Origin of the sequence: Ignatzschineria sp. F8392, from assembly GCF_002252045.1 — a bacterium.
In the GTDB taxonomy this organism is placed as follows: Bacteria; Pseudomonadota; Gammaproteobacteria; order Cardiobacteriales; family Wohlfahrtiimonadaceae; genus Ignatzschineria.
In genome coordinates, this window is sequence record NZ_NEFF01000001.1 from 115,343 (window position 1) to 230,685 (window position 115,343).

112 protein-coding genes, 2 tRNA genes and 1 riboswitch (2 of these 115 running past the window's edge) are annotated in these 115,343 nt (G+C 41.6%); of the genes, 77 read left to right on the forward strand and 37 right to left on the reverse strand.

Annotation, left to right across the window (positions count from 1 at the left end; all coding sequences use genetic code 11):
* The 4 genes from B9T19_RS00450 to B9T19_RS00465 all read right to left on the reverse strand — a co-directional run.
* Positions 1 to 1,028, reverse strand: the 5' portion of a protein-coding gene (locus tag B9T19_RS00450) for an aldehyde dehydrogenase (RefSeq protein WP_094566654.1). It extends 454 nt beyond the left edge of the window; only the first 1,028 of its 1,482 coding nucleotides appear in the window; its start codon is at positions 1,026 to 1,028; the stop codon falls past the left edge of the window.
* A gap of 219 nt (positions 1,029 to 1,247) precedes the next feature.
* Positions 1,248 to 2,111, reverse strand: coding sequence for a 4-hydroxy-tetrahydrodipicolinate synthase (dapA, locus tag B9T19_RS00455; protein ID WP_094566655.1), 864 nt, complete (start codon positions 2,109 to 2,111; stop codon positions 1,248 to 1,250).
* A 66-nt stretch (positions 2,112 to 2,177) separates the two neighbouring features.
* Positions 2,178 to 3,470 (reverse strand): FAD-binding oxidoreductase, encoded by a 1,293-nt coding sequence (locus B9T19_RS00460; RefSeq protein ID WP_233146750.1) that lies wholly within the window; start codon positions 3,468 to 3,470, stop codon positions 2,178 to 2,180.
* A gap of 80 nt (positions 3,471 to 3,550) precedes the next feature.
* Positions 3,551 to 4,513: a 4-hydroxyproline epimerase gene (locus B9T19_RS00465; RefSeq protein WP_094566656.1), complete on the reverse strand. Its 963-nt coding sequence runs from the start codon at positions 4,511 to 4,513 to the stop codon at positions 3,551 to 3,553.
* A gap of 205 nt (positions 4,514 to 4,718) precedes the next feature.
* On the opposite strand from B9T19_RS00465, the gene B9T19_RS00470 reads away from it, so the two are divergent.
* On the forward strand, positions 4,719 to 5,495 hold the full coding sequence (locus B9T19_RS00470) for an AraC family transcriptional regulator (protein WP_094566657.1): 777 nt from the start codon (positions 4,719 to 4,721) through the stop codon (positions 5,493 to 5,495).
* A gap of 51 nt (positions 5,496 to 5,546) precedes the next feature.
* Here B9T19_RS00470 and B9T19_RS00475 read toward each other — a convergent pair whose 3' ends face one another.
* Positions 5,547 to 6,464, reverse strand: a complete 918-nt coding sequence (locus tag B9T19_RS00475) for an AEC family transporter (RefSeq protein ID WP_094566658.1) — start codon at positions 6,462 to 6,464, stop codon at positions 5,547 to 5,549.
* 11 nt (positions 6,465 to 6,475) lie between these two features.
* Positions 6,476 to 7,573 (reverse strand): extracellular solute-binding protein, encoded by a 1,098-nt coding sequence (locus B9T19_RS00480; protein ID WP_094566659.1) that lies wholly within the window; start codon positions 7,571 to 7,573, stop codon positions 6,476 to 6,478.
* A gap of 147 nt (positions 7,574 to 7,720) precedes the next feature.
* A riboswitch (TPP riboswitch) is annotated at positions 7,721 to 7,829 on the forward strand.
* A 43-nt stretch (positions 7,830 to 7,872) separates the two neighbouring features.
* Between B9T19_RS00480 and B9T19_RS00485 the strand changes: the two genes are divergently transcribed.
* The 5 genes from B9T19_RS00485 to B9T19_RS00505 all read left to right on the forward strand — a co-directional run bounded on the left by B9T19_RS00485 (position 7,873) and on the right by B9T19_RS00505 (position 11,810).
* Entirely contained in the window at positions 7,873 to 8,565 is a 693-nt protein-coding gene (locus tag B9T19_RS00485; protein ID WP_094566660.1) for a thiamine phosphate synthase, read from the forward strand.
* 25 nt (positions 8,566 to 8,590) lie between these two features.
* Positions 8,591 to 8,797 carry a sulfur carrier protein ThiS gene (gene thiS, locus B9T19_RS00490; RefSeq protein WP_094566661.1) on the forward strand — a complete coding sequence of 69 codons (207 nt, stop codon included), beginning with the start codon at positions 8,591 to 8,593 and terminating at the stop codon, positions 8,795 to 8,797.
* 1 nt (position 8,798) lies between these two features.
* The gene (locus tag B9T19_RS00495; protein WP_094566662.1) at positions 8,799 to 9,569 is read left to right on the forward strand and encodes a thiazole synthase; all 771 of its coding nucleotides are present in this window, start codon (positions 8,799 to 8,801) and stop codon (positions 9,567 to 9,569) included.
* A 122-nt stretch (positions 9,570 to 9,691) separates the two neighbouring features.
* On the forward strand, positions 9,692 to 10,780 hold the full coding sequence (locus B9T19_RS00500; protein WP_094566663.1) for a ThiF family adenylyltransferase: 1,089 nt from the start codon (positions 9,692 to 9,694) through the stop codon (positions 10,778 to 10,780).
* A 409-nt stretch (positions 10,781 to 11,189) separates the two neighbouring features.
* Positions 11,190 to 11,810 carry an ankyrin repeat domain-containing protein gene (locus tag B9T19_RS00505; protein ID WP_369828054.1) on the forward strand — a complete coding sequence of 207 codons (621 nt, stop codon included), beginning with the start codon at positions 11,190 to 11,192 and terminating at the stop codon, positions 11,808 to 11,810.
* Between the two features lie 108 nt (positions 11,811 to 11,918).
* Here B9T19_RS00505 and B9T19_RS00510 read toward each other — a convergent pair whose 3' ends face one another.
* Entirely contained in the window at positions 11,919 to 12,620 is a 702-nt protein-coding gene (locus tag B9T19_RS00510) for a methyltransferase (RefSeq protein ID WP_094566665.1), read from the reverse strand.
* A 421-nt stretch (positions 12,621 to 13,041) separates the two neighbouring features.
* Here B9T19_RS00510 and B9T19_RS00515 point away from each other — a divergent pair, with 421 nt between their 5' ends.
* The 10 genes from B9T19_RS00515 (at position 13,042) to B9T19_RS00560 (ending at position 25,682) form a co-directional block, all read left to right on the forward strand.
* Positions 13,042 to 14,343, forward strand: a complete 1,302-nt coding sequence (locus tag B9T19_RS00515; RefSeq protein WP_094566666.1) for a ferric reductase-like transmembrane domain-containing protein — start codon at positions 13,042 to 13,044, stop codon at positions 14,341 to 14,343.
* A 255-nt stretch (positions 14,344 to 14,598) separates the two neighbouring features.
* Positions 14,599 to 16,536: a U32 family peptidase gene (locus B9T19_RS00520; protein ID WP_094566667.1), complete on the forward strand. Its 1,938-nt coding sequence runs from the start codon at positions 14,599 to 14,601 to the stop codon at positions 16,534 to 16,536.
* Between the two features lie 7 nt (positions 16,537 to 16,543).
* The gene (locus B9T19_RS00525; protein WP_094566668.1) at positions 16,544 to 17,434 is read left to right on the forward strand and encodes an NAD(P)H-hydrate dehydratase; all 891 of its coding nucleotides are present in this window, start codon (positions 16,544 to 16,546) and stop codon (positions 17,432 to 17,434) included.
* A 47-nt stretch (positions 17,435 to 17,481) separates the two neighbouring features.
* On the forward strand, positions 17,482 to 18,219 hold the full coding sequence (locus tag B9T19_RS00530; RefSeq protein WP_233146751.1) for a murein L,D-transpeptidase catalytic domain-containing protein: 738 nt from the start codon (positions 17,482 to 17,484) through the stop codon (positions 18,217 to 18,219).
* A 400-nt stretch (positions 18,220 to 18,619) separates the two neighbouring features.
* Positions 18,620 to 19,135, forward strand: coding sequence for a carbamoyl-phosphate synthase domain-containing protein (locus B9T19_RS00535; RefSeq protein WP_094566669.1), 516 nt, complete (start codon positions 18,620 to 18,622; stop codon positions 19,133 to 19,135).
* Between the two features lie 11 nt (positions 19,136 to 19,146).
* Complete coding sequence (gene carB / locus B9T19_RS00540) at positions 19,147 to 22,356, forward strand: carbamoyl-phosphate synthase large subunit (protein WP_094566670.1); 3,210 nt, start codon at positions 19,147 to 19,149, stop codon at positions 22,354 to 22,356.
* A gap of 470 nt (positions 22,357 to 22,826) precedes the next feature.
* A complete protein-coding gene (locus B9T19_RS00545) occupies positions 22,827 to 23,774 on the forward strand; it encodes a cyclase family protein (protein ID WP_094566671.1) in 948 nt (315 codons plus the stop codon).
* An 89-nt stretch (positions 23,775 to 23,863) separates the two neighbouring features.
* On the forward strand, positions 23,864 to 25,234 hold the full coding sequence (locus tag B9T19_RS00550) for an amidase family protein (protein WP_094566672.1): 1,371 nt from the start codon (positions 23,864 to 23,866) through the stop codon (positions 25,232 to 25,234).
* Positions 25,235 to 25,390: 156 nt separating this feature from the next.
* A tRNA-Val gene (locus tag B9T19_RS00555) sits at positions 25,391 to 25,466 on the forward strand.
* A gap of 140 nt (positions 25,467 to 25,606) precedes the next feature.
* Positions 25,607 to 25,682: transfer RNA gene (locus B9T19_RS00560), tRNA-Val, on the forward strand.
* A 244-nt stretch (positions 25,683 to 25,926) separates the two neighbouring features.
* Here B9T19_RS00560 and clcA read toward each other — a convergent pair.
* A complete protein-coding gene (gene clcA, locus B9T19_RS00565; RefSeq protein WP_094567338.1) occupies positions 25,927 to 27,234 on the reverse strand; it encodes a H(+)/Cl(-) exchange transporter ClcA in 1,308 nt (435 codons plus the stop codon).
* A gap of 607 nt (positions 27,235 to 27,841) precedes the next feature.
* Here clcA and yegQ point away from each other — a divergent pair.
* The 5 genes from yegQ to B9T19_RS00590 all read left to right on the forward strand — a co-directional run bounded on the left by yegQ (position 27,842) and on the right by B9T19_RS00590 (position 33,400).
* On the forward strand, positions 27,842 to 29,290 hold the full coding sequence (gene yegQ / locus B9T19_RS00570) for a tRNA 5-hydroxyuridine modification protein YegQ (RefSeq protein WP_094566673.1): 1,449 nt from the start codon (positions 27,842 to 27,844) through the stop codon (positions 29,288 to 29,290).
* A gap of 621 nt (positions 29,291 to 29,911) precedes the next feature.
* Positions 29,912 to 30,304 carry a cupin domain-containing protein gene (locus B9T19_RS00575; protein ID WP_094566674.1) on the forward strand — a complete coding sequence of 131 codons (393 nt, stop codon included), beginning with the start codon at positions 29,912 to 29,914 and terminating at the stop codon, positions 30,302 to 30,304.
* 16 nt (positions 30,305 to 30,320) lie between these two features.
* Positions 30,321 to 31,817 (forward strand): malate dehydrogenase (quinone), encoded by a 1,497-nt coding sequence (mqo, locus tag B9T19_RS00580; RefSeq protein WP_094566675.1) that lies wholly within the window; start codon positions 30,321 to 30,323, stop codon positions 31,815 to 31,817.
* 54 nt (positions 31,818 to 31,871) lie between these two features.
* Complete coding sequence (locus B9T19_RS00585) at positions 31,872 to 32,795, forward strand: AEC family transporter (RefSeq protein WP_094566676.1); 924 nt, start codon at positions 31,872 to 31,874, stop codon at positions 32,793 to 32,795.
* Positions 32,796 to 33,160: 365 nt separating this feature from the next.
* Complete coding sequence (locus B9T19_RS00590; protein WP_094566677.1) at positions 33,161 to 33,400, forward strand: RNA-binding S4 domain-containing protein; 240 nt, start codon at positions 33,161 to 33,163, stop codon at positions 33,398 to 33,400.
* A 129-nt stretch (positions 33,401 to 33,529) separates the two neighbouring features.
* Here B9T19_RS00590 and B9T19_RS00595 read toward each other — a convergent pair whose 3' ends face one another.
* The 9 genes from B9T19_RS00595 to B9T19_RS00635 all read right to left on the reverse strand — a co-directional run bounded on the left by B9T19_RS00595 (position 33,530) and on the right by B9T19_RS00635 (position 44,873).
* Entirely contained in the window at positions 33,530 to 34,915 is a 1,386-nt protein-coding gene (locus B9T19_RS00595) for an esterase-like activity of phytase family protein (RefSeq protein ID WP_094566678.1), read from the reverse strand.
* Positions 34,916 to 35,169: 254 nt separating this feature from the next.
* The gene (locus B9T19_RS00600) at positions 35,170 to 35,937 is read right to left on the reverse strand and encodes a HugZ family protein (protein ID WP_094566679.1); all 768 of its coding nucleotides are present in this window, start codon (positions 35,935 to 35,937) and stop codon (positions 35,170 to 35,172) included.
* A gap of 99 nt (positions 35,938 to 36,036) precedes the next feature.
* Entirely contained in the window at positions 36,037 to 36,837 is an 801-nt protein-coding gene (locus B9T19_RS00605; protein WP_094566680.1) for an ATP-binding cassette domain-containing protein, read from the reverse strand.
* Positions 36,838 to 37,851: an iron ABC transporter permease gene (locus B9T19_RS00610; protein ID WP_094566681.1), complete on the reverse strand. Its 1,014-nt coding sequence runs from the start codon at positions 37,849 to 37,851 to the stop codon at positions 36,838 to 36,840.
* 3 nt (positions 37,852 to 37,854) lie between these two features.
* Complete coding sequence (locus B9T19_RS00615; RefSeq protein ID WP_094566682.1) at positions 37,855 to 38,748, reverse strand: hemin ABC transporter substrate-binding protein; 894 nt, start codon at positions 38,746 to 38,748, stop codon at positions 37,855 to 37,857.
* A gap of 55 nt (positions 38,749 to 38,803) precedes the next feature.
* Positions 38,804 to 41,173, reverse strand: a complete 2,370-nt coding sequence (locus B9T19_RS00620; RefSeq protein WP_094566683.1) for a TonB-dependent hemoglobin/transferrin/lactoferrin family receptor — start codon at positions 41,171 to 41,173, stop codon at positions 38,804 to 38,806.
* A 525-nt stretch (positions 41,174 to 41,698) separates the two neighbouring features.
* Positions 41,699 to 42,274: a LemA family protein gene (locus B9T19_RS00625; protein ID WP_094566684.1), complete on the reverse strand. Its 576-nt coding sequence runs from the start codon at positions 42,272 to 42,274 to the stop codon at positions 41,699 to 41,701.
* A gap of 93 nt (positions 42,275 to 42,367) precedes the next feature.
* The gene (locus B9T19_RS00630; RefSeq protein ID WP_094566685.1) at positions 42,368 to 43,390 is read right to left on the reverse strand and encodes a DUF3137 domain-containing protein; all 1,023 of its coding nucleotides are present in this window, start codon (positions 43,388 to 43,390) and stop codon (positions 42,368 to 42,370) included.
* A gap of 7 nt (positions 43,391 to 43,397) precedes the next feature.
* Positions 43,398 to 44,873 (reverse strand): DUF4139 domain-containing protein, encoded by a 1,476-nt coding sequence (locus tag B9T19_RS00635; protein WP_094566686.1) that lies wholly within the window; start codon positions 44,871 to 44,873, stop codon positions 43,398 to 43,400.
* Positions 44,874 to 45,320: 447 nt separating this feature from the next.
* Between B9T19_RS00635 and rplM the strand changes: the two genes are divergently transcribed.
* The 5 genes from rplM (at position 45,321) to B9T19_RS00660 (ending at position 51,593) form a co-directional block, all read left to right on the forward strand.
* Positions 45,321 to 45,749 (forward strand): 50S ribosomal protein L13, encoded by a 429-nt coding sequence (rplM, locus tag B9T19_RS00640; RefSeq protein WP_094566687.1) that lies wholly within the window; start codon positions 45,321 to 45,323, stop codon positions 45,747 to 45,749.
* A gap of 22 nt (positions 45,750 to 45,771) precedes the next feature.
* On the forward strand, positions 45,772 to 46,164 hold the full coding sequence (gene rpsI / locus B9T19_RS00645) for a 30S ribosomal protein S9 (RefSeq protein ID WP_094566688.1): 393 nt from the start codon (positions 45,772 to 45,774) through the stop codon (positions 46,162 to 46,164).
* A 92-nt stretch (positions 46,165 to 46,256) separates the two neighbouring features.
* On the forward strand, positions 46,257 to 47,639 hold the full coding sequence (gene pcnB, locus B9T19_RS00650; protein WP_094567339.1) for a polynucleotide adenylyltransferase PcnB: 1,383 nt from the start codon (positions 46,257 to 46,259) through the stop codon (positions 47,637 to 47,639).
* Positions 47,640 to 48,002: 363 nt separating this feature from the next.
* A complete protein-coding gene (cadB, locus tag B9T19_RS00655) occupies positions 48,003 to 49,316 on the forward strand; it encodes a cadaverine/lysine antiporter (RefSeq protein WP_094566689.1) in 1,314 nt (437 codons plus the stop codon).
* A 141-nt stretch (positions 49,317 to 49,457) separates the two neighbouring features.
* A complete protein-coding gene (locus B9T19_RS00660; protein WP_094566690.1) occupies positions 49,458 to 51,593 on the forward strand; it encodes a lysine decarboxylase LdcC in 2,136 nt (711 codons plus the stop codon).
* Between the two features lie 221 nt (positions 51,594 to 51,814).
* Here B9T19_RS00660 and B9T19_RS00665 read toward each other — a convergent pair whose 3' ends face one another.
* Together B9T19_RS00665 and B9T19_RS00670 are read right to left on the reverse strand one after the other, a co-directional pair.
* Entirely contained in the window at positions 51,815 to 52,507 is a 693-nt protein-coding gene (locus B9T19_RS00665; protein ID WP_094566691.1) for a peptidoglycan DD-metalloendopeptidase family protein, read from the reverse strand.
* Between the two features lie 141 nt (positions 52,508 to 52,648).
* Positions 52,649 to 54,976, reverse strand: coding sequence for an NADP-dependent malic enzyme (locus tag B9T19_RS00670; protein WP_094566692.1), 2,328 nt, complete (start codon positions 54,974 to 54,976; stop codon positions 52,649 to 52,651).
* 502 nt (positions 54,977 to 55,478) lie between these two features.
* On the opposite strand from B9T19_RS00670, the gene rpoH reads away from it, so the two are divergent.
* The 6 genes from rpoH to B9T19_RS00700 all read left to right on the forward strand — a co-directional run bounded on the left by rpoH (position 55,479) and on the right by B9T19_RS00700 (position 61,411).
* Entirely contained in the window at positions 55,479 to 56,357 is an 879-nt protein-coding gene (gene rpoH, locus B9T19_RS00675; protein ID WP_094566693.1) for an RNA polymerase sigma factor RpoH, read from the forward strand.
* Between the two features lie 70 nt (positions 56,358 to 56,427).
* Positions 56,428 to 56,997, forward strand: a complete 570-nt coding sequence (locus B9T19_RS00680; RefSeq protein WP_094566694.1) for an SIS domain-containing protein — start codon at positions 56,428 to 56,430, stop codon at positions 56,995 to 56,997.
* 179 nt (positions 56,998 to 57,176) lie between these two features.
* Positions 57,177 to 57,776 carry a BON domain-containing protein gene (locus tag B9T19_RS00685; protein ID WP_094566695.1) on the forward strand — a complete coding sequence of 200 codons (600 nt, stop codon included), beginning with the start codon at positions 57,177 to 57,179 and terminating at the stop codon, positions 57,774 to 57,776.
* Between the two features lie 199 nt (positions 57,777 to 57,975).
* Positions 57,976 to 59,331, forward strand: coding sequence for a glutathione-disulfide reductase (gene gorA, locus B9T19_RS00690; RefSeq protein ID WP_094566696.1), 1,356 nt, complete (start codon positions 57,976 to 57,978; stop codon positions 59,329 to 59,331).
* Positions 59,332 to 59,367: 36 nt separating this feature from the next.
* Positions 59,368 to 60,837 (forward strand): inorganic phosphate transporter, encoded by a 1,470-nt coding sequence (locus B9T19_RS00695; protein ID WP_094566697.1) that lies wholly within the window; start codon positions 59,368 to 59,370, stop codon positions 60,835 to 60,837.
* 13 nt (positions 60,838 to 60,850) lie between these two features.
* Positions 60,851 to 61,411, forward strand: a complete 561-nt coding sequence (locus B9T19_RS00700; RefSeq protein WP_158214316.1) for an L-threonylcarbamoyladenylate synthase — start codon at positions 60,851 to 60,853, stop codon at positions 61,409 to 61,411.
* 226 nt (positions 61,412 to 61,637) lie between these two features.
* Here the strand turns inward: B9T19_RS00700 and rpsT are convergent, their stop codons facing one another.
* The 5 genes from rpsT to B9T19_RS00725 form a co-directional block, all read right to left on the reverse strand.
* Positions 61,638 to 61,904, reverse strand: a complete 267-nt coding sequence (gene rpsT / locus B9T19_RS00705) for a 30S ribosomal protein S20 (RefSeq protein ID WP_094566699.1) — start codon at positions 61,902 to 61,904, stop codon at positions 61,638 to 61,640.
* Between the two features lie 192 nt (positions 61,905 to 62,096).
* Positions 62,097 to 62,876, reverse strand: coding sequence for a MetQ/NlpA family ABC transporter substrate-binding protein (locus B9T19_RS00710; protein WP_094566700.1), 780 nt, complete (start codon positions 62,874 to 62,876; stop codon positions 62,097 to 62,099).
* A gap of 330 nt (positions 62,877 to 63,206) precedes the next feature.
* On the reverse strand, positions 63,207 to 64,100 hold the full coding sequence (locus B9T19_RS00715; RefSeq protein ID WP_094566701.1) for a diaminopimelate dehydrogenase: 894 nt from the start codon (positions 64,098 to 64,100) through the stop codon (positions 63,207 to 63,209).
* A gap of 258 nt (positions 64,101 to 64,358) precedes the next feature.
* On the reverse strand, positions 64,359 to 65,036 hold the full coding sequence (locus tag B9T19_RS00720) for a methionine ABC transporter permease (RefSeq protein ID WP_094566702.1): 678 nt from the start codon (positions 65,034 to 65,036) through the stop codon (positions 64,359 to 64,361).
* Positions 65,036 to 66,097, reverse strand: a complete 1,062-nt coding sequence (locus B9T19_RS00725; RefSeq protein WP_094566703.1) for a methionine ABC transporter ATP-binding protein — start codon at positions 66,095 to 66,097, stop codon at positions 65,036 to 65,038. The genes B9T19_RS00720 and B9T19_RS00725 overlap by 1 nt, the downstream gene beginning before the upstream one ends.
* 791 nt (positions 66,098 to 66,888) lie before the next feature.
* On the opposite strand from B9T19_RS00725, the gene aceE reads away from it, so the two are divergent.
* The 3 genes from aceE to lpdA all read left to right on the forward strand — a co-directional run bounded on the left by aceE (position 66,889) and on the right by lpdA (position 73,151).
* Positions 66,889 to 69,558 carry a pyruvate dehydrogenase (acetyl-transferring), homodimeric type gene (gene aceE, locus B9T19_RS00730; RefSeq protein ID WP_094566704.1) on the forward strand — a complete coding sequence of 890 codons (2,670 nt, stop codon included), beginning with the start codon at positions 66,889 to 66,891 and terminating at the stop codon, positions 69,556 to 69,558.
* A 134-nt stretch (positions 69,559 to 69,692) separates the two neighbouring features.
* The gene (aceF, locus tag B9T19_RS00735; RefSeq protein WP_094566705.1) at positions 69,693 to 71,381 is read left to right on the forward strand and encodes a dihydrolipoyllysine-residue acetyltransferase; all 1,689 of its coding nucleotides are present in this window, start codon (positions 69,693 to 69,695) and stop codon (positions 71,379 to 71,381) included.
* 9 nt (positions 71,382 to 71,390) lie between these two features.
* Positions 71,391 to 73,151, forward strand: a complete 1,761-nt coding sequence (lpdA, locus tag B9T19_RS00740; protein WP_094566706.1) for a dihydrolipoyl dehydrogenase — start codon at positions 71,391 to 71,393, stop codon at positions 73,149 to 73,151.
* Positions 73,152 to 73,502: 351 nt separating this feature from the next.
* Here lpdA and cgtA read toward each other — a convergent pair whose 3' ends face one another.
* The 3 genes from cgtA to rplU all read right to left on the reverse strand — a co-directional run bounded on the left by cgtA (position 73,503) and on the right by rplU (position 75,326).
* Positions 73,503 to 74,630: an Obg family GTPase CgtA gene (gene cgtA, locus B9T19_RS00745; protein ID WP_094566707.1), complete on the reverse strand. Its 1,128-nt coding sequence runs from the start codon at positions 74,628 to 74,630 to the stop codon at positions 73,503 to 73,505.
* 95 nt (positions 74,631 to 74,725) lie between these two features.
* On the reverse strand, positions 74,726 to 74,986 hold the full coding sequence (rpmA, locus tag B9T19_RS00750; protein WP_094566708.1) for a 50S ribosomal protein L27: 261 nt from the start codon (positions 74,984 to 74,986) through the stop codon (positions 74,726 to 74,728).
* A 25-nt stretch (positions 74,987 to 75,011) separates the two neighbouring features.
* Positions 75,012 to 75,326, reverse strand: a complete 315-nt coding sequence (gene rplU / locus B9T19_RS00755) for a 50S ribosomal protein L21 (protein WP_094566709.1) — start codon at positions 75,324 to 75,326, stop codon at positions 75,012 to 75,014.
* A gap of 509 nt (positions 75,327 to 75,835) precedes the next feature.
* Between rplU and B9T19_RS10530 the strand changes: the two genes are divergently transcribed.
* The 41 genes from B9T19_RS10530 to ispH all read left to right on the forward strand — a co-directional run bounded on the left by B9T19_RS10530 (position 75,836) and on the right by ispH (position 103,848).
* Positions 75,836 to 75,985 (forward strand): hypothetical protein, encoded by a 150-nt coding sequence (locus tag B9T19_RS10530; protein ID WP_158214317.1) that lies wholly within the window; start codon positions 75,836 to 75,838, stop codon positions 75,983 to 75,985.
* Positions 75,975 to 76,970: a hypothetical protein gene (locus B9T19_RS00760; protein ID WP_094566710.1), complete on the forward strand. Its 996-nt coding sequence runs from the start codon at positions 75,975 to 75,977 to the stop codon at positions 76,968 to 76,970. The genes B9T19_RS10530 and B9T19_RS00760 overlap by 11 nt, the downstream gene beginning before the upstream one ends.
* A gap of 1 nt (position 76,971) precedes the next feature.
* Positions 76,972 to 78,090: a hypothetical protein gene (locus B9T19_RS00765; protein ID WP_143436837.1), complete on the forward strand. Its 1,119-nt coding sequence runs from the start codon at positions 76,972 to 76,974 to the stop codon at positions 78,088 to 78,090.
* 498 nt (positions 78,091 to 78,588) lie between these two features.
* Positions 78,589 to 79,386, forward strand: a complete 798-nt coding sequence (gene fdhD / locus B9T19_RS00770; protein ID WP_094566712.1) for a formate dehydrogenase accessory sulfurtransferase FdhD — start codon at positions 78,589 to 78,591, stop codon at positions 79,384 to 79,386.
* Between the two features lie 101 nt (positions 79,387 to 79,487).
* Positions 79,488 to 79,862, forward strand: a complete 375-nt coding sequence (gene rpsL, locus B9T19_RS00775; RefSeq protein WP_026879366.1) for a 30S ribosomal protein S12 — start codon at positions 79,488 to 79,490, stop codon at positions 79,860 to 79,862.
* A gap of 53 nt (positions 79,863 to 79,915) precedes the next feature.
* Positions 79,916 to 80,386, forward strand: a complete 471-nt coding sequence (rpsG, locus tag B9T19_RS00780; protein ID WP_094566713.1) for a 30S ribosomal protein S7 — start codon at positions 79,916 to 79,918, stop codon at positions 80,384 to 80,386.
* Between the two features lie 105 nt (positions 80,387 to 80,491).
* On the forward strand, positions 80,492 to 82,591 hold the full coding sequence (gene fusA / locus B9T19_RS00785; protein WP_094566714.1) for an elongation factor G: 2,100 nt from the start codon (positions 80,492 to 80,494) through the stop codon (positions 82,589 to 82,591).
* A gap of 97 nt (positions 82,592 to 82,688) precedes the next feature.
* Positions 82,689 to 83,879, forward strand: coding sequence for an elongation factor Tu (gene tuf / locus B9T19_RS00790; protein ID WP_094566715.1), 1,191 nt, complete (start codon positions 82,689 to 82,691; stop codon positions 83,877 to 83,879).
* A 54-nt stretch (positions 83,880 to 83,933) separates the two neighbouring features.
* On the forward strand, positions 83,934 to 84,245 hold the full coding sequence (gene rpsJ, locus B9T19_RS00795; RefSeq protein WP_094566716.1) for a 30S ribosomal protein S10: 312 nt from the start codon (positions 83,934 to 83,936) through the stop codon (positions 84,243 to 84,245).
* Between the two features lie 71 nt (positions 84,246 to 84,316).
* Entirely contained in the window at positions 84,317 to 84,964 is a 648-nt protein-coding gene (gene rplC, locus B9T19_RS00800) for a 50S ribosomal protein L3 (protein ID WP_094566717.1), read from the forward strand.
* Positions 84,964 to 85,572, forward strand: a complete 609-nt coding sequence (gene rplD, locus B9T19_RS00805) for a 50S ribosomal protein L4 (RefSeq protein ID WP_094566718.1) — start codon at positions 84,964 to 84,966, stop codon at positions 85,570 to 85,572. Before rplC ends, rplD begins: the two co-directional genes overlap by 1 nt.
* On the forward strand, positions 85,569 to 85,877 hold the full coding sequence (gene rplW, locus B9T19_RS00810) for a 50S ribosomal protein L23 (RefSeq protein ID WP_094566719.1): 309 nt from the start codon (positions 85,569 to 85,571) through the stop codon (positions 85,875 to 85,877). Before rplD ends, rplW begins: the two co-directional genes overlap by 4 nt.
* Positions 85,877 to 86,701: a 50S ribosomal protein L2 gene (gene rplB, locus B9T19_RS00815; protein WP_094566720.1), complete on the forward strand. Its 825-nt coding sequence runs from the start codon at positions 85,877 to 85,879 to the stop codon at positions 86,699 to 86,701. The genes rplW and rplB overlap by 1 nt, the downstream gene beginning before the upstream one ends.
* Before the next feature lie 23 nt (positions 86,702 to 86,724).
* Complete coding sequence (rpsS, locus tag B9T19_RS00820; protein WP_094566721.1) at positions 86,725 to 86,997, forward strand: 30S ribosomal protein S19; 273 nt, start codon at positions 86,725 to 86,727, stop codon at positions 86,995 to 86,997.
* 14 nt (positions 86,998 to 87,011) lie between these two features.
* Complete coding sequence (gene rplV, locus B9T19_RS00825; RefSeq protein ID WP_094566722.1) at positions 87,012 to 87,344, forward strand: 50S ribosomal protein L22; 333 nt, start codon at positions 87,012 to 87,014, stop codon at positions 87,342 to 87,344.
* 16 nt (positions 87,345 to 87,360) lie between these two features.
* Complete coding sequence (rpsC, locus tag B9T19_RS00830; protein ID WP_094566723.1) at positions 87,361 to 88,053, forward strand: 30S ribosomal protein S3; 693 nt, start codon at positions 87,361 to 87,363, stop codon at positions 88,051 to 88,053.
* A gap of 2 nt (positions 88,054 to 88,055) precedes the next feature.
* A complete protein-coding gene (gene rplP / locus B9T19_RS00835) occupies positions 88,056 to 88,469 on the forward strand; it encodes a 50S ribosomal protein L16 (protein ID WP_026878337.1) in 414 nt (137 codons plus the stop codon).
* A 13-nt stretch (positions 88,470 to 88,482) separates the two neighbouring features.
* Positions 88,483 to 88,692, forward strand: a complete 210-nt coding sequence (gene rpmC / locus B9T19_RS00840) for a 50S ribosomal protein L29 (RefSeq protein ID WP_094566724.1) — start codon at positions 88,483 to 88,485, stop codon at positions 88,690 to 88,692.
* Positions 88,692 to 88,961: a 30S ribosomal protein S17 gene (rpsQ, locus tag B9T19_RS00845; RefSeq protein WP_094566725.1), complete on the forward strand. Its 270-nt coding sequence runs from the start codon at positions 88,692 to 88,694 to the stop codon at positions 88,959 to 88,961. The genes rpmC and rpsQ overlap by 1 nt, the downstream gene beginning before the upstream one ends.
* Positions 88,962 to 88,963: 2 nt before the next feature.
* Entirely contained in the window at positions 88,964 to 89,332 is a 369-nt protein-coding gene (gene rplN / locus B9T19_RS00850) for a 50S ribosomal protein L14 (RefSeq protein ID WP_094566726.1), read from the forward strand.
* Positions 89,333 to 89,350: 18 nt separating this feature from the next.
* Complete coding sequence (gene rplX / locus B9T19_RS00855) at positions 89,351 to 89,686, forward strand: 50S ribosomal protein L24 (RefSeq protein WP_094566727.1); 336 nt, start codon at positions 89,351 to 89,353, stop codon at positions 89,684 to 89,686.
* A 105-nt stretch (positions 89,687 to 89,791) separates the two neighbouring features.
* Complete coding sequence (rplE, locus tag B9T19_RS00860) at positions 89,792 to 90,334, forward strand: 50S ribosomal protein L5 (protein ID WP_094566728.1); 543 nt, start codon at positions 89,792 to 89,794, stop codon at positions 90,332 to 90,334.
* Positions 90,335 to 90,351: 17 nt separating this feature from the next.
* Complete coding sequence (gene rpsN, locus B9T19_RS00865; protein WP_094566729.1) at positions 90,352 to 90,657, forward strand: 30S ribosomal protein S14; 306 nt, start codon at positions 90,352 to 90,354, stop codon at positions 90,655 to 90,657.
* A 12-nt stretch (positions 90,658 to 90,669) separates the two neighbouring features.
* Positions 90,670 to 91,068, forward strand: a complete 399-nt coding sequence (rpsH, locus tag B9T19_RS00870) for a 30S ribosomal protein S8 (RefSeq protein ID WP_094566730.1) — start codon at positions 90,670 to 90,672, stop codon at positions 91,066 to 91,068.
* Between the two features lie 13 nt (positions 91,069 to 91,081).
* Positions 91,082 to 91,618: a 50S ribosomal protein L6 gene (rplF, locus tag B9T19_RS00875; RefSeq protein WP_094566731.1), complete on the forward strand. Its 537-nt coding sequence runs from the start codon at positions 91,082 to 91,084 to the stop codon at positions 91,616 to 91,618.
* Between the two features lie 9 nt (positions 91,619 to 91,627).
* Positions 91,628 to 91,981: a 50S ribosomal protein L18 gene (gene rplR / locus B9T19_RS00880; protein ID WP_094566732.1), complete on the forward strand. Its 354-nt coding sequence runs from the start codon at positions 91,628 to 91,630 to the stop codon at positions 91,979 to 91,981.
* A gap of 16 nt (positions 91,982 to 91,997) precedes the next feature.
* Complete coding sequence (gene rpsE, locus B9T19_RS00885) at positions 91,998 to 92,516, forward strand: 30S ribosomal protein S5 (protein ID WP_094566733.1); 519 nt, start codon at positions 91,998 to 92,000, stop codon at positions 92,514 to 92,516.
* A gap of 3 nt (positions 92,517 to 92,519) precedes the next feature.
* Entirely contained in the window at positions 92,520 to 92,699 is a 180-nt protein-coding gene (gene rpmD, locus B9T19_RS00890; RefSeq protein WP_094566734.1) for a 50S ribosomal protein L30, read from the forward strand.
* Positions 92,700 to 92,717: 18 nt separating this feature from the next.
* Complete coding sequence (gene rplO, locus B9T19_RS00895) at positions 92,718 to 93,152, forward strand: 50S ribosomal protein L15 (RefSeq protein ID WP_094566735.1); 435 nt, start codon at positions 92,718 to 92,720, stop codon at positions 93,150 to 93,152.
* Positions 93,153 to 93,154: 2 nt separating this feature from the next.
* The gene (secY, locus tag B9T19_RS00900) at positions 93,155 to 94,579 is read left to right on the forward strand and encodes a preprotein translocase subunit SecY (protein ID WP_094566736.1); all 1,425 of its coding nucleotides are present in this window, start codon (positions 93,155 to 93,157) and stop codon (positions 94,577 to 94,579) included.
* 21 nt (positions 94,580 to 94,600) lie between these two features.
* The gene (gene rpmJ, locus B9T19_RS00905; RefSeq protein ID WP_094566737.1) at positions 94,601 to 94,714 is read left to right on the forward strand and encodes a 50S ribosomal protein L36; all 114 of its coding nucleotides are present in this window, start codon (positions 94,601 to 94,603) and stop codon (positions 94,712 to 94,714) included.
* Between the two features lie 68 nt (positions 94,715 to 94,782).
* A complete protein-coding gene (gene rpsM, locus B9T19_RS00910) occupies positions 94,783 to 95,136 on the forward strand; it encodes a 30S ribosomal protein S13 (protein ID WP_094566738.1) in 354 nt (117 codons plus the stop codon).
* A gap of 20 nt (positions 95,137 to 95,156) precedes the next feature.
* A complete protein-coding gene (rpsK, locus tag B9T19_RS00915) occupies positions 95,157 to 95,546 on the forward strand; it encodes a 30S ribosomal protein S11 (protein ID WP_094566739.1) in 390 nt (129 codons plus the stop codon).
* 28 nt (positions 95,547 to 95,574) lie between these two features.
* Positions 95,575 to 96,195, forward strand: coding sequence for a 30S ribosomal protein S4 (gene rpsD, locus B9T19_RS00920; protein ID WP_094566740.1), 621 nt, complete (start codon positions 95,575 to 95,577; stop codon positions 96,193 to 96,195).
* Between the two features lie 60 nt (positions 96,196 to 96,255).
* Positions 96,256 to 97,260, forward strand: coding sequence for a DNA-directed RNA polymerase subunit alpha (rpoA, locus tag B9T19_RS00925; protein ID WP_094566741.1), 1,005 nt, complete (start codon positions 96,256 to 96,258; stop codon positions 97,258 to 97,260).
* A 28-nt stretch (positions 97,261 to 97,288) separates the two neighbouring features.
* Positions 97,289 to 97,675, forward strand: a complete 387-nt coding sequence (gene rplQ / locus B9T19_RS00930) for a 50S ribosomal protein L17 (protein ID WP_094566742.1) — start codon at positions 97,289 to 97,291, stop codon at positions 97,673 to 97,675.
* A 63-nt stretch (positions 97,676 to 97,738) separates the two neighbouring features.
* A complete protein-coding gene (ribF, locus tag B9T19_RS00935) occupies positions 97,739 to 98,680 on the forward strand; it encodes a bifunctional riboflavin kinase/FAD synthetase (RefSeq protein WP_094566743.1) in 942 nt (313 codons plus the stop codon).
* Between the two features lie 90 nt (positions 98,681 to 98,770).
* Complete coding sequence (ileS, locus tag B9T19_RS00940; RefSeq protein ID WP_233146787.1) at positions 98,771 to 101,551, forward strand: isoleucine--tRNA ligase; 2,781 nt, start codon at positions 98,771 to 98,773, stop codon at positions 101,549 to 101,551.
* Positions 101,544 to 102,065 carry a signal peptidase II gene (lspA, locus tag B9T19_RS00945; RefSeq protein ID WP_094566745.1) on the forward strand — a complete coding sequence of 174 codons (522 nt, stop codon included), beginning with the start codon at positions 101,544 to 101,546 and terminating at the stop codon, positions 102,063 to 102,065. The genes ileS and lspA overlap by 8 nt, the downstream gene beginning before the upstream one ends.
* A gap of 168 nt (positions 102,066 to 102,233) precedes the next feature.
* Positions 102,234 to 102,890 (forward strand): carbonic anhydrase, encoded by a 657-nt coding sequence (locus B9T19_RS00950; RefSeq protein WP_094566746.1) that lies wholly within the window; start codon positions 102,234 to 102,236, stop codon positions 102,888 to 102,890.
* Positions 102,883 to 103,848, forward strand: coding sequence for a 4-hydroxy-3-methylbut-2-enyl diphosphate reductase (gene ispH, locus B9T19_RS00955; protein ID WP_094566747.1), 966 nt, complete (start codon positions 102,883 to 102,885; stop codon positions 103,846 to 103,848). Before B9T19_RS00950 ends, ispH begins: the two co-directional genes overlap by 8 nt.
* Positions 103,849 to 104,086: 238 nt before the next feature.
* Here ispH and ilvA read toward each other — a convergent pair whose 3' ends face one another.
* Positions 104,087 to 105,598 carry a threonine ammonia-lyase, biosynthetic gene (gene ilvA / locus B9T19_RS00960; protein ID WP_094566748.1) on the reverse strand — a complete coding sequence of 504 codons (1,512 nt, stop codon included), beginning with the start codon at positions 105,596 to 105,598 and terminating at the stop codon, positions 104,087 to 104,089.
* Between the two features lie 260 nt (positions 105,599 to 105,858).
* Positions 105,859 to 106,731 carry an adenylyltransferase/cytidyltransferase family protein gene (locus tag B9T19_RS00965; RefSeq protein ID WP_094566749.1) on the reverse strand — a complete coding sequence of 291 codons (873 nt, stop codon included), beginning with the start codon at positions 106,729 to 106,731 and terminating at the stop codon, positions 105,859 to 105,861.
* Positions 106,732 to 106,948: 217 nt separating this feature from the next.
* Between B9T19_RS00965 and cls the strand changes: the two genes are divergently transcribed.
* Positions 106,949 to 108,433, forward strand: a complete 1,485-nt coding sequence (gene cls / locus B9T19_RS00970) for a cardiolipin synthase (RefSeq protein ID WP_094566750.1) — start codon at positions 106,949 to 106,951, stop codon at positions 108,431 to 108,433.
* Between the two features lie 141 nt (positions 108,434 to 108,574).
* Here cls and B9T19_RS00975 read toward each other — a convergent pair whose 3' ends face one another.
* The 8 genes from B9T19_RS00975 to orn all read right to left on the reverse strand — a co-directional run.
* A complete protein-coding gene (locus B9T19_RS00975; RefSeq protein ID WP_143436838.1) occupies positions 108,575 to 109,516 on the reverse strand; it encodes an NUDIX hydrolase family protein in 942 nt (313 codons plus the stop codon).
* 125 nt (positions 109,517 to 109,641) lie between these two features.
* Complete coding sequence (locus tag B9T19_RS00980; protein ID WP_094566752.1) at positions 109,642 to 110,241, reverse strand: ABC-type transport auxiliary lipoprotein family protein; 600 nt, start codon at positions 110,239 to 110,241, stop codon at positions 109,642 to 109,644.
* Between the two features lie 121 nt (positions 110,242 to 110,362).
* On the reverse strand, positions 110,363 to 111,286 hold the full coding sequence (locus B9T19_RS00985; protein WP_094566753.1) for an MlaD family protein: 924 nt from the start codon (positions 111,284 to 111,286) through the stop codon (positions 110,363 to 110,365).
* Positions 111,270 to 112,088 carry an ABC transporter ATP-binding protein gene (locus tag B9T19_RS00990; RefSeq protein ID WP_233146752.1) on the reverse strand — a complete coding sequence of 273 codons (819 nt, stop codon included), beginning with the start codon at positions 112,086 to 112,088 and terminating at the stop codon, positions 111,270 to 111,272. Before B9T19_RS00990 ends, B9T19_RS00985 begins: the two co-directional genes overlap by 17 nt.
* 12 nt (positions 112,089 to 112,100) lie before the next feature.
* Positions 112,101 to 113,207: an ABC transporter permease gene (locus B9T19_RS00995; RefSeq protein ID WP_094566754.1), complete on the reverse strand. Its 1,107-nt coding sequence runs from the start codon at positions 113,205 to 113,207 to the stop codon at positions 112,101 to 112,103.
* A 418-nt stretch (positions 113,208 to 113,625) separates the two neighbouring features.
* Entirely contained in the window at positions 113,626 to 114,237 is a 612-nt protein-coding gene (locus B9T19_RS01000; RefSeq protein ID WP_158214318.1) for a thermonuclease family protein, read from the reverse strand.
* 235 nt (positions 114,238 to 114,472) lie between these two features.
* Positions 114,473 to 114,958 (reverse strand): phosphatidylglycerophosphatase A, encoded by a 486-nt coding sequence (locus B9T19_RS01005; RefSeq protein WP_094566756.1) that lies wholly within the window; start codon positions 114,956 to 114,958, stop codon positions 114,473 to 114,475.
* 76 nt (positions 114,959 to 115,034) lie between these two features.
* Positions 115,035 to 115,343 carry the 3' portion of an oligoribonuclease gene (gene orn, locus B9T19_RS01010; protein WP_094566757.1) on the reverse strand. Its footprint extends 231 nt past the window's final position, so the window shows 309 of its 540 coding nt (coding positions 232–540); its start codon lies off the right edge, out of view; its stop codon occupies positions 115,035 to 115,037.

The following is a 115,343-nucleotide window of genomic DNA, read 5'->3' on the forward strand; positions in this document are numbered from 1 at the left end:
GCTTCTTCGATCATCGGCCCGATAGAGACAGAAGGATCTAAAGGATTTCCGACCTTCCATTCAGAGAGTGCCGCAACTAACTTTTCTAAGACCTCCTCTTTAATCGATTCATGAAGAAGCAGGCGAGAGCCACAGCTACAGTTCTCACTCATATTCCAAAAGGCTGAGGCGAGAATATGGGGAATCGCGGCATCAATATCGGCATCTTCAAAGAGGATTTGAGGGCTCTTTCCGCCACATTCTAAGATAATCTCTTTAAGGTTACTCTCAGCAGAGTATTTCAGGAAGTAACGCCCTACTTCGGTCGATCCTGTAAAGGAGACCACATCAACATCCATATGGCGACCGAGCGCCTCGCCAACCTTTTCTCCTAATCCTAGAACAAGACTCAAAGCGCCTTCCGGGACGCCTGCTTCATATGCAAGTTCAACCATTCTAAAAGCACTGAGTGAGGTCAATTCTGCAGGTTTTACAATGACAGAATTTCCAGCAGTTAATGCCGGCGCCACTTTCCAAGCAAACATCTGTGCCGGGAAGTTCCATGGTAATACTGCACCGACAACGCCGATCGGTTCTCTAACAATAAGTCCTAACGTATCGCTATCTGTAGGGGCGACTTTTCCGAAGAGTTTATCGATCGCTTCTGCATACCAGCGGAAGGTCTCAATTGTTGCTGGCATATCGGTGTTGAGACACTCTGTAATGGGCTTACCGGCATCAACCGCATCGAGTGCAGCAAGTTCCTCTTGATGCTTTTCAAGTAGATCGCAAAATCGTAACATCACCTCTTTACGCTCTGCCGGAGATTTTTTACTCCAGATACCTGATTCAAAGGTATCTCTCGCAACCTTGACGGCTGCATCGATATCGTTGGCATCGCCATCAGTAATGGTGCCAATGATATTTTTATCTATCGGAGAGATATTCTCTAAAACGGCGTTATTAAGTGGATGACCGGCAATTCTATTTTGCGCAATAAGCGCGCCTTTTTGGGCTTGCTCAAAGATCTCTTCTTTTTTTCTAATCATCAATATACTCCTTAAATTTATCTGAATCTCTATTTGCGACTCACGATTTGTGATTCACTATTTTTTTCTGTCGTACGTTTCGCTCTTATCTTGTTAAAAGTGAAGCGCTTCAGAAAAAAGGGAGAATTAGTATCATGAGATCTTCGACAATAATCAATGGAAAATCGCATCGATCCTGTTTGATTACTCATCATTTTCTCCCTTTTGTATCTGCTCCTTTTAGCGGAAGAATGCTAAAAAGGCATCGCGCTCCTCATCAGAGAGATCAGATAAGGGGAGTCTTACTTTCCCAACAGAGAGTGTTGCTTTTAGACAGCCCAATTTTGCTTTCTGATTATAGTTGCCTGACTCCATTGAATGGATCGCGGGGTAGATCTCTTTCATAATATTGCGTGCAAGATCCCAATCCCCTTTTTGTGTGGCATTAAAGAGTGCAACCTGCTCTTCAGGGAAGACATTCCCCGCACCGGCGATCCAGCTTTGAGAACCCCAGAAGAAGAAGTCAACCGGCTGATCATCACAACCACAGACAATCTCAAAGTCTTCAAAAGGGGTCTGAAGTAAGCGAAGAGCACGGCTAAAATCGCCGCTACTCTCTTTAAGACCAATAATTTTGGGGTTTTTCGCAAGATGAAGAACGCTCTCATACTCAATCTCGATACCGACACGAGCTGGGAAGTTATACATAATGATCGGAATATCGGTCGCTTCTGCGACTGTTTCATAATGGGCAATTAATCCTGCTTGGTCTGGTAAGCTATAGGCTGGAGGTGCGAGCATGAATGCTTCATAGCCAAGGGCTGCCGCCTCTTTCGCGCGCTTTACCGTTCCTGCAGTTGAGAGATCATTAATGCCGGCAATGAGGGTGACACGCCCTTTAGCGATTTTAGCAACGGTTGTGAGAACTGCTTCTCGCTCCTCTTCTGTTAAGGTGTAATACTCGCCTGTTGTGCCACAGGCAACAAGGCCGGCAACCCCTTTTGCGATAAACTGTTCAGTTAATTGTTCTAAAGTTGCAATATCGAGGGAACCATCTTCTTTAAAAGGGGTGACTAAAGGAACGTAGATACCATGTAATTTCATTATTCAATCTCCTATGATTGGTTTATTAATCAGTCTGCTGATCAGTTTGCTGATCTTGAATTGTTATTAAAAACGATCGATCGCAAAAGGTTTTACATCGATCGGTGGGGGTTGATTGAGATAGAGTGCGGTGATGATCTCGGCTGTTAAAGTGGCATGTGTAATACCGAGATGCTGATGCCCAAAGGCGTAGTAGCAGTTATCAACTTGATCAATCACCGGGAGAGAGTCAGCCATCGTTGGGCGAAATCCCATCCACTCTGTCGCGTCTGTTGCATTTAAAGGATCCTTTAACATCGGTGTTGCTAAAGGGAGGAAATTTTGTGCGCGGCGCATATCGGGAGGAAGTTTCAATCCCCCATACTCCACTGTGCCAGCAAGTCTTAATCCACTATTCATCGGGGTCATAATAAATTTACGATCGATACTGGAGATTGGAATAGAGAGCCGCTCTTTTTCATGGGGAAGCATAAGGTGGTAACCTCGTTCTGTTTCCAAGGGGAGATTGAATCCGCTTAAGGCTTTTGCAAAGGGCTTTGAGAAAGCACCCGTCGCTAAAACAATGCTTTCGGCAGTGAAGAGCTCTCCATTAGCGACCACCTCCACCTTTTTTGAAGAGAGTTTTTTGATTGAATCGACTTCATAATTTTCGATCATGCTTCCACCTAGTTGCTGAAACTGAGTGAGGAGATGATCAATCAGGGCAGATAGATCTACAATATGCCCAGTATCAGGAAAGAGGAGCGCACCTAATTGAGAGTCGGCCAATGCCGGAGCCTTATCGAGTAGCGCTTGCCGTTCTAGTAGCTGATTCTTGATGCCAAGAGCATTGAGTTTTTCACCATGTTTTTGTAACTGCTCGAGGGATTGCTCCCTTTCTGCGACAAGGAGTGAACCCTCAATTTTGACCCAAGATTGAAGTGCCCAACGCTCTTTAAAGCGTTCCCAAGAGGGAAGGGCGGCTCTATTCAACACTCTTAATGACTGATGAATTCTTTCAAAAGGGGCTGATCGCATATTACTAAGAAGCTTCATTCCCCAAGGCATCAATTGAGGCAGATAGCGCCAATCAATTCGTAGAGGACCAAGAGGATCTAATAACATCTTTGGGAGCGATTTGAGCATAGAGGGATCAGCAATGGGATAGACCTGCTCTGTAGCAATATGCCCGGCATTACCCCACGATGCACCGCGACCGACTTGCTCTTTCTCAAGCAGAAGGGTATCGATGCCCGCTTTTTGGAGCTCGAGAGCAATGGTTAATCCAATTAAGCCACCGCCCACAACAATCATTTTTCTCTCTCTACTAGCTCTCTCTCTATTAGTTTTCTCTCTACTAGTTTTCTCTCTATTAGCCATAAAGATCTCCGCTTCTTCTCTTAGATTGATCTGTTCTTTGAATCTGCTCTCAAGCGATCTCCATAGGGAGATATCTCTGCTTAAGAGGGATTATCGCAATCGGTTGAGATGCCGTAACGAAATGGATCGTCGGGGTCGAGAAGGAGTGTATTCTCCCCAGAGATATAGGCGCGCCCCCGAATAATGGGGATAATCTTCTCTCCTTCGCGCTGATAACTTGCCTGAAATTGACTGCCGATAACGCTCTCTTGAATCCAGATATCACCTTCCGCTAATAGATCATCTTCTGCGAGTGTTGCCACCTTAGCGCTCGTCCCTGTACCACAAGGGGAACGATCATAAGCGCCGCCAGGACACATCACAAAGCTACGGCTATCGGCAGTCGGTGTTGATTGGAAGAGTTCAACATGATCGATTTCTTCATCATTAGCCCCGGTAATGCCGGCAGCTTTAAGGGCCACCATAATCTTTAAGGTAATGTCACTTAGTTGCACGGCATTTTTTAAATCAATATCCAAAAAGTGCTGATTGACTAAAAAGAACCAGTTGCCACCCCAAGCGATATCACCGGTAACACGCCCCCATTCTGGCACATCAACGCTCACCGCTTTTCGATAACGATAGGCCGGCACATTTTTTAAGCTTACAGAACCATCTTCATGAAGTGTGGTGCGAATATCTCCTACAGGTGTTTCGATAAGATGTTCGCCCGCTTCTACTTTTTGAAGATGGAGGAGGGAGGCCATCAAGCCGATCGTGCCATGGCCACACATACCGAGATAGCCTTTGTTGTTAAAAAAGATCACTCCGGCGGTTGCTTCTGGATTTGTTGGTGAACAGAGGAGGGCACCCACAAGTACATCATTGCCACGAGGCTCTAAGATGACCGCCTTACGGAAGTGATCAAAACGGTTTTTAAGAATTTCAAGACGCTCAGCCATTGAACCATTCCCAAGATCGGGAAAGCCTTCTAAAACTAATCGGGTCGGCTCACCGCCTGTATGTGAATCTAATACTTTTATTCTTTCGAGTGATAAATTCATTCTCGTTTCTCCTTCGCTTTGGCTGCTTAATATTTAGTCTGCTTGATTTGTCTTGAGGTTTCTTGATATGTTTTGATCAAAGTGATGCGCTAAATAGCACAATGATAAAAACCGAAAAAAGCTGAAAATAGATAAAAAATAGATAAAAACAGCTAAAAAGAAGAAAAATAGCGGAGCATCACTTGCTATCAGAAGGAGGAACTTCATGTTGATACAAAATTTTTTGGAAAAGTACCAAGGTCAGCAAGCTTTTTTAGTGAGTCATTTAGAGGAGTTTACAAAGCATATTAAGTTGATCATGCCCTTGATCAATTCGATGTCTAATATCACCTTTTTTGTAAAGGATCGTGAGGCGCGTTATCAGCTAGTTAATCACTGTTTTTTAGAGCGAGCAGGATTGAGATCATTGGAGGAGATTATCGGACGAACCTCAACAGATGTCTTTCAGAGTCAGTTTGGATCTCTCTATGAAGAACAAGACTTTAAGGTAATTGAGACCGGCTCCTCTATCTTAAATCGCTTAGAACTTCATACTTACAATAATGGCTCAATGGGGTGGTGTATGACGACAAAAATTCCCATTACTGATATCAATCTGAAAGTAGTCGGCGTTGTGGGGATATCGGTTGATATACAGGATGATAAGTTTGTGCGAACAGATCTTAATGTGAGGCTCAATCGTGTTCTCGATTATGTCAGTGAAAATTTCTTTACGCAGATCTCCACTCAAGAGTTAGCAGAGATGGCACATCTCTCTGTTTCTCAACTGAATCGACAATTTCGGGAGATCTTTCTGATGACGCCGTTACAGCTTATTCAGAAGAAACGCTTTGAACATGCGATCCATCTTCTCTCCCAAGATCTTTCGATTACAGAGGTATCGATGCAGTGTGGCTATATCGACCATAGCGCCTTTAGCCGTAAATTTAAGGAGGTCACCAATATGACGCCGACAGAATTTAAACTTGCATTAGCCTCTTGAAAGAGCAGAGCGCCACACTATAGCAGTCATGCTGATCTCTCTTTTTCTCACTTAGATAACAAGACTCATAATCAGCGGGATTGTGATGATGGAGAGTAGGGTGCTCCAGGTGATCATCGAGGCGATGGCATCGGAGTCACCTCCCATCTGCCTTGAGAGAATATAGGCATTGCCGGCAGAGGGCATCGTGGCAAAGAGCAGTGCAATGCCGGCAGTGATTCCTTCAACCCCCAATATCTTTAAGAGAAAAATAGTGATAGCCGGCATTAAAAGAAGCTTGAGGACGATCGCAAAAGTGATCGCTTTCATCTTGCCGGCATCCATCATAATAATCAGCCCTGCGCCGACGGACATCAGGCTCAAAGGAGTTGCGCTATTGCCAAGATAGAGCATCCATTGTTTAAATGGACCACTTAACTCGATCTGCAGAAAATTGGCGGCAATTCCGATCAGAACTCCGATAATGAGCGGGTTTTTAAGAAGGGCGAGTAATATTCCGCCAAGACTCTTCTTTCCACTCTGATTGCTCCCATAGAGGTTGAGAACAGAGATACAGAGGATATTGATTATAATAATCATATAGGCCATAAAAACGCCGGCAATGATAATGCCGGAACTGCCAAAAAGCGATTGTGATAGCGCTAAGAAGACATAGGAGTTATAACGTGTTCCGCCTTGAAAAATAGAGGTAAAGAGCCGATTTTCGATCTTAAAAAAGTGCTTGATTGGAAAGAGTAAGAGAGCGATAAGAAGCGTTGCAATAAAAGTTGCTAACAACGCTTCTATCAAGCCCGGTTCTGAGAAGTTTGCTTTTGAGATCTCTAAGATCAGTAAAATAGGGAAGAAGAGGTAGTAGACCAAAGCTTCAATCCCTTTCCAGAGCTCATGACTCGGCAGAAGCCGCTTTGCAATAAATCCTGTAATCACAAGCCCAAAGATAGGCAAAACTGATAAGAGTGTCGCAAACATCTGATTTTTTCCTATTGACCACTCTTCATCTTAATCCACATACGCGTGAGTGCTTTCTGTTGGCGAAGATCATAGGGGCGCTTAATATGAACATTTTTTAAAGATTCTTCCGAGGGGAAGATAATCGGATTATTGCGTAACTCCGGCTCAATATACTCAAATGCGGCCTCATTTGCTGTTGGGAACATAATCTTATTAGCAGCACGCGCACTATTTTTAGCATCTAACATAAAATTGATAAATTGATACGCTTCATCCACATTTTTGGCATCTTTGAGAATCACCATCTCATCAAACCAGACAATCGTTCCCTCTTTAGGAAGAATATATTGGATATCATTCTCTCTTCCCATCTCTTCTGCGGCATTTTTAGCAATAAAGAAGTCGCCGGACCAACCTACTGCAAGGCATGCATCGCCATTGGCAATCGCACTGATATATTCTGATGAGTGGAATTTTTTCACATAGGGACGAATGCTCTCTAATGTTGCTTGCACCTGTTCGATATCTTTTTTATCGGTCGACTCCGGGTCGATTCCAAGATACATATTGATCAGTGGCGTTGTCTCAATAGGGCTATCGAGTACATAGATACCACACTCAGCCACTTTTGAGGCATATTGTGGATCGAGCAGTAACGCATAAGAATCGAGTGGTGCATCGGGTGCAAGTTCTTTGATCTTTGCTGCATCAAAGCCGATTCCGGTAGTTCCCCAAAAATAGGGAATGGCGTAATCATTGATATTTTCAAAAGTTGAGAGACTCTCAAGTGCAAAAGGCCAAATATTTTTATAATTGGGAATCTTCTCCTTATCGAGTTTTAGTAGTTGATCTGCTTCCATCAGATAGGTGACGGCAAAATCAGAAGGGACAACAATATCATATCCAGAATTGCCGGTGAGCGTTTTAGCGAGCAGCGTCTGATTGCTATCTAGAGCATCCGCAATCACTTTAATGCCAGTTTGTGCCGTAAATTCATCGATCAGCTCTTGATCGATATAGGAGACCCAGTTATAGATCTTTAACTCTTTAGTGGGCTCTTTAGCCATTGAGAACTGTGTCAATCCGCAGAGAGCGGTGAGTGTGATTAAGCGAAAAATAGCGCGCATTGAGATCTTCTCCTCATAGAAAGATATCGAATTCTGATTTTTAGCATAAAAGGGGAGAAGATGATAGCCCTAAAAAAAAGAGATTTGCTCAAAGGGGTGAGATCTTCTATACTCAAAAACGATTGAAAAAACATTAAAAAATGATTGTTATTCCCCTAGAGGTGCTGTTGAAAACAGCTGAGATTGAAGTAAAACTTCGGGACTCTTATCACCTGATCTAGTTAATACTAGCGGAGGAAAGTGGCGAATACACTGCGCTCGTGGCTGTGTGTGCCGACTCTCTGCAATGGAGAAAATAGATGACATTACTACACGCCGTAACGCGAGATATTCCTACTATTCCAGATGAAAATCTTGTATCGATGATCGAAGCGATAACCCCTTATGTGGATTATATTCAGCTTCGAGAGAAGTCGCGCTCTTCCAAAAGTTTAGGACGCTTAATTGAGCGAATTTTAGCGCGCGGAATTCCTGTTGAAAAATTGATTGTTAACGATCGCGCTGATATTGCCCATGCCTTTGGTATTCCTCGAACCCATCTGACAGAGCAGAGTCTCTCTATTACGCGAATGCAAGATGCTTTTCCGGAGATGAAGTTTGGCCGCTCTTTTCATACAGTGAGCGCTGTAGAGCGGGAGCTCTCTCATTACGATTATGGTTATTTAGGCCATATCTTTCGCACAAGTGAAAAGCACTATCCTGCCTTAGGGATCGACCCCTTAATCTCCGCTTTTAAGGCGATTAATAGTCGAGAGGTGCAAGGTCGAGAAGTACAAGATCGAGAAGTGCAAGATCGAGGCGTACAAGTGCAAGGAAAATTGATCGCAATTGGTGGAATCGATGTCGATACCTTACCTAAGATTTGTGATGTTATCGATGGTGCGGCAGTGATGTCAGCGCTCTTTCCTGTTGCCAATCATCTTTTCGATATTGAGCGGGGGCGTCTAAAAGCAAAAGCATTAAGAGAGATTTTAGATAGAGGTAATCGCTAAAGATCAATTATATGGAGATCATTATATGGAGATTATGATTAATGGTGAAAAGGTTAAGATCACGGCAGATATTGATAATATCGCAAAGTTGATTGAGCACCTTGATCTAAAGAATCGAAGGTTCTTTATTGTTGAGAAGAATCGTGAAGTTGTAAAAAAGGAAGATTACACAACAACAGCGGTTGTTGCTGGTGATCAATTTGAAATTGTACATTTCGTAGGCGGTGGCTAGGATGACACTTAAAATAGGAAAATTTGAATTTAACTCCCGACTCTTTTTAGGAACGGGGAAATATCGTACTTTTGAGGAGCAGAAAGGGGCGGTAGAGGCGAGTGAATCGGAAGTATTAACTTTTGCTGTTCGCCGAATGAATATTTTTGATGATAATCAGCCTGATCTTCTCGAAGCGCTCGATCTGACAAAGTATAAGTTACTCCCTAATACTGCCGGTGCAAATACAGCAGAAGAGGCGGTAAGAACGGCAAAGCTTGCACATGCGTCTGGTCTTTGCGATATGGTTAAGGTAGAGATTATTGGTTGTCCTAAAACATTACTTCCCGATCCTGTTGAGACGCTTCGTGCAACAGAGATGTTGCTTGAAGAGGGGATGACGGTATTGGTCTATACCTCCGATGATGTAGTTTTAGCAAGACGCCTCCAAGAGATGGGGTGCCATGCGATTATGCCGGGAGCTTCACCGATTGGTAGTGGTTTAGGAATTATCAATCCGCTCAATCTGCAATATATTATTGAACAAGCAACTGTGCCGGTAATTGTTGATGCTGGATTAGGGAGCCCCAAAGATGTTGCATTCGCTATGGAGCTTGGGGCAGATGGTGTTTTGATGAATAGTGCCGTCGCTTATAGTGAAGATCCCATCAAGATGGCATTAGCGATGAATCTTGCAACAAAAGCGGGACGTTTAGCTTATGAGGCAAAACGAATGCCGATGAAGGGGCATGCAACAGCAAGTAGTCCATTGACAGGATTGATCAGCTCCTGATCTCTGACCTTGCAATAAGCTTTAATTTTGCAATGAACTTTAATTTTAAGGGCCTCATCAAATCGGTGGGGCCTCATCATAAAATAGAGTGATAATACCCCTAAGAGATAGAGAGAATGTAGATGAGTGAGATCGATTCCCGTTATGATCGTTTAGCCCGTTTTTATAAAATTGGCACTGCCGGGGTCAAGGCATTTAATCGTGCGAATGTGGTGATATTAGGTTGTGGAGCGTTAGGTGCTCAACATGCGGAAACTTTAACGCGTGCTGGTTTTGGGCGATTAACATTGATCGATCGAGATTTTGTCGAGCGCTCTAATCTTCAGCGGCAGACGCTCTTTACTGAGGAGGATGCCGAAAAAGCACTACCTAAAGTGATCGCTCTTAAAGCGCATCTTCGTAAGATTAATCAAGATATTGAGATTAGCACCCATATTGCTGATGTTTCGAGTGATAATATTGAATCCTTGATTGCAGGGCATGATCTACTACTCGATGGGACCGATAATCTTGCACTACGGATGTTGATCAATGATGCTTGCTATAAATTGCAGATCCCTTGGATTTTTGGTTCGGCATTAGAGAGTTATGGGATGAGTTATAACTTTAATATGTCGCCTATGATCGATCGAAGTGAGCAAGAGCGCATTAAAAATAGTGGCACAGAGCGATTAGCGGATGATAATGCCCCCTGTTTACGCTGTCTTTTACAGACGCTGCCTTTAGAGCATCATGATACCTGTAGTTCGGTAGGGGTGATTCAGCCCATATTGCAGATGATCTCTAGTATTCAAACCACTGAAGCGATGAAATATTTTGCCGATCGCGAAGCGGTTAGAGAGACACTCTTCTCTATCGATCTTTGGGATTTTCATCCTCAAAATATCAATCTTCATCGCCTTAAAAATCCACATTGCCCAACATGTGGCGAGAATCCTACCTATCCTGCGCTTCATCAGAAAAAAAGAGAAGCGGAGCGACTCTGTGGTGATGGCTCTGTTATGATTCGGGAGGTTGAACCGCTCGATCTTGAACGACTAAAAAACCGGCTCGATCATGATCACATTCCGTATCAATATAATGAATACTTTCTCAATATCCATCTTCCCTCACATCGCGTGATTCTCTTCGCTGATGGGCGAGGCATTGTCTATGGTGTTACCGATACGGAGGAAGCATTGAGACTCTATAATAGAGTGGTAGCGTCTTAATTGATGACGAACTATTGGTGTCTATATATCTTGATATCATTGATACTATTATTGTTATTAATGCCGCTGAAGCACAACTTAATTTCTTAAAGAGTTATTTTTCTTTATTTAAAAGCGTGTTATTTTGTGCAGGTTTATTAATAATTGTTATTTAGGAAATCGTTATCTAGAACGAATCATATCCCCATTTTTTGATGCTTTTTAGGAGAGTTAGTGGATGAAAACAAATGTGCAATCTAAAAAAAATTTAAAATCCTTCAGTCAGCAGATTTTAGCGGCAACCCTTGCCTCTCTGCTCTTCTTCTCTCATGCTGATGAGATTGTCGAAGTAGTGACTACTACAGATGTTGTAGATGTTGCGTCAGAAGCAACGCCCGCGGATAGTGGATTTCGATTCAATTTAGAAGAGATGCAAGATATTGCTAATGATAAGAAGCTACGTCATCGGATCTTTTATCAAGAGCCCTCTAAGGGGCCTGATGCGCTCTGGTTTGATGCAGTCAAACAGGGAGATCTTGAAAAGGTGAAAGCGATGGTGGCTAATGGTCAAGATATCGAAGTGAAAGATGTGGGCAGTTTAGATCAGACTGCGTTAGGGTGGGCCGCATTTATCGGTTATGAAGATATGGTTGACTTCTTAGTGGATCAAGGCGCGGATCTTTGGGCGACCGATAAGGGTGATGTCTATCACGCCTTAAAATCGGCCGTACTCGGTAAAAATGTCAATATTGTGAAGAAGCTCCATGAGGCATTAAAAGAGCAATATGATATTAACGATACCTCATATGAAGATGATGGAGAGTCACTGGTGATGGTCGCAGCGAGTAATAATCGCTTAGATGTTGTGGAGTATCTGATCGCGCAAGGTGCTGACCTTAATAAAGTAACTACCGAGCAGAATCCGAATCGGCCTTCTTATAATCAGAGTGCATTGAGTTATGCTTGTCAAAATGATTATAAAGAGATGCAAGCACTACTCATTGCGCATGGTGCGATTAATCATCGTACCGGTGATGCAACCTGTCAGTAAATTTAGTTAGTATCAGTTAAAGTATCTGCGCTTAAGATTGATGTCAGATATTCTATTTTTAAAGCTGTTTTTAGATCTGGTTTGGGCGCTCAATCTTGAGCGCTTTTTTTATGACGTTCGCTGATAAACCATTAAACGACCTCGATAGGGTTCATTATTGATGGGGGTTGTGATGGCTCGCATCTCTGTCAAGTGAAAACCATATTGTGCCATGGCTCGCTTAAAGTGATTATGGTATCCCCGATTAGGATCGATAATCCAAACGGTACACTCTTTCGCACCAAAGCGATCGATCAGTTGGGCGACCTCTTTTGCCGCATTGGGCTCATAGAGAACATCACTGGCGATGATGTGATCATATTGGGATTTAAGTAGTGGCGCGTTGGTATCAGTTAAAGCGGGGGTAGGGACATCACCCCATTGACTATGTTTAAAGCGAATGGGAGGAATCTCATTCTGTAAGCTATTTTTTTGTAGAAATTTTCCGGCAAGAGGATGGCGATCACTCGCGGTAATATCGTAGCCCAAAATTTTGGCCGTCATACTCGCAATTCCAAGACCACAACCGATCTCAAGCAGTGTACTATTTTTGTCGATAGGGCGTTTAATCAACTTCAGGGCCAATTGAATACTTGAGGGCCAGAGCATACCAAAGAGGGGCCAAGCAGCAGAGCAGATGCCGAGTCGTGCGGCTTGGTTGAGTGGGTCGAAGAATTGTTGTTGATCGAAGAGGGAGGTGATATTAAGCGAGAGATCAGGATGAATCTCGATCTGCTGCTCTTTAGTCTTATAGGGAGTTATATTATTCATGAATGCGTATGAAGATGCCTCGCTTAATTGCCAATAGAGTATTCACTATCGCAAATCGCCTGTCATAAAGCTAATAATGGGGAATATAAATAATATTTTTGAAAATATCATTTTAAAAATAATGTTTTGAAAATAATATTTTCTGCCACCAAAAAAAATGTAATCCATTATATTTTTTAAATAGCAAAAAGCACACAAAAAGCGCACAAAAAACATCTAAAAAACATTCAACAAAATACTCAATAAAACAAATACTCAATAAAACACTCAGTAAAAAACCACATAAAAATAACTAGTAAACAATTTTAAAATATTTTTTTATTATCCGTCGCAATGCTTAAGATGCCTTTAAGATTAAATTGTCATGATAATGACATTGGTAGTCGGTAGAAGCATAAAATAGCAAGTAAGAGGCGATAAAATGGTAAGAGAGAAGCAGATTGTTTGGGGGGTATTGATCCTCTCCTTTCTTTTATGGGGTGCAGATGTTGTTAGCAATTATAGTGCAAGCGATTGGGGCGTATGGCTTTGGCGTAAGGAGCTTATCAATCTGACCGGCATCTTAGCGCTTATTCCGATGGGCGTTATTATGTTATTAGCGCTTCGACCTCGATTCTTAGAGCCGCTCTTTAATGGGATGGATAAGATCTATTATGTCCATAAATGGTTAGGGATCTGGGCGATTACGGCAGCGCTTCTTCATTATGGTGTCAAATTGAGTAAGAGTTTCTTAAAGCCCTATTTTGAAAAGGGGCCAAAACCGAAGGCAGAAACAGTTGCTTGGCTCGATAGTTATCACTCTTTAGCGAAAGATGTGGGGGAGATCCTCTTCTATCTCTTTGCCATTATGCTCGTTATTACACTGCTGAAAAAGATTCCGTACCGTTTTTGGCGAAAAACCCATAAGGTGATGGGATTACTCTTTTTAGCGATTATTTTCCATACGATTGTTTTAGCGCCGGCGCGTTATTGGAGTGAGCCGCTCGGCATTGTTTTGATCGTTATAATGCTCATTGGTATTTATGCTGCATTGGTCTCTCTTTTCGGGTTTATTGGTCGCGGTAAGCGTTATCAGGCAACGATTAAATCGCTCGACTTCTCCGCAAATAGCGCCATTGTGGATTGTGAAATGCCGATGAATTGGATGCATACTTCAGGGCAATATGCTTTTGTGCAACATCCAGCGTATAAAGAACGACATCCCTTTACGATTGCTTCAAGTGTGCATGATGATCAAACAATCCGCTTTGTGATTAAGGAGTTAGGGCATTATACGCGTAAGATCCCTAAACGTTGGAAAGTGTGGGATAGACTCAATATAGAAGGGCCTTATGGTCGATTCTCATATGAGAGTTCACCTTTACCGAAACAGATCTGGATTGCCGGCGGCGTTGGAATTACCCCTTTTATTGCTTGGTTAGAATCCTTGCAAGGGAAAGTGTCGAAGTACGATATCACTCTCTATTATCTCGTAAGAAATCGAGATGAAGCGTTAATGGTCGATTATTTGGTAGCGCTTGCTGAGAAAGCAGGAGTTATACTATATATTCATTATAGTGATGAGAAAGGGTATCTTGATTTCAAAAAACTTCCCTTTGATATGGAGACATCGGTCTGGTTCTGTGGACCAACAGGGATCACAAAAGCGATTCGATCTACCTTAAAAAGTAAAAATCTATCGCCGAAAAAATATCTTCATTGTGAATATTTTGAGATGCGTTAATGGGAGGGTTATTAGAGGTAATTGAAGTTGATGCGTTCGCATCAATACTCCTTTGATGCACTCTTTAAAAGTCTGCAAACTTTCTCGATTCTTAGTATCCTATAGCTGATTAGAGTATCAGCCAAAGATCCCGCAATGTGTGGGATCTTTCTAATTAAACGACACTTTTTTTCATATGTGACTCTCTTATCGATTCTTATCGATTTTCTGTCCTATTTTCCTATTTTAATAATTACTTGAGCTGTAGCGAGAAAGATGAGCCTATTATCCCACGAATTAGAGTTATTAAGTCCTGCCCGAAATGTTGAGATTGCCCGTGAAGCGATTATTCATGGCGCCGATGCGGTCTATCTGGGTGGTCCTGAATTTGGTGCTCGGCATGCCGCTGAGAATGATGTTGTTGAGATTGCCAAGCTCACCTCTTTTGCCCATCGCTTTAATGCAAAAGTCTTTATTGCCCTCAATACGATTTTGCATGATAACGAGTTAGAATCGGCCCGCAAGCTGATCTATGAACTCTATGATGCCGGCGTTGATTCTTTGATTATTCAAGATATGGGATTATTAGAGCTCGATCTTCCGCCGATTGAGTTACACGCTTCGACACAGACAGATATTCGAACGCTTGAAAAAGCGAAATTTATGGCAGATGTCGGCTTTTCTCAATTAGTGCTGGCACGTGAATTGAGTCTTAAAGAGATCCGAGCGATTCATGAGGCGCGTCCTGACACCGCATTAGAATTTTTTGTCCATGGTGCGCTCTGTGTTGCATTCTCTGGGCAATGTTATATCTCTCATGCCGAGACCGGGCGTTCAGCGAATCGTGGGGATTGCTCACAAGCTTGCCGTTTACCCTATACGTTGAAAGATAGTGAAGGACGTGTGATCGCTTTTGATAAACATCTCCTATCGATGAAGGATAATAATCAATCGAATAATATCGATGCGCTGATTGAGGCGGGGATTCGTTCATTTAAAATTGAAGGGCGCTATAAAGATATGGCGTATGTTAAGAATATTACGGCCCATTATCGCCGCTTGATCGATCGTTATATTGAGCAAAATCCTGAATTTACCCGCGCCTCTTATGGCAAAGTGGTTCACCATTTTGAACCCAATCCTGATAAAACCTTTAATCGCGGCAGTACAGACTACTTTGTCAACGAGCGCAAAGGGGATATTGGTGCATTTGAATCTCCAAAGTTTGTGGGTTTACCGATAGGTCATATCCTTGATATTAAGAAAAACTTTATTGAGGTAAAAACTACGGAGCCACTTGCGAATGGCGATGGACTTAATATCTTAGTAAAACGAGAAACAGTTGGTTTTGCTGTTAATCGTGCCGATAAAATTGGGGAGAATCATTATCTTATTTATCCCAATGAGATGCCGGCAGAATTTGTTACAGAGCGCGCCAATATTCAGAAAAAACATCCTTTGAATCGCAATCATGATCAGGTTTGGAGTCAATTGTTAACGAAGGATTCAGCAGAGCGCCTCTTAGAAGTAACACTAATATTTAGCAAAGTGGTAGAAGGATATCAATTAGAGCTCTTTACAAAAGAGGGGCACTATGCAAAATCGATCTTAACGGGAGATTTTGAGCCGGCGAATGATGCAGAAAAGGGATTAGCGGCATTAGAGAAGAATCTTAAGCGTTTTGGCGGTACGGGATTTGAGCTAGTTGATATTGCTATTAATCTTTCTGAAATTCCTTTTATCCCGGCAAGTATGATCAATCAGTTGCGCCGCGATGCTATTGAGCAGCTAGAGGCTGCGATAGAACAAAATTATGTTAGAGGTACACGCAAATCCCCAGTTGAGCCACCTGCGATTTTCCCCTTTGAGGAGCTCAGCTTCTTAGCAAATGTCTATAATGAGAAGGCGCGAGAGTTCTACTTTAAGCATGGCGTGAAGATGATTGAACCCGCCTATGAGGCGCATGAAGAGCTCGGGGAAGTACCGGTGATGATCACGAAACATTGTCTTCGTTTTTCATATAATCTCTGCCCGAAACAGACTATCGGTGTGACCGGTGTTCAGGGGCAGATTAAACCCACGCCGCTCACGCTTTCCCATAAAGGGGAAGAGTACACACTGAAGTTTAATTGTCGCCCCTGTGAAATGCATGTGATGGGGAAAATGAAGCCCCATATTGCCAAACAAGCGTTATTAGGATCAGAGCTGAAATAGAGGCCCTATGAGATTAACCATTGATGAAAAAGATTGGTTTAGAGCACAGTTCCCAACATTAGTGCAACCGCGTCCTGAGGAGAGCCATAAGGGGACCTTTGGCACGCTCCATATTATTGGAGGCGGAGTCGGTATGACAGGAGCGCCAGTACTTGCTGGGATGGCAGCATTAAAGAGTGGTTGCGGGAAGGTGATTTTAGGATTGAATCAAGAACCACTTGAACTCTCTTTAGTGGCGACAGCGCCTGAATTGATGTTGCATCAGGCGAAAGATCTCATGAATGAGAAGAGTGCGAGCGCTTGGGTCTTTGGTTGTGGCTTAGGTGTTGATCATTCAGCACAAGCATTGATGGCATCTCTTTTAAGGGAGATCTCAGCTTATCAACCATTGTTGATTGATGCCGATGGACTCAATCTCTTATCAGAGCGGTGGAATATTGATGGGAAGATCAATTGTGGGACGATAGGATTAGGTGCGCAATCGGTTTTAACGCCGCATCCTAAAGAGGCGGCAAGATTATTAGGAGTCTCTGTAACGGAGGTTCAGGCAGATAGAGCCGGAGCTGCAAAGCGACTAGTGGAGAAGTTTGGTTGTTGGGTGATCTTAAAAGGGCACCATACGCTTATCGCCTCTCCTACTCAAGAGATTTGGCGCAATGAGACCGGTAATAGTGGCTTAGCTACCGCAGGAAGTGGCGATCTGCTCTCAGGGATTATTGGGAGTCTATTAGCGCAAAATATTCCGATGATGGAAGCGGCTCGCAGCGGTGTTTGGCTCCATGGTAAAGCGGCCGATCTTCTTGTTGCTAAGGGGATGGGTCCCATTGGTTTAACGGCTCATGAAATCATTGATGAGGTACGAATGTTGAGAAATCGATTAGCTCTCTCTTATGTGTGATAAAAATCAATCCACCATGATCGTATGATCGAGCAATAAGGTTTTATGTGAAACATATCGATAAAAAAGATTCCCATCGCGCCTCTTACCATTCTCTTAAAAGAGTGGGAGGAGCGCTACTTCTGCTTCTTCTCATCTCTCTTGTGGGAACAGCGCTCTATTTTCATGATCGTTTATGGTTATTGCCGAAATATTTTGAGTCAGGTGAGACATCGCCGGTGGAGATAGAGAAAGAGAGGGATCCACATTTTTCCCCAGTAGATCTGGAAGCTCGTGCATTAGAGGCATATCAATATGCGAAAGCACATGATTTTGATTTGGAACATGCGATTTTGATCGATTATGGTCGTCATTCTGGGAAGAATCGTTTCTTTGTTTGGAATTTTACAGACAATCGCGTTGAGATTGAGAGTCTTGTCGCCCATGGTTATGGTAATCAAGGATTTGAGAGTAGCAATCAAGAGATTGTCTTTAGTAATACGCCCAATAGTTACGCCTCTTCCCTTGGGAAATATCGTATTGGGGCGCGTGCGCCGAGTCGGTGGGGGATCAATATTCACTATAAGATGCATGGTTTAGAACCGACGAATGATAAGGCTTTTGAACGTTATATTGTTCTGCATTCTTTTGAGATGATTCCTGATGAGGAGCAATATCCTGCTTATCTGCCGATGGGATTTAGCCAAGGATGTCCTGTGATCGATAATGGTACGATGGTGAAAGTTGATCAGTTATTGCAGCATAAAGAGAAGCCGGTATTACTTTGGGCTTACTATTTAGAGTAAGCGTGGTGAGCGTTATTAAGTGGTAAAGCATCTGCTATTTGACCTACTATTCTGGCTTTTTTCTCATCATTTGATAGGGGATTTAGCATAAGACTTAAAAAAACTTTCTGTAAAAAAAAGAGCTTACCGCAATAGCGGTGAAAAAATATTGTATAAGAAAAGGGATCTCGTTATGATGAAATGCTTCTAAGGCATGAAGCATTGATTGTCTAAAAGCACGTAAAACTCTCATCTTTGAGAGGGACGTGTTTTTTTTTGCCCTAAAAAAGTGAAATGATAAAGCGTGAAATGAAAGTACAGCTCAATCACAGCTCAGTCAAAGTTCAATCAGAGTTCAATCAGAGTTCAATCAGAGCTTAATTAAAACACAATACAATATAGAGATGGAGAAAGAAGAGAAATGATAAATCCTGCGGCATTGGTATTAACAGATGGCTCAATTTTTAGAGGAGAGAGTGTTGGCGCTGAAGGTGAAGTGATCGGGGAATTGGTTTTTTATCGTAATGCCACAGGATATCAGGAAGCTTTAATAGATCCTGCTTGTGCCGGTAAAATCGTGACCTTTACTACTTCCCATATCGGAAATACCGGAATCAATGATCAGGATAATCGTTTTGCATCGATAGCGCCCTCTGCTGTTGTGATGCGAAGTCTCTCTCTTATTCCCTCCCATTTTCGAAGTCGGGAATCTTTTTCTGATCTTTTGCGGCGACGAAATATTATCGCACTCTCCGGGATCGATACTCGGGAATTGAGTCAACGCGCATTAAGTGCCGGCACTCTACTAAGCTGTATTATCACCGGCAACTATAGTGATCGAGAGCTACAAGAGAAGGCCGCACAATCTTTTGCCAAGAGAGAGTCCACTCTTCTGACCACTTTTTCTAATTTAAGTAATCATCCATTAGAGGCATAAGGGGGAGCATCATGCCAAAACGTCAAGATTTAAAATCGATTCTTATTATTGGTGCCGGCCCTATTGTTATCGGCCAAGCTTGTGAATTTGATTATTCAGGTGCGCAAGCATGTAAAGCAATTAAGGAGGAGGGGATTCGCGTCATCCTTGTCAACTCTAATCCGGCAACGATTATGACCGATCCGGAGCTTGCAGATGCCACCTATATTGAGCCGATTGAGTGGCAGACAATTGCTAAAATTATCGCAAAAGAGCGTCCCGATGCGATTTTGCCAACGATGGGTGGGCAGACGGCACTCAATTGTGCGTTAGATCTCAGTCGTCATGGGATATTAGCAAAATATGGAGTGGAGCTTATTGGGGCCACAGAAGATGCGATCGATAAGGCGGAGGATCGAGGACGCTTTAAAGAGGCGATGGAGAAGATCGGTTTAAAGTGCCCGCAAGCATTTGTTGTTCACTCCATGGCGGCGGCATTTGAGGCGCAGAAGAGAGTAGGTTACCCCACATTGATTCGTCCCTCTTTTACTATGGGGGGAACAGGAGGTGGTATTGCGCATAATGAAGCGGAGTTTATCACCATTTGTGAGCGAGGATTTGAAGCTTCTCCTACACACGAGTTATTAGTTGAGCAATCAGTCCTCGGTTGGAAAGAGATTGAGATGGAAGTTGTACGGGATAAAAAAGATCACGTTATGATTATCTGCTCCATTGAGAATTTTGATCCTATGGGGGTTCATACCGGCGATTCGATTACGATTGCACCGGCACAGACCTTAACAGATTCGGAATATCGAGCGATTCGTGAGGCGACTTTTGCTATTATTCGAGAGATTGGGGTTGATACGGGGGGCTCTAATGTTCAGTTTGCCGTAAATCCCGCGAATGGTGAGTTGGTGGTAATTGAGATGAATCCTCGCGTCTCCCGCTCATCTGCACTTGCTTCAAAAGCAACAGGATACCCCATTGCGAAGATGACCGCTAAGTTAGCGGTGGGTTATACGCTCGATGAACTCAATAATGAGATTGTTGGTGATGCTCTTAGTGCTACTGTGGAGCCTGTAATCGACTATGTTGTAACAAAGGTGCCCCGTTTCGCTTTTGAGAAATTTCCTAAAGCGAATGATCGGCTCACCACACAGATGAAGTCGGTTGGCGAAGTCATGGCGATGGGGCGAACCTTTCAAGAGTCGTTACAGAAGGCGCTTCGAGGTTTAGAGGTCGGTTTGTCAGGGCTTAATCCGCGAACAAGATCAGAAGCAAGCGTGATTGCCGAATTAGCGATGCCGGGACCGGAAAGATTACTCTATGTTGCCGATGCTTTTCGTTTAGGAATGAGCCGGGAGGAAGTTCATCACTATTGCCAAATCGATCCGTGGTTTTTGGCACAAATTGAGGATCTGATTGTCGAAGAGCAACAACTCGAGAGAGAAGAGTTGCGAGATCTCAATTTTGAGCGTCTACTGCAATTGAAGCGTAAAGGATTCTCTGATCATCGTATTGCGACATTATTAGATATGAAAGAGTCCCATATTCGCGCATTGAGAAATGAGTATCAACTTCATCCCGTCTATAAACGTGTTGATAGTTGTGCCGGGCGTTATCCTACGGATGTGGCTTATCTCTACTCAACTTATGAAGCATATTGCGAAGCCCGTGTGAGTGATCGCCGTAAAATTATGATCTTAGGCGGTGGTCCTAATCGAATTGGGCAGGGGATTGAGTTTGATTATTGCTGTGTACATGCTTCTCTTGCGCTTCGAGAATCAGGCTTTGAAACGATTATGGTCAATTGTAATCCAGAGACTGTGTCGACCGATTTTGATATCTCCGATCGTCTCTATTTTGAACCGCTCACATTAGAAGATCTTTTGGAGATTATTCGTATCGAAAAACCTGAAGGGGTGATTGTACAATATGGCGGGCAGACACCGCTTAAATTGGCAAAAGCCTTAACTGCTAATGGTGTTCCCATTATTGGAACATCGGCTGCAAGTATCGATTTAGCGGAAGATCGGGAACATTTTCAAAAAATTGTGGATCAACTCGGCTTAAAGCAGCCTGAAAATCGTATTGCTCACCATAATGATGAAGCACTACAGTTAGCTGAGGAGATCGGTTACCCATTAGTCGTCCGCCCATCTTATGTTTTAGGTGGCCGGGCGATGCAGATTGTTCATTCTAGTGAAGAGTTAACACAATATATGGTGGAAGCGATTGAGGTATCTGAAGAGACGCCGATCTTGTTAGATCATTTCTTAGATCACGCTATTGAAATTGATGTTGATGCTGTCTCTGATGGTGTTGAGGTTATCATCGGTGGAATGATGGAGCATATTGAAGAGGCGGGTGTTCATTCTGGTGATTCAGCCTCCATTTTGCCACCTCACTCCCTTAATCGGGATATACAAAAAGAGATAGAGCAACAGACAAAAGCGTTAGCTAAAGCGCTCAATGTTGTGGGATTGATGAATGTTCAATTTGCCGTTCAAGATGGTGTCGTCTATCTATTAGAAGTCAATCCTAGAGCCTCAAGAACAATCCCTTTTGTTAGTAAAGCGACATCGCTTCCGTTGGCAAAAATTGCCGCTAGGGTCATGGCGGGTATCTCCCTCAAAGAGCAGGGAGTGACCAGCGGGATAGAACCCCCTTATTACGCTGTTAAAGAGGCGGTATTTCCTTTTAATAAATTTGCAGAAGTGGATGTTATTTTAGGACCAGAGATGCGCTCAACTGGTGAGGTAATGGGGATAGGAGAGAGTATCTCAAGCGCCTATTTAAAAGCGCAATTAGGTGCGGGTGAACGACTTGTTAAAAAGGGGAAGATCTTCTTATCGGTACAAGATCGTGATAAAGCGTTATTGAAGAGAGTCGCCAAAAACTTTATCGATCAAGGTTACTCTCTAGTGGCAACAGAGGGAACGGCCGATTTTCTTCATCAAGCGGGATTCCCGGTAGCATCGATTGCAAAAGAGGCAGGAGATCATCTTCCGATTCTTGAGATGATTAAAGCAGGTGAAATTGCATTGGTGATCAATACCGTTGAGCGAAATCCTCAGGCAATCGAAGCAAGTTATCAGATCCGCCGGAGCGCACTAAATCATCGTGTCCCTTATTACACAACAATTGCCGGGGCCAAAGCGGTGAGCGAAGGAGTTGCAAATTTAGATCATCTTGAAGTCGCCTCTCTTCAAGAGCATCATCAGACTTTAAAGGTCTAACTACAAAAAGATCGACTGAATATTGGCTGAATATCGATTAAAGATCGATTGAAAATTGATTAAAAGATTATAAAGTAGGTTATAAAATCCTCAAAATAGTGCATTTTAATGGACTATTTTTGAGGGTTTTTTAGTATCGCTTCTTTTATAAAAAGAGAGGAAAAGCACGGTTATATCGTTATTTGTGATTTTTAGTATATTATTTTATAAATGGGGAATAAGGGAGTTATTGATTGACTTACATTATTATTTCACTTAATTTTTAAAAAAGAGAAAGTTGCATGCAACATATTTCATAATCTGTTAGCAGATGGATTAATTAAGATTATAAAAAGTGAACGACTAATCACCTATAAGTAAAAGCTTTATAGAGCTTTATAGAGCTTTATAGCGAGTTCTAGCGGGTTATATAGGGAGAGTTGTTGAGAAAAATAATAGAAGTCAGAAAGTTAAATATTGAAGGAGCGGATATGTGTCAATTTCATCTACCAAGAGAGTATAAAATTAAACCGAGTCCATGGGGACCTGATGATCAAATAGGGCGTCTTAACTGGATTACAGATGAGAGTCGGGCGCGGGTAATGGAAGCGATCAATCCGATAAAATCGTATGATATTTCAGTCGATTATTTTATCGGTATGCCTTCATGGGCTGGTGCAGGAGACCCCTCTTTCCAGATCTGGATGACCCATACACCCAAGGGGAATGTGAATGATGACTTGATGCCGGTAAGCAAGGAGTCGAAGCAACTTATTGGCTATTCAGGAGATGCATTTACAATGTATACCCATTGTGGAACACATATGGATACCTTGAATCACTTTGGTTATGGGGATCAGATCTGGAATGGTTATTCAGAAGCAGAGGATTTAGGGAGTCGTCACTGGAATAAATGTGGTCCAGAAAACTTCCCCATTATCTGTGCAAGAGCAGTCCTATTAGATGTTGCTGGAGCTTTAGGGGTTGATCGACTTCCTGAATCTTACGGCATTGGGCAAGCAGATCTTGAAAAAGCGATAGCGCTACAGAACGTTACGATACAGCAAGGTGATATTGTGATGATTCGCACCGGGCAGATGACAGTTTGGCCCGATCGAGAACTCTATCTAAATAATTCTCCCGGCCTTAATATCGAGGGTGCTCAATTTTTGGTAGGATTAGGTGCGATGATTATAGGTGCTGATAATATCGCACTTGAGCAGACACCATCTGCAGAGCCTGATAATTATTTCCCGGTACATACCTATCTCTTTGCAGAGGCGGGCGTGACTATTTTAGAAGTTCTCAATCTTGAAGAGCTAGCGCGTGATCGAGTCTATGAGATGGCTTTTATTGGAAGAGCGATGCCGATTAAAGGGGCGACAGGCGCACCGATTCAGCCGGTAATTTTTCCATTGAAACATTCATTGGCAGCGTAATAGTTAAGCGTGGGTAGAGAAGAGAGAAATGGTCGAGTTACGATCGATCAGAAGTCGATCAGAAGTTGACTAGAGAGGGGGGAGTAATAATGAAGCGATATCGAACAGTACGTGCATTGCATGAGGCTTACCGTGTAGGGGAAACAACTCCTTTAGCGTATACAGAGTCTCTCTTAGCAGAAGCGGAGAGTGATCATTATGAGCGGGGAACATTTACTGCGATTTTGCGAGAGCGTGCTTTAGCAGAGGCCGCTGCAAGTAGTGAGCGGTGGGCGCAAGGTACTCCTCTTGGTCTCTTTGATGGTGTTCCGCTTGTCTGGAAGGATCTTTTTGATATTGCCGGCACTCGAACAACGGCTTCTTCCCTTGCTTATCTCGATGCTCCGGTAGCGGAGCGGGATGCTGCTGCGGTTGCCTTTTATAGCGCTCAAGGTGGCGTTAATTTAGCAAAGGTTGGATTGTCTGAATTTGCCTACTCAGCTTTAGGGATTAATCCTGGCTTAGGAACACCTGCAAATGCTGCGACTTCCGGCGAACGTCGGATCCCCGGAGGCTCATCAAGTGGAACGGCAGTTGCCGTGAAAAAAGGCTTGGTATCAATAGGAATGGGGACAGATACGAGTGGCTCAATCCGTATTCCGGCAGCTTTTCAAGGACTCTATGGCTATAAGCCTAGTGGTGATTTCTACCGAGATACTGCTGGCATTATGCCTCTCTCAACAACTTTAGATACTTTTGGTCCAATCGCTGCTTCATTACAAGATTGTTACGATCTCTATCGCCTCTTTAATCAACAGCCACCTCAATTATTAGAGCAGATTTCAGCAGAGAGATCTGATGGGGGAGGGCCTCTTCGCTATTGTGTTCCTACCAATATATTTAAGTGGGAGATCGATCAAGATGTCCTCGATTGTTTTGAGCAACTTCTCTTACAATTAGAGAGAGGGGGCTATACTATTGAGCGCATTGATGTTCCGGCAATAGATGCAGTTGCAGATATTATGGATCGTTATGGAACTTTTGCAGCTGCTGAGTCGAGCTATTATCATCGAGCATTATTACAAGATGAACGCCGGCAGAAGATCCATCCTCGTGTTTTGAGTCGAATGGCAAGGGCTAATTCGATGAGTGCAGTGGATTATTTAACATTAAAGGCAAAGAGAAGCGAAATTCTAGCGTTGATGCGTGAACAATATTCTTCAACTATCTTCTTAATGCCGACGGTAGCGATGGAAGCTCCCTTATTAGCGCCTTTAGAGGTCGATGATGAAGCATTCTTTCGTGAGAATTTGCGAGCGATGAGATTGACGGTTGTCGGTAATTTTTTAGCGTGGGATAGCATTACATTGCCGATGGGGGTCGGTGATGAAGGTTTGCCGTTAGGACTGATGGTCTCTAATAATGGATCAGATCCTGATCTACTCTTTGATGAAGCAACAAAGATTGATCGATTGATTTAAGAGATGATGGGCTGTTCTGTTGAGCTCTGTTTAGAAAATAGCCTCTGATGAAATATTGCGCATAAAAAGTTTTGACACTAGAGAAAAATCACGTATACTTACTTTCGTCGATCAGGACACTCAATGAAAATTGAGTAAGCATATAAGCTTCTATTTGGGTGCTTAGCTCAGCTGGTAGAGCATCGCCCTTACAAGGCGAGGGTCGGGGGTTCGATCCCCTCAGCACCCACCAAATAGTAAGAGAAGCCCTGTGTTGAAGCAGGGCTTCTTTTAATTTAGGTTTATCATGCAGCTTCAATATTAATTGATAAAAAATAAAATCAAATAGTATTGACAGATGCCAATAAGTAAAGATATAATCATTACTCTATTGGGTGCTTAGCTCAGCTGGTAGAGCATCGCCCTTACAAGGCGAGGGTCGGGGGTTCGATCCCCTCAGCACCCACCAAATAGGAAACCCTACAACTTCGGTTGTAGGGTTTTTTCATATCTCGAGATAAAAATTTAAGATCAACAAAATCTAAGATTATAAGATCATATATTCAGGGAATAGTTTCGGAATCATATTAGATAAAAAAGCGCTAAAAGAGAGCCCTTCCATTTTAGGGGAAGGGCTTTCTGACGCTTCAATTCTTGAATTTGTTTTTATATTTTTTAATTTTTTAGCATTTTCTCTTTTTTATGTTGCTTAGTTAGTTTTGATCTAGTGGAAGTTTGAGTTGTTTATTCTCTTTAGCCAATGTCTTCTTCAGTAATGTTGTGTAGAGTGGGCGGCCACCGAAGAGCTGTGCAACTATTGTTGCGCCCAAACAGGTAATCAGCATCGGGAGAATAAGGGCGAAATTACTGGTGAGTTCTAGCACTAAAAGGGCACCTGTCAGTGGTGCACGTACCGTTGCGGCAAAGAGAGCACCCATTCCTGCAATGGCAAACATACCGGCATGAAGTCCATATGTTGGGAAGAGATCCGCTGCAATATCGCCAAAAAATGCCCCCGATAATGTTCCTAACGCTAAAAGTGGCGAGAAGACACCGCCGGGTGCGCCGGAGCTAAAAGAGATAATGGAGGTGAAAAAGCGGATCACGAAGAAGATTAGAATCATCTGTAGGGTGAATGATCCTTTTGTCCAATCATGGATCACATTGAAGCCTTCACCCACAACGACAGGAAGGTAGAGGGCAATGACACCACAACTCCCACCAATGATTCCCCCCATCAAGATAAAACGATAAGTTTTACCCTTGTAGAATGCTTGGAAACAATCTTGGAGAAAGAGTAGGGAGCGATTGAAGAGGAGCCCTACGACACCAATGATGAATCCCATGACAATAAAGAGCCAGAGAGACTCCATCGGCGCATAACCAAAGACACCAACATCAAGAAGGGAGGCATTCCCATTGATAAAACGGTAGACCACTGTCGACATAATCGCACCAATAAGTACCGCTTTAAAAGAGATCAATCCATATTTAAACTCTTCCCGCATCTCTTCAATAACAAAGATTACACCGGCAAAAGGGGCATTAAAGGCAACAGAGAGACCGGCTGCCGCACCAGAGGCAAGCAGAATGTGGCGATTTTCTGAGAGTTTAACTTTAAAGATCGCTCCTACCATCGCGGCTAAGTTCGCCCCTAACTGTACAGTAGGACCCTCACGACCTAATACCATGCCAGAACTGAGTGTCCCCAGGCCTCCAAAAAACTTTACCGGAAGTACGCGCCACCAACGGACGGGGCGAACATCTTGGAGTGCTCCTTCAATCTCCGGAATTCCCGATCCTCCCGACTCTGGAGAGAACTTTTTAACAATGTAGTAAGCAAAGAGGCTCAAGGTGAAGGAGATTGCAAAAGTTGTTGCAACAACCTGCCATGTCTCAGAGAAGTATTGTTTAGGAATACTCTCCCTCAGTTGTGAGAGATAGTCGACACCTTGTTGAAAGAGGACACCTATAAAGCCGACTAAAATTCCTACAATCGCAGCAAGAATTAAGATCTGCATTGGGGTTTTATCACTATGGATAAATTTCTTAAGATAGTTCAAATTCAGAATCCTTTTTACTTTTTATTGTAGAAGTAGGATAGCTTTTTCCTATTAGCGCTAGTTATTTATTGAATCACCAGCAATCACTATTAATCACCAGTAATCAATAGGGAGGATTATTCTCGATCACTATTATGAGGCTATTACTAAGAAGTGATTGCCTTATATTAAATACTTAACGTCATTATCTTCAGCGTAATTGATTGCTCATAACTCACTTATAACTCACTTATAACTCATTAATAATTTACTGATGATGATTACTGATAACCACAAAATATATTACGAAATTATGTTACGAAATTATTGTGAAATTATTACAAAAGCATTACAAAGTTGATTCAATTATAAGAAAGTTTATTAATATAGCGAAATTATTCAGGAATTATTGAGCGCTAACTTGATAACGTGAGGATTATCTAGCCGGCTATTGCAGATAAATATCACCGATATTTCGATAGTGTAGTAGAATACTGCACTTAGCGATAGGAGTAGAGTTCTATCACACATTAAATTTTAAATTGATTGCAGCACAGTCTGCTTTCCCCTGGAAGGAACTATTTAAATGACAAAACGATCAGTAGAGCTTCTTGCTCCGGCAGGAACATTTAAGAACTTACAATATGCATATGCCTATGGAGCAGATGCCGTCTATGCAGGATTGCCACGTTATAGTTTACGTGTTCGTAATAATGATTTCCGAAATACCGAACGCGTTAAAATGGGGATCGATTATGCCCACGAATTAGGGAAGAAGTTCTTCTTAGCGGTCAATACGATGCCTCATGGCGGTAAATTGAAGACCTTTATTGATGATATGGCGCCTGTACTTGATCTTAAACCTGATGCGCTCATTATGTCTGATCCAGGCTTAATTATGATGGTTCGTGAACGTTTTCCAGATCAAGAGATCCATCTTTCTGTACAATCGAATGCGGTCAATAGTGCGACGGTTCAATTTTGGCAAAAACAGGGTTTAACTCGAGTAATTCTCTCAAGAGAGCTCTCTTTAACTGAGATTGAGGAGATTCGTCAGGAGTGTCCTGATATGGAGCTTGAGGTCTTTGTTCATGGTGCGCTCTGTATTGCTTACTCCGGTCGTTGCTTGCTTTCAGGTTATTTTAATCATCGTGATGCGAACCAAGGGACTTGTACCAATGCTTGTCGCTGGAACTATGGTTTAACAGATGCGACGGAAACGCCGGAGGGAGAGTTGGTACCCGTAGGGACTGATATGCAACGCATCTATCGTGAAGAGAGTCAGCATCCTAATATCGGCATCAATCCTGTGACCTTTATTCAAGATGCAATGAATGAGGTAGCTTATACCGATCTTTCAACAGGAAAGGCATATACCCCTCATCCTGAAGCAGTAAAACCTTATCTTATTCAAGAGAATGGTCAGCGCAAGGGGGAGTGGATGGAGATTAGTGAAGATGAGCATGGGACTTATATCATGAACTCTCGTGATCTTCGTGCGATTCAACATGTACAAAAATTGATTGAGATCGGCGTTGACTCCTTAAAAATTGAAGGACGCACAAAATCACCATACTACGTTGCGCGAACCACGCAGCTCTATCGACAAGCGATTGATGATGCATTAGCCGGCAGAGAGTTTAATCCAGAACTCTATGGAAAATTAGATGGCTTAGCAAACCGTGGTTATACCGAAGGATTCTTGCAGCGTCACGCGCCCCATGCTTACCAAAACTACTTAACGGGGAATTCGATCCATTCACGCCAGCAATATGTTGCAGAAGTGCTTGAATATGATCCTGAGAGCGGTTTATCAAAGCTTCAAGCGAAAAATCGTTTTTCTACAGGGGATCGCCTAGAGGTGATTCATCAACATGGTAATCGCGATATTATCCTCGGTGAAATGAAGACAGAGAAGGGCGAAGTGATCGATTCTGCAAAAGGTTCTGCCTATGTTGTATGGGCGGATATTGGTCCAACTGATGAGATGACGATGCTTGCACGCTATCTTGATAGTGATGAATCTGTTGATTAAGATGAGAATTTTGAGAGTTAAACTTAACTTAACTTAACTTAATTTGATTTGATTTGATTTGATTTGATTTGATTTGATTCAGCTAAATCTTATCAGATTAGATTTTATAATAGAATTGAATATCTAAACCTCGGCTTTAAATGGTCGAGGTTTTTTTATTGTGCCATGATAATTGAATCATGAGTATTAAGTGTCGTGAGTATTAAGTGATGAAAAATTATATCTGATCAATTAGATCTCAGGTCAATTACTATTTTGCATAGCTTTAGTCGCTATTAGCAATTATCAGAAAGTATTAGCGATGATCGAGAGGTTTCGATTATTACTAACAAGAGATCTATATCAGAAGATGTTCAAATAAAGGTATATTAAATAATGTTATATTTCTGTAAATTGTTATAAAAAAGAAATATAATATTGTTATAGATAGAGATAAGAGATTAAAATTTCTTAGATAAGATCATTCATTAAATTTTTGAATCTAGAAACGATTTGATTTTGATTTTAAATAGAGAACTCTAGTGTTAGTAATTTAAGGTTTAATTTAAGGTTTAATTTAAGGTTTAATTTAAGGTTTTATATTTTTAAGCTTTTAATTGTCTTTTTTAAAGGAGATAGCAGATGATCCGTTGTGTACGTATGTGGACAGGTGAGGATGGGAATTCCCATTTTGAAGAGGGAACATTGGTGATGAAAGAGGGGGAACGTGGTGATTTTATCGGTCTTCCCATTGCGGTCAATGAACTCTCATTTCGTGAAACAACCTCGGGTGGATCATTTGATTGGCATAAAGATCCTGTCCCACGCTTTGTGATTACCCTTTCTGGAACATTAGAGTTTGAGATGGCATCAGGAGAGACATTTCAGATTAAACCCGGCGATATTCTATTAGCACAAGATAATACCGGTACCGGTCATAAGTGGCGTTTAGTGGATGATGAACCATGGCGTCGTGCTTATGTTGTCTATGATGAAAAGAGTGATTTAACTTTTAAACCATTAAGTAATCAATAAGATAAGGAGTCGATTGATGAATAAAAATGTGAGTGAGAAGACAGATATTGTCTTAATTGGTGCCGGGATTATGAGTGCAACTTTAGGGACTTTTCTTAAAGAACTTGATCCTGCGCTCAATATTACGCTCTTTGAACGCCTTGATGATTGTGCCAAAGAGAGCTCCTACTCATGGAATAACGCGGGGACTGGTCATGCTGCAAACTGTGAGATGAATTACACACCACAACGAGCAGATGGGACTGTCGATATTAGTGAAGCGTTAGAGGTAAATACCGAATTTGATATTTCACGTCAATTTTGGAGCTATCTCGTCAATAAAGGTAAGATTAAAGATCCTGGTGAATTTATCCACTCATGTCCTCATATGAGTTTTGTGCAAGATGCCGAAAGTGTCAAATATCTTAAGCAACGTTTCGATGAGATGTCTGCGCATCATTGCTATCACGGTATGGAGTATTCTGAGGATTTTGATCAGATTGCTAAATGGACACCTCTCATTACAGAGGGAAGAGATCGCAATCAACCGATCGCAATGACACGAATGATCACCGGTGCCGATGTCGATTATGGTGCATTAACACATATTCTTATCTCCGAGCTTGAGCAACAATCGGGATTTACATTGCATTACAAGCATGAAGTTAAAGATCTAAAACGTGATAGTAATGGCGAGTGGTTGGTGACGGTTAAAGATCTCGATACCCATGAGAAGCGCGTAATCTCTGCGAAGTTTGTCTTTATTGGTGCTGGTGGCCGTGCTATAGAACTATTGCAAAAATCAGAGATTCCAGAAGGGAAAGGTTATGGTGGTTTTCCTGTTGGGGGAATTTGGCTTCGTTGTGATGTACCGGATGTGGTCGAACAACATCATGCAAAGGTCTATAGTAAAGCGGCGAAAGGGTCGCCACCGATGTCTGTTCCACACCTTGATACGCGCATTATTGGTGGAAAAAAATCGTTGTTATTTGGTCCTTATGCCGGTTTTTCCACAAAATTCCTCAAACATGGCTCCTATGCGGATCTCTTTAAATCTGTTCGTCCGGGTAATATTCTGCCGATGCTTGATGTTGCAAAGGATAATATGGGCTTGGTGGAGTATCTTATCGGACAAGTGTTACAGACCCATCACCATCAGTTCGGTGAGCTTCAGGCATTCTATCCTTTAGCAAAACCGCATGATTGGGTTGAGGTCATTGCCGGACAACGTGTTCAGATCATTAAACCAGATAAACCAGAGAAAGAGGGAATCTTACAATTTGGTACTGAGCTTGTGAGTAGTGAAGATGAGAGCTTAGTTGCACTTTTAGGTGCTTCCCCCGGAGCATCAACCGCAGCTTTTATTGCGCTAAATGTTCTTAAGAAGTGCTTTAGTCAGCAATTAGCAGATGGTTGGCAGAAGAAGCTTGAAGAGATCATTCCAACCTTTGGTATCGATCTAAAAGTAGATGCTGATGCCTGTCGTGAGACACGTCAAAGAACAGCAAAAATCCTCAATTTAGAGTTTATTTAATGCTTGTCTTGCCATCAATCTAAAAATTATCAATAGAGATAAAGGTTCAAAACCATGATATTACATACAATATTAGCGGCTCTCGGGCCGATTGTTTTGGGTTTATTAGTCGGCTGGGGTTCTGGTAAGACCGGATTTGTGAAACGAGAGTATACTCAAGCTTTTGCGGATTTTGTTGTAAAGATTGCCCTTCCATTTGCCCTCTTTTTAGCGGCGATTCAATCCTCTCCAAAGGTTTTGTTGGATGTGGATTATATGCTCGCTTTAGCGGTGGGATTAGTGGTGACTTATGTTGTGGGCTTTGCTGCCGGGAAGCTCTTTTTTAAACATAACAAAAAAGATGCCGCAATGCAGGCACTCTGCGTCTCCTTTCCTGATATGGCGTACTGTGGGCCACCGGTTCTTCTTGCGACCGTTGGATCATCGGGTCTGATTGCAATGGTGATGGGAAATTTGATCTATACGGTCTTTATTATTCCTTTCACATTGATGATGATCAGTACAAATAGTAATAAAGGGGGCATGTTGAAGAGTATTTGGCATGCTGTATCACAACCGCTTGTTTTCCTTCCTATTTTAGGGGCAGTATTAGCGATTATGGGAGTTAAACTTCCGGAAATTGCACAAAATTCCGTTAATGAACTTGGTAAAACATCGGGTGGGGTAGCGCTCTTCTTCTTAGGCTTATTGATCTCCGGTATTAAGTTGCGTGCTAATGTGGAGATTATCTTCAACGTCTTTGTGAAAAACTTTGTTCAAGGGGCATTGATTTTAGGAACAGGGTTACTTCTCGGCTTAGAGGGGGAGTTATTAAAATCAGCTTTCTTAATCGGTGTATTGCCCACAGCAACAGCAGTACCGGCATTAGCGGTAGGCAATCAGGCGTATCAAGATACTTCTGCCGGGACGGTATTATTGAGTACGTTAATGGCATTAGTCTCTATTATCATTGGTGTAACCATTGTCGATCTTATTTAAAGAATCTGAAAAGCATCTGATTTTTCTGAGATTACGCCATATCCATATTTATTAGTTGAGTGAGCGATATCAGTTCATTAGTAAAACCCCAATATCATTTGAGATTGGGGTTTTATTTTGGATGATACCTAAATGGTACATGGATGGTATAGGGATAGTGAGATCTCTATATGGGATTGATAAGATGTTAATAGACGTTTAATAGATGTTTAATGATGTTTAATGTGTGACTAATAAGCTCTGATTATGATGATTAATAGTGCTGACGCTTATTAAGGTATAAAATAGAGCGAAGCCGATGTTGGTATCGACCCATATCGATTGTATATATCGATTGTATATTAGAAAGGAATAGAGAAAAGATTATGAGCAACATTGTAAAAGAAGTTTTTTATTTAGAGGGACATCCCCATATTACCCTCAATAATCTTCTGAAAATGACAGGAGTTGCCGAAACTGGTGGTCGGGCAAAATTGATGGTCAGTGATGGATTAGTGAGTGTCAACGGAGAGCTCGAACTGCGTAAGACAGCAAAAATATTGGCCGATAGCCATGTCACGGGAGAAGGTTTTGAGATTACCGTTCTTGCTGGGGATGGGGTCTAATTCGACGTGTTCAACACAATGAATAATTCGGATAAATGGTCCGAATAAATAATTTAGGTGGGTGAATCAACTAGATTAAAGGAGAAGAGGAGCCCTTATATAAGGCTCCTCTTTATCGTTTTATACAGATTATAGATTTGATGATTTTGTTTTTAAGGGCGCATCTAATAGTGCTTTAACATTAAGAATAATAAGTTCATTATCATCAGCGGTATTAGGAAGGCGACTGCTTGAAAATGGCAGATTATTATCATTTCCTACAATAATCTCTTCATCATTGACGATATCTACATTTTCAATTGTGAAGAAAGGGAAAACAAAGTGCCCATTACTGAGCGGTTTTCGCGAGAGATTATTCGGATCTTCGATCTCTAATAGATCGATATAGCCTATTTTATCAACCGCTCTATTTTGGTTATCTTTATTGAGTGCAATTTTATAGATACGCTTAAATTGCGGGAGATTCTCTTCTGGAAAACAGTTTACTCTCTCATCGTTTTTACAAACGAACTCTATAACGCCCTCTCCATTATCCCTTTCAATAACAAGCGCATATTGATCATCAATCATATTAAAATCACCGATTGATAAACCGGGTTTTTCGAGGGGGTAATACCAATAATTGCCACTCCATTCCTCTTTTACGACATCAAATTCTAAAATAATCAGATTATTACCATCGCTATCGACAAGAGCACCTTCTAAGAGAGGATAGAGTTTAGAGCCATCACGGCTCACTGCCATCCCCTCAAATCCTTTTGAGCGTAGAACTTCAAAATTAAGTTTTTGTTCGGGATTACCCGGAGTTGTTAAGCTGTAGTGATCTGGTGATCGTAATCGTTCTCCTTGAAAATAAGTCTCATAGAGCGCTACTATACGACCATCTGTTGTTGCTTGGATGAGATAGGGACCAAATTCATCACCTATCCAGAGATAACCGCCGGCAAATTGAAAGCTCTCTGGATCAAGGTCTGCTCCAGTTAGATAGCGCTTTTCGGTTGCTTCATTTTGAATACGGAAAGGAATTTTCTTATCTGGGTCATGTAAAAAGATAGTTTTTAATCGTTTAAACTCATTATTATCAAAATCAATATCATATTGGTTGAGGTAGAGCATAAAGTCGGGGGAGTTTTTGGCACTACCAGCTCCATTATCAGTTAATAGCCAATATGAGCCATCAGCCATTTTTTTGATTCCAGAATGACCTTGTATCGGTTGGCCTTTAAAGGGGAGTGAGACTCCCGTTGGGCGACCCATCGATTTTCCCTCAATTGAACCGACCACATCATTACGAAGATTTTGTGTGAACTTACCACTGATTTGAAGATCATTAGGTGCATCGTTAGGTGCAGGAATCATACTCTCTGCGGGAATATAGGCATGTGCCGTTAAAGTTGCCGGATATTTTTCACTTGCGAAAGAAGGAGCAGTTGTTGAGACAAGAAGTGACAGTAGAAGTGCGGCGATAGGTTTAATGTATGTTGAAGAGGGATATGTTGAAGAGGAAATTGTCATGAGAGACCCCTTTTTAAGTAGGTTGATAACAGGTTGAGTCTCTATCCTACAAACCCTTTTTAACAGGATAATTACAGAGAGTTGTTATTTATTACACAACTCTCTCTTTTTAATAGGCTTATCATATTCCCCTTTTGTAGGAGATTTGATAAGCCATATCAGGCCATATCAGCCATATTAGCCATATTAGCAATGGAATATTAATCTAATGAGATATAAATCTAATATAGATATAGATCTGATGAGGTATAGATCTATGCTGCTCGCAATTTTTTAACCATCTCTACAAGATATTGACGCACATCTAGTGCTGATGTCGCCTCTTGTTCGAAGGTGAAGCGGAAAAATGCCTCATCATGCGCCACAGTAAAACCATATTGATCCACTTCTACCATGCGGACAAGATCAGGTTTCGTTACAGTAGTTTGCGTATTGAGATAGAGTAGAAGGGCATCATGGTGATCGGCATTCATATGATCGATCATCTCCGATTCAGATTTTTCATCAAAGATTGTCGGTGCAAGAATAGTATCGTAGTCAACCCAATGAATCTCTCCAAATCCATTGATGTAGCGCGCTTTTTTAGGTTTTAAGAGATAGAACTGGAAGTTGTGAACTTTATGGTAACGACTACTTTCAGGATAGAAGCGCTCATAGCGCTTGGCAATTGCCGGGATCTCTTCTTCAGTCGCGGCTTTGACATCACCAAGAATGGTTAATCTCCAGCCTTTTTGAATATTATCTTGATCATCATTATGGAGGGTTAGAGAGGCTTTCGGGTTCTCTTTAACATTTTTAGTATGTTGAGCAATATCTGCAATTAAGAGAACGATCTCATTGCGCTCATTGAGACAGAAAGGAACGACAGAGCCAAGAGGATAGCCTTCAAGATCGAGTGTATCGCGCATAATGGTTGCCAATACTCCATTGAAGTTTGCAAGTAATTGTATGCGTGAGTCTCTTGCTGCATCTTGTTTGCTGTAAGTCTGTTTTAAGTTGTTTTTAGTGATCAATTCGGACATCTGTAAATCTCCTTAAGTATTGTTTGAGTGGGTGTTTAAGTTATTGGTTATGATTTTAGGGATCGATTCTGTTAGATTTTATAATCGTCCTAGTTTGAATTATATTTTGAAAGAAAGCGTTGAAAAGCTACTATCTTGAGGATCATTCAGCGTAATAAAATTGACCTTAAAGACCTCCTCTAGCTTCTTCGATTGCCACAATTGAGTGGGTGTATGCTCTCCGACGATCTCGCCCCCTTTGAGGAGTATTAAGCGATCGGAGACTTGCAGCGCATGGTTGAGATCATGCATTACGCAGATAATGGTAAGTCCCATTTGAGTCAGTTTTTTGAAATAACGTAACAGTTGCTGTTGATGATAGAGGTCGAGATGGTTAAAAGGTTCATCAAGAAGCATCACTTTCTCTCTTAACGTGAGATTATTTTGTGTCTTTGTAAAAAGCGTCTGTATCAGAACTCTTGCGATCTGGACGCGATGTTGCTCGCCGCCGGATAGACGTTGATAGGGCTGCTCAATTATTTTTTCAAGTTCTAAGGTCGTTACAAGATCCTTTAATAGTGGCTCAACATCAGGATGTTGTGCTTCTACCTGATGAGGCATTAATCCCATCAATATAATGGCGCGTGCATTGAGTGCAAAGGGGATATGCTCTGTTTGCGGGAGAACAGATCGTTTTGTTGAGAGCTCGCTGACAGAATATTGTGATAATGGCACTCCATTAAAGAGGATATTGCCACTTGTTGGCTCAGCATCTCCTGCTAGAAGAGTTAAAAGTGTGGTTTTTCCTGCGCCATTAGGACCGATCAAAGCGGTAAACCCTCCTTGAAGAATGGTGAGCTGCGGAATATTGATCAAGACTCGGCTCTGATATTTTAAGGTTACCCCATTTAATGTAAACATCTAGCCTCTCCCTTGTCGATAGACGAGATAAGCTAAGAAGGGAGCACCGATAAAGGCGGTCAAGATTCCAATGGGCACTTCGCTATTGCCGGCAATCGTACGCGAGAAGCTATCGGCAATGATGAGGAGAATTCCGCCAAAGAGATAGGAGAAGGGTAAAACGAAGCGGTTGTCAGCACCAAAGACCATACGAATTAGATGAGGAATTAAGAGGCCAATAAAGCCAATTCCACCAGAGAAAGCAACAGCCGTTCCGGTAATAATCGCAACACCCCAAATCTGCTCTCGCTTTAAGCGCTCCACGTTTATACCGAGATGTTTAGCCTCTCGCTCTCCTAATAACATTGCATTCATTGCTTTTGCTCGGCGCCATAGTAGTGGCAAAATAAGAAGTTGAATGACGGCAAGGATTGCGAGTTTTTCATAGTTGAAACTACTTAAGCTTCCCATCGACCAGAAGGTTAAAGAGCGAAGCTCTGTCTCATCAGCAATAAAGGTTAAAAGTCCGATAAGCGCACCGGTAAATGCATTAATAGCAATACCGATGAGTAGCATTGAGCTGATGCTAATACCGCGCGTATTTCGTGAGAAGAGATAGAGTAGAGTTGTGATTAGCCATCCACCAATACAAGCCGCAACTGGAAGTGCGTAATCGCCGAGCTTTGCAAAGAGAGTCGGAATAAGGTGTGTTCCCACAACGATAGCTAAAGCGGCAAAGAGAGCAGCTCCACTTGAAACGCCAATGATTCCCGGTTCAACAAGTGGATTCCGAAAGAGACCTTGCATAATTGCGCCGGAGACCGCTAATGCACCCCCTACAAGTAAAGCAGCAAGAATGCGTGGAATACGGATATTCCAAACAATGTAGTACTCCATTGAATCTGATTGAAATAGGTTGCGCCAATCGAGCTCCATCGCCCCTTGACCTGCCGCGATGATTAGAATCAGTATCAAAGAGAGGAGTACAGCGGCAATAATAGGGCGCTGATATTGTTCAAAGAAAGCACTATTCATCGTTTATTGCTCCTGCAGGCACTCATTGATTGCCGTTAATAGCGCCTCTCCTTCGGAGAAGATATGAATGCCATAGACTAAGTAGTTACTCATATTGAGATCAAAGACACATTGTGGTTGGAGTGCTTGAGGCCAATGATCGATGCCCGTCATTCTTCGTTGAAAAGGGGGAATGCTCTTCTCTTTTCTCTCCTTTGTTGTCGGAGTAGAATCGAAATTACCGCGATGACCAATAAGGACTATATCGGGACGCTTCTGTAATTGGTTCTCTAAAGAGACCGCTCGGTAGTTATTAAAATCATCCCCAAAGAGATTTCTGATATTAAGGAGGTCGAGGAGCTTATCTGCAGAAGTTTTACCGCCCGAGATTTGTGGTGAACCTAATTGGGCTTCTTGTAGGATAAAAAAGGCACTTAAATCGGGTTGTTGCGCACTCATCTCTTTCAATTTTTTAGCATCATTGGCGACTTTTTCTTTCAATGCTTCACCTTTCTCTTCACTTCCTACTTTGGCGGCGATGGTGGTGATCGCATTGTGAATATCCTCGACATCCACCCATTCGGGAAATTGAATCATCTCTACACCAGATTGTTTGATCTGTTCAAGAACTGTTTGTGGACCTGAGTCGAAAGCGAGTAGTACGAGATCGGGATTTAACGCGAGAATTCCCTCAGAGGAGAGAGAGAGGCGGTAACCGATATCGGGAACTTTATTGAGAGAAGAGGAGGTATGGCTTGTTTTATCGATTCCAACAAGTGTTGATTCTGCATCAAGCGCCGTCACAATCTGTGTTAAGGGATTTGATGCTGAGACAATGCGTGATGCAATCTTATCTGCTGCGATGGCCTGTGTACTTAAAGTGGCAAGAAGCGTGGTGATGAGTAATTTTCGGAGCATATTAAACCTTTTTTGTAAACCTTTTCTGCTAGATCAAATTGTTGTTATAGAGATGTTAAAATTCATACTTCACCGAGAGGGCCGCATTGAATCCAGGATTGGTTGCACGGCGTAGATCGCTACTTTCTCGATTGACAAGGCGTTGACTCCATGAGCTATATTCTTTATTGAAAATATTGTAGAGACCGGCATTAATCGTGATATCGCGACGAGGTTTATATTCTGCAATAAGGTCGACGGTGGCATATCCCGGACCAGGCTGTGGAGGATCTTGTGGTAGGTCGTAAGGACTCGGTTCATTGAGATTGATATCTTTCGCTTTTTTACCTTTGACTGCTTTTAAACGGGCTCCGATATAGAGATTATCGAGATAGTTATAATCGATCCCGATAGTTGCTGTCAGCGGTTCGATATTATTAATCGGATTATTAGACCCTCGTTCCTTTCCTTTTGCATAGGCGAGGCTACCATTTAGACTAATGATGCCGTTACCATTTTGGATAGAGAAGAGATCGATATGCGCTTTTAACTCTAAGCCATAGATTTTGCTCTTATCAAGATTGATCGCTTGAAATACCCGATAGCCTGTGACAGGATCGGGGGCAACTTCTTGTCTTTCTTCAATAAAGTTTTTGTAATCGACATAAAATCCCGTTATAGAGAGTGACTGATGTTCATCGATATAATTCCATCCAAGTTCATAGGAGTGGCTCGACTCTGGTTTAAGGTTCGGGTTTGATTTGCTGATATAGCGGTGAGCAGGATTTCCAAAGCCGACATTGATAGCGCTAAAAGTTGGGGCTCGAAATCCCTCTGAATAGTTGAAAAATAGTGTGTTTTCCTCAGAAGGGTGCCACAGAAATGCTACTCTTTTAGAAAATTGGCTTTTACTCACAGAAACAGGCTCATCTCCACTAGGGTTCGCATCTTGATAAATGCCCCCTAACTTAGGAGAAAGTTTATAGTTGTCGTAACGGATCCCGGCAATGACCTCAAACTGTCCCTCATAGAGACTGATACGATCCTGTAAGAAGATTCCTAGCTCTTTGATTGTAGAGTCTGGGAAGCTCTTATTGGGGAAGGTTTCATTTTCATCTCTCATTCCGGTTGTGATATTAATGGTATTTCCATCTCTTTCTGTGGTAACTCTGTTATGACGATAGTTCATACCATAAGTTAAGTTATGGAAAACAGCATCACTTTGTGCAATGCCTTTGGTAAACTCTATTCCTAAACCATAAGTTTTATTATTGAAATCGCTATAACGAGTTCTATAGGTGGTTTTGCTTATAGGAGAGTATTTGTTTGCGGGGATAAAGCGCGTTTCATTATGATCTTGTTTTACTTTGCTATCTTGAAAATAGATATTCCAAAAACCACGATCAAATAGTGCTGTTTCTTGATTAAAATCGTGACGTAATGTTACTTGCTGACGTTTATTAACGTCTTTCGTATGCATATCTAGGTATGTTGTACCAAATGATACTGAGTTTATTTTTGAAAGAGGATCGGCATGGAGGCTCTCTTTAAAGTTCTCGTACGTTAAGCTAAAGCGATGATCAGCATTGGGCTCGAATACCCATTTTGTTAAGAAGTTATAGGTATCAGCTTCCGATTTATTAGGGTGAGTACGGTTTGGTCCGACTGTTTTTTCACTTGAGGATTTTCCGGCATGATTGCGCTCTTCATGAGGGTTTGTATATGTTAGGCGCGCAAATGCCGAGAGCTTATCATTAAAGCGACCGGCAACTGTTCCGGAGAGAAGCGTTTCTCTTGTTGCAGTACGATAGCCCGCCTTAACCTCACCGCCGAAATTGTTATCACTGCGGAGAAAATCACTTGGGTCTTTTGTCTGCATGAAAATTCCACCCGCAAGAGCGCTGCCCCCGTAGAGAGTGGACATCGGACCCTTGATAATATCGACACTCTTCATTGCATCGATATCGAAATAATCGCGACTTGTTGAGAGATAGCTCCCAAAGCGATAGGTCATTGGAAGAGGCGCACCATCGACAGAGATTAAGACGCGATCTTTACCAATTCCTCTAATGCGAATATCGCTAATTCCTCCCGATTTATTGAGATCAACCGTAACGCCAGGTTCATATGTCAGTAGTTGTGCTAAATTTGTCGCATTGAGGCGTTCGATATTTTGCGCGTCAAAATGGGCGATTGTTGCTGCACTTTCAGCAATTTCCAAATTCTCTTTAAGTGCCCCACTGACAATAACTTTTGAGAGTGTAAAGGAGGGATGTTGCTCAGCAAGATCGATACGATCAGCCGTTGTAGCTGTAGCTATTCCTTCCGCATTGAGCGTATTGTCGATTACCCACTCAGGTTCCGATGAGTTATATGATTGGGCATATAGTGGGGAGGAGAGAAGTAGGGTCGTTAAGATTGCAAACGGAGACTGTTTAAAATTCATGAGCGAAACTCTTATTATATGAAACAATATATCTTATAGGGTATTATCTCATTTGCTAATGAGATTCGTTATCAAATGAATATTATTAAGTTTCGCTACTGTTTGTCAATTGTTCTTATAAGAAATATTGATGAGAGAAGTGAGAAGAGGAGGGGAAATAGCAGGAATTTATGAGAAGTTCTTTTGTTAAATCCTGTGCTATCAAATTGTAATTACGAGAGCTTTTTTATTTTTATTGGGCTGGAGAAGGCGAGAGAGACGTGAGTAGGCGGATAAACTTTTAGTAGATATTAGTGTGTAATAAATGAGCAGTTTTATAGTGCCGTTTCACTTTTCATGATGAGGAGATTGAAGGGAAGGCATATGGAGCGGGGAAGGGATATTAGTGATGAAGAGCAAATGTAACTATAAGAAGATAAGAGATACGAAATAGGAGATAAGAGAAAGGGCCTTGAAGGCCCTGATAACTGATAACTGATAATAGTGGTAAGTGATCGATAATATTCGATAAATGTTTTTTCGGCGCTATTTAAAAGGGGGCTGATATTCAAAATCCTCACTTGCGCGACTATCTTCAAAGATAGGAAGAGCACTCTTTTTGGTAAATAGTTGGTTGATAAATTGATTTGGAAAGAGCGCAATAGTTGTGTTGAAGGTCTCAACATTGGCATTAAAAATACGGATACTTGCTGCCACATTCTTCTCAAGCTCACTGAGTTCTTGCATAAATTGCTGGTAGATCGTAGAGGCTTTTAATTCTGGGTAGTTTTCAGCAACCATATTGAGTTGAGAGAAGAGCGCTTTAGACTCATTGTTGATCGCTTTGAGCTGTTCGACACTACTATTTTCTGGGGAAATCTTCTTAAGGGATGCACGCAGGGCTGTAATATTTTGTAACACATCAGCCTCATGAATCTTATACTCTTCCACCATTTTTTCGAGATTGGGCAGCAATCTATTTTTCTGGAGTTGTTGTGTAATAACATCCGCCCAAGCGCGTTGAGTTGCGTTGTAGTAGGTGATGATACGATTATGAATCGTAATGATATAGATTATCAGGATAAGTGGAATAAGAAGTGTGATGATAAATGGAAGTGACATAGGGCACTACTCCTTAAGTTGTGTGAAATTGTGTAAGATAGGCCGTAATATCAGGTGCATAATATGTAACGTACAGGATGTACCTAATGGATTTTATCTTAATGAGTTTAGAATATTTTGAGTGAACGTTAATATTGCTGTCAATTGAGGAAGTGTCTGCTTCTCCTTTAGTTCCAGAATAAAGGCATCAATATTTGTAAGGTCATAGTTTTGTTCTGCTGTGATGATATCTGCATTATCAAAGGCGATAAGGAGTTGTTGATTAAGCTCTATATTGAGATTTTTAAACGCCTTACCTATTTTCAGTAACTGTTCGACCATTGTGGGCGTCAATATTTTTGCTGCAAAATGCTGTTCTGATGTTGTCAGTGAGAACGTTTTACGAAAAGAGATCGAGGCTGGCAGGTAATCACTTCTTTTGACCCTTAATTTTCGATCAGCACTGATTTGTAGCGTCGGTAGGGGCTGTTTCGTGAGCTTTGTGGGATCGAGTAAGAGTCCATAACGATGATAGTGATGATAGACTTTACGGTTTTTCGGTTTGCCCTCATTATCTTTCTCTTCAATGATCTCCTCATCAATATAGTGGAAATGGAAGTAGTAGAAGTCAATGGTAGGTTGATTGTGTGAATGCCCTTCGAGCGGCACTTCTCCTTTGAGAAGATCAGGAATATCACGACGATAATTACCACGATTAAACTCCCTAAATTGTTGTAATAACTGATCGATAGGGAGCGTCTCAGGTGCAATAGGAGCTATCTGATTATCGAAGAGAAGATCGCGCTGGAAGATCTTTTTTGAGAGCTGTTGTGGTAATTTCTCTCGGCGATAGAAGCGGATAGCAAGAATAATGCCGATAAAAAGGGCAAGCATGAGAAGGAAGAGGAAGAGACCTTCCCCTGTTTCTCGGTAGAGGTAGAAACCCGTTATCAAGAGGATGAGATCAGCGACAAAGTAGAGAAGATAATCTCGCCGATCAAATTGAAGGGGCGAGATCTTTCGCATTGACTCAACAATCTCTAATAGCTCTTCCGGCGATTGCACATTGTCGATGCGCTCAGATGCTTGCGTGATCTCTTGCCATAATAGATGGTTATGTCGGATCATTGGAAACATCTATTGTTTACCTCTTTTCAGTGGGCTGAAAAATCGTATAGCGAACACTATAATTGATTCTCTTCTCTCCATTTGCCGGCAGTGTGATATTCCAGATAGCACTCTCATTTTTTAAGATTGCCGGAGGCTGTTGGCTGATAAGCTCCCAATTGACCCCTTGTCCCGGAGAGAAATATTCTGTTAATGCAACATCCACCGCTTCCGCTTTACGATTATTGAGAGTGAGCTGATAGCTAACTTCCCACTCATCGGGATTAACAATACGATATTGTTGCTGTTCTCTGGTGAGAGTGACATCAAAAGCACTTCCCATATTGAGTGTGATCTTCTCTCCCGCGGCGCTATTGGTAAGATAATCTTCACCTAAAAAGATGGGCGTCTCTTCCCCCGCTTGATAGAGGCGAATAGTACCAGATGGAAGCGCAAACCCTAATTGATCAGCCTTCTTATTATCAAAGTGAAATGAGACAGTGGCATTTTGTGGAGAAGATTGCTCTAAAAGCCGTTGACTTGGGCTCATATTATCGAAATGGTAACGCTTTTGATAAGGAATTTGATCGGCGCTAAAGAGAGCAATTTGGGTCTGTTCTTGTTGTTGGAGCGTAAATTTTCCAGGAAGTAGGAAGCGTTGATAGTCGCTCACAGGTTGGGGAGCGATATTATCCTGTTGTGGACTACTTGCCGCTTTAACCATAAAGTTCTCACGATAGAGTGGAACTTGCGGGGTAAGGTGAAGATTGCCGGCAATGAGTGAGATTTCGCTACTGTTAAAATCGATGCCGCTCTGATTGTTAATGGTTGCCCATCCCTCTAAGCGAAACAACTTCTCCTTCTCATCAAGTTGTGCAATATAATCGCTACTCCAACTCACTCCTCGTGTGAGGTAATTGAGATTTGCTCGGTAAGGGGTGATCGTTTTAGGTAGATTCTCTAAGAGAAGAGAGAGTACCGGAGTGCGATTTAAACCTTTAGGAATCTCTTTAAAGGCGAGTCTTGCATCTGCTGGAAGGCCTGATTCGATGCGATCTTCATACTGAAGAAGGAGGCCCCCATTGTTAGAGAGAATAATCGCTTTTTCTCGGCGTTCTTTAGGTGATTGCCAGATCACTTCAACTTCTTTGCCAATAGAGTAATCGATCAATGTTGTCGGGGAGAGTAGATTGCGATTGAGTTTCTTCTCTATTACGAGCGGAAGCACCTCTTTCTCTTCTGATGAGGTTGATTCATCTTGGCGCGGATTAAATTTTAAGAGTAATGATTCTACAATTGCTTCTGGGGCAATATTGGGGAGAAGGAGCACCGGTTCTTTTTCAGATAATTGAAAGGTGCGATTTTCTGAGACTAACGCAATCCCTTCTTGGTAGATCGTCAGTTGTCGATCGATAAGATTCTGCTCTGAAGCTGATTCAGTAGCTAAAGAGAGAGGGCCGATCGGCAATAATAGGGTGAGAATCGTAGCTTGAAAGAGGGGAGATCGTTTCATTATCGAGATTCCTTTCTGTCCATTATTTTATTTAAGGGCTTTTATTTAGGGGCGTGCTACATAGATAGTGCTACAGATAATTATAGCGATTAATGGTTATTGGTAATAGGCCTATAGTAATAGATTTATAGTTAATCCTTCTGTTGCTCTATTCTATTTGCCATATTCTATTTTCTATTTCTGTCATATTGCTATTTCTATAATAGCAATAGCATCTATGGTCGGCCCCATTATTTATGGGGAGTTTAATAAGTTAGGAATAAGTGCTATTAAGCTTGATATTTCGATAGGGATTTCGTAAAATGCCGAGATCGTTTACCAGCGACCCCTAACGTTGATTTAGAGTCAGTATCGTGAGAGTGATCTCTCGCCGGTATTCTCGTTACCGGCGGTATGCATGCTGGTTTTAAATTTTTTTGTTAGTGATTATTTATTTTGGAGTTTTCGATGAAAACATTTAGTGCAAAGCCTGCTGAAGTAACCCGTGAATGGTTTTTAATTGATGCAGAAGGAAAAACCCTCGGCCGTTTAGCGAGCGAAGTTGCAACACGCTTACGTGGTAAGCATAAGCCTGAGTTCACACCTCACGTTGATACCGGTGATTACATTGTTATCGTAAACGCAGAGAAAGTCCGTGTAACAGGTAACAAGCTACAACAAAAAATTTATTATAAACATACCGGTTATGTTGGTCATTTAAGAGAGACTACTCTTGAGAAGATGTTGCAAACTAAACCTGCAAATGTTATTGAGTTTGCGGTCAAAGGCATGCTCCCTAAAAATGCATTAGGAAGAGAAATGCTTCGTAAATTAAAAGTATATGCAGGTCCTGAGCATGCTCATGCAGCACAGCAACCAAAAGTTTTAGACATCTAATTTTAAGAAGAGAGAATTAATTATGGCAGCTAACCAAAATTACGGTACTGGAAGACGTAAAAGATCACAAGCAAGAGTGTTTTTACGTAAAGGTACAGGCAGTATTATTGTTAACGATAAATCACTCGATGATTACTTCCCACGTGAAGTATCACGCATGGTAGTTCGTCAACCGCTTGAGCTTTTAGAAGTTACAGATCAATTTGATGTGATCGTAACTGTAAAAGGTGGTGGTTTGAGTGGTCAAGCCGGTGCAATTCGTCACGGCTTAACACGTGCACTCGTTGAGTATGATGAGGCGAATCGTGCGCCGTTACGTAAAGCAGGTTTCGTAACTCGTGACCCACGTAGCGTTGAGCGTAAGAAAATCGGTCTTCGTTCAGCACGTCGTGCAACTCAGTTCTCAAAACGTTAATTTTTATCGATATTTTGAGTATGATGAAAAATATCAAAGCCTTTCTTTTGAAAGGCTTTTCTTTTTGGAGAAAAGGTTCAATGAACCCTCACATGAGTCCTCATATATACCATACGAAAGATCATCCTATTAGAAATCGGCAGATCTCTAAAAATTCTTTACAGGTGATCAATCGGCTCAATAGCGCTGGCTTCAACGCTTATCTTGTTGGTGGTGGTGTGCGTGATCTTCTCTTGGGTCTATCCCCTAAAGATTTTGATATTGTGACAGATGCACATCCTAGTGAGATTCGTCGAGTATTTCGCAATAGTCGTATTATTGGACGTCGTTTTCGTCTGGTGCATGTTGTTTTTGGTCGAGAGATCATTGAAGTAGCCACTTTTCGCTCTAATGAAGCGAATGATCAATCGAAACATTATCAGACAAATCAGGAAGGGTTTGTAACACGAGATAATATTTACGGCACGATTGATGAAGATGCGCTTCGGCGAGACTTCACCATCAATGCGCTCTATTATGATGTTCGTAATCAGACCATTATCGATTATTGTAATGGATATCAAGATCTAAAGAGTAGGCGTTTATCATTGATCGGTGATCCGACAGAGCGATTCTTAGAGGATCCCGTCCGTATTTTGCGTGCGATTCGTTTTGAAGCAAAATTGGGATTAACGATCGATCCGGAACTGCTCCCCTTTATTGCAGAGCATCGTCATCTTCTTGCAACTGTTTCGCCAGCGAGAATGTATGATGAGGTTTTAAAGCTCTTTTTAACAGGACATGGTGAGCATTCTTACCATAGTATGATTGCGCATGAGCTCTTCGAGATCCTCTTTCCATTAACCTATAATGCGTTAGAGCGAGAAGGGTTTCCGGATCAGCATCTCCTCTTAAGATCACTGCAAAATTCAGATGAGCGTGCAGCTGCGGGATTAACGAGTTCCCCCTACTTTGTCTATGCCTCTCTGTTGTGGGCACCTTTTGTTGCAATTTATGAAAAAGAGATCGTAAAAGGCAAACGAAATAGTGATGCCTCTTCTAGCGCTATTGATGAAGTCTTTAAAGTACAGCATCAAATTACGGTTATTCCCCGTTATGTTCGGGAGTTTATTGAAGAGTTGTGGATATTTCAGTTCCGATTGCAAGCGAAAGTGATTCGTCAACCGAAACGTTTGATGGAACATCCCCGTTTTAAAGCCGCATATGATTTCTTACTTTTGCGTGCAGATGCGCAAGAGAGCGATGAAGTGATTGAAAAGGCTCAATATTGGGAGGCACAGTTTAAGGATTACGAACAGAGACTTCTTGCAAAAGAGCGGGAAGCGGCAAGAGAAGAGCGTCGAGAAGGCAAACGCGCTGTAGCAGCTGAGATTAAAACTCATCAGCAGAATGATGATGCTTCGACTGAGCCTAAAAAGCGTCGGCGCCGTCCCCGAAGAAGAAATCGGAGTAAAGAATCGCCGGCAAAATCATAAGATAATGATGGGGAAATAAATCAATAACTCCTCAAGATGGTTGAGAACTATCTAGAACACTCTCTTAAGTTGATCGAAAGATCGGCGTCGATAGTGTTTTAGGTAGTTTTTTTATGGGTAAAATTTTTTGATATTGATCACATTTTTAACAATCTGTTTTTATCTTTTGGGGGAATATCAAGGCATTACGATTTGAATAAAAGTGAATATATGTAAATAGATAATATGTTGTGTTATCGTTTTAGTAACTATTATTTTGGTAAGTTAATGGTAGTTGGTCATAATGTTAATGTTTTAATCATTTTTGATGCAGAATTTTCAATTTCCTCGGTTTAGTTCTATTGAAGAGATTCTAGGTGATTTATGGATAATGCAAAAAAGATTGGTTTAATTGCCTGTATCGGTATTGTTGCAGGAAATATGATGGGAAGTGGTATTGCGCTATTGCCGGCAAACTTAGCGAGTATCGGTTCGATAGCGATTACTGGTTGGATTGTCGCTTTGATTGGCGCACTCTCATTAGCGTATGTCTTTGCGAAGTTAGCAACGAAAGATCCTGAAGAGGGAGGTCCTATTGCCTATGCTAATGAGGTTAGTTCGGCTTTAGGATTTCAGACAGGGGCACTCTATTATCATGCCAACTGGATTGGGAATCTTGCCATTACAACAACAGCGGTCTCCTATCTCTCTGTATTTTACCCTATCCTCAATGAGGCGATTCCGGCAGGAATTCTCTCTCTTGCACTGATTTGGCTCTTCACCTTTATCAATCTGTTAGGGGGGCAGTGGATTGGTCGCTTAACCACTTTTGGTTTAGTTCTGATTCTTATTCCTGTTATTGGAACGGCAATATTTGGATGGCTCTGGTTTGATAAAGAGACCTATATTCACAACTGGAATGTCTCTCATGATACCGACTATCAGGCCGTTGTAAGTAGTACATTGCTCTGTTTGTGGGCTTTTGTGGGAATTGAATCTGCCTCTGTTAACTCAGCACTTGTTAAAAATCCTAAAAAGACAATTCCTTTAGCGACGATGATCGGTGCTTTTTTAGCGGGTATTGTCTATATCTTGGCAACTCAGGTTATCTCCGGTATGTATCCGGCGGCAGAGATGGCGGCCTCGGGGGCTCCTTTCTCAAAGACAGCATCAACGATGTTAGGTGAATGGGCAAGCCCTGTGGTTTCGATCTTTACGGTAATTGCTTGTTTAACATCGTTAGGCTCATGGATGATGTTAGTGGGGCAAGCGGGGGCTAGAGCGGCACATGATGGGAACTTCCCTAAAGTTTATGGTGAGATGGATAAAAATGGTATTCCGCGCAAAGGATTGATTCTAGCGGCAATTCAGATGTCTATCCTCCTGACCTTGGTGACATTGGCGAATGCTGAATCAGGTCGTGCTTCTACCATCTTTAAAGATCTTATCAATATCGCTGTTCTCTTAACGATGTTGCCTTACTTCTACTCCTGCTTAAATCTTATTCGAGTGGAAGGGATGAGTGCGAAGCGTCTCTTGAGTTTAACAGCTGCTATTTTTGGGAGTATTTTCTGTTTCATTGCGCTCTTAGGCTCAACGCCGATGCAACTCTCCGGCACCTTTATTGTGAGTTTAATTATCTTAATGTTCTATGCAAAGAAGTTAGGGCATCAGCGAGAAGTTGTTAATGACAATTAATAAATGAAATTAATAGATGCAACCAACAGATGTCATCAATAAATAGAGTCAATATATGAGATCAATAAGTTAGATTGGGTTTTAAAGTAGTGAGCGTGCAGCAGTCTGCTCAATCAACAATGATAGTCAAAAGGAGTCTATATGTATCAAATCGCACTATTAAATGATGTTCGCGAAGAGTTTAAGAGTCTACTATTCTCTAAGCTTGAGGCGAGTTTAACGGAGATGGGGTATAAGTTACTTCTTGTGGAGCAGGCAGAAGATCTTCTTCATCTCTTACAAAAAAATCCCCGTATTTTGGGTGTGATTTTTGATTGGGATAATCATCAGTTGCCACTCTGTGAGCAGATCGCCCATCTCAATGAGCAGTTGCCGCTCTTCACCTTTATCAATGATAAGGTGGCGATGGATCTCTCACTCTCTGATCTAAAAAATAATCTCTATTTTTATGATTATGTTCTCAATAATGCGACAGATAGCGCAATACGGATTGATCAGCGGGTTGAAGAGTATATTGAGCAAATTTTACCTCCCTTTACAAAGGCGCTCTTTAAGTATGTTGGGGCAGAGAAGTATACCTTCTGTACACCGGGTCATATGGGAGGGACGGCATTTGAGCAGAGTCCCGTAGGCTCACTCTTCTATGATTTTTATGGTGAGAATACTTTTCGCTCTGATATATCGATCTCCATGGGAGAGCTCGGTTCTCTACTAGATCATTCAGGGCCACATCGTGAGGCAGAGGAGTATATTGCCGAAACCTTCAATGCTGATCGAAGCTTTATTATTACCAATGGAACCTCGACGGCGAATAAAGTTGTGGGTATGTATGCTTGTCCGGAGGGGAGTACCATTATTGTGGATCGAAATTGTCATAAATCGATTACCCATTTAATGATGATGACTAATGTAACGCCGATCTATCTTAAGCCGACCCGTAATGCTTATGGAATCTTAGGGGGTATTCCTAAGAAGGAGTTTGCAAAAGCACATATTGAAGCGCTTGTGGCTGAAAGAGAGAATGGTTCTGCACCAGTGCATGCCATTATTACCAACTCAACCTACGATGGGCTCTTCTACGATACAGATTATATCAAGGAGCATTTGCCGGTTAATTCAATCCATTTCGATTCAGCATGGGTTCCTTATACCAATTTCCATCCTATCTATGAGGGTAAATCAGGGATGGGAGGCGAGCGTGTTGAAGGAAAGGTGATCTATGAGACGCAATCGACCCATAAATTATTAGCGGCATTTTCGCAAGCATCGATGATTCATGTAAAAGGGGAGATCAATGAGCGAACCTTTAATGAAGGATATATGATGCATACCACGACCTCACCGCTCTATAGTGTTGTCGCTTCATGTGAAGTCTCTGCGGCGATGATGCGTGGGCAAGCCGGACGAAATTTGATGACTCAAGCGATCAATCGAGCGATCGATTTCCGTAAGGAGATTGCAAGACTGAATCGTGAGTCGAGTGATTGGTTCTTTAATGTATGGCAACCTGAAAATATTGATGAATTAGCCTGTTGGCCACTCAATAGTGAAGATCGTTGGCATGGGTTTAATGAGATTGATGATAATTTTCTCTATCTCGATCCGATTAAGATCACTCTTACGACGCCAGGAATGGATGCATCAGGTACGCTTGATGAGTGGGGAATTCCAGCCTCTATTGTCTCTCAGTTTTTAGATGAGCATGGTATTGTGGTGGAAAAAACAGGTCCTTACTCTCTACTTTTCCTCTTTAGTATGGGAATTGATGAGACAAAAGCGATGACGCTTTTGAGAACATTGATGAAGTTTAAACACGCTTATGATCAGAATCTCAAAGTGAAAGAGGCGATGCCGGCACTCTATGCTATCGACCCACAATTCTATAGCGATCTTCGTCTGCAAGAGTTGGCTAAGGGTATTCACCATCTGATGAAAGAGCATCAGCTACCACAATTGATGTATAACGCCTTTGATAGCCTTCCTGAAATGGAGATGACTCCCCATGCCGCCTATCAGGCAGAGTTACGAGGGAAGGTTACAGAATGTAAGCTTTCAGAGTTAATGAATCAGGTTAGCGCTAATATGATTCTCCCTTACCCGCCGGGTGTTCCGCTTATTATGCCGGGTGAGAAGGTAACAGAAGAGACAAAACCGATTCTTGAGTTCTTAGAGATGCTCTGCGATATCGGCTCTCACTATCCTGGTTTTGAGACAGATATTCATGGTGTTTATCAAAATAGTGATGGTGAATATGTGGTCCGGATATTGGATCTATAAGGGGATCTTTCGCCGAATCTCGTAGGTTGAATAGACTCGATGGGCAGAATCGGTGAGTGAAATGATATAAGCATATAAGCATATAAGCATATTTGGGTGGGATACTTCTCTTGAAGAATCCCACTTTTTTATTGATTGAGTTAGGTTGAGTCAGATTGAATTAAATTGAATTCAATGAGATTGATTGACCGAGCTGAAGTTATTCGATTGAAGTTATCGAGTTAAATATAGTTGCTAGGATTTACCGTTTGCCCTTTAGTTCGAATCTCAAAGTAGAGAACGGTTCGACCATCAAAGCTATTCCCCATCGAAGCGATCTGTTGCCCTTTTTTCACCTTCATTCCCTCTTTAACATTGACAGAGGCAAGATATCCATAGGCAGAGTAGGTATCGGCATTATGTTTAATAATGATGAGCTGACCATAGCCTGAATTTCCTGTTCCGGCAAATACCACCTCTCCATTATGCGCAGCACGGACAGGTTGATTGAGTGTGCCGGCAATCTGTATCCCTTTTTGGCCAGGAAGATTGGGGTTATAGCTCTTCGTAATGGGGCCATCAGTCGGTTTTTGCCAACCACTGATACCGGTTGAGACTTTGTCTTTTGGGGCCGCCGGGGCTTTCGGGACAATAACGGTATTATCACGACGCGCAATTGCTTGTGGTGCGCTACTTCCTCTTTTCTCTCTTACTGCTGATCCTGCCTTACCGCTGACACGTAAGACCTGTCCTGTATGAATGAGATTGGGGTTGGAGATATTGTTCAATTTCTGCAGCTGCTGAAGTGACATATTATGTGCCCGCGCAATCTGGCTGAGAGAATCGCCGGGACGCACAGTATAACTACCCGATGAGCTACAAGCCTGGATAATGAGGAGTGCTGATAAGATAAATGTTACTCGTTTTAAGCGCATAATATTTACTTTCTATATTAAAAAACCCCAAAAAGAAGAAGATATCTTACCATCATTCCTCTTTGAGGGGTATCTCTATGATCTATTTTATAATCTACTATTGTGTTCGCTCGATTAGTAAAACTGGCAGTGCATTTTTACTTAATTGAGCGGGTCAGTTGCACACATCGCGGTTACATTGACGATGCGACGAGCGGTTGCGATATTGGTCACAACGTGTGCCGGTTTCGAGATTCCTGTCAAAATAGGACCTACAACAATACTATCGGTAATTGTTCGAACAAAGTTATAGGTAATATTGGCAGAATCGATATTGGCAAAGATGAAGAGATTTGCCTGACCTTGTAGCTCTGAGTTCGGGAAATATGCATTACGATAACGCTCCCAAATCGCAAGATCGGGTTGCATCTCTCCTTCCACCTCCAGTTCAGGGGCGCTCTCTTTTAAAAGATGCAGTGTCTCTTGCATTTTTCGTGAGAATTTCGACTCTCTTGAACCGAAGTTTGAGTGAGAGAGTAGCGCCACTTTAGGCACAATACCAAAACGTTCTACTACAGATGCGGCCATCTTTGTGATATCAGCGAGCTCTTGAGCGGTAGGATCTTCATTGACATGAGTATCACAGAAGAAGAGCGGCCCTTTTGGTGACAGGATTAAGCTAATCGCCGCTGGTTGAGATGTCCCTTCTCGAAGGCCAATTGCATCCACAATATGATGAACGTGGCGATGGTATTGACCTAAAACACCACTGATTTGACCATCGATCTCTCCAAGCTCAAGGAGCATTGAAGAGAGTAAGTTCCCTCTTGTCTGCATACGTTGACGAGCAAGTTCCGGCGTAATGCCTTTACGCTTCATCAAGCTGTAATATTGCTCTGAACAGCGATCAAGAAGGGGAGGGTTGCGATAATCGATAATTTGAACATAGTCGCTACCAATATCTTTACTGATACTATCTTCTGGCATTAAGACTTTTGTTGGAAGATTAATTCCTAGTTCTTCAATACGTTGTTGAATCACTTTAGGTTGCCCAATGAGGATAGGGTTCGCTAAGCGATCTTGTTTTACCAGATAAACGGCACGGAGGACTCGTTCATCTTCCCCTTCACAGTAAGCGATCGTGCGTGCATTCTCTTTAGCTTGATTGAAGATGGGGCGCATCGCCATATTGGTCTTATTAAAATGTTGACTTAAACGATGTCGATACTCTTCAAAATCCACAATTGGGCGAAGGGCAACGCCTGATTCCATTGCCGCTTTTGCAACCGCAATAGGGAGTTCTACAATAAGGCGAGGGTCGAACGGTTTTGGAATAATGTAGTTGCGAGAGAAGCGAAGACTTTCGCCGGGATAAGCGTGAAGAACCTCATCTGTTGGCTCTTGGTGAGTTAGATCTGCGATTGCTTTGACACAAGCCATCTTCATCGCTTCATTAATCTCTGTAGCTCCACAGTCGAGTGCGCCACGGAAGAGGTAAGGGAAGCAGAGAACATTATTTACCTGATTAGGATAATCGGAGCGACCTGTGGCAATGATTGCATCTTCCCTGACAGCGTGAGCAATCTCTGGGCGAATTTCTGGTTCGGGGTTTGCAAGAGCAAAGATGAGCGGATTAGGTGCCATCTTCTCAACCATCTCAGCCTTAAGAACGCCGGGAGCAGAGAGCCCTAAAAAGACATCCGCCCCTTCAATGACTTCACCTAAAGTCATCTTATCGGTTTGCTGCATAAAGAAGGATTTATACTCATCGAGCGATTCAGGAGAGCGATGTTGATTAACAACGCCATCTCGGTCAGCAACGGTGATATTCTCTTTCTTTAAACCAAATTGCATTAAAAGATTTAAGCAAGAGATAGCCGCAGCGCCCGCACCACTACAGACAAGTTTGATCTCTTCAATCTTTTTATCGGCAAGTTTAAGCGCATTTAATACGCCTGCAGCAGTGATGATCGCCGTTCCATGCTGATCATCATGGAAGACCGGAATATTCATCCGTTTTTTGAGCTCTTGCTCAATATAGAAGCATTCAGGCGCTTTAATATCTTCTAAGTTAACGCCGCCAAAGGTGGGTTCAAGACTCGCAACAATATCGATAAATTTATCGGGATCTAACTCATCGACTTCAATATCGAAGACATCGATATCGGAGAATTTTTTAAAGAGAACCCCTTTTCCTTCCATGACAGGTTTTCCTGCCAATGGGCCAATATTTCCAAGTCCTAATACTGCAGTTCCATTACTAATAACGGCAACAAGATTACCTTTAGAGGTGTAATCGAGAGCGGTGAGCGGATCTTTTTGAATCTCTTCGCAAGCGTAGGCAACGCCAGGGGAGTAAGCAAGAGAGAGATCCTTTGAGTTGACAAGCGGTTTAGTTGCTTCAACTGAGATTTTTCCAGGTCTAGGCTGGGCATGATAGCGAAGCGCTTCAATTCGAAGATCTTCAGTTTTATTATTTGGAGAATCCATTGAGATCTATCCTTTATACTGAATTTTGAGTGAATATTAGATACTAACAAGGATTGATCTTCGAATCTACTAGGCTACTCATAAAAAAGGGGATCAAACTCAATTTTTACGGAGTTATAGATTTAACTTGTTGATTTTAATCTATTAAAGATCTCTTTTTGCACATAAAAGCTCTCTGTTTGATCTTGATATAAAATATAGATTGCAGTTCTATTTATCGCTCTATTGATGGCTCTATTTTAGGTCTGTTCTAGGTCTGTTTTCTTACTATTATCTGATTTTTAACCATTATTTATTTGATAATGAGCTCGCTATTATATCTCCTCTATAAGTCTGCTATAAGCTTGTTATAAGAATATTAAATAACGATTTTATGGGGACGATGGAGATCCTATTTGCTATAATAGAGGGCGATTTAAATTATGGAAAGTGCTTCTAGATATAGCTTTTAAGTAGTGAATCAACAGAGTATTTCCCGACGATGTTTGTGGAGGGTTTTATAATGCCAAGTGATGATAAACAGTTAGTACTTCGTGCTAATACTTTTCCGTCTGTCGCCGATGGGCTCGATGCCTATATCAGTGCGATTGGCGACATCCCCACTCTAACTGCCGAAGAGGAGCAAGCGCTTGCTTATCGATTAATAGAGCATGGTGATCTTAATGCGGCGCAGACACTTGTTCTATCTCATCTTAAATTTGTAGTTCATATTGCCAAAAACTATACCGGCTATGGCCTTCCTTTGGTGGATCTAATCCAAGAGGGAAATGTTGGTTTGATGAAAGCGGTTAAACGGTTTGACCCTTCCTACAATGTGCGTCTTATCTCCTTTGCTGTCTATTGGATTAAGTCGGAGATTCATGAGTTTGTTATTCGTAATTGGCGAATTGTGAAAGTTGCAACTACCAAGGCGCAGCGAAAACTCTTCTTTAATCTCCGCTCTTCAAAAGAGTCCCTTGAATGGCTAACAGATGATGAGGCCGCTGATATCGCTAAAGAACTCAATGTTAGTAAGGCTGAAGTTAAACGGATGGAGATGCGACTCTTCTCGAATGATTTAGCGTTTGACCTGCCGGTAGGAAGTAGTGTTGATGATGGTGATTTTAGTCCCTCAGATTGGCTCTCTTCAAATGCATTAGATCCTTCACAGGCTGTTGAGAAAGAGGATTATCAGACGCACAATAATGAGAAGCTCAATAATGCGATTGAATCTCTCGATCCGCGTAGTAAAGATATTATTCTTCAACGCTGGATGAGAGATGAGGATGAGGAGCGACCTACTTTAACCGAGCTTGCTGACAAATATTCAGTATCGGCAGAGCGTATTAGACAGATTGAGAATCAGGCAATGAGTAAAATCAAAGACCTGTTGACGGTATGATAACGTGCTCAATGTTCGTAAAGGACTCAGATTATTGATCTGGGTCTTTTCTATTATGGAGTGATATAAAATGAGAGCAATTAGAGAGATTAAAGAGAGTATTCAGGTCAAAGAGTTAGCGTTAGAGACAATGCCGGAGATGATCGAATCGACGGGTGAATTGATGCTTGATGCGCTCAAAGCCGGCAAAAAGGTTCTAATTTGTGGTAATGGGGGGTCAGCTGCTGATGCACAACATTTTGCGGCAGAATTGATCAATCGCTTTGAGGTTGAACGCGCTCCTTTGCCGGCAATTGCCTTAACTACCGATAGTTCAAATTTAACCTCCATTGCCAATGACTATAGTTATGATGAGGTTTTTGCTAAGCAGGTGATGGCGCTTGGACAGGCTGGCGATATTTTGATTGCGATTAGCACGAGTGGTAATTCAAAGAGCATTAACCGTGCCGTAGAGGAAGCGCTTAAGAAAGGGATGATTGTATTGGGATTGACGGGGGAGAAAGGGGGAGAGATGGCAATGATCGAGAGTCCCAATCTTCATCTTGTTAAAGCACCGAGCCCAAGAACAGCAAGAGTTCAAGAGGTTCATATTCTTGTGATTCATATTTGGTGTGGAATGATCGATGCCGCTTATCGCTAAGCATTCCTCCAAACGGTTAAGAGGATGAGAGTAATAGTTTTAAGTATGGTTTGAAGGTGTAATTTTTCAATCGAGTCAACCTTTAGGAAGCTAATTTCAAGAGGATAGGGCGAAGAGTTACAGCTGAAAATTAAAAATTTAATTGATTAAAGATGGCATAAGTCATAGGAGAGAAGCGGATGTTAAGACGATTCCTATTATTGAGTAGTTTTGTAATGTTGCTTTCAGCATGTGTTCCGGCATTTATCGTCGGCGGTGTTGGCGCAACAGCTGCAGGTATTAATGATCGCCGAACCGCTGGGCAGATCGTAGAAGATAATGCGATCACAGTGAAGGTGCAAAATATGATCAGTCAACTTCCTGAACGAGGTCTTGCGCATATTAGTATCCTCAGTTATAACGGCACTGTCCTTATTTTAGGAGAGGTCCCTAACCATCAATTAGGTTTAGAGGTGGAAGAAGCGGTACGTAAAACTGAACATGTTAAGAGCGTTCATAATGAGCTGATTGTGGCGCCGGAAGCATCTCTCGCAAGTATTGCAGCAGACTCTATGTTGACTGCTAAAGTGAAGACTGCACTTGCAACAGATATTAAGCTGAAAGGCTTTAATGCTGGAAATGTGAAGGTGATGACCTCAAGACGAAAGGTCTATTTAATGGGGATCGTAAATGAGGCAGAAGCTCGTGAAGCGATCGAGATTACTCGTCATGTTGCCGGCGTTGAAGAGGTTGTTCCTTTCTTCGATATCGTGAATCGACAGTTCCACAATATCAATTAAGAATTTTATATATTAAGATGGTTGTGCTAGGCGGGCTATTTTTAAAGTTAACTGCCTAGCTATGAGATAGTTTCAGAATTGATACTTTTAATAAGTTTTTAAACCATATTTTAAGTATGAGTTTCAATTAGATGTTTGAAGTAGCTATTTAGAATAGATATTTGAAATAGATATTTCGAGATGAAAAGGAATAGTAAAGATGACTAAAAAATATGATGCAATTGTAATTGGTGGTGGCTCTGGTGGACTCTCCTATGCAGAAAGAGCTGCAAGCTACGGAGTTAAATGTCTCTTAATTGAAAAAGATAAGTTAGGTGGAACCTGTGTGAATGTCGGTTGTGTTCCTAAAAAAGTGATGTGGAATGCGGCGAATATTGCTCATATGTTTGATGATGCTAAAGGTTATGGTTTTACATTTGGTGAACCACAATTTTCTTGGAGCCATTTAAAAGAGAAGCGTGATCAATATATTAAGAATATTGTTACTTGGTATAACAACAGTTATATGCCAGATGCCGGCGTTGATGTAATTCATGGCGCGGCTAAATTTGTTGATAACAAGACAGTCGAAGTGAATGGTGAGCATTTTACGGCAGATAAAATTGTAATCTCAACAGGTGGTTATCCATTAGTACCTGAAACAGAAGGGGCAGAGTATGGGATTACTTCAGATCAATTTTTTGATCTTGAAGAGGCACCTAAGCGTGTTGTTGTTGTAGGTGCCGGCTATATTGCGGTGGAATTAGCACAGCTTCTTTCAGCGTTAGGTAGTAAGGTGGATCTCCTCTGTCGTGGTGAGATGGTTTTACGTCACTTTGATAGCTATGTTACAGAGCATCTTAAAGAGGTTTTAGAGGGTGATGAGAATTTAACGCTCCATACACACTCCAATGTACAACGTGTTGAAAAGAGAGAAGATGGCTCTTTAGTGGTTATCACAGAGAAGGAATCGATCGAGACAGATCTTCTTGTCTGGGCAATTGGTCGTGGTTACAACACCCATAATATTGGGCTTGAAAATACAGATCTTAAGGTTAATGAAGATGGCACGATCAGTGTCAATAAGTATCAAGAGAGTGAAGTGCCGGGGATCTATGTGTTAGGGGATATCATTGGTGGAAAATTCCAATTAACACCGGTTGCGATTGCCGCAGGACGTCGTCTTGCTGATAGGTTGCATAATGGGATGGAAGGCCGTCATCTTGAGTATAAAGATATTCCGAGTATCGTCTTCTCCCACCCACCAATCGGTACAACGGGTTTAACAGAGAAAGAGGCCGCAGCTGAGTATGGTGAAGATGCTGTAAAATGTTATACCGCCTCTTTTACCTCTATGTACTCCAACTTTAGTACAAAACCTGTGAAGACTGCGATGAAGATGGTCACTGTTGGAGAAGATGAGAAGATCGTAGGAATTCACCTAATCGGGCCAACTGTCGATGAGATGTTGCAAGGCTTCGCTGTTGCAGTGAAGATGGGTGCGCATAAGCGAGATTTCGATGATACCGTTGCACTTCATCCAACAGCTGCCGAAGAATTGGTGACGATGCGTTAACAGCTTATATTCAGTCTAAATAAGAGTAGAAACAGAATGTTAGAATTTTTTCAGAGTATCGATATTATTGTGCTATTAACGCTCGTCCTATCTGTAGGATTAGTTTTAGCTTTTGAGTTTGTAAATGGGTTTCATGATACGGCCAATGCCGTGGCGACAGTGATCTATACTAAGTCACTTAAACCCCGCTTAGCGGTCTTTTTATCCGGGATATTTAACTTTTTAGGGGTTCTGTTAGGAGGTCTAGGAGTTGCTTACGCTATTGTTAACCTTCTACCGATGGATCTCTTAGCAAATGCCAATTCAACGAAAGGGTTGGTGATGGTCGTCTCCCTTTTAGTTGCGGCGCTCATCTGGAACCTAGGGACTTGGTATTTTGGAATCCCTGCGTCAAGCTCACATACTCTCATTGGCTCTATTTTAGGGGTGGGATTAGCCAATGCGCTTTTAACAGATCACTCACTAGTCGATGGTGTTAACTGGGATAAAGCTGTTGGAGTCTTTGAATCGCTCCTCTTCTCCCCTTTTATTGGGGCAGGGCTAGCGGGTCTACTTCTGTTACTACTCTTACGTTTTCTACCTAAAAGCTATATTCATAAAACACCTTATCAACGCCATGTGTTAGATAAGAAGAAGAAACCGCCTTTTTGGCCTCGCTTCTGGTTAGTCACCTCAGCGATGGGAATGAGTTATGCTCATGGTCAGAATGATGGTCAGAAAGGGATTGGTCTTGTGATGTTGGTACTCTTTAGTGTTGTGCCGGCACAATTTGTACTTAATCTTAATTCGAGTGTATTTGAGATTGAGCAGACACGTGTCGCAGCTCAACAGATGGTCAGTTACTATGATGCCAATCAAGAGGTGTTAGATAGGCTCTATCCTAAGAGTGACCATGCATTAAGTGATGGCCTCTTTAGTTGTGAATATAGTGAGATGAAGCAACATTCTGAAAAATTGATTTCACTGCTTAATGGTATCGATACCTATGATCGTTTAACAACAGATGAACGTTGGGCGGTACGCAATGAGGTTATGTGTCTTGCTAGTATCGCAAAGACATTAGAGTCGCAAGATGCATTGCCAGAGTCTTATCGTAAATCATATAAAGCAATTGGCAAAGATCTGACAAAAACAACGGAATACGCGCCTTTCTGGGTCATTGTAGCAGTAGCGCTTGCACTTGGAATGGGGACTATGATTGGTTGGAAACGAGTTGTTGATACTGTGGGTGGTAAGATTGGAAAGAAAGATATGACTTATGCGCAAGGAATGAGTGCACAGATTGTTTCAGGAATTGCGATTGCTTCTGCAAGTCATTTTGGTTTTCCTGTCTCGACAACCCATATTTTATCGAGCTCTGTTGCCGGAACCATGATTGCTAATAAATCGGGCTTGCAGAAATCGACTGTTAAAAATATTCTTTTAGCTTGGATCTTAACGCTGCCGGTCTCCACAGGGCTTGCGTTTGGACTCTATTTCCTCGGAACATGGTTATTTGTAAGTTAAGATGAGCGCTAAAATGAAATTATTAACATATCAAGAAGCGGCTGACGCACTGCTGCGTGGCGAAGTGATTGCCTATCCTACCGAGGGGGTTTATGGCTTTGCTGCAGATGCAATGAATAGGGCAGCGGTAGAAAAATTATTACAGATGAAAGTACGTTCAGTTTCGAAAGGCTTTATTGTGATGGGCGCGTCATTAGCCCATCTCTCGCCTTTGATTGAACCTTTAGAGGCAGAAGAGGCGCGCCACCTCTTAGAAGAGTTGAGAGGGGGATATCGTTATACTTGGATTGTGCCGGCAAAAGAGAGTTGCCCTCACTATCTTCGTGGCGAATTTCCTACATTAGCGATTCGAGTGACAAATCATCCTGATGCATTAGCCTTATGTGAGAAGATGCCGGTGGGGGTTGTTTCAACGAGTGCTAATCTTCATAAAGAAGCACCCTTAGAGAGTGCAGAGGAGATCTATCAGCTCTTTGGGGATCAGATTGCAGGGGTAATGGAGGGCGAGGTGGGTTCGCTCTCCTCTCCAACACGAATTGTGCATCTTAAAAGTGGAGAGATTATCCGATCTTAATTCTTAATTAATATTTAATATTTTAATTAATGCTGTCATTGAGGCATCGATAGAGAAGAAACAAAAAAACCTGCATCGAAATGCAGGTTTTTTATTGATCTTTTTAGTCTTATTGAATCTTATCGGGTTTTAATCTAAGAAGAGGGAGGGGTGATTAATGCAATAGCTTTAATTGCTTTAAACCTCTTTAGGCCTCTATTTATAATCTTAAATTTAACTCTTAAGATTAAGCCGCAAGCGCTTTGATTTGTGCGTTAAGACGGCTAAGAAGACGTGATACTTTGTTCTTATGAATAAGACCACGTTTTACAGAGCGATCAAGTGCGCTTTGCGCTTTACCAAAAGCTTTAACTGCTTCTTCGCGGTTATTTGCTTTGATAGCATTGATCGTTTTTTTCACGTAAGTTCTAGTCATTGAACGGTATGATGCGTTAGCTGCGTTGTGCTTTTCAGCTTGACGAACGCGTTTTCTTGCTTGTGCTGTATTTGCCAAGGTTTTACTCCACTTTAAAAATTTAGAATTTATAACATATTATTGCGCCGAATATCGACGCAATCAAATTTGTAATAATCACATATGATTAACTTTTTTCTCTCTTTTGTCAATCAAATGTCGCGAAAGTTTCAGCATTATCCCTGCGGTTAGCCTCACCGCTTGTTATTCAATCGGCGATTGAAAGAGAGATTAGAATGCTGGAACAATACTTCCTTGATACTTCTCATTGATAAAGTCGCGAACTTCATCGGTGGTGATGACCTCAATTAATGCTTTGATGCGAGGATCATCGCTATTTTCAGGTAAAATTGCAATGATGTTGGCATAAGGAGATTCAGCGCCTTCAATAAAGAGAGAATCTTTAATTGGATTTAAACCTGCTTCTAATGCAAAGTTAGTATTAATGAGTGCAAGATCTACCTCATCGAGGGTTCTTGCGAGCATGGGCGCTTCAAGTTCTACAAATTGAAGTTTGTGAGGATTCTCTTTGATATCGAAGACCGTTGAAAGAATGTTGTCAGGATTCGTGAGGGTAATGATCCCTTCATTATGGAGTAGAAGTAACGCTCGCCCACCATTTGCAGGATCATTTGGAATGCTCACCTTCGCCCCCTCTTTTAGGTCACCTTTCTCTTTAATCTTCTGTGAGTAGGCAGCAATAGGCTCAACATGGATCGCTGGATCTAACGCAATGATATTGAGTTGGTGATTTTTATTGAACTCTTCTAAATAGGGAAAGTGTTGGAAGAAGTTTGCATCCGCTTCTTTCTCATCGACCATTAAGTTAGGAAGGACATAATCGGTGACAACAACGATGTCGAGATCGATCTCTTTCTTCGCTAATTGTGGTTCAATAAACTCTAAAATCTCCGCATGGGGAACAGGTGTTGCTACAACCTTAAGTTTTTCTGCTGAAAAGCCAATAAATGGTGTTAATGAGAGTGCTGTGACAAGTGCTAATTTACGCATAATGAATTTTCCTTTTATCAAAAATGGGGAATCGAGCCCCGACTTAATAGGTATATCGATCTTTAAGATTGAAATCAACTCTTTTAATGGAATTTTTATGGAATTTTAATGGAGAGTTTCTCGTGATGTTATTGTCAATCAACAGTAAATTTAGACAGTGGTTTGAAATAGTGAATTTAAGGAGAACGTTTAAACAGGATATTGAGGATATTGAAGCGATTTTCATTGCGATAAAAAGAGAGCGGTACCTGATTTCGATACCGCTCTATTTACGCTTACTATATTCTTATTATGTCCTATTACGATGTCCTATTATGTTTTCATCTATCTCTATACTAGTGCGGCGATAAGTTCATCTCGGTCGCCGGGAAGAAGATCGATCATAGGGATCTCAATCATTGTATAAGCGCCGGGTTGCTGTCTAGTTGCCGCGCGGGCAGATGAGACCAAGATCTGTGCTGTGAGTGCAGGATTATTGATGCGCATATCAAACTCAAAGATCTGATTATCAGTTGTACCTGAAACGCCTTTACGAGTAATTTTAACGCCATGTCCAGCATCTTTCAGTTGATCGATTTCATCGACTTGAGTGATAACCGTATCATCATGTTTAAAATAATCATCATTGAGAATTGTTGATTTGACATGATTGAAATCATGCCCCTCTTCTACTTCAATATAGACCATGCGGCGATGCTGTCCCGTTCCGATTGGAATTGTGACTGAGAGAGCGTCTTTCACGCCAGGAATTGCTTTGACAGCGGTAGAGTGCCCCATGCTCATCCCGGGCCCAAAGTTGGTGTAAGTGACACCTTTAGGTGCTGCGGCAAGAAGAAGAGCGCGAATCACCGAATCTGAACCAGGATCCCATCCTGCAGAGATAATTGCGCTACGATTGTGAGCTTTTGCAATCTTATCAAGTTCATTGCGTACAGCGGCAATATCGCTATGAATATCAAAACTATCGACAGTGTGAATCCCTTTTTTAAGATACTCTGCAGCATAAGCTTGGGTTTGGCGGCTAGGCACACAGAGAATGGCAACATCGACAGCTTCAAGTTGGTCGATATCGGTGACAATAGGGTAGCTCACACCGGGGATTTCGCGTTTTTCTCGGCGAACAATACCGGCAATAGAGAAGTCTGGTGCTGCCTCTAGAGCATTAAGAACATAACGGCCAATATTGCCAAAGCCAACGATAGCTGCATTTATTTTGCGTGTCATATAGTCTCCTAGTTAATTGAGTGATCAGTAATTGATATTGCCTAGAGATCGGATAAAGATATTCTGTGATAAGAGAATATGATAAGAAAATCATAAGAGAGAAGGTCTCTTTCTATCTCATTACAAAATCTACTACAGTGATATTTTTACTTCGATTGCTCTATAAGTTGCAATGTTTTTGTCAATAATTTCGTCAATATTCTAATTAGTATTCGAATCAATACTTTTACAGTTTTTCAGAGGCGCTGTAACGCTCCTCTATTTGCGGGTATAGTGACGTACGAGCCAATCCCCAACCCATTGCATAATCTGTACGATAATGACCAGCACAATCACAATGAGATACATCAATTCCGACATATTGCGGTGGAAGCCGTAACGAACAGCAATATCTCCTAGTCCTCCGGCACCTACGGTTCCTGCCATAGCGGTATAAGAGAGTATTAAGATACCTGTAATGGTAATGCCGGCAATGAGGCTAGGTCTCGCTTCGGGGAGCAGTACCTTCATAATGATAGTTCGAAGAGGTGTTCCCATACTTTGAGCTGCTTCAATCACACCGCGATCTACTTCTCTAAAAGAGGTTTCTGCCAATCGTGCGAAGAAGGGGGCAGAGCCGATCACTAGAGGAAAGATGGCCCCCTTTATCCCCATCTTTGTTCCCATCAATTTGAAGGTTAATGGTAGCAATACTACGATTAAGATCAGAAAGGGGATCGATCTTAAGGTATTGGTGAGAAAGGAGAAGAGGCGATAAAATTTTGGTGCTGAGAGAAGTTGTGTTGGGGAGGTGAGATAGAGTGCAACCCCCCATGGCAACCCAATTAATATTGTAAAAAACCATGTAAAACCTAACATGATCAATGTGACTAAGGTGTTATCCCAAATGATATTCCAATATTGGGTATTGTTAAGTGCATTGATAAATTCCGTCATTACTGAATCTGCTCCTCGTTATGACTTGTTAGATTGATAGATGGTTTGTGAAAGAGCGGCTTTGTTGTAATTCCCTCACTATTAAAGAGGGTGATCGCCGCGCTTCTTTCTGCCGGTGATCCACTTAAAACAACGGTTAATTGCCCATAGGGGATATCTCGAATATAACTGATTGATCCAGATAGAATAGAGAGATCGATATTGCTGCGCTTGATAATTCGACTCAGATGAGGCTCAAATGCTTCAGTGCCAAGGTAGGTGAGCTGATAGAGGGAATCTTGTTGCTGCGGATAACGGCTGATATATTTCTTAAGCTCATTCTGTTCGGTTTTATCAATAATAAAATCTTGGGTCACCACTGATTGAGGATGAAGGAAGACCTTTTCAACATCACCTGACTCGATGATTTTACTATCATGGATAACGGCTACCTTATGGCAGATTGAGCGAATAACCTCCATCTCATGGGTGATTATCACAATTGTTAAGCCTAACTCACGATTGATATCGACTAATAGTTCTAAAATTGATTGCGTTGTTTGGGGGTCAAGTGCTGATGTCGCTTCGTCACAGAGTAGCACTTTAGGTTTATTGGCGATAGCTCTAGCGATACCGACCCGTTGTTTTTGTCCCCCAGAGAGTTGAGCAGGATATTTATCTCGATGCTCTTCAATTCCTACTAAAGTGAGTAACTCCGATACACGCTTTTCAATATTCGCCTCACTCATACCTTCTAGGCGAAGTGGAAAAGCGATATTGTTATAGACAGTCTGACTTGAGAGAAGATTAAAATGTTGAAAGATCATGCCGATCTTTCTTCTCGCAAGCATCAGCTCTCGATTAGAGAGTTTTGTAAGATCGATATTATCAATCATAACTGAACCACTATCGGGCTTTTCTAATAGATTGATACAGCGAATTAATGTGCTTTTCCCGGCGCCAGAGTGACCGATGATGCCGTAAATAGAACCTTCTTCAATCGTGAGATTGATATTGTTGAGGGCGATTTTTGGCCCCTCTTTTGTGGTATAAGATTTGATGAGATTTTCGATTTTTATCATTGATTTTTACGACTTATATTTCAATTTCTATTGTAATGGGGATATTGGAGCTCAATCGCTCTATAAATTCCTATTAGAGTATCAAAAAGAAGGCGCAAGCGGGAGCTGTTTTCACCTTTATTCTTCGATAATGTTGGGATATTTTTTTTAGTAATTGCTCGATGATTTTTTAAGATGTTTTGATCTCTTCTTGTGAGATCTGGTGGATCTTCCTACTGATAGACTTTCCCTTTATGGTGCTCTATCTCGAAGGGGAGAGTGCTCTATTATTTTCGAATGACCTTCACATGATCTATCCGCATGATCTATCAAATGCTTTGGGGTAGAGATTGAAAATGGAGAGATCACTTTAAAATGAAAAAGTTAGCACAGAGCGAAGCGGTCAGTTAGGTGATTGTGGAAGGAGATCGAGCAACAGAAATAAAGGTCTGCCTATAGCCCAAATGTTCTTTTGGTGGATTATTGGGGAGAAAAATATGCGTAAATTTCACTAAATATCCGCTATACTGTTGGTTAAAGTATTATTTTATTAGCCTCAAAAGATTGAACTCTCGTAGGTTCTTTCTTTTGAAGGTTCTATTCAATTGTGTAAGGCCCTATTTCCTCTCTTATTTTCTCAATAAATATGGTAGCAAGAGTGATGAAATGGAGTGGTTGAGGGGTGGGCTTTAAAAAGTAAGTAGAGGTAGTTGGTAGCACTCTTCATGCCTGATGAGGCTATTTATCGCTATTTTCACAAAATAAGCAGGACTGCATTGCAGGGGGCTTATCAAAAAAAGAGGATTATTTTTATGGTAGACCAAAAGTTGTTGAGTGATATTGACCCATTAGAGACCAAAGACTGGGTTGATTCAATCGAGAGTGTCCTTGAAACAGAAGGGGAAGAGCGTGCACACTTTCTTATTGAGAAGGTGATTGAACGGGCACATCGTGATGGTGTGAAGATCCCGTTTACAGGTACAACCGAGTATATCAATACAATCCCTGCGGATAAGCAGCCCCGTTATCCAGGAAACTCAGAGTTAGAACATACCATCCGTTCCTATATCCGTTGGAATGCGATGGCGATGATCGTTCGATCAAATGCGATTGACTCTAGTCTTGGTGGACATATTGCGAGCTATGCTTCATTAGCAACGATGTGGGAAGTTGGTTTTAACCACTTCTGGAAAGGGAATACCGATACACAAGATGGCGATCTCATCTTCTTCCAAGGGCACTCGAGTCCTGGGATCTATGCACGTGCTTTTATTGAAGGACGTATTACAGAAGAGCAGATGGATAATTTCCGCCGTGAAGTGGACAATAAAGGGCTCTCCTCTTATCCACACCCCTGGTTGATGAAAGATTTTTGGCAATTCCCAACAGTTTCGATGGGATTAGGTCCTATTCAAGCGATCTATCAAGCGCGCTTCTTAAAGTATCTTCATTCACGTGGACTTGCGAATACAGAAGGACGTAAAGTCTGGTGCTTCTGTGGAGATGGTGAGATGGATGAACCAGAATCATTAGGTGCAATCTCTCTTGCTGGTCGTGAAAAACTCGATAACCTTATCTTCGTTATTAACTGTAATTTACAGCGTCTTGATGGACCTGTTCGTGGTAACGGTAAGATTATTCAGGAGCTAGAATCAGGTTTCCGCGGTAATAATTGGAATGTGATTAAGCTTATTTGGGGGAATGGTTGGGATTCTCTTTTAGCACAAGATCATGATGGTATTTTGCGTAAACGAATGATGGAGTGCGTTGATGGAGATTACCAAACTTATAAATCTCGCGATGGTGCTTATGTTCGTGAGCACTTCTTCAATAGTCCAGAGCTTAAGGCGATGGTTGCACATATGTCGGATAATGACGTTTGGCGCCTCAATCGTGGTGGTCATGATGAGAACAAAGTCTATGCAGCATATGATGCGGCAGTGAAGACAGAAGGAAAACCAACAGTTATCTTAGTCAAAACCATCAAAGGTTATGGTATGGGCCAAGATGGGGAGGCTCAAAACGTTGCGCATCAGCAAAAATCGATTAGCCTTGAATCCCTTCGCCGATTCCGTGACCGCTTTGAGGTGCCTATCTCAGATGAAGATCTTGAAGCGCTCAACTTTATTCGTCCTCCTGAAGGAAGTCCAGAACTTGAGTATCTCCATGAGCGTCGTCGTGCATTAGGGGGATATGTTCCTTCTCGTCGCGTTCAAGCAAAAGAGAAGCTAACGGTTCCTAAGCTCGATGCATTTAAGGCGCAATTAGAGGCAACTGCAGAAGGTCGTGAAATCTCAACAACAATGAGTTTTGTTCGTATTCTTAATACGATTGTGAAAGATAAAGTGATCGGTAAGCGCGTTGTTCCTATTTTAGTGGATGAGTCGCGCACCTTCGGTATGGAAGGGATGTTCCGCCAATTGGGGATCTGGTCACAAGCTGGGCAGCAATATACGCCACAAGATGCCGGTCAATTGATGTTCTATAAAGAGACGAAAGATGGGCAGATTTTACAAGAAGGGATTAATGAGGCAGGGGGTGTGAGTTCATGGATTGCCGCTGGTACCTCATACTCAAACTCTAATGTTGAGATGATTCCTTTCTTCGTCTGTTACTCTATGTTCCAGATGCAGCGTACTTTTGACCTCATTTGGGCTGCGGCAGATCAGCGGACACGTGGCTTCCTGATGGGAGGAACGGCGGGCCGTACGACACTCAATGGTGAAGGGCTTCAGCATGAAGATGGTCATAGCCATATTTTAGCAAGCTTGATTCCAAACTGTATCTCTTATGATCCTGCGCTTCAGTTTGAGTTAGCGGTTATCGTTCAAGATGGTTTGCGCCGTATGGTGGAAGAGCAGGAAGATGTCTTCTACTACATTACGATCATGAATGAAAATTATGCACATCCTGCAATTCCTGAAGGTGTTGAAGAGGATATTCTTCGTGGTATGTATCTCTTAAAAGCAGGAGAGAAGAGTGATGCACCAAAAGTTCGTCTTTTAGGTGCAGGTACAATCTTGCAAGAGGTGATGCAAGCGGCAACGCTTCTTAAAGAGGATTGGGGTGTGGAGAGTGATCTCTATAGCTGCCCAAGTTTTACTGAGCTTGCGCGTGATTTCCATGAGTGTGAGCGTCAAGCTCTCTTCCATCCTGAAAAAGAGGCGCCGGAATCATTTGTGGGTAAAATGTTAAATCATTCTGATGCCCCTGTCATTGTCTCTACTGACTATGTCCGTATGTATGCAGAGCAGATTAGACCTGCGGTTAAAGCACCTTACCGTGTTTTAGGTACGGATGGTTTTGGTCGTTCAGATACAAGAGCGCAATTACGTAAGTTCTTTGAGGTTGATCGCTACTACATTACTATTGCGGCGCTCAAAGAGCTTGCAGATGCAGGAACGATTGCACGATCAGTCGTAACAGAAGCAATTAAGAAATATAACATTGATGTTAATAAACCAAATCCACTTTGGGTATAAGGTTTTAAGCGCCCCTCTATTAGGAGTGGCGCTTCCTTATTCTAGGGTGTGTAAAACTCATGAGATGAGTTGTTAGATAGATAATTGAATAGACTATTAAATGGGTTATTGACAGATATAGAAGGATAAGAATTATGGCGAATATTGATTTAAGAGTTCCAGATATTGGGAATTCTGATGCCGTCGATGTCATTGAGATTAATGTTAAGGTGGGCGATATTGTTGCGGTTGATGATACGCTCGTAACATTGGAATCAGATAAAGCATCGATGGATGTACCTGCAGAAGCGGCAGGAAAGATTACAGAGATTTTGGTTGCAGTGGGCGATCAAGTTCAAACGGGTGATGTTATTGCGCGTGTTGAGGCGGTGAGTGAAGCAGATGCTACGGTTAATAACGATGCAGCCGAGGCGAAATCAGAAGTGGTTGCAGAACCATCACCTAAAGCACCGACAGTTGCCGAAACATCAACAGTTAAGAGCTCATCTACAACAGGTGGGGAGATTGCAGAGGTTACAATCCCTGCCGTTGGTAATTCCGATGAATTAGATGTGATTGACATTGCTGTTAAAGTGGGCGATCACGTCAAGCTCGATGATACCCTTGTGACATTAGAGTCCGATAAAGCATCAATGGATGTACCCGCTGATAAAGAGGGGGTCATTACTGAGATTGCATTGTCCGTGGGCGATAAAGTTAAAGAGGGTGATCTTGTCGTTAAGATTCAGACAGGCGGGGCGGTAACAGCTGCAGCGCAAACTTCTGCACCAGCACAAGTAGATGCGCCGGCAAAAGAGGTGCAGCAAGATGTTGTTAAATCATCATCTGAGAGTTTAAAAGCCCCTCATAAAGGGGATCAACTTCCTATTGCACCTGTACAAAATGCTGCAGAGCTCGATTTTAGTGGTGCGCATGCAACCCCTTCTGTGCGTGCATTTGCTCGTGAATTAGGTGCGGATCTTAATCAGGTTAAAGGGTCAGGGCGTAATAATCGTATTTTGCGTGAAGATGTGTTGCAATACGTTAAGGGAGTCCTCTCTGGAAGTGTGGCAACATCAGGGGCTAAGGCGTCTAACGTCAATGGTGGTGGTCTAGATCTCCTTCCTTGGCCTAAAGTTGATTTTTCTAAATTTGGAGAGGTAGAAGAGAGAGAGCTTTCCCGTATTCAGAAGATTTCTGGGGCAAATCTTGCGCGCAACTGGGCGATGATTCCTCATGTTGCTCAGTTTGATGAGGCAGATATTACTGAACTAGAGGCTCTGCGTAAGCAGCTTAATAAAGAGTATGAGCGTGAAGGTGTTCGTGTCACTATCTTGGCATTCCTCTTTAAGGCTGTGGTAAAAGCGTTGCAGAAATTCCCTGAGTTCAATAGCTCATTAGAAGGGGATAAACTCATTCTTAAAAAATATTACCATATCGGTTTTGCAGCTGATACACCTAATGGGCTTGTCGTTCCTGTTATTCGGGATTGTGATAAGAAAGGGGTATTAGAAATTGCTACTGAGATGCGTGAGCTTGCAGGCTTAGCGAGAGAAGGGAAATTGCGCGGAGATCAGATGACCGGTGGTTGCTTTACTATCTCCTCTTTAGGTGGAATTGGTGGAACAAACTTTATTCCTATTATCAATGCACCAGAAGTTGCGATTTTAGGGGTTGCGAAGAATCAGGTGAAACCTGTCTGGAATGGAAAAGAATTTGAACCTCGTTTAATGATTCCTCTATCACTTTCATACGATCATCGTGTGATTGATGGGGCTTTGGGCGCGCGTTTTATCGTCTATCTCAATGAGCTTTTAACTGATATGCGTCGTATGGTGATCTAGGAGAGAGATATGATTATTGATTTAAAACTCCCCGATATTGGTAATTTTGATAGCGTTGATGTTATCGATATTAGTGTCAATATTGGGGATCATGTTGAGGTTGATGATACGCTCTTAACCTTGGAATCTGATAAAGCTTCGATGGATGTTCCTGCCGAAAAAGCAGGTGTTGTCACAGAGATATTGGTCAATGTTGGTGATAGTGTGAAAGAGGGCGATCTCTTTGCACGCTTAGAGGTAGCAGATGCGGACCTATCGAGCGCTTCAGCAGTGAAAGAGAAGATTGTTGACAGTGAGGCATCAACGAGTGCTGAACAGGAAGAGAAGGCGGCTCTTGTTGACTCATCCATTATTGATGCTGATTGCGACCTGGTTGTTATTGGTGGCGGTCCTGGGGGGTATTCAGCTGCTTTTAGAGCTGCAGATCTTGGTCTTAAAGTTGTTTTAGTAGAACGTTATCCGACAATCGGTGGCGTTTGTCTCAATGTGGGATGTATTCCATCTAAGGCGCTTTTGCATGTCGTTGATGTTATGGAAACGGCTAAATCATTTGCCGATATCGGTGTAACATTTGCTAAGCCTGAGGTTGATATCGATAAGTTGAGAGGCTTTAAAGAGTCTGTTATCGGGAAATTGACAGGTGGATTAGCAGGTATGGCTAAGATGCGCAAAGTCGAGATTGTTCAAGGCTTTGCAACTTTCAAAAATGATCACTGTTTAACAGTAGCACTAGATGATGGCGCAGAGCGAGAAATTCGTTTCAATAAAGCGATTATTGCGGCTGGATCCTCGGCTGTTAAGCTTCCTTTCTTGCCAGAAGATCCTCGCATCATCGATTCAACGGGAGCGCTTGAGTTAGAAGATATTCCTCAAAAGCTTCTCGTTATTGGTGGTGGAATTATTGGTCTAGAGATGGCGACCGTCTATTCAACACTTGGTAGTGAGATTACTATTGCAGAATTTGCCGATGGCTTAGTGCCGGGGGCGGATCGTGATTTAGTGAAGGTCTTTGAAAAATATAATAAAGATCGATTCCATAAAGTGATGCTTAAGACCGCTGTTACGGGTGCTGTTGCAAAAGACGAGGGTATTGAGGTGACTTTTGAAGGGGAGAATGCCCCGGAGACACCTCTTCTCTTTGATAAGGTTCTAGTTGCGGTAGGGCGTAAGCCAAATGGTTTAACGCTTCATGCAGAGAGAGCAGGGGTGAATGTTGATGAGCGTGGCTTTATCTCTGTCGATAGACAGATGCGCACCAATGTTTCTCATATCTTTGCGATTGGTGATATTGTTGGTCAACCAATGCTGGCACATAAAGCTGTTCATGAAGGCCATGTTGCGGCGGAAGTCTGTGTCGGTGAGAAGCGCTTCTTTGATGCGAAATTTGTACCTTCCGTTGCTTATACTGATCCAGAGATTGCTTGGGCGGGTTTAACCGAAACAGAGGCGAAAGCGAAAGGAATTCCTTACGAAGTCTCTGTCTTCCCATGGGCGGCAAGTGGTAAAGCGATTGCAAATGGTCGTGATGAAGGCTTTACAAAGCTTCTCTATGATCCTGAAAGTAAGATTATTTTAGGAGGTGCTGTAGTTGGGATTCACGCCGGTGATCTTATTGGTGAAGTCTGCTTGGCTGTTGAGATGAGTGCCGATAGTATCGATATTGGACATACTATTCATCCACATCCAACATTGATTGAATCGGTAGGAATGGCTGCTGAAAATATTTTAGGCGCATGTACCGATCTGCCACCGATAAAAAAGCGTAAATAGTTCATTATGAAATATAGATAATCAATATTGATTATCGTGGTAGCTTTCTTGATATTTAAATGGTATTTAAGTGGTATTTAATTGATCTTGCAATAATCGATCTTTCAGTAATGTTTAGATAATATTGAAGATGCTATTTAAAAGCATAGAATGTGAAAAGAGAGCAAAAAGAGAGCCCCGAGATATAAAATCTTGGGGCTATTTTTTTTATGAATGATGAGAAGAGAGAGGGCGGAAATTATACAAATTTACTGATTTTGGGTTCTGCTGTTAGTTACCGCTCAGCTTTCGTTCTAATCCTAATCCTAATCCTAGTTTTAGTTTTAGGGCGAATTGGATCGGGATTAAGATCTATTTCTCTTCATTCATCATGGCGTAATACTCTTCTTCTGTCAGAAGCTTCTCTTTTTCTCGCTTAATCGCTTTTTGTGCCGCCTCATCATAGAGCTCCTCTTCAGGTGCACGTTCTTTATCGATCTCATGCATGATGTCATAACACATTTCGCGCGTATGTAGTTTTGTCATTGCTGAAATTGCAAAGTGTGGGGCAGAACGATCCCAATTGACCGTATTTAAAAACTCTTCAATCGCATTTTCACGATCTTCCTCGGGGATAAGATCAATCTTATTTAAGACTAGCCAGCGAGGCTTTTGGTAGAGCTCTTCACTGTAATTTTTTAACTCTTCTAAGATTGTAAAGTAATCTGCAACCGGATCTTGGGAATCGCTAGATGCCGAAAGATCAATCAGGTGGAGAAGGATGGAGGTACGGCTAAGGTGCTTGAGGAACTGTATTCCCAATCCAACCCCTTCAGAAGCTCCGGCAATAAGGCCAGGAATATCAGCAACGACAAAACTGTGGAGTGGGTCAATATCAACTACACCTAAGCTCGGTGCTAAAGTGGTAAAAGGATAATCCGCAACTTTAGGGCGAGCGCCAGAGATTGCACGGATTAATGTCGATTTTCCGGCATTAGGAAGCCCTAATAGGCCAACATCTGCCATCACCTTCAGCTCTAAGCGTAGCTCTCTCTCATCACCCTCAGTTCCAGGTTTTGATTGTCTAGGTGCTCTATTGGTGGATGTCTTGTAACGAGTATTCCCTAAGCCATGATATCCGCCTTGTGCAACTTTTACGATCTGACCATCTTCTGTTAAGTCAGCGATAAATTCGTTGGTAACATTATCAAAGACCTGGGTACCTAGAGGAATATCAAGATAGAGATCTTCCCCATCCTTTCCTGTTCTGTTAGCGCCAGCGCCATCTTCTCCACGCTCTGCACGATAGGTGCGAGTGTAGCGATAGGTCATTAGTGTATTCAGTGCTTTAGTTGCACGAAGGTAGACGCTTCCGCCATCACCGCCATCTCCACCATCAGGGCCACCGAAGGGGATAAATTTTTCGCGTCGAAAGCTAACACAACCATTGCCACCATTGCCGGCGATAACAACAATTTTTGCTTCATCAATAAATTTCATTGAATTACCTCAATTTATAATGTGAGGACATAAAAAAAGCTCCACGGTAGATAGTGTGGAGCTTTCATGACTATTTCGTTTAGTAGCGAAATGAATTAAGCAACTGGCTCGATGCTTACATATTTACGCTTGCCTAAACCTTTTGTTTCAAATGTAACGTGACCGTCAGCTTTTGCAAATAGTGTGTGATCTTTGCCAACACCGACATTTAATCCTGCATGAAAACGTGTTCCACGTTGACGAACAATGATTGAACCAGCGGTTACAAGCTCACCACCAAAACGCTTTACTCCAAGACGTTTACTTTCTGAGTCACGACCGTTACGGCTCGAACCTACACCTTTCTTCTGTGCCATAGTTTAAGTACCTCTATCTAGTTAATTAAGCGCTGATGCCAGTGATTTTGATTTCTGTAAAATGCTGGCGATGACCCGCATGATGACGGTAGTGCTTACGACGGCGGAATTTGATGACATCGATCTTACGAGTACGACCTTGCTTTCTAACTTCTGCTGTCACTTTAGCGCCCGCAACCACTGGGGTACCTACAGTTACATTACCATCTGCACTAACAAGAAGAACATCATTTAACTCGATGTTAGAACCTTCTTCTGCACCTTCGATTTTTTCAATACGGAGGATTTGACCTTCCGCGACGCGATATTGTTTACCGCCCGTTCTAATTACTGCATACATAATTGCTGAATGCTCCGCATAAATTAATTTACATAAAATATTCGATCAAACCAGCCATTTGAGAGGGGACTACAAAACGGTCGGGTTTAAGAGGGGTAATATTAAAACTTATCTAATAAATAGTCAAGCTTTGTGCAAGCTTAACAGAAAGAATATACCCATGTTCTCTAGAACCTCTGACCCCACTCTCAGTTGGAGTTTGCTACATTTTATAGGGTTTTAAAAGATCTTGCTATCCCATTTCCCACTACAACTTATTAGTTTAAGTGTTGTAGCATTTTTTGCTACTTTCAATCTTGCTTTCAAGCTTGTTTTTAATCTGATTGATACTTCTTGATAGTTTGTAGTAGGGCTTAGGGTGCCATTAAGCAAGAGGGAAATAGCGCCTTAAAATATCGTAATTTCTTCTTTAATCATAGAGATTTCTTCTTTTTTAATTAAGTTTTTATAAAAGAGGATCTTTTAAGGAGATGGGACAGGTATAAAAAATCTAGAGAAGGGGGTAATAGATGCAAGAAGCTTTAGTAGGGATGATCTTATTTCTACTGATAACTTATGGCATTTTACAGCTACTGCGACAAGAGCTAAAAGTTGCGGTACAGATAGAGCAGAAAGTGGTAAGTTTTTCGTTAAGAGAGGAGCAGCTAGATGTCTATTAGGAGTCGAGGTGCTAGCTCTACTGTCAGAGATATTGATGGGGGTGCGGGCTCTTTAGGAGTAATGTTCCCTGTGGAGAAGGGAGTAACGTTACTCTCATTTGTTGTTGGTTTGGCTTTGGCGGGAACGTTACTAGTTATGGCTGTATTAACTTTTCAGCAGGTGTTTCACGTGCAACAGCAGGTTGAGGCGCAAATTTCAGTATTGGATGCGCTGATGGAAGTAGAGGATTTTTATCGAAAGGAGTTGGGGCGATTACAATTTGCCCCTTATTGCCCTTCATTATTACCCCCTTTTCAGGAGCTTTTTTTAGGGGATGGTATGACGCGAGAGTATCGAGATAGAATGGCGATGGGAGTTGTTATCTCAAAGCGGAAGGCAGGTAGTGATCCCATCGTCGATCTTTTAAAGCTAAAGGGGCACGGTAGTGGAACCTATCTTCCAAAGCCACCTAAAAATATTTCGCGCTTATTAAATGGTGCTGATCTTCTCTATATTAATGGGTTAATTCCTAGTGATCTGCGACTAGATGGAAGGTGTTTTGTGGGAGAGTATGATTCAGATCTCATCGGGCTGCGAAAGGGGAAGTTTTATATTACTGATTGTCAGAGTGCCTTATTGCTAGAGGCGGAACGAGATGGTGGGATATTTTATGTTGCGACAGAAGATTATCAGCGTGTGAAAGAGCTGTTTGATCCTGCTCAAGTGCAGATATATCTCTATAAGGAGTATCTTATCTATCTACAGATAAGGGATGATATTGGTCAGTTAGTAGTAGACTATATGGATGGGCAGGCATTTTTGAGGATCCCTTTTATTGCTGATATGCGTTTTAATTTGAGGGTAAATGGTCTCAATATTAAATTAGTTGCCGCTGTTCCTTCTCATCGTCGAAAACGAGCTGTTATAGTCGAGGAGGAGGGGTATCGTCGTACATTTCTTAATAGTGGGGCGGTTAGGTTAAGGTCTTTAGAGGTGCGCTGGTAGGATGAGGCGAGAGCGGGGTTCTATACTTCTCACTTTAATGGTAGTTTTTCTACTCTGTGGACTCTATCTATCATCGGGTGTTGTTGCGCTTAGTTTAAAGATTTTCCAGCTTCAGCGGTGGCATAGATCGCTCGAAGAGCGGGAGCGGACTATTTCTCTTTTTCTGCAAGAGAGGGCGCGGATCGATTGGGGTGAAGGTGAGACTACTCTTTCGACGAAGGGGTGTCATCTATTTAGTCAGCGGGAATTACGGCAACGGGAAGGTTTTTCTGTAAAGAGAGTAGGTGATAACTGTTATCCGGCGAGTGATAGAACTATTTATCAACTCTCTTTCGCTGGGGGAGTGAGTGATCATAATCGAGTGTTGTATCAGTATCAGTTTGTATCTAAGAATAAGATGCCGATTTTAGAGCCAATGTTAAATGTTGAGCGTGAGGAGGATCGATGGATTCTTAGAGTTCGATATCAAGGTGAAGTCTTGACCTTTCAGGTTCTGAAGAACGTTTTGAGGGATAGTGGTATTGACTTAGATGAGCGAGATCTTGCTACCTTTGGTCTGGTCCCGATGGTTGAAAATCACAATCAAAACTTAGATCTCCTCTTTGCGCTACAAGGTGGAAAGTATTTATGGAAGCTAAAAAGGGAAGGAGTGCCGAAACTTTTGCACCAATTTCGTGATGGGGAGAGGGTATTGGCATCGTTATTTAAACCTATAGAGGGTAATCTCTACTTGTTAGTAGTTAATGATCGTCACTCTTTAGCTGAATCATTAACACTTTATCTATTGGATGTTAGTGCAGATCATCTTGCTTATAGGGTGTTGCAAGAGGATCTGCTTTTGAGCTATCGAGGTATAGCAGAAAAGGGAAATTTTAAGGTGGAGAAAATTGACGGTCGTTCTCTTGTAATGCGAGGAGAGATGCGGGAACGTTTAGGTTCTGCTGTGGATGAGTTTCTTTTTGCTATCGACTGGAGTGGTGATGCGCTTTGGGGAAGAGATTATTTCTGGAGAAGATCAGCGATCGAGTGCGGATTTCAGCAGGAAGTATATGAACCGATTCCTGGATGGCAGATTGGATGTCAACGGCAAGCGTCGACTAAGCTGCTCTATCTCTATTAATGCCATCTCCACCCCTTTTTATCCACGACATCATTTTTGTTTGATAGATATATTTGGGCTCTTATTTTTAGGGGTTGTCGATATCTCTATATGGAACTATATAGAAGAAATATATGAAGTAGGGGGATCTACGGCTGATCTATAAAAACTCTCTGCTATCGATAAGAGCTATTTAATGAGGGCTATTGGTGAAAGTTATTGATGAACGTTATTATTAAAAGAATCTGGTATCTTAATAATTCAGCTATCTTTAGATAAGATAACTATTTCTTAATAAATTCTATGTTTTTGGATAGAGTTGGTTGAGGTTTGAGAGGTATTGTTAATGCGATATATCGGAGCATTTCGGATCGGTTATTACTATTATTAGTTATTGGTATTTAATAGAGCTTGTATTATTGGTGTTGTTTGGATGTTTTGGTTGATATCTGCAGAATCTACTATATGTAGAGGTGTGTCTTTCAAGATGGGTGAAGGTTTATTTGATAGGGAAGTGAAATGAGTCAAGAGAGTGATAAGCGAGCTTTTTTTGAAACAGTGACAGTAAAGAAGTATCAAGAGGGTCGCTGGAGAGAGGAGCAAGATGATGTGTTGGTAGAGGTGCCGGTGGCTCTCACATATAATGGCTATCCTCATGTAGTCGTTATGTCTACGCCGAGAGATATCATTGACTTTGTGTATGGATTTTCGCTGACAGAGGGGATTATTAGTTCTATACAAGATGTCCGTTCGATCTCTATCGATCCAAGAGAGAATGGTATCGAAGTGAGAATTGAGATTACACCACTTAGCTTTAGTCGTATGGAAGGACGGAGGCGGCAGATGAGTGCTAGAACGGGATGTGGGATTTGTGGTCTAGATTCACTATCAGCAGTGGTGAGAGATCAGGTGAAGATCGATTTTGATTTTAAGCTTGATGAGGCGGCGGTAGATAAGGCTTTAAGGAGTTCTAATGCTTTGCAGGTGATGAATCAGCGCACCGGTGGGGCACATGCCGCTTTTTTTGTTAATCGAAGTGGTGAGATTTTACTCGCTAGAGAGGATGTTGGTCGGCATGTTGCTTTAGATAAGCTCGTAGGCGCTCTTTTGCAAGGTGATTATGATTGTAAAGAGGGGTTTATTTTAACAACCTCTCGAGCAAGTTTTGAGATGGTGCAAAAGACAGTTGCTGCACAAGTTGGTATGTTGGTAACTATGTCTGCACCAACCTCTATGGCAATTAAACTTGCAAAAAGGATGGGGCTAAAGTTAGCGGCTTTTACGCGGGTCGATAAAATTAATCTCTATCAAGGTTGACAGAAATAGCTATAAATTATACTATTTCGTATCCTCTAGGTTAACTAGGGGATCTTATGTTATTTTTGTAACTCATGTTATTTAGCAAGGATTTAGATTTAATGGTAACAGTTAATCAGTTGATCCGCCGTCCGCGCGGAACGAAAGCTGATAAATCTGACGTTCCTGCACTTGAGGGTTCTCCTCAACGTCGTGGAGTATGTACAAGGGTTTATACAGCAACGCCTAAGAAACCTAACTCTGCTATGCGTAAAGTATGTCGTGTTCGTTTAACTAACGGATATGAAGTCTCTAGCTACATCGGTGGTGAAGGGCATAACTTACAAGAGCATAGTGTTGTTTTAGTTCGTGGTGGAAGAGTTAAAGACCTTCCAGGGGTTCGTTATCACGTAGTTCGTGGTGCATTGGACTCACAAGGTGTTGATAAACGCCGTAAAGGTCGTTCAAAATATGGTGCTAAGAAGCCTAAAGCATAATCGCTTAGCTTAATTTAGTTTCTGTTGGATTTAGTATTTATTGAGAGTATCTCATGTCAAGAAGAAGAGAAGTCCCAAAACGCGAGATTTTGCCTGATGCAATCTATGGCGATGTAATGCTTGCGAAGTTTATTAATATGGTGATGGTTTCTGGTAAGAAATCAATTGCTGAGCGTATTGTTTACGGTGCATTAGACATCGTTAAAGAAAAAGGTCACGAGAACCCAGTTGAAGCTTTAGAGCAAGCTTTAGATAATGTTCGACCAAAAGTTGAAGTTAAATCAAGACGTGTAGGTGGTGCAACTTATCAGGTGCCGGTAGAAGTTCGTGCATCAAGACGTGATGCATTAGCGATGCGCTGGATGGTTGATGCAGCAAGAAAACGTTCTGAGAAGTCAATGACGCGTCGCATGGGTTCAGAGATTTTAGATGCCCTCGAGAACCGTGGTGCGGCAGTAAGAAAGAGAGAAGACATGCACCGCATGGCAGAAGCGAACAAGGCTTTCTCGCATTTCCGTTGGTAAAAGAATTACAGAATTTGTTCATGCAATTGCGGTGCTCATATATTTTGGGACACCGCATTTATTGTTTAAAGAAATTAAGATTTAATTTTAAAAGAAGGATTTATTATGGCTCGAACTATGCCTATTGACCGATACCGTAATATTGGTATCAGTGCTCACATTGACGCAGGTAAAACTACCACATCTGAGCGTATCCTCTTCTATACTGGTAAAAATCACCGTATTGGGGAGACTCACGATGGTACTGCAACGATGGACTGGATGGCTCAAGAGCAAGAGCGCGGAATCACAATCACATCTGCGGCAACCACTTGTTCATGGAAAGGGATGAAGCAACAATTCCCTGAGCATCGTATTAACCTTATCGATACACCGGGACACGTTGACTTTACAATCGAAGTTGAGCGTTCAATGCGTGTTCTAGATGGTGCGGTAATGGTGTACTGTTCAGTAGGTGGTGTTCAGCCGCAATCTGAGACAGTATGGCGTCAAGCGAACAAATACGCAGTACCTAGAATTGCATTTGTTAACAAGATGGACCGTACAGGTGCTGACTTCTTCCGTGTTGTTGATCAGATGAAAGAGCGTCTTCGTGCAAATGCTGTTCCAATTCAAATTCCAATTGGTGCAGAAGATAACTTCGAAGGTGTGATTGATCTTGTAACAATGACAGCAATCTACTGGAATGAAGAAGATATGGGTATGACGTTCGAAGAGCGTGAGATCCCAGCTGAGCTTCTTGCTGATGCAGAAAACTACCGTTCACAAATGGTTGAGGCTGCTGCAGAATCAAGTGAAGAGTTGATGGATAAGTATCTTGAAGAGGGTGAATTATCTGAAGAAGAGATTCGTCAAGGACTTCGTGCCCGTACATTAGCATCTGAATTAGTACCTGTTTGTTGTGGTACAGCATTCAAAAACAAAGGTGTTCAAGCATTGCTTGATGATGTGATTTACTATCTCCCATCACCAACAGAAGTAAAACCAATTGCTGGTGAGCTTCCTGACGGTGAGCCAGGTGTTCGTAAGTCATCTGACGAAGAGCCTTTCTCTGCACTTGCATTTAAGTTAGCAAATGACCCATTTGTTGGAAACTTAACTTTCGTTCGCGTCTACTCAGGTGTCGTTAAATCTGGCGATCACGTTTACAATCCTGTGAAAAGCAGACGTGAGCGCGTTGGTCGTCTACTTGCTATGCACTCTAACTCTCGTGAAGAGATTGATGAGGCAAGAGCGGGTGATATTATTGCTATGGTTGGACTTAAAGATGTTACAACAGGTGACACTCTCTGTGATCAGAAAGATCAAATTACGCTTGAGCGTATGGAGTTCCCAGAGCCTGTAATCTTTGTTGCAATTGAGCCAAAAACAAAAGCTGACCAAGAGAAGATGGGTATGGCGCTTTCACGTTTAGCACAAGAAGATCCATCTTTCCGTGTAAGAACTGATGAAGAGTCAGGTCAAACGATTATTGGTGGTATGGGTGAGCTTCACTTAGATATCATCGTGGATCGTTTGAAGCGTGAGTTTAAGGTAGAGTGTGGTGTTGGTGCGCCGCAAGTTGCTTATCGTGAAACAATCACTAAGCCGGTTGAAGCGGAAGGTAAGTTTGTACGTCAATCTGGTGGTCGTGGTCAGTTTGGTCATGTATGGTTGCGTATTGAGCCGCAAGAGCTTGGTAAAGGTTATGAGTTCGTTGATGAGATTGTTGGTGGTGTTGTTCCAAGAGAATATATCCCAGCGGTTGATCGCGGTATTCAAGAGCAGATGGCAAACGGTGTTATCGCAGGCTATCCAATCGAAGATGTAAAAGTAACATTATATGATGGTTCATATCATGATGTTGACTCAAGTGAGATGGCGTTTAAAATTGCTGGATCTATGGGCTTCAAAAATGGTGTTCAAAAAGCAGGTCCAGTATTGCTTGAGCCAATCATGAAGGTGGAAGTAGAGACGCCTGAAGAGTACATGGGTGATGTTATGGGAGACCTTAACCGTCGTCGTGGTAATCTTCAAGGTATTGATGATGCATTTGGATCAAAACTTATCAGAGCGGAAGTTCCATTATCTGAGATGTTTGGTTACGCAACAGCGCTTCGTTCATCAACGCAAGGTCGTGCAACATACTCCATGGAATTCTTGAAGTATAACCAAGCACCAAATAGCGTTGCTGATGAAATCATCAATGCGAATAAGGTAGACTAATAAAGTCTAATTAAAATAAATAATTTGCAATCTAATAGACAAGCTCTATAATGTAGAGCTTGTTTTTAGCTCTTTAAAAAATTGGGGTATTAATAGTATGTCAAAGGAAACTTTTAGTCGTAATAAACCGCACGTAAACGTCGGTACAATTGGTCACGTTGACCATGGTAAAACAACTTTAACCGCGGCTTTAACAAAAGTGGGTAACGAATCTATAGGCGCAAACGTACGTGCATATGATCAGATCGATAACGCACCGGAAGAGAGAGAGCGTGGTATCACGATTTCAACTTCTCACGTTGAGTATGAGTCTGAAAATCGCCACTATGCACACGTAGACTGTCCTGGACACGCCGACTATGTGAAAAATATGATCACTGGTGCAGCGCAGATGGATGGAGCTATCTTAGTATGTTCAGCTGCAGATGGACCTATGCCACAAACTCGTGAGCATATCCTTTTATCGCGTCAGGTAGGTGTTCCATATATTCTTGTTTTCTTAAATAAAGCAGATATGGTTGATGATGCCGAGTTAATCGAGCTTGTTGAAATGGAAGTTCGTGAACTTCTTGATGCATACGATTTTCCTGGTGATGATACCCCAGTTATCGTTGGTTCAGCGCTTAAAGCAATTGAAGGCGATGAGTCAGAGATTGGTGTTCCAGCAATCAAAAAGCTTCTTGCGGCTTTAGATGAGTGGATTCCTGAGCCTGTTCGTGAGATCGATAAGCCATTCCTTATGCCTATCGAAGATGTTTTCTCAATTTCAGGTCGTGGTACTGTAGTAACAGGCCGTATCGAATCAGGTATCGTTAAGACTGGTGAAGAGTTAGAGATCGTCGGTATTCGCCCAACTCAAAAAACAACATGTACTGGTGTAGAGATGTTCCGTAAGCTTCTTGATCAAGGTCAAGCAGGTGATAACGTGGGTGTTCTTCTCCGTGGTACTAAGCGTGAAGATGTTGAGCGCGGTCAAGTATTAGCAAAACCAGGATCTATTAAGCCTCATACTAAATTTGAAGCAGAAGTTTACGTTCTCTCAAAAGAAGAGGGTGGACGTCATACTCCATTCTTTAAAGGTTATCGTCCACAATTTTATTTCCGTACTACAGACGTTACAGGTGCTTGTGAGCTACCTGAAGGTGTAGAGATGGTTATGCCTGGTGATAACGTAAAAATGGTTGTTGAGTTAATCAACCCAATTGCGATGGATGAAGGTTTACGCTTTGCGATCCGTGAAGGCGGTCGTACAGTAGGTGCTGGTGTTGTAGCGAAAGTTATTGCATAATTAATTTTTTTCCTAGGTTTCTTTTGGAGCCTAGGATTTTTAAATGAGAGTAGTATGGATAATCAAAGAATTAGAATTCGCCTTAAAGCATTTGACTATCGTTTAATTGATCAGTCTGCAAAAGAAATTGTTGAAACAGCTAAGCGCACAGGTGCGCAGGTTAAAGGTCCAATTCCTTTACCTATTAAGCGTGAAGTATTCACAGTATTGACATCACCGCATGTTAACAAAGATGCGCGTGATCAGTATGAGTTAAGAACTCATAAACGTCTCATGGACATTGTTAATCCAACAGATAAAACAGTTGATGCATTAATGAAACTGGATTTAGCTGCTGGTGTGGATGTACAAATTCGTTTAGACTAGTACGGGTTTGTTCGCGATGAAGGTCGCCAACCTTCCTCTCGTTTTTATCATTTATTAATTGAGGTTATAAAATGGCAGTAGGATTAATCGGAAAAAAACTCGGGATGAGTAGAGTTTTTGGTGAAGATGGTCGCTCTCTTGCAGTGACTGTTGTGCAAATCGAAAACAATGAAATTGCCCAAATCAAAACAGCAGATACTGATGGTTACACAGCGGTACAAGTAGCGCATGGTCCACAGTATTCAAGCAAAAAGAAAAAATCATTAGATGGACACTTTGCAAAAGCAGAGATCGCATCAGCACGTTCACTTTGGGAATTTCGTGTCGATACTACAGACGCATATGAAGTTGCACAAAAGTTAACTGTAGAGTTATTTGAAGCAGGACAAAAAGTCGATGTTTCAGGCGTTACGCAAGGTAAAGGTTTTGCCGGTACAATTAAACGTCATAACTTTGCTGGTCAACGTAATACGCACGGTAACTCATTGTCGCATCGTGTTCCAGGATCAATCGGTCAATGTCAAGATCCAGGTCGTGTTTTCAAAGGTAAGAAAATGGCGGGACACATGGGTGCAGTTCGTAGAACAGCTCAAAATCTTGAGATCGTTGGAGTAGATACTGAGCGCAACTTACTTCTCATTAAAGGTGCTGTCCCAGGACCTAAGGGGTCAGATGTTGTTGTGTCTCCTGCAATCAAAGTGAAAAGAGGTAAGGCGTAATGGAAATTCAAGTAATCGGCGGATCTCCAGTTGAATTAGATGCCACGCAGTTTGGTCGTGACTTTAACGAAGCGTTAGTGCATCAAGTTGTAACAGCATATCAAGCAGGTGGAAGAGCAGGTACTCGTGCTCAAAAAACACGTGCTGAAGTAGCAGGTTCTACAGCGAAGCCATGGAGACAAAAAGGAACTGGTCGTGCACGTGTTGGTAGTAAGCGTAACCCTATCTGGAGAGGTGGTGGTGTAACGTTTGCAGCTAAGCCACAAAACTGGAGCCAGAAAGTAAACAAGAAAATGTACAAAGCAGCGATGCTTAACATTCTTTCTGAATTGATCAGAAGTGAGCGTTTAGTAGTTGTTGAAGATTTCACAATGGAAGCGCCAAAGACGAAAGCATTTATCGCTAAGTTAGAAAGCTTGAATGTACATAATGAAAGCGTATTAGTGGTTACTGAAGCTGTTGACTTCCCGCTCTATTTAAGTGCTAGAAACGTGCCAAACGTTCTTGTACTTGATGTTGAAGCGATTGATCCAGTTAGCCTCGTACAGTTTAATAAAGTTGTAATGACTAAACAGGCGCTTGTTTCAGTTAAGGAGTTATTAGCATGATTTTAGATGTTAAAGAAAGATTAATGAAAGTGATCATTGCTCCTCATGCGTCTGAAAAAACAGCGCGCCAAGAAGAGCTTAATCGTGAAGTAACTTTCCGCGTATTGAAAGATGCCAATAAGAAAGAGATTGCTGATGCAGTAGAGCTCTTATTTGGACGTAAAGTAGAGAAGGTTACTGTGCTTAACCAAAAAGGTAAGCGTAAATCATTTGGCCGTCATATGGGTGTAAAGCAAGATTGGAAAAAAGCTTATGTAACACTTGCAGACGGGGAAGATGAAATTGATTTTTTAGGTGATATGTAATGAGTATAAAAAAAGCTAAACCAACTTCACCAGGTCGTCGCTCACTAATTCAGGTTGTAACGCCAGGCCTTCATAAAGGTAAACCATATGCTCCATTAGTAGAAGGTCAGCATAGAACCGGCGGCCGTAATAATGATGGACGTATTACTTCACGTCATCGTGGTGGTGGTCATAAACAACATTATCGTTTGATTGACTTTAAACGTAATAAAGAGAATATTCCGGCAAAAGTTGAGAGAATCGAGTACGATCCAAACCGTACAGCGCATATTGCACTTCTTTGCTATGTAGATGGTGAGCGTCGTTACATTATCGCTCCTGCAAAAGTAGAAGTAGGTGATGTGTTATTTGCGGGTCCAAATGCGCCCATCAAAGCAGGTAACTCTCTGCCACTTCGTAATATTCCAATTGGTACGACAGTGCACTGTGTTGAGATGAAGCCAGGGAAAGGTGCTCAGTTAGCACGTTCAGCAGGTACTTCAGTACAACTTATCGCTAAAGAGGGTGAGTACTCTACATTACGTTTACGTTCAGGTGAAATCCGTAAGGTTCTCTCTGATTGTAAAGCGACCGTTGGTGTTGTAAGTAATGGTGAGCATAGCCTTCGTGTGTTAGGTAAAGCTGGTGCAAGTCGCTGGGCTGGTGTTAGACCACAAACTCGTGGAGCTGCGATGAACCCGGTAGACCATCCACACGGTGGTGGTGAAGGTCGTACGAAGGGTGGTAGACATCCTGTGACGCCTTGGGGTCAACCTACTAAAGGTTACAAGACACGTACTAACAAGCGTACAAGTAAGTACATTGTTCGTCGTCGTACTAAATAATTAAATCGAATAAAGGGTAAAATATGCCACGTTCTATAAAGAAAGGTCCATTTATCGATCATCATCTACAAAAGAAAGTAGATGAAGCTGTAGCGTCAAATAATCGTCGTCCAATTAAGACCTGGTCACGTCGCTCAATGATCCTACCAGAAATGATTGGACTTACAATTGCCGTACACAATGGAAAAATTCATGTGCCGATTTTAATCACTGAGAATATGATTGGTCATAAGTTAGGTGAGTTTGCTGTCACTCGTACTTATCGCGGTCATGCTGCAGATAAAAAAGCACGTTAATAAGGAGATAAAACATGGAAAGTAGAGCAGTACATCGCCATGCGCGAATTTCTCCTCAGAAAGCGCGCTTAGTTGCAGATCAGGTCCGTGGACTACCAGTTGATCGTGCACTTACTTTGTTACAATTTAGCGACAAAAAAGCTGCAGATCTTATTCTTAAAGTATTAGTTTCTTCAATGGAAAATGCTGAGAATAACTTCGGTGCGGATATCGACAACCTTTATGTGAAAACTATTATGGTTGACGAGGGTCCTCTTCTTAAGAGAATGCGCCCACGTGCAAAAGGTCGTGGAGACCGTATTCTTAAGAAGACAAGTCACATCACAGTAATCGTTGCTGAAGCTTAATTAGGAGTAAGTCAAAATGGGTCAAAAAGTAAATCCAACCGGTATACGCTTAGGGATCTCAAAAGACTGGAATTCGCGTTGGTACGCGGATTCTAAGACTTTCCCTGAGTTTATTGAATCTGACTTTAAGGTTAGAGAGTTTTTAAGAAAGAAATTAGCAGGAGCTGCTGTTTCTAAAATTCATATCAGCCGTCCATCAAAATCAGCACAAGTTGTTATCCATACAGCTCGTCCTGGTGTTGTTATTGGGAAGAAAGGCGAAGATATCGAAATCTTACGTAAAGAGCTTTCAGAAATCATGGGTTGCCCAGTGCATGTGTCAATTCAAGAAGTAAGAAAGCCTGAATTAGATGCATATTTAGTTGCAGAGGGAATTGCTCAGCAATTAGAGCGTCGTGTAATGTTCAGAAGAGCTATGCGTCGTGCGGTAACTAATACTATGCGTTTAGGTGCTGAAGGTATTCGTGTTAACGTATCTGGCCGTTTAAATGGTGCGGAAATTGCTCGTGCTGAGTGGTATAGAGAAGGGCGTGTTCCACTCCATACATTCCGTGCAGATATTGATTACGGAACAGCAGAAGCATTAACAACTTATGGTATCTTAGGCGTTAAAGTTTGGATCTACAAAGGTGAAGTATTTGATTACCTTGCAGTAGAACAAGAAGAAGCGGCACCTAAGAAAAGAAACAGAAGAAGGAAAGGTGAGTAATCATGTTGCAACCAAAACGTACTAAATTTAGAAAAATGCGTAAAGGTCGTAACCGTGGAGTTGCGGCAGCAGGTAATAAGGTAGACTTCGGTGAATTTGGCTTAAAGTCTACAGAAAATGGTCGCATCAATGCTCGTGAAATCGAAGCAGCGCGTCGTGCGATTACTCGTTATATCCGTCGTGGTGGTAAAGTTTATATCCGTGTTTTCCCCGATGTGCCAATTACTGGTAAGCCATTAGAAGTTCGAATGGGTAGTGGTAAAGGTAACGTTGAGTACTGGGTAGCAAAAGTTCAACCAGGTCGTGTGCTTTTTGAAATTGAAGGTGTCACGGAAACTGTTGCTCGTGAAGCATTTAGACTTGCTTCTGCAAAGCTATCTGTTAAAACAGCGTTTGCTGAACGTACAGTTCTTTAAGAGGTAAAAAGTCATGAGTAAAGTATCTAAAGCAGCTCAATTGAGAGATAAGTCAGTTGAAGAATTAAGAAGTGAAAAGCTTGATTTACAACGCGGTTTATTTAATCTCCGTATGCAAAAGGCGACTGGTCAACTATCAAAGTCACACCAGTTCAAAGAATCTCGTAGAGAGATTGCGAGAATTAACACAGTACTTGGTGAAATGAAAGAGGGTGGTAAATAATGACTACTGCTATTGAACAGCAACACGCTCGTACCGTTGTTGGTACAGTTGTATCGAATAAGAGTGATAAAACCATTACTGTATATGTAGAAAGATTAGTAAAGCATCCTAAGTACAAGAAGTATGTGAAGCGCTCTACTAAGTTCTATGCGCACGATGAAGCGAATACATGTAACATCGGTGATATCGTTGAAATAAAACAAGTACGTCCTATTTCTAAGAAAAAAACTTGGGATTTAGTTCGTGTAGTTGAAGAGTCGAGAGGTTAATAATGATTCAGACGCAGACAGTTTTAGACGTAGCTGACAACTCTGGTGCACGTAAAGTAATGTGTATCAAAGTTCTTGGCGGTTCACATCGTCGATATGCTACCGTTGGGGATGTAATCAAAGTTTCTGTTAAAGAGGCTATTCCACGCGGACGTGCTAAAAAAGGTGATGTGTATAATGCAGTAGTAGTAAGAACTCGTAAAGGTGTTCGTCGCCAAGATGGTTCATTAATTAAATTTGATGGTAACGCTGCTGTACTTCTTAATAATAACTTGGATCCGATCGGAACTCGTATCTTTGGCCCAGTGACTCGTGAGTTACGTGGTGAGAAGTTCATGAGAATTATTTCGCTTGCGCCTGAAGTTATCTAGTAAAGAGGATTATTAAATATGTCAAAAATCCGTAAAGGTGATGAAGTTGTAGTAATCGCGGGAACCAGTAAAGGGCATCGTGGTAGCGTGCTTGAAGTGAAAGATGGACGTGTGAAAGTTACTGGTGCTAATAAAGTAACTAAACATGTCAGACCAAACCCACAACTCGGAATCGAGGGTGGTAAGGTAGAGCAAGAATCTTTCATCGATCTCTCTAACGTGATGATTTATAATCCCGAGACGAAAAAACAAGATAAAATCAAGATCGAAGTTACTGAAACTAAAGATGAAAATGGTAAAGTGAAATTCGTTCGTGAAAGAGTTTTTAAATCTACAAATAAAAAAGTTGGCTAGTTTAAATACTTTTGCTATTATAGCCAGCTTATTTTATAAATAATTACTGTGCCAAACAGGATGTATCGCATTAAAAGACATATCCGTTTGGCATTGAGGAATATCATGAAAGCAAGATTAAAACAGTATTATGATGAAGTTGTAGTACCAAAACTTATCGAAGAGTTTGGCTACACTAATCCTATGGAAGTGCCAAAAATCACTAAGATCGCTTTAAATATGGGTGTTGGTGAAGCGGTACTTGATAAGAAAATTATGGATAATGCCGTAGCAGAGTTAACTGCTATTGCAGGACAAAAAGCACAAGTGACCCTTTCAAGAAAATCGGTTGCTGGGTTTAAGATTCGTGATGGTTGGCCTGTCGGTTGCCGTGTAACATTACGTCGTACAACTATGTATGAATTTTTAGATCGCTTAATTAATATCTCTTTACCTCGAGTACGTGACTTCCGCGGTGTAAGTGCACGCTCATTTGATGGTGCAGGAAACTATAACTTTGGTATCAAAGAACAGATCGTTTTCCCTGAAATCGAATATGAGAAAGTAGATGCTACACGTGGGATGGACATTAGTATCGCAACAACTGCGAAGACTGACAAAGAAGCAAAAGCTTTATTAAGCGCTTTCAACTTCCCATTTCGTAATTAATTATAAAGCAGGAAATTATGGCTAAAGTATCAATGGTTAATCGTGAAAAGAAGCGTGCTGAGCTTGTTGCTAAGTATGCTGAAAAACGCGAGCAGTTAAAAAAGATTATTATTAGTGTCGACGCTACTGCGGAAGAGAAAGAAGCAGCAGTTATCGCACTTCAAAAATTACCAAGAGATTCTTCTCCATCTAGACGTCGTAGACGTTGTAGTATTACAGGCAGACCTCATGGTGTATACCGTAAGTTCGGTCTTGGAAGAAACAAGTTAAGAGAAATCACTATGCGTGGTGATATTCCTGGCTTAAGAAAAGCTAGCTGGTAGGAGAATTTTATAATGAGTATGCATGATCCAATTTCAGATATGCTAACCCGCATTCGTAATGCGCAAGTTTCTGAAAAAGTAAACGTAGAGATTCCTTTCTCTAACGTAAAAAAATCTATCGCTGATGTGCTTCTTGAAGAAGGTTACATCGCATCAATCGATGTTACTGGTGATAAAGCTTCTAATAAAAAATTAGTGCTCACACTTAAGTATCATCAAGGTAAGGCTGTTATTGAGCGTATTGAGCGTGTAAGTAAGCCAAGCCTCCGTGTATATCGTGATAAAAACAGCTTGCCACAAGTTTTAGGTGGTTTAGGTATTGCGATTGTTTCAACTTCACAAGGCATGATGACTGACCACAAGGCGAGATCTTTATCGCTCGGTGGGGAAGTGATCTGCGTTGTAGCTTAATTAGGGGGTTAGGATGTCACGTGTAGCTAAACAGAATATTACTGTTCCAGCGGGTGTTGAAATCACAATCTCTGGAAATAATGTAAAAGCAAAAGGTCCTAAGGGTGAGAATAGTCTTCAACTTCATTCATCTGTAGGGATTAAACAAGAAGGTTCGGAATTAGTAATCGTACCTGATTTAGAGCAGAGCAAAGGTAGTTACGCAATTGCAGGAACAATGCGTTCTTTAGTAAGTAACTTAGTTATCGGTGTTTCTGAAGGTTTCGAAAGAAAGCTTATCTTAAATGGTGTTGGATATCGTGCTGCAGCACAAGGTTCAAACTTGAATCTTACACTCGGTTTCTCACATCCAATCGTTCACGCTATGCCAGAGGGTGTTACTTGTGAAACTCCTACACAAACAGAAGTTGTGATTAAGGGTGTTGATAAGCAAGTAGTTGGTCAAGTTGCGGCTAAAATCAGAGCCTACAGACCGCCTGAGCCATATAAAGGTAAAGGCGTTCGTTATTCAGATGAAGTTGTTTCATTGAAAGAAGTTAAGAAGAAATAGGTGAGAACGATGAAAAAAAGAGACGCAAGATACAGAAGAAGCCTTAAAGCTCGTATCAAAATGAGAGAGTTGATGGTTGATCGTTTAACCGTACATAGAACTCCTCGTCATATCTATGCACAAGTAATTAGTGGTACAGATAATAAAGTATTAGCTGCGAGCTCAACACTTGTAGCAGATGTTAAATCTCAGATCAAAAATGGTGGTAACGTTGATGCCGCTGCTGTAGTTGGTAAAGATATCGCTGCAAAAGCGAAAGCAGCTGGTGTAACTAATGTTGCATTTGATCGCTCTGGATTTAAATATCATGGCCGCGTTAAAGCTCTAGCGGATGCAGCTAGAGAAGCTGGATTAGAGTTTTAATAAGGAAGGAAATTAAATGACTACAAAAGTTGAAAATCAAAATGCAGCAGTAGCTGCAGATGGTTACCAAGAGAAGCTTGTTACAGTAAATCGTGTATCTAAGACAGTAAAGGGTGGTAGACAATTTGCTTTTGCTGCACTTACTGTAGTGGGTGATGGTAATGGTAAAGTGGGTTACGGTTACGCGAAAGCAAAAGAAGTGCCAGTTGCAATCAAAAAATCGATTGAGCAAGCTAAACGTAATATCAAGACAGTTTCCTTAAATGGTGGTACACTGCAATACTCTGTAACAGGTGTTCATAATGCGGCTCGTGTCTATATGCAGCCTGCATCTGAAGGTACAGGAGTAATCGCAGGTGGTGCGATGCGTGCAGTGTTCGAAGTAGCTGGTGTAAAAGATGTACTTGCTAAATGTCAGAACTCACGTAACCCTGTAAACGTTGTGCAAGCAACAATTAAAGGTTTAGCTGCAATGCAAACTCCAGAAGAGATTGCTGCAAAACGTGGCAAATCTGTTGAGGAGATAAGAGGGTAAGTCATGACACAGAAAACTGTAAAAGTAACGCTTGTAAAGAGTACTAATAGCCGACTTCAATCACATCGTGATTGTGTAAAAGGTTTAGGTTTACGTCGTCTTCATCATACAGTAGAGGTTGCTGCCACTCCTGAAAATATGGGGATGATTAATAAAGTAGCTTACTTGCTTAAAGTTGAGTAGTTGGGGATAGGTAAACAAATGAAATTAAATACATTAAAACCTGCGTTTGGTAGTAAAACTAACCCAAAACGTGTAGGCCGTGGTTGTGGTTCTGGCTTAGGTAAGACAGCGGGTCGTGGTCATAAAGGTCAACACTCTAGGTCAGGTGGCTACCATAAAGTAGGGTTCGAAGGTGGACAACAACCTTTACAAAGAAGATTACCAAAAGTGGGTTTCAATTCACAAATTGGTTTGGTGACTGCAGAGGTACCATTATCAGCACTTAATAAAGTAGAGGGTAATGAGATCACTATGGCATCACTTATTGAGAGCAATATTCTTCCAGCGAAATATGAGCGCGCAAAAGTTATGCTTTCTGGTGAGATCAATAGAGCGGTCACCTTAAAAGGTATTCGTGTTACTAAAGGGGCTAAAGCGGCTATTGAGGCTGCAGGCGGCTCTGTTGAAGAGTAAATATGCAAAGAAATCAAGTAGGGGCTAATAACCTCGGACGTTTTTCAGGACTCTTGTCAAGACTATGGTTTTTAGTCTTGGCATTAGTAGTCTATAGAATTGGGGTCTATATTACACTGCCAGGTATTGATGCTGTTACGCTTTCAGAGGTAATGGATCAACAAGGGCAACAAGGTGGTATATCTGCAATGATTAATCTCTTCTCAGGTGGTGCATTTGAGAAGATGTCTGTGTTTATGCTAGGTGTAATGCCGTATATTACAGCTTCGATTGTTATTCAGATGTTATCTGTAGTGTATGCTCCTCTCGAACAACTCAAAAAAGAGGGTGAGACAGGGCGTCGTAAGATGACTCAGTACACTCGCTATATGACTATTGCTTTCGGGGTTGTGCAGGGGATTGTTTATTCAATCGCGATCATGAATGGTGGATTTGTAAATGCCGAATTGGTAGTTATACCGCCAGTCCTATTCGTTACACTTTCAACGCTAACACTCGTAACAGGAACAATGTTCCTCGTTTGGTTGGGTGAGCAGATTACAGAAAGAGGTATCGGTAATGGTATTTCAATGATCATCTTTGCAAGCATTCTAATGGGCGTGCCTTCATCGGTTGCGTTCCTATTTGAGACTGCTACCACACAAGGTGGTGCAATGTGGTTGTTATTAGTTGTTCTATTCTTGCTTGTATTGGCTGTAATTTTTGTAATTGTCTTTATTGAGCGTGGTCAGCGCCGTATTACAATTCAATATGCAAGAAGACAGCAAGGTAGAATGATGACGGTTGGTAATCAAACTAACCATCTGCCATTAAAACTCAATATGTCGGGAGTTATACCGGCAATCTTCGGTTCTGCGTTCCTATCCTTTGTTTACACCATTAGTACCGGTTTAAGCAAAGTTAATGTGCCAGAATTGACTGACGCGGATACAGGGCTTTGGGGGAGCTTTAGCTATTATGTATCCTTGACACTTAATAAGCTCGGATTTTACGGAGTGAAGTATTTCTCTATAGGTCAGCCTGCATATATGATATTATTTGCGGCACTTATAATCTTCTTCTGTTTCTTCTACACTGCATTGCAGTTCAACTCTAAAGAGACAGCAGAAAACTTAAAGAGAAATGGTGGTTTTATACCTGGCATTCGCCCTGGAATTCATACATCGCAATATTTAGATAGAGTATTAACTCGAATCACTTTATGGGGTTCGCTCTATATTACAATCATCTGTCTATTGCCTGAATTCTTTAATGGTATAAGTCCTGTACAAATGTACTTCGGTGGAACCTCGATCCTGATTGCTGTTGTAGTCGTAATGGATTTAGTGACACAAATTCAAGCATTATTAATGTCTCAGCAGTATGAGTCTTTAATGAAAAAAGCAAATATTAGTTCAGCATTGAATGGTACCCCACCAAACTTTTAGTAAAATATATTGGAGTTAAGAATGAAAGTAAGAGCGTCAGTTAAGAAAATTTGTCGCAAATGTAAGATTGTTAAACGCGCTGGTGTTGTACGTGTTATCTGTGAAGATGGACGTCATAAACAACGCCAAGGTTAATAGTATTGAGTAATTTTAATTTATCAGGTAGAATGCTCTGCTTGATATAATATTAGGATAGGATTTATATGGCACGTATAGCAGGTATTAATATACCAGTAGCAAAGCATGTGATTATTTCACTGCAATCAATTTATGGTGTTGGTCCAACTCGTGCGGCAGCAATCTGTGCAGCGGCAAATGTTGACCCAACGACAAAAGTAAAAGACTTAACAGATGAGCAAGTTGATGCACTACGAGCTCAAGTTGGTGAATATACTGTAGAAGGTGATTTGCGTCGCGAAGTATCATTAAACATTAAGCGTTTAATGGATCTCGGATGCTATCGTGGTATTCGTCATCGTCGTAGTTTACCTTTAAGAGGACAGCGGACTAAAACTAATGCACGTACTCGTAAAGGTCCAAGAAGACTTGTTAAATAATTTGTTAGGGAAAATGTAAAATGGCAAAACCTTCAGTAAAAACGCGTAAGCGCGTTAAAAGAAGTGTTGTTGACGGTATCGCACATGTTCAAGCATCATTCAACAACACAATCGTGACTATCTCTGATCGTCAAGGAAATGTACTTTCATGGGCAACTGCTGGTGGCTCAGGCTTCCGTGGTTCAAGAAAGTCTACTCCATTCGCAGCTCAAGTAGCAGCAGAAAGAGCTGGTACAGTAGCGCAAGAATATGGTCTTAAAAATTTAGACGTAAATATCAGCGGACCTGGTCCAGGACGTGATTCAGCAGTTCGTGCACTTAACGCGATTGGCTACAAAATCACAAGTATTTCTGACGTAACTCCCATTCCACACAATGGTTGCCGTCCGCCGAAAAAGCGCAGAGTATAATATAAATTTTTAAGGAGTATAGATAGTCATGGCACGTTATATTGGCCCAAAATGTAAATTAGCAAGACGTGAAGGCACAGATCTCCACTTGAAATCTGGCGCACGTTCTTTCGAATCTAAATGTAAACATGACAGAGCACCTGGACAGCATGGTGCAAAACCAGGTCGCACATCTGACTACGGTTTACAGTTACGTGAAAAACAGAAGTTAAAAAGAATGTATGGATTGTTAGAGAAACAATTCCATCTTTACTATAAAGAAGCAGATCGTCGTAAAGGTTCTACAGGTGAGAATCTTTTAGAGATCCTTGAGTGCCGTTTAGATAACGTTGTTTATCGTATGGGCTTTGCTTCTACTCGTGCAGAAGCACGTCAGTTAGTAAGTCATAATTCAATTTTAGTAAATGGTGAGAAGGTTAATATCCCTTCATATCAGCTGAAAGCAAGTGATGTAGTTGCTATTCGTGAGCGTTCTAAAAAGCAAGCAAGAATTGCATATGCAATGGAATTAGCAGAAGCAAATGGCCTAGTTGATTGGGTTTCGGTTGATAAAACAAAAATGGAAGGCGAGTTCAAGCGTGTTCCTGAGCGTTCAGATTTACCAGCAGATATTAACGAGTCATTAGTAGTAGAGTTGTACTCAAAATAATAAGCATATTGGTATTTTTTCGTTCCTTCTTATTATTTTAGATCAATCGGGTAAGTACATATGGCTTTAAATGAGTTGTTAACTCCACGTATAGTGGAGATCAAAACCGACGAAAATCACTTCTCTGAAATATCGCTAGAGCCTCTTGAGAGGGGCTTTGCGCATACTTTAGGGAATGCATTACGTCGTATTCTGCTATCTTCGATGCCAGGTGCAGCGATTACAGAATGTGAAATTGATGGCGTTTCAAAAGAGTACTCTGCAATTCCAGGGATGCATGAAGATGTTATCGATCTTCTGCAAAACCTTAAAGGTATTGCAATTACTCTTCACGATGCCCCTGAAGCATATATCTCATTAGATATTCAGGGTCCGTGTGTGGTAACAGCAGGAAATCTTGAAGTTCCACATAATATTGAAATTGTTAATCCTGAACATGTAATTGCGAACCTTACTTCGAGTGGTTCCTTAAAAATGCGCATGAAGGTAGAAAGTGGTCGCGGTTATAGTACTGCGGCAAACCGTGAAACCGAAGCGGGTGATAGTTCTACTATTTCACTTGGCCTCTTCAAGTTAGATACGACATTTAGTCCTGTAAATCGCGTAAGTTATCGTGTAGAAACGGCTCGTGTTGAACAGCGTACTGACTTAGATAGACTCGTTATTGCGTTAGAAACTAATGGAACTTTAGATCCAGAGCAAGCAATTCGTAATGCAGCAACGATCCTTCATGAGCAGTTAAATGTCTTTGTAGATCTTAAACCAATGCCGGAAGAAGAACCTGTAGAGGAAGAGCCAGCATTTGAGATAGATCCTACATTATTAAGACCTGTTGATGATTTAGAGTTAACAGTTCGTTCTGCGAATTGTCTAAAAGCAGAGAGTGTATATTACATCGGTGATTTGATTCAGAAAACAGAAACAGAGTTACTCAAAACGCCTAATCTTGGTAAAAAATCATTAACAGAAATTAAAGATGTGTTGGCGCAATATGGTTTATCTTTAGGTATGACTTTAGATAATTGGCCACCGCCTAACTTAGATACCTCTAAGCCACCAGCATAATTTAATTATTTGAATAGGAAGTATAAAAATGCGTCATCGTAAAGCAGGTCGTGCATTTAGTCGCACATCAGCACATAGAAAAGCAATGTTCAAAAATATGTCTGTATCTATTCTTGAGCATGAAATTATTAAGACTACACTCCCGAAAGCAAAAGAGCTTCGTCGTGAAGTAGAACCATTAATTACACTTGCTAAAGTTGATACGGTAGCTAACCGTCGTAAAGCTTTCGCAATCTTAAGATCACGTGAAATGGTGACTAAACTTTTTGAAGTTTATGGTCCACTTTTCAAAGATCGTAATGGTGGTTATCTCCGTATTTTGAAGTGTGGTTTCCGCCCTGGAGATAATGCTCCAATGGCTTATGTTGAATTTGTTGAGCGTCCAGCTAAAGCAAATGAAGCTGATGCCAGCTAAATCATAAATTATTTATTAGCCGGTTATTCTTATAGCCGGCTTTTTTATTTAACGGTCGAAAAGATGAAATTTTTCTTTTATCGAGACTCTCGTGTTATTCCGGATGCACCACGAATTGTTACGATTGGGGCTTTTGATGGAATACATTTAGGTCATCAAAAATTATTGCATAAGGTGAATGCGCTACAGGCTAAAAATCCTGATGCAAAGCGAACATTAGTGACGTTTGAGCCACTTCCTCATGAGTTCTTTTTGAAAGAGAATTCGCCGGCACGAATTATGTCGCTAAAAGAGAAATTAGCTTACCTTAAAAAGAGTCAATTAGTTGATGAGGTGATTATCCTGCCCTTCACTGAACGCTTGCGGGAAGAGTCTCCAGATCACTTTATTGACCATTTTTTAGTAGATCAGCTCAATATTAAGGGAATCGTGATTGGTGCTGATTTTCGTTTTGGTGCGAAAGCGGCAGGATCTTTTGAAGATCTTTCAGCGGCTGGGCAAAAATATGGCTTTGAAGTTGTTCAGGAAGATTACTACTTTATTGGTGGCGTACGTGTCTCCTCGACCTTGGTTCGTGAGGCTCTGGCAGTTTCAAACTTTAATCAAGCGGAGCTCTATTTAGGTCGACCATATCAGATTATGAGTCGTGTCGTTTATGGAAATCAGCTCGCTAGAAAGCTCGGAACAGCGACGATCAATCTGCCATTAAAACGCTTTAAGCCCCCCTTTACCGGGGTGTATAATGTAGAAGCCACTCTCTGTCGAACTCAGGAGAAGTTGAAAGGCGTTGCCAATATTGGTTATCGGCCTACAGTTGATGGCATAAAACCTAATTTAGAAGTACACTTACATGATATCAACCGTAACTTATATGGTGAGACATTTAGTGTTGGATTTCTCTCTAAAATTAGGGATGAGAAACGATTTGAAAGTATTGAAGCATTAAAGGCGCAGATCTTATTAGATGCGGAGGCTTCAAGAGATTATTTTAATCTTCAAAAGTAGGATGTGAACGTGAGTAAAGCAAAAAGAATCGAAGAGAAGAATGACAATATATACCGGGATACCTTAAATCTTCCGGAAACGGATTTTGCGATGAGAGGGAATCTTCCAAAGCGGGAACCTGAGTTTATTGAGTATTGGGATAAGATCGATCTCTACCATAAACAACGGGAGATCTTCAAAGGAAAGCCGAAATTTATTCTTCATGATGGACCTCCTTATGCAAATGGTGCGATCCATTTAGGGCATGCAGTTAACAAGATCTTAAAAGATATTATTGTTAAATCTAGAGGGCAATTAGGTTTCGATTCTCCTTATGTTCAAGGTTGGGATTGTCATGGTCTTCCTATTGAATTAGTTGTTGAGAAGAGTTATGGCAAAGTGGGCGATAAATTGACCCCTGCCGAGTTTAGAGCTAAGTGCCGTGAATTTGCAAAGAGTCAAATTGCGATTCAGGCAGATGGATTTAAGCGTTTAGGGGTACTCTCTTATGAAGAGAAGCCTTATTTGACGATGAATCAAGATGCAGAAGCCGATATTGTTTTAGCTCTAAAAGAGATTGTTAAAAAAGGTCATTTAGAGAAAGGGGCTAGACCTGTAAACTGGTGTCTCGACTGCGGTTCCTCATTAGCGGAAGCTGAAGTAGAGTATGCGGATAAAGTCTCTTATAGTATCGATGTTAAATTCCCATTAGTGGATGTTGCTGCTTTCGGTGAGAAGATTGGTCAGTCATTAGATGGGGAAGTTGCTGTTGTTATCTGGACAACCACGCCTTGGACGCTCCCAGGAAATGCAGCAGTCTCTGTTAATAGTGATTTTATCTATGCTTTAGTTGATAAAGCGGGTGATAAGCTTCTAGTTGCTAAAGATCTTGTTGAAGAGCTTGAAAAAAGCTGGGATTGTCAATTACCGATACTCGCTGAATTTGAAGGAGCACTATTAGAGAATCTTTTAGTGAGACATCCTATTGAAGAGGATCGAACTGTACCCTTGATTTTAGGGGATCACGTCACTCTCGATGCGGGAACTGGATTTGTTCATACAGCGCCGGCACATGGTGAGGAGGACTATGCTGTTGCCCTTGAGTATGGGGTTGAGTTTGAAAATCCTGTATTAGGTGATGGTACCTATATTGCTACAGTTCCCCATTTTGGTGGGAAAAATATTCGTGGCATTGAACCAGAAATGATTCAATTCTTAACGGAGAAAGGGATCTTAATTCATAGTGGTAAGATTACCCATAGCTATGCTCACTGCTGGCGCCATAAAACACCAACAATCTACCGCGCAACACCACAATGGTTTATCAGTATGGATAAGCAAGGTTTGCGTCAAGAAGTTCTCGATCAGATCGATCAAGTACAATTTATTCCGACATGGGGTAGAGAGCGTCTTTATGGCATGATAGAAGGGCGTGGTGATTGGTGTATCTCTCGTCAACGCTATTGGGGTGTGCCGATTCCTTTCTTCTTACATAAAGAGACAGGGGAACTCCATCCTGAGACCGATCGTTTGATGGAAGAGGTTGCGACAAGAATTCGTAAAGATGGTTTAGAAGCATGGTTTAGTGCTTCTGTTGAAGATTATCTTCCAGCAGAAGAGGCAGCGCTCTACCAGAAAAATAGAGATACATTAGATGTCTGGTTTGACTCTGGAACAACACATTTTAGCGTTTTAGCGCGTCGACCTGAATTGAGCTATCCGGCAGATCTCTATCTCGAAGGATCGGATCAGCATCGTGGTTGGTTTAACTCTTCAATTATCACCTCTGTTGCAATTAATGGTGTTGCCCCTTATCGAGCATTATTGACCCATGGATTTACGGTAGATGCGAAAGGCCGTAAGATGTCTAAGTCTTTAGGTAATGGTGTTGAGCCAGCTGATGTGATCGATAAAATGGGCGCAGATGTTCTTCGTCTTTGGGTCTCCTCAACAGATTATCGTGGAGAAATTCCGGTATCAGATGAGATCTTAAAGAGAACTTCTGAAACTTATCGCCGTATTCGTAATACCGTTCGTTTCCTCTTAGCGAATACTAATGAATTTGATCTTGAGACAAATGGCTTAAGTTTCGAAGAAATGCTTCCGCTTGATCGCTGGATTGTTGCAAGAGCACTAGAGATTCAAGAAGAGATTAAAGAAGCATATCTTGATTACTCCTTCCACAATGTCTATCAGAAGCTACAATATTTCTGCTCAATCGATTTAGGAAGTTTCTATCTCGATATCATTAAAGATCGACAATATACCGCAGCTAAAGAATCTATTGCGAGACGTTCAGCACAAACTGCGCTCTATCATGTGTTAGAAGCTCTAGTTCGCTGGATGGCACCGATCCTTACCTTTACTGCAGAAGAGGTTTGGTTAGCGATGCGTGATCGTGGTAATGAGCGTTTAGAGTCGGTCTTCTTAACGGAATTCTATGATGGATTGATGCCACTATCTGAATCAGACCCATTCAATACAGCATATTGGAACCGTTTATTAGCTATTCGTGGAGAAGCTTCGAAAGTGATCGAAGGATTACGATCTGAAGGTAAAGTAGGTTCTTCATTACAGACAAAGATTATAATTTATGCAAGTGATGCATTAGCGACAGATATCGCACGTCTTGAAGATGAGTTGCGTTTTGTTCTTCTCTCTTCATATGCTGATGTTAAGCCTCTCTCTGAAGCGCCTGAATCGCTCGAAGAGCACTCTTTAGAGGGTGAAAGCTTTGCAGTAGATGTTGAAGTATTAGGGGATGATTATCAGAAGTGTGTAAGATGTTGGCATCATCGTGAAGAGGTGGGTAAAAATAGCGAACATCCGCTTCTTTGTGATCGCTGTATTGAGAATCTATCACCGGAAGGGGAAGAGCGTCACTATGCGTAATTCATCTCATCAAGAGAAGCCAGTGAATATCTATTTCTGGACGATCTTTGTGATGGCCGGTGTTCTTCTTGATTTTGGAACTAAATATGCCGCAGAGCACCTCTTATTGTACGGGGAGAGTATCCCCGTCTTTAAGGGACTCAGTTGGACATTAGTCTATAATCCTGGATCAGCTTTTAGTTTTTTAGCAGATCAGGGAGGCTGGCAGAGATGGTTTTTTGTTGCGATTACAGTTGTGATCTCTCTGATTCTCTTTTTTTGGATTAAGCGTACCCCATCTTCGGAAAAGCTTTTAAGATTTGGCTTAGCTGCTGTATTAGTGGGCGCAATTGGCAATCTTATTGATCGGGTAGTTTTAGGGCATGTTGTCGATTTTATTCATGTCTATTTCAATGATTGGCACTTTCCCATCTTTAATGTCGCAGATATCTTTGTTACTACGGGAGTTGCCTTTATCCTTCTCTCCTCATTAACGGAGAAGCGGCGGCAACGTGAGGATGAGTCAATTCGTTGATTCTTGAAAGTAGTGTCACCCATAACAGTCACTCTTCACCTCTAATGAGTGGTGGTGAATGAGATTGAATGGGTGTGACACTTAATAGATGAAGTAAGAAGTGAAGTGTATTGCCGTAACTCCTTTGTGAGTGCGGTCTGTTAAGGTGCTAGTAGATAGGATAAAACTATGGCAGATGATAAATCAACACTAGAGAAGATCTTAGAGCATAACCGTGAGTTTGTTGACTCGAAAGAGTATGATCATCTCTGTACTGATAAGTATCCCAATAAAGAGCTTGCAATTTTGACTTGTATGGATGCACGAATTGTGGAGCTTCTTCCTAAGGCGATGGGGATTCGTAATGGGGATGCTAAGATTATTAAGAATGCCGGCGCGCTAATTAGCCATCCATGGGGTGCAGTTATGCGCAGCCTTTTAGTGGCGGCACTTGAGTTTAATGTTAAAGAAATTATGGTGGTTGGCCATACTGACTGTGGTATGCGGGGATTTGATCCAGAACATCTTCTTGGCAAAGCCCGTAAATTTGGTATCACAGATGGAACAATTACAACATTGAGAAATGCCGGTATTGATCTTGATGGTTGGTTGCGAGGGTTTGATAATGTCGGCGATAGCGTTCGTTATACGGTCGATCAGATTCGCAATCATCCTTTAATGCCGGGGCGAGTTGTGGTTCATGGTTTAGTAATTCACCCCACAACAGGAAAATTGCATACTGTTGTTAATGGTTATGTCGAGAATGTTAATCTGCTTGAAACACCTAGTGGTGCAGCGAGTAATACTGCAAATAATAGTAATTTAGTAGAAGAGAATAATGACTAAGAAGATATTTTTAGCCAATCCCCGCGGATTTTGTGCGGGTGTGGATCGTGCCATTAGCATTGTTGAGCGAGCGCTCGATCTTTTTGGCGCTCCCATCTATGTTCGTCATGAGGTTGTTCACAATAAATATGTGGTCGATAGCCTGAAAGATCGTGGAGCAATCTTTGTGGATGAGCTTGATGAAGTTCCAGATGGAAAGATTGTTATTTTTTCTGCCCATGGCGTTTCAAAAGCTGTACAAGATAATGCTAAAGAGCGCGGACTTGAGGTATTCGATGCAACTTGTCCACTCGTGACGAAGGTCCATTTAGAGGTATCTCGTTTTGCGAAAGATGCAATGGATACTGTATTAATAGGTCATGCTGGACATCCTGAGGTGATTGGGACAATGGGGCAGTTTGATTCTCGATATGGTGGGGAGATCCATCTTATCGAAGATCTAGAGGATGCTGATCAGTTAACCGTTAAAGATCCTTCAAAGATTGCTTATGTAACGCAGACAACGCTCTCTTTAGACGACACATCACAAATTATTGATCGTTTGCGGGAACGTTTTCCGGAGATTCAAGGTCCTAAAAAGAGTGATATCTGTTACGCAACTCAAAATCGTCAAGATGCAGTCAAAACTTTAGCAGAGAATTGCACTCTGATTCTTGTTGTTGGTTCTAAGAATAGTTCTAACTCTAATCGCCTGCGGGAGCTTGCGGAAAAAGAGGGTGCTAAAAGTTATCTGATCGACAGAGCAACAGATATTGATCTCGATTGGTTAGATGGGCATCTCAATATAGGCGTTACTGCCGGAGCCTCAGCGCCCGATATCTTAGTGCAAGAGGTGATTACCTTTTTGCAAGAGAAGCGAGATTATCAATTAGTCGGCAATATGCCGGGAATTGAGGAGAATATCGTTTTTCCGCTACCTCGTCTTCTTCGTCCTTCTGAGGATGAGTCAAAGGCTTGATACTAAAGTAGAGTGTAGTAATTGTAATAGTAGCAATAGTAGCAGTAGTAGCAATAGTTGTAATCAAAGAGCGGTTATAAGTATTCGGTTATAAATATTAAATAGCATAAAACCGAAATCATTTTAGAACTGTCATTCCTAATGATTTCGGTTTTTTATTGAGTGAAGCTGGGATAGTTATTCACAACGCACTTCACTATGGTCGTTAACTATCGTAGTTAATCATTTTTACTGCCATTTAAAGAAAGAGCTTGAAGGCAGGGTTTTCATTCTCATCTTCAAATTGATAGCCTAATTCATCGAGGAATGCTTGGAAAGAGCCATCCTGAAGATCTTTTTCAGGCACCTGCATGCCGATAAGAACGCGACCATAATCTGAGCCATGATTGCGATAGTGGAAAAGACTAATATTCCATCGTCCCGCAAGCATTGATAGAAATTGTAAAAGAGCTCCAGGTCTTTCAGGAAACTCAAAGCGGAAGAGTCGCTCATTCTCTGCATCTGCTTTTCCACCAACCATATGGCGAATATGGAGTTTTGCCATCTCATTATCACTCAGATCGACCACATCTAACTGATGGCTCTGAAGTCTCTCTAAAATCTGCTGTTTCTCTTCATCGCCACGGCTCAGTTGTAAACCTACAAAGATAACTGCTTCAGAAGGATTACCATAACGGTAATTAAATTCGGTAATACTACGTTTGCCGATTAGATTGATAAAGTTTTGAAAACTACCGGGAGATTCAGGGATTTTTACGGCAATAAGCGCCTCATTTCTTTCCCCTAACTCTGCCCTTTCTGCGACATATCGAAGTCGATCAAAGTTGATATTTGCACCGCTGAGGATGCCGGCAACATTCTTAAAACCGGCATTGGGATTTGCTTGAAGATATTTTTTAATTCCGGCGACACTCAGCGCTCCTGAGGGTTCGCTTAGGGCGCGTGTATTGTTGAAGATATCTTTCATGGCGGCACAGAGTTCATCAGTTGAGACAGTAATAATCTCATCGACATATTTTTGGCACAGCTCGAAAGTCTTTTCTCCCACTAATTTAACGGCCGTTCCATCGGCAAAAGTCCCAACTTGTGGAAGGTTGATCCGCTTTCCACTCTCTAAAGAGACCTTCATTGAGGCTGACTCTTCAGGTTCTACACCAATAATTTTACAATTAGGGGCAATAAATTTCACATAAGCAGCAACGCCGGCGATCAGGCCGCCGCCACCAACCGGGATAAAGATCGCATCGAGGTCCGGTTTTTGATCGAGCATCTCTTTACCGATTGTTCCTTGTCCTGAGATCACGGCAAGATCATCGAAAGGATGAATAAAGCTCTTCCCCTCGATTTCTGAAAGATGGAGGGCGTGTGCATAAGCTTCATCAAAGTTATTGCCATGGAGAATTACATTTGCGCCCATTTCACGACATGCATTCACCTTAAGAAGCGGCGCGGAAGTTGGCATGACAATGGTTGTATCAAGCTTGAGGTGGAGGCCACTGAGCGCAACTCCTTGAGCATGATTGCCAGCTGATGCACAGACAACCCCCTTTGCTTTCTCTTCATCACTCAGTTGGAAAATTCGATTAAATGCACCTCTAATTTTGAAGGAGAAGATCGGTTGTAGATCTTCTCTTTTAAGCCAAATGTCACATTTTAATTGTTGGCTGAGAAGGTAGAGATGGTCCAATTGCGTATTTTTTGCAACATCGTAGACACGGGCCGATAAAATATCCCGGATTAATGAATTCATGAGTGTGTAACCTTTGTTCTTATAAGATGCGCTAGAAGAGGCAGAGCAAGTCTATCGATGTTATGGCTCTTACCTGATCTATTTAAAGCGTGACTGATCTTTTAGGGAGCGGGTCGTTTAATCAACTCCCTATTTTGATCCCCCTTGATTATTTAGTTTCGTCTCCTTTTAAAAAGGGTATAAAAAAGAAACTAAGATTACAGAATGCCTTAGCAAGATTGAGGAATCAAGTATTAGTTGTAACTATTCTTAAAGGCATATTATTTGGGTTTGGGTGCACTATTTTGTGTTCGTGAATTATTGATAAAATGGTTGATAAAGTGACATATATCTCTAAATTGCGCTTCTAAAGAGGCGGTTGTAAGGTGGTAGGAGGGAATAGGCGCCTGAAAGTGATCTAGTACCCTTTGGGTAATTTCGGCAATAAAAGATTCAGAACCGATCGCTAAAGAGATCGACTCTCTCCTCTTTTGTGCTTGCGCTAATATTTTTGGGATTTCTTTGGGCGTCGCTACGATAAATTCTACCTTTGATGTTGTTTGATCATTGCCAGTAGGCTCTACCATCTCAAAGAGGGTTGTAATGGGAAGAGTCAAAGGGTGGTCATTTTCTAGAAGAATTCTTTGGCGAAAAAAGGGACGAATAATTGTTGGGATAAAGTGCCAATTTCCGATAGGATTCTCTCGAATGGCTGTTGCCGAGATAGGGAAAAGATCTCGAGGGGGGTCGATTAATGTTACCGGAAGTTGAAAGAGCGCTTCATACTGCATCTTATCTTGAGGCTCACTACTAAAGATTAAGGTGGGCTTGATATTGAGTTTTTTTAGATGAGATTTGAGTCGGTCGCTCCAAGCTTCCCAGCCATTAGGGTAGGAGGGAATACCATCCTCATTAAAATCATATAGAAAGATTCCAGGAATACCTTTAAGGCAATCTTTTGCCCAGTTGAGGCGATCTTTAATAGTTGGGGCTGTTGTAAAAGCACTTGCTTGATACAGGGCCTCATCCCGATCAGTTTCGCTACAGACAAAGATGTGAAGCTGATCCACCATCAACTTAGCAGAGAGAATCATACTAATATGACCTTGATGAAGTGGGTAGAATTTTCCGACAATAAGACCGATCTTTTTCATATTTTTTATAAGGGATAGAGGGATTATCTAATAATGATGGAAGGATTATGTGAAAGGAAGGATTATCAAAAATTATAGTAATTTTATAACAAGTTGAACATGCTATAATATCATGCCTTTAGATGTGACGATGATAGAGAGACAATTCTCTATCATAACTCTCCCTAATAGGGTTGAGAATTGATCTATTTCCCGCTTTCTTTTAGAGAATATTTGCATGATAACATCGATTTTAACAGGTAGTTTTTTATGGGCAGGGAGTCTTATTACTCTGTTGCTCTATATCGTCTTTATTTTAGCGGTATGTGTCAAAATTATTATGGATAATACGAGTGCCAGTAAAACATTGGGCTATCTCGTTTTGATTGTATTTTTACCGCTTTTTGGTGTGATTCTCTATCTCTCATTAGGGGTCAATTATCGTAATAAGGCGATGTACGATAAAAAGCTTGAATATAATGATGATCTAAAAGATAAGATTTATGAATATACCAAACATATTGAGAATAACCCTCAAGCAATCGATAACCCTGTTATTGAGCAATTTAAGCGATTAGCTCACTCAGTTTCAACGGAAGATATCCATTGGATGAGCCTCAATAATGATGTGAAGCTCTTAAAAAATGGGGAAAATAAGTATCCGGAAGTTTTAAAGGAGATCGCTGCGGCAAAAGAGACCATTCATATTGAGTACTATATTGTCCGAAATGATGGAATTGGTAATCAGATTAAAGATCTCTTGATTAAAAAAGCGAAAGAGGGTGTTAAAGTCCGTTTTATCTATGATGATTTTGGCAGTAAAAAGATTCGAGGGCAATTTGCACAGGAGATGCGAGACGCAGGTATCGAAGTTTATGCTTTTAGAAAACTGCTCTTTATCTTCTGGGCTAATCGGGTCAATTATCGTAATCACCGTAAAATTATTGTGATTGATGGACGCGTAGGGTTTGTCGGTGGAATCAATATCGGAGATGATTATATTAATGTGCCGGGAAGCGGTAAGCCGATATTGCGAGATATGCATGTACGCCTTGAAGGTTATAGTTGCTATGCATTGCAACATATTTTTTTATCAGATTGGAATTTCTGTGCAAAGCAGAAGATTGAACCTAATGCGCAACTTTTCCCAGTGGATTTACGGGAAGAGCAGGGTAAAACAGCGGTGCAAATTGTGGCAAGTGGGCCCGATTCCCCTGAGCCTTATATTATGAATTCGATCATTCAGGCAATTGCATTAGCGAAGAAAGAGGTACTTATTACGACTCCCTACTTTATTCCAACAGAGCAGATCTTAACGATGCTAAAGATTGCGGCAAGAAGCCAGGTAAAAGTAAAACTCTTAGTGCCGGAACGAACCAATTCACTCTTAGTTCGAATGGCGAGTCGAGCGCTCTATCTTGATCTATTACGTGCCGGCGTTGAGATCTATCATTATCAAAAGGGCTTGATCCATGCGAAGACGAGTGTTTATGATCGGAGTTTAGCGATGATCGGAACGGCAAATATGGATATTAGAAGCTTTGATCTCAACTTTGAAGTGAATGCCATAATGTATGATCGAGAATTTGCCGAGAAGATGACAGCACAATATTATGAGGATCTTGAAAGTTCTGTTCAGGTGACTCTCGAAGAGTGGGAGAAGCGTCCTAAATATAAGATTTTTGCCGATAAAGTGGTCTATTTAGCGTCATCTCTACTCTAATTCTGCTGATTTTAAGTAGCTACTCCTTAGCCTATCCCAAGGGCTATGGGCTATAATCGCAACAGTTACAGTTATCCGAATTAGGCTAATTAGCCTAATTCGGATAAGTAGAATAACTAGATTCCGCTATAACAGATCCTGTTATAGCAAAGAGGAAGGCGAAAGATTTAATCGTTTTGATAGATATTGCTGTTCTGTCGAGGAGAGCTGTGTTAATTGATGTCTAAGGAGAAAATGGAGTGTGACTAACCCACTATTAGGTTTAAATTTTTCGCCATCGAGAAGAGCCACCATCACCTCTTCTGAGGTGAGTGCATGAAATGCTTCCACTTCACCATCATTAATTTGAGGCTCAAAAGAGGGAGGGATGGGGAGATCAAAGATAAAGATCGATTCATCCCGAATACTCTTATTGTACTCTGTAAGATAGTTAAAAGGGGTAACAAAGGAGAGCGCTTCTGTTGCCGTTTCTGGGATATTGGCTTCCTCCATCGCTTCACGCTTTGCAGTTACAAGTGGAATTTCACCATAACTTAAACCACCTGCTGCAATATTATCGAGCTTATGGGGCTCAATCCGTTTGAGTTTAGAGCGTTGAGCAACCCAGATATGGGAGATTTGATCGCTCTTTTCAGCCTCAACATAGCCATTGATATGAACGCCAAATACTCTAAAGCCTAAGAAAGGGGCAACACCACGTTCTATCGTAAAGAGGGCATTTTGCAGTCGTTCTTTACGGCGATAGACTCCATAGGCCTCATCTCTCCAATTAGTAATAATGCCGGCAAGGCGCAAATCTTCTGAAAAGTTGGCAAGAAACGCATTACGCTCATCAAATGTAGCGCAAATAAATTGGGAGGTAAAGGTGACCGTTGATGTCGCGTGATTCAGCTGAAAGAGCTCCGGATAGTTCGCAATAATGTCGATATTATCTTGATGTATCCAGCCGATAATCTCTTCTTGAAAATAGAGGGGCCAGTAGAGAGAAAAATTGGGTTTTGGGAGATATTTAAAGAGATTTGGGAGCATATTAAATGATGGGGTAAGAGAAGAGCTAATGGGCATTAAGGAGAGAAATCTCAAGAAGATTCCCTAGAATACTTCTTGAGTAATGCCCAAGCCCTCTCACTATTATTTTCTTTTTATTGTTGGATTGAATTGTTAGATCGAATTCTTAGGAATAGATTAAATTTTTCGATCGATCGCAGTTAATAACGACGCAATGTCTGTGTGATATCTGCAGCAAGAGAGTTGGCAATCTTCTGTAATGCACTGTTGTATGCAGCAACCCCCCCTTCTGCATCATAACTTCTGCTCGGTTCTGTAATATTGTAGGTAAAGGTCTTAATAATCTTGTTATTATGATTATTAATGAGGCGTGCTTGAAGTTTTAAGACAACATGATTTTCAGTGGCATTAGGAAAGATCTGATTCATCTCCAATAATGTGATGTCGAGACGATTTTGAGCATTAACACTATTAGGTGCCATAACAACATATTGGAAGAGTGCGCGATTCTCTAAATCTTGAGCAATCAGTGATTGAATCAATTGTGCGGGTGGTGCAATCCAATCACTCTTGGTGTAGCTCTCAATCTCATTCGGTGAGCGACTGTAGGTCATATCGGTTGAGAGGCGACCTAAAGATTTTACTTGCGAGATCATAAGTGAAGGGAGCGATCGATTGCCGGTGTTAACACTATCTTCTGCCGGAGTTAAGGTAAAGCTCTTCTTCGGGGGAGCAGATGCACATCCCACAATGATAAGGGGAAGAGCAAAAAAGAGGATAAGTTTTTGCAAACGCTTCATAAATATTCTCCTGATAGAGGCTTTAAGCCCTTGGAACGGATCGAAAATTAAAGTTAAATTTAGATAGGGTATTTAGATAGGGTGTAGATCGGTAGAAAGTGTTTCTACCGATTCTATGATTTTACTCACCTGGCCCCGGTTGCTGTTTGGGTTTACCTAAGATTAAGGAGTTAGGTGAGGCTTCTAACTCTTGCATAAAGAGAGAGAAGTTGTAGAGTGCGTTCTCTAAGGTTGGCAAGATGGATTGAAGATTACTATTAGTCTCTTCTCCTAAGTTATTCCAAGTCCCTAAAGTAGATTGAGCACTATCTAATGTTTTGTTGACATTAACGGTTGTCTGTTCAAGTTGTTTTGATGCGCCTTGAATCTGTTTAGCAAACTCACCTAAAGCCGCTGCTGCCTCTTTTACTTTCGGCTGAATTGTATCGATTGTATCTGTCGCTTTCTCTGTTAATGTATTGACTTTACCACCAATGCCGGCAAGATCCGCGGTAAATGCATTGGTGTTGCTTAAGATATTGGAGAAGTTATCGATATTTTGTGTTGTTAAAATAGATCCCATCTTTTTAGAGAGCTCAGTGAGCGACTTGGTTATATTATCGAGCGCTTCATCTAGACGGCGCGCAAGGGAAGGACCATTTTGAATTGTGGGAATAGGATCCGCTTTTGTAGGGAGAAGAGCGCCTGCTTGAGGCGTTCCTCCACTTAAGCTGACATTCACAATCCCTGTAATTCCACGATTGATCAGCTCTGCCTTAGTATCTTTTTTAATTGGCGTTCCGACATCGATATTGAGAAAGATCGTCACATAGCGAGGATCTTCGTGGTTAAGCTCAATTTTACTCACTTTTCCGACATTTACGCCACGATAATCGATAGGAGAGTTGGCAGAAAGACCGGCAACCGATTCATTGGTTACAACTTTATACTCAATGGTATTAACCTTTTCAAAGCCATTTGTCAGCCAAATAATGAGCGCAATAAGACATGCGATAAATCCGAGAACAAATGCGCCGACAATAGTGTAATTAAATTTGTGTTCCATGTGCCTCTCCCACTGTGCGTCCACGTGGACCTTGGAAATAGTGTTGAATTAAAGGATTATCATTTTTAACCAGTTCAGCAATGGGCTGATAGGCGATCAGTTTTTTATCACCTAAAAATGCGACCTGATCTGAGATTGCCCAGATCGAATCTAAGTCATGCGTGACCATAACGACGGTTAGGTTGAGTGATTCTTTGAGTTGACGCATCAGATCATCAAACTCAGCTGCAGAGACAGGATCAAGCCCAGCTGTTGGTTCATCTAAAAAGAGTAGTTCCGGATCAAGTGCTAAGGCTCTTGCTAAACTTGCGCGTTTAATCATACCACCCGAGAGATCTTTGGGGAGCAGATTGGCTGCTTGAGGCTTTAAGCCTGATAAGGTGAGCTTCAGCATCGCCACTTCTTCCATCTCTTTACGACTGAGCTTTGTATGTTTTTGTAGTGGCACCATAATATTTTCTAGCACGGTTAGCGAGCTAAAAAGAGCCCCACCCTGAAAGAGCATACCAAAGGTTTGACGTAATTTTTGAGCCTCTTTATGGGTTGATCCCCAAACGGGTTGATTAAAGAGATAAACTTGGCCCTTTGTGGGTTTTTGCAGCATGATGATGCAACGGAGCAGGGTTGTCTTTCCAGAGCCCGATCCGCCTACAAGTGCAACAAGTTCCCCTCTTTTTACCGTCATATTGAGATCTTCATGAACAGAATGGGTTCCGAAGCTGTTATAGATATGTTCTACACGAATCACATCATCATTATTCACCGCTTGAGATTGCGGCATAGCAATTTTAACTTCACTCATCGATCGATCTCCCTATAAGCCGACATTGCGCATTAAGATTGAGAAGAGCGCAACGATGACAATAACATAGAAGATAGATTGAACAACGGCTTTCGTTGTCTGTTGTCCGACACTATCAGCGCCTCCTTGTACTTGGAATCCTTGATAACATCCCACAAGTGTAATCACTATTGCAAAAACAGGAGCTTGGATAATGCCTACTAAGAGCGAGCGCCAGGTAACGGCATTCGGAATCGTTGTGATAAACTCACCAAAAGAGATATCGAGATAGATTGCCGCTAAACACATACTGCCAAAGATTGCCATCATATCGGCAAAGAGTGTCAACAGGGGTAGTGAAACAGCAAGTGCATACATTTTGGGTAGAACGAGTTGGTCATAGCGATTGATACCGATCGTCTCTAGCGCATCCACCTCTTCATTGACCACCATGGTCCCGATCTGTGCGGCATAGGCAGCCCCCGTTCGTCCGGCAATAATAATCGCCGTTAAGAGAGGGCCTAAAACACGTAAAACTGCGACAGTAGAGAAATCGACAATATAGATACTAGCGCCAAACATCTGTAGAAGACTCCCCGCTTGATAGGAGATAACAGCCCCGATTAAGAAGTTAAGTAGACCAATAATCGGAAGCGCCATAACTCCTGCACTCTGGATATTCGCCCAGAAGGCACTCCATCTAATTTTCCAAGGCGTGAAAGCGCGTTGTGTCGCAATGACAGAAATTTCCCCAATAAATTCGATAAATTTCTGGATCTCATCGAGAAGATAGATGGTAAACATTCCGACTCGTTTGGTGAAACTATTACGATTATCGGGAGCAGCCAGTTGGATGCCGGCATCTTCAATACGAGATTTAATGTAGAGGTAGAGATCGAGCTGTTTCTTTTCAAATCCTTGATAATCGATCTTACTCTCTTTCGGGAGGCTTTTAAGAGCAATATAGAGCTCTTGGCATCCGGTGGTATCGATTTGGCTCAATTTTGATCCATCGATCGTTACATCTTTTAGGGTAGCAATTTGTGGTTGAATCTTATCTGATGCGAGCTGTATCTCACGCAGATTAGATAGCGTCCACTGCCCATCAATTATGATTGTATTGTTATCAATCGTTATCATTCTGTTTGCTCATTAGTAACGGATATAAAAGTATCGGTAAATATTGATCACTATCGATTGATCACTATCGCTTGATCATTATCGATGCCATATTGATTCGTTATCAATTTGATTATTCGATCATTCAGCTATTCGATCATTCAACTATTTGATTGATCAATTATTCAGTTGCTCAATTAGTCAGCTATTCAAATTATTCAAATTATTCAAATTATCAAAACTTTATTCACCAAGATTTCTATTTAAATATCTCTATTGAAAATTTTATCATTTAAAACATTATAGAAAATAGTATGAAGAATAACTATGAAAAATATAACTATGAAAAGTGCTTATTGCACTTCTTGATCATGATTCTTATCAAAATTTATATTCAAATCTTGATGGCGGTTCAATATTGTACGTGGAATAACAGGGATTAGCGAGGATTAACTTTTCGCCATGCGGCAGGATTTTGCTGATGTCCTGCTTGTGACCAGATTCCCCGTTTTGCTGCTTTCGCCTCCTCTTCTGCTCTATAATATTGAGGGTCATTATTATACTGCCGATAAACAACCGCTTCCCCTAATCGGACCATCTCAAGCCCAATATCTTTTTGGTTGTCAAAGAGCTGTGCGACATAACGTTGGTAATGATCTCGATCTCTAATTTTCAGAGTAATGATACCATTTTTCTCTTTAGGAAGAAGATTTATCAATGCCTTTTTAGCGCGATCTCCCCAAGGTTTTTGCCCCATTTCTGGTGCATCCATTCCCCAGATTCTCACCCTTAACTTATGCCACTTGCCGCTCGCTTTTCCTGTAGGAGAGCAACTTGCAGGGCAGATCGCTGTGATTGAATCACCATCACTAATATGATTAATTTTGCAGGGGCATTGATAGCCCTTGTCGAGCTGAGACTGCTCTTGAGTATACCCTTGACTACTTTTTAGTGGGTGAGGTCTTTCGAGAAAAAAAGAGCTAGCAAAGATCGCCATAAAGAGAAACGCGACAATTATTTTCCCTTTCTGTTCTCGCTTTATTTTACTCAATAAGTTTTTTAAATAATATTTAATGGCTTTTGAGTATCGGTATTCCATATTAATAGATTAATAGTTTGATTGTTTAGTTTCGAGTGATGCTCTCTTATTAAATGTTTGTGAGGTGCTTAGAAAAGCATTCTTCCAAATGAAACTGTTTTATGAACTCGTTTTATGAAGCTATTTTATGAAGTCGTTTTAAATCATTAGGCTAAAATTTAGCTAGCTTTATCGATTTTATATGACTCTATAGTAGAAGGGGGAAGATCAAGTGTAAAATCAGCTGGAGAGAGATAAAGGCAAAGAGGCCGGCAATCATATCATCGAGCATAATGCCAAGTCCTCCAGATACGCGCTGATCTGCAATCTTGATGGGCCAAGGTTTTAAGATATCAAAGAAACGGAAGAGGAGGAATCCCAAGATAATGGTACTCCATGAGAGTGGTGCGGCAATCATGGTGATCCAAAAACCCACAAACTCATCCCAGACAATGCCACCATGATCATGGACGCCTAATTCATCGCTTGCTTTTTGGCAGATAATGATGCCGGCAATGCTCGTCAGAAGAAGCATTAGAAGATAAAATGGTAGTGAGAGGGTTAATGAGAAGATAATCCAGAAGGGGATAGCCATTAAAGTTCCCATTGTCCCAGGGGCGATTGGGGAGAGGCCGGCACCAAACCCAGAAGCTAAAAATTGCCAGGGAGTTTTGATAGTGATTTTGGGATTCATTTGAAACCTCCTTCTGAGGAATGGGAATGATAGTCTGTCTCTGCAACGCTTCTATCTGCTATTGATACCTAATGGATTATTTAACAAAGTAATGTTCACGAATAAATTTTAACTCATTGATCGATTCACGAATATCATCAAGTGCAAGATGGGTATTCTTCTTCTCGTAACTAAGAGGATTAGAATACCAACGTTTAACAACTTCTTTAAATGAGCTGACATCGATATTACGATAGTGGCAAAATTGATCGAGTTCCGGCATATATTTTTTTAGAAAGCGTCGATCGGTACCAATACTGTTACCGCAAAGTGGAGATTTCCCGGCAGGAATCCATTGCGAGGCAAACTGAAGTGTCGCATTCATTGCATCAGTTACTGTGACATC

Coding starts and splice junctions, on each gene's coding strand:
- B9T19_RS00620 (WP_094566683.1), bottom strand. CDS start 41,173: ATGAATTTTAAACAGTCTCCGTTTGCAATCTTAACGACCCTACTTCTC.
- rplF (WP_094566731.1), top strand. CDS start 91,082: ATGTCACGTGTAGCTAAACAGAATATTACTGTTCCAGCGGGTGTTGAA.
- B9T19_RS00575 (WP_094566674.1), top strand. CDS start 29,912: ATGATCCGTTGTGTACGTATGTGGACAGGTGAGGATGGGAATTCCCAT.
- B9T19_RS00990 (WP_233146752.1), bottom strand. CDS start 112,088: ATGAGTGAAGTTAAAATTGCTATGCCGCAATCTCAAGCGGTGAATAAT.
- B9T19_RS00610 (WP_094566681.1), bottom strand. CDS start 37,851: ATGAATAGTGCTTTCTTTGAACAATATCAGCGCCCTATTATTGCCGCT.
- rplU (WP_094566709.1), bottom strand. CDS start 75,326: ATGTATGCAGTAATTAGAACGGGCGGTAAACAATATCGCGTCGCGGAA.
- B9T19_RS00590 (WP_094566677.1), top strand. CDS start 33,161: ATGAGCAACATTGTAAAAGAAGTTTTTTATTTAGAGGGACATCCCCAT.
- B9T19_RS00500 (WP_094566663.1), top strand. CDS start 9,692: ATGAGTGAGATCGATTCCCGTTATGATCGTTTAGCCCGTTTTTATAAA.
- rpsQ (WP_094566725.1), top strand. CDS start 88,692: ATGACTACTGCTATTGAACAGCAACACGCTCGTACCGTTGTTGGTACA.
- rplQ (WP_094566742.1), top strand. CDS start 97,289: ATGCGTCATCGTAAAGCAGGTCGTGCATTTAGTCGCACATCAGCACAT.
- B9T19_RS00595 (WP_094566678.1), bottom strand. CDS start 34,915: ATGACAATTTCCTCTTCAACATATCCCTCTTCAACATACATTAAACCT.
- B9T19_RS00465 (WP_094566656.1), bottom strand. CDS start 4,513: ATGAATTTATCACTCGAAAGAATAAAAGTATTAGATTCACATACAGGC.
- tuf (WP_094566715.1), top strand. CDS start 82,689: ATGTCAAAGGAAACTTTTAGTCGTAATAAACCGCACGTAAACGTCGGT.
- pcnB (WP_094567339.1), top strand. CDS start 46,257: ATGAGTCCTCATATATACCATACGAAAGATCATCCTATTAGAAATCGG.
- dapA (WP_094566655.1), bottom strand. CDS start 2,111: ATGAAATTACATGGTATCTACGTTCCTTTAGTCACCCCTTTTAAAGAA.
- B9T19_RS00585 (WP_094566676.1), top strand. CDS start 31,872: ATGATATTACATACAATATTAGCGGCTCTCGGGCCGATTGTTTTGGGT.
- ispH (WP_094566747.1), top strand. CDS start 102,883: ATGACTAAGAAGATATTTTTAGCCAATCCCCGCGGATTTTGTGCGGGT.
- B9T19_RS00625 (WP_094566684.1), bottom strand. CDS start 42,274: ATGTCACTTCCATTTATCATCACACTTCTTATTCCACTTATCCTGATA.
- rplX (WP_094566727.1), top strand. CDS start 89,351: ATGTCAAAAATCCGTAAAGGTGATGAAGTTGTAGTAATCGCGGGAACC.
- carB (WP_094566670.1), top strand. CDS start 19,147: ATGCCAAAACGTCAAGATTTAAAATCGATTCTTATTATTGGTGCCGGC.
- B9T19_RS00605 (WP_094566680.1), bottom strand. CDS start 36,837: ATGTTTACATTAAATGGGGTAACCTTAAAATATCAGAGCCGAGTCTTG.
- B9T19_RS00685 (WP_094566695.1), top strand. CDS start 57,177: ATGTTAAGACGATTCCTATTATTGAGTAGTTTTGTAATGTTGCTTTCA.
- B9T19_RS00475 (WP_094566658.1), bottom strand. CDS start 6,464: ATGTTTGCGACACTCTTATCAGTTTTGCCTATCTTTGGGCTTGTGATT.
- rplV (WP_094566722.1), top strand. CDS start 87,012: ATGGAAAGTAGAGCAGTACATCGCCATGCGCGAATTTCTCCTCAGAAA.
- B9T19_RS00985 (WP_094566753.1), bottom strand. CDS start 111,286: ATGGAACACAAATTTAATTACACTATTGTCGGCGCATTTGTTCTCGGA.
- rpsK (WP_094566739.1), top strand. CDS start 95,157: ATGGCAAAACCTTCAGTAAAAACGCGTAAGCGCGTTAAAAGAAGTGTT.
- B9T19_RS00485 (WP_094566660.1), top strand. CDS start 7,873: ATGACATTACTACACGCCGTAACGCGAGATATTCCTACTATTCCAGAT.
- rpmA (WP_094566708.1), bottom strand. CDS start 74,986: ATGGCACAGAAGAAAGGTGTAGGTTCGAGCCGTAACGGTCGTGACTCA.
- rpsG (WP_094566713.1), top strand. CDS start 79,916: ATGTCAAGAAGAAGAGAAGTCCCAAAACGCGAGATTTTGCCTGATGCA.
- lpdA (WP_094566706.1), top strand. CDS start 71,391: ATGATTATTGATTTAAAACTCCCCGATATTGGTAATTTTGATAGCGTT.
- B9T19_RS00470 (WP_094566657.1), top strand. CDS start 4,719: ATGTTGATACAAAATTTTTTGGAAAAGTACCAAGGTCAGCAAGCTTTT.
- B9T19_RS00635 (WP_094566686.1), bottom strand. CDS start 44,873: ATGAAACGATCTCCCCTCTTTCAAGCTACGATTCTCACCCTATTATTG.
- B9T19_RS00710 (WP_094566700.1), bottom strand. CDS start 62,876: ATGCGTAAATTAGCACTTGTCACAGCACTCTCATTAACACCATTTATT.
- aceF (WP_094566705.1), top strand. CDS start 69,693: ATGGCGAATATTGATTTAAGAGTTCCAGATATTGGGAATTCTGATGCC.
- B9T19_RS00760 (WP_094566710.1), top strand. CDS start 75,975: ATGTCTATTAGGAGTCGAGGTGCTAGCTCTACTGTCAGAGATATTGAT.
- B9T19_RS00630 (WP_094566685.1), bottom strand. CDS start 43,390: ATGTTTCCAATGATCCGACATAACCATCTATTATGGCAAGAGATCACG.
- B9T19_RS00695 (WP_094566697.1), top strand. CDS start 59,368: ATGTTAGAATTTTTTCAGAGTATCGATATTATTGTGCTATTAACGCTC.
- B9T19_RS00660 (WP_094566690.1), top strand. CDS start 49,458: ATGTATCAAATCGCACTATTAAATGATGTTCGCGAAGAGTTTAAGAGT.
- yegQ (WP_094566673.1), top strand. CDS start 27,842: ATGACAAAACGATCAGTAGAGCTTCTTGCTCCGGCAGGAACATTTAAG.
- rpsL (WP_026879366.1), top strand. CDS start 79,488: ATGGTAACAGTTAATCAGTTGATCCGCCGTCCGCGCGGAACGAAAGCT.
- cls (WP_094566750.1), top strand. CDS start 106,949: ATGATAACATCGATTTTAACAGGTAGTTTTTTATGGGCAGGGAGTCTT.
- B9T19_RS00765 (WP_143436837.1), top strand. CDS start 76,972: ATGAGGCGAGAGCGGGGTTCTATACTTCTCACTTTAATGGTAGTTTTT.
- B9T19_RS00460 (WP_233146750.1), bottom strand. CDS start 3,470: ATGGCTAATAGAGAGAAAACTAGTAGAGAGAAAACTAATAGAGAGAGA.
- rplP (WP_026878337.1), top strand. CDS start 88,056: ATGTTGCAACCAAAACGTACTAAATTTAGAAAAATGCGTAAAGGTCGT.
- cadB (WP_094566689.1), top strand. CDS start 48,003: ATGGATAATGCAAAAAAGATTGGTTTAATTGCCTGTATCGGTATTGTT.
- rpoH (WP_094566693.1), top strand. CDS start 55,479: ATGCCAAGTGATGATAAACAGTTAGTACTTCGTGCTAATACTTTTCCG.
- rpoA (WP_094566741.1), top strand. CDS start 96,256: ATGGCTTTAAATGAGTTGTTAACTCCACGTATAGTGGAGATCAAAACC.
- B9T19_RS00550 (WP_094566672.1), top strand. CDS start 23,864: ATGAAGCGATATCGAACAGTACGTGCATTGCATGAGGCTTACCGTGTA.
- ileS (WP_233146787.1), top strand. CDS start 98,771: ATGAGAGGGAATCTTCCAAAGCGGGAACCTGAGTTTATTGAGTATTGG.
- B9T19_RS10530 (WP_158214317.1), top strand. CDS start 75,836: ATGCAAGAAGCTTTAGTAGGGATGATCTTATTTCTACTGATAACTTAT.
- ribF (WP_094566743.1), top strand. CDS start 97,739: ATGAAATTTTTCTTTTATCGAGACTCTCGTGTTATTCCGGATGCACCA.
- B9T19_RS00715 (WP_094566701.1), bottom strand. CDS start 64,100: ATGACACGCAAAATAAATGCAGCTATCGTTGGCTTTGGCAATATTGGC.
- rpsM (WP_094566738.1), top strand. CDS start 94,783: ATGGCACGTATAGCAGGTATTAATATACCAGTAGCAAAGCATGTGATT.
- B9T19_RS00725 (WP_094566703.1), bottom strand. CDS start 66,097: ATGATAAAAATCGAAAATCTCATCAAATCTTATACCACAAAAGAGGGG.
- ilvA (WP_094566748.1), bottom strand. CDS start 105,598: ATGAATTCATTAATCCGGGATATTTTATCGGCCCGTGTCTACGATGTT.
- B9T19_RS00965 (WP_094566749.1), bottom strand. CDS start 106,731: ATGAAAAAGATCGGTCTTATTGTCGGAAAATTCTACCCACTTCATCAA.
- B9T19_RS00615 (WP_094566682.1), bottom strand. CDS start 38,748: ATGCTCCGAAAATTACTCATCACCACGCTTCTTGCCACTTTAAGTACA.
- B9T19_RS00480 (WP_094566659.1), bottom strand. CDS start 7,573: ATGCGCGCTATTTTTCGCTTAATCACACTCACCGCTCTCTGCGGATTG.
- rplC (WP_094566717.1), top strand. CDS start 84,317: ATGGCAGTAGGATTAATCGGAAAAAAACTCGGGATGAGTAGAGTTTTT.
- rplB (WP_094566720.1), top strand. CDS start 85,877: ATGAGTATAAAAAAAGCTAAACCAACTTCACCAGGTCGTCGCTCACTA.
- B9T19_RS00665 (WP_094566691.1), bottom strand. CDS start 52,507: ATGCGCTTAAAACGAGTAACATTTATCTTATCAGCACTCCTCATTATC.
- aceE (WP_094566704.1), top strand. CDS start 66,889: ATGGTAGACCAAAAGTTGTTGAGTGATATTGACCCATTAGAGACCAAA.
- rpsN (WP_094566729.1), top strand. CDS start 90,352: ATGGCTAAAGTATCAATGGTTAATCGTGAAAAGAAGCGTGCTGAGCTT.
- rpsI (WP_094566688.1), top strand. CDS start 45,772: ATGGCAGCTAACCAAAATTACGGTACTGGAAGACGTAAAAGATCACAA.
- B9T19_RS00680 (WP_094566694.1), top strand. CDS start 56,428: ATGAGAGCAATTAGAGAGATTAAAGAGAGTATTCAGGTCAAAGAGTTA.
- B9T19_RS00525 (WP_094566668.1), top strand. CDS start 16,544: ATGAGATTAACCATTGATGAAAAAGATTGGTTTAGAGCACAGTTCCCA.
- B9T19_RS00995 (WP_094566754.1), bottom strand. CDS start 113,207: ATGATAACGATTGATAACAATACAATCATAATTGATGGGCAGTGGACG.
- B9T19_RS00520 (WP_094566667.1), top strand. CDS start 14,599: ATGAGCCTATTATCCCACGAATTAGAGTTATTAAGTCCTGCCCGAAAT.
- mqo (WP_094566675.1), top strand. CDS start 30,321: ATGAATAAAAATGTGAGTGAGAAGACAGATATTGTCTTAATTGGTGCC.
- rplW (WP_094566719.1), top strand. CDS start 85,569: ATGATTTTAGATGTTAAAGAAAGATTAATGAAAGTGATCATTGCTCCT.
- B9T19_RS00515 (WP_094566666.1), top strand. CDS start 13,042: ATGGTAAGAGAGAAGCAGATTGTTTGGGGGGTATTGATCCTCTCCTTT.
- rplD (WP_094566718.1), top strand. CDS start 84,964: ATGGAAATTCAAGTAATCGGCGGATCTCCAGTTGAATTAGATGCCACG.
- rplR (WP_094566732.1), top strand. CDS start 91,628: ATGAAAAAAAGAGACGCAAGATACAGAAGAAGCCTTAAAGCTCGTATC.
- secY (WP_094566736.1), top strand. CDS start 93,155: ATGCAAAGAAATCAAGTAGGGGCTAATAACCTCGGACGTTTTTCAGGA.
- rpsE (WP_094566733.1), top strand. CDS start 91,998: ATGACTACAAAAGTTGAAAATCAAAATGCAGCAGTAGCTGCAGATGGT.
- fusA (WP_094566714.1), top strand. CDS start 80,492: ATGGCTCGAACTATGCCTATTGACCGATACCGTAATATTGGTATCAGT.
- B9T19_RS00545 (WP_094566671.1), top strand. CDS start 22,827: ATGTGTCAATTTCATCTACCAAGAGAGTATAAAATTAAACCGAGTCCA.
- rpmD (WP_094566734.1), top strand. CDS start 92,520: ATGACACAGAAAACTGTAAAAGTAACGCTTGTAAAGAGTACTAATAGC.
- gorA (WP_094566696.1), top strand. CDS start 57,976: ATGACTAAAAAATATGATGCAATTGTAATTGGTGGTGGCTCTGGTGGA.
- rpmC (WP_094566724.1), top strand. CDS start 88,483: ATGAGTAAAGTATCTAAAGCAGCTCAATTGAGAGATAAGTCAGTTGAA.
- lspA (WP_094566745.1), top strand. CDS start 101,544: ATGCGTAATTCATCTCATCAAGAGAAGCCAGTGAATATCTATTTCTGG.
- rpsJ (WP_094566716.1), top strand. CDS start 83,934: ATGGATAATCAAAGAATTAGAATTCGCCTTAAAGCATTTGACTATCGT.
- B9T19_RS00670 (WP_094566692.1), bottom strand. CDS start 54,976: ATGGATTCTCCAAATAATAAAACTGAAGATCTTCGAATTGAAGCGCTT.
- thiS (WP_094566661.1), top strand. CDS start 8,591: ATGGAGATTATGATTAATGGTGAAAAGGTTAAGATCACGGCAGATATT.
- rpmJ (WP_094566737.1), top strand. CDS start 94,601: ATGAAAGTAAGAGCGTCAGTTAAGAAAATTTGTCGCAAATGTAAGATT.
- B9T19_RS01005 (WP_094566756.1), bottom strand. CDS start 114,958: ATGAATCCCAAAATCACTATCAAAACTCCCTGGCAATTTTTAGCTTCT.
- rplE (WP_094566728.1), top strand. CDS start 89,792: ATGAAAGCAAGATTAAAACAGTATTATGATGAAGTTGTAGTACCAAAA.
- rpsC (WP_094566723.1), top strand. CDS start 87,361: ATGGGTCAAAAAGTAAATCCAACCGGTATACGCTTAGGGATCTCAAAA.
- B9T19_RS00535 (WP_094566669.1), top strand. CDS start 18,620: ATGATAAATCCTGCGGCATTGGTATTAACAGATGGCTCAATTTTTAGA.
- B9T19_RS00495 (WP_094566662.1), top strand. CDS start 8,799: ATGACACTTAAAATAGGAAAATTTGAATTTAACTCCCGACTCTTTTTA.
- cgtA (WP_094566707.1), bottom strand. CDS start 74,630: ATGAAATTTATTGATGAAGCAAAAATTGTTGTTATCGCCGGCAATGGT.
- B9T19_RS00720 (WP_094566702.1), bottom strand. CDS start 65,036: ATGACGGAATTTATCAATGCACTTAACAATACCCAATATTGGAATATC.
- rplM (WP_094566687.1), top strand. CDS start 45,321: ATGAAAACATTTAGTGCAAAGCCTGCTGAAGTAACCCGTGAATGGTTT.
- B9T19_RS00505 (WP_369828054.1), top strand. CDS start 11,190: ATGCAAGATATTGCTAATGATAAGAAGCTACGTCATCGGATCTTTTAT.
- rplO (WP_094566735.1), top strand. CDS start 92,718: ATGAAATTAAATACATTAAAACCTGCGTTTGGTAGTAAAACTAACCCA.
- B9T19_RS00510 (WP_094566665.1), bottom strand. CDS start 12,620: ATGAATAATATAACTCCCTATAAGACTAAAGAGCAGCAGATCGAGATT.
- B9T19_RS00980 (WP_094566752.1), bottom strand. CDS start 110,241: ATGAAGCGTTTGCAAAAACTTATCCTCTTTTTTGCTCTTCCCCTTATC.
- rplN (WP_094566726.1), top strand. CDS start 88,964: ATGATTCAGACGCAGACAGTTTTAGACGTAGCTGACAACTCTGGTGCA.
- rpsD (WP_094566740.1), top strand. CDS start 95,575: ATGGCACGTTATATTGGCCCAAAATGTAAATTAGCAAGACGTGAAGGC.
- fdhD (WP_094566712.1), top strand. CDS start 78,589: ATGAGTCAAGAGAGTGATAAGCGAGCTTTTTTTGAAACAGTGACAGTA.
- B9T19_RS00700 (WP_158214316.1), top strand. CDS start 60,851: ATGAAATTATTAACATATCAAGAAGCGGCTGACGCACTGCTGCGTGGC.
- clcA (WP_094567338.1), bottom strand. CDS start 27,234: ATGCAGATCTTAATTCTTGCTGCGATTGTAGGAATTTTAGTCGGCTTT.
- B9T19_RS00950 (WP_094566746.1), top strand. CDS start 102,234: ATGGCAGATGATAAATCAACACTAGAGAAGATCTTAGAGCATAACCGT.
- B9T19_RS00600 (WP_094566679.1), bottom strand. CDS start 35,937: ATGTCCGAATTGATCACTAAAAACAACTTAAAACAGACTTACAGCAAA.
- rpsS (WP_094566721.1), top strand. CDS start 86,725: ATGCCACGTTCTATAAAGAAAGGTCCATTTATCGATCATCATCTACAA.
- rpsH (WP_094566730.1), top strand. CDS start 90,670: ATGAGTATGCATGATCCAATTTCAGATATGCTAACCCGCATTCGTAAT.